This window comes from Catenulispora subtropica, from assembly GCF_039531675.1.
In the GTDB taxonomy this organism is placed as follows: domain Bacteria; phylum Actinomycetota; class Actinomycetes; order Streptomycetales; family Catenulisporaceae; genus Catenulispora; species Catenulispora subtropica.
The window spans coordinates 172,832-286,597 of record NZ_BAAAQM010000001.1; the positions used below are offsets into that span (position 1 = coordinate 172,832).

The following is a 113,766-nucleotide window of genomic DNA, read 5'->3' on the forward strand; positions in this document are numbered from 1 at the left end:
GGCTTCCAGGACACCGTGACCGTCGAGTGGTCGGCGGCCGGTGTCACGGAGATGCCGGTCGGCGCCTGCGGCACGCCGGTGTACGGACCCGCGTCGACGACGTGGACGGTGGCGGTCGCGAAGCCGACCAGGCCGTCGGTGTCGGTGACGCGCAGGGCGACCTTGTGGTCGCCGACCGCGCCGGCCGCGATCCCGTTCAGGACCGGACCGTGCGAGGTGGTCGCGTAGGTGCCGGACCCGTCGAGGTCCCAGGCGTAGGTCAGGGCCTCGCCGCCCGGGTCGAAGGAGCCGCCGGCCGACAGGCTGTAGCGGCCGCCCGCGGCGACGGAGCCGGGGTCGGTGATGGCCGCGACCGGTGCGGCCGTGGTGGTCTGGATGGCCTTGATGATGGTGTCGGCGATGGTGCCGCCGGTGTCGCCGACGAACAGGTGCCCGCCGGTCTTGGTGGTGACCTGCGGGTCGAACGACGCCGCGGACGGGTCGCCGCCCAGCGCGAGGGTGTCGACGACGGCCGGGTCGACGCTGAACGCCTTGTCGATCACGGTGGCCGCGGTGTAGCCGGTCACCGGCTCCGGGTCCTTGCCCGGGGCGTCGCTCATGACGATGATCTCCTTGCGCACACCGTTGCGCCACGGCAGGCCGAGCGCCGTCATGATGCCGGAGAACCGCGCCTCGGGCGTGTCGCCTCCGCCGTCCGCCGTGATGCCGCCGACGGCGGAACCGAGCGCCGCGGTGTCGGTGGTGAAGGGCACGTCGACGCGGGAGGCGTAGGGGTCGCCCTGGTCGGTGTCCTTGAAGTCGACGAGGGCGAACCGCACGTCGGGGCTGGCCGCCCGGGTCTTGTCCACGATGGTCTGCACGTTGGCGGTGACCGCGGACAGGTACGGGCCCATCGACCCGGTCGAGTCGATGACGAAGACCAGGTCCAGCGGTGTGGCGGCGGACGTCGGCGGCTTCAGCCCGGCGCCGCGGACGAAGTGGTTCGCCGCCAGCTGCGGATAGGTGGGCAGCCCCGGACCGTCACCGACGGTGTCGTAGTTCAGGTGCTGGGCCAGATCCGAGAAGTGCGACATCCCCTCGGACGGGATGAACTTGAAGAACCCCTGACAGATCGGGTCGAGGTTGTGGCAGAACGAGAGGGTGTCCGAGGAGCCGGAGAACTCCGGACGCGCGCCGAAGACGCCGTTCCGCTTGGGGTCGGCGTTCCCATAGGCGAAGTTCGACGTCCCGAGGAAGTGCGTGTCGCCGAACAGCACCATGCCGAAGATCTTGGACTGGTCGGACGCCGACAAGCCCTGGTACACGTTGCCGGTCGTCTCGGCGCCCTGGCTGTATCCGGCGAGGATGAGCCGGGTGGACCCGCCGCACGGACCGCTCAGCTCGGCCGCGATCTGGTTCCTGAGCAGTTGCTGGCCGCGGGCCACCGAGGCCTGGTAGATCGGCAGCCCGAGCGGGACGACGAAGGACTCGTAGTCGACGAGCAGGCCCTTCCATCCCGACGGGTCCACCGGGACCGCCGGGTAGGGGTTGTACCAGGGCGGCGCGACCGTCCCGGCGCTCGCGGCGGCCGTTTTCTGCAGGTCCGCGATGAACGCGCCGACCGGCTTGCCGGGTCCGGCGTCCTCGCCGGAGCCCCGGGACGCCAGGACCTTGAAGGTCGGACACGCGGGGCCCGCACTGGCGAACGCCTCCGACCGCGCGGACGCGGCCGTCATCGGCGCCAGGGCGAGCGCCAGACCCAGCGTCGCCACGAGGGCGGCGCGGATCCGTGGAACAGGACTTCTCATTCTTTCCCCCACCTCCCGAAGGGAACGGCTCTCCTGTCGGCGGAAGGCTAGAAGGCCGGTGACGCCGTGTCAGCGGTGGCGCGAGGTGGCGGGTCGGTTTTGAGGCAAAGCCCTGATTCACTTATCCGGCTATCCGGACGTCTTCTCCGCACCGGCCGGAAAACTGGCCACCGGATCTCCGGCGCGTCGAGCGGTCCGGGCCGGCGCGAGTCCGGCCCAGGCGAGTGCCAGCAGGAACTGCGCGGCGACGTAGGTCGGCATGACCAACACGCTCTGGTGAGGCAGCAGGTGCACCTCGGCCAGCCCCAAGGCGATGAAGCCGTCCGAGACGAGGAACAGCGCGCCGCCGACCGCCGCTGTGCGGGACAGCCCGGAGGCCGCCACTGCCATTCCGACCAGCAGCAGGCTGTAGGCCACGACCGGGACCAGCAGCGAGCCGAGGCCCGAGAAGGTCAGGGCGAGCAGCAGCACCCAGACGGCCGCGTAGCCGGCGAGCGCGGGCCGGCCGATCGCGTCGAACGCGCCGCGCCGGCGGAAGGCGATCAGGTAGCAGATGTGGCCGGCGGCGAAGCAGCCCATGCCGACCAGGAACCAGGTGCCCTTCCCGATCAGTGCCGCGTCGCCGGCACCGCCGAGCAGGATGCCGGCCAGCGGCAGGCGCAGGAGGGAGCGGGCTCCGGTGTCGGCGGCGAGCCACGTGAAGACCGCGAGCAGCGGCATCAGCGCGGGCTTGGTGATCCAGTCCCCGACCCGCAAGCCGGCGTCGGACAGCACGATGTTCGCCACGCTGAGCACCGCGTAGGCGGCGGCCGCGCGGCGGGCCGCCGGGGGCAGGTCGGTGATCGTCATGACCGGCGATCGTACCGACGGGTAACCGTCGGGAGAAGAACCGCCGACCGGTGATTCCGGGCCCCGGATATAGCAAGATACTGATTCGCCAGGGAATCCATCCCTTGTCTCGGATACGCCAGGGGACGACGATGTGGCTTACCGCAGACCAGGGAGGGTGAGGATGTTCAACGCCTTCGCACCGAGCAGCAAGATCTCACGCGCCATCCAACTGCTCACTTTCGCCGCCGTGGCGATCGCGCTCGGCGCGGTCTCGTGGCGGTGCACGAGCTTGAAGCTGCCCGACGTCGGGCAGTTCGCGGGGGTCACCGGGGCGGCGTTCCTCGGCGGGATCCTGAACCCGATCAAGGACATCGGCATGGCGAAGGACGCGGCGGCCGGGCTGCAGACGAAGTTCGACCGGATGTGGGTCCTCGCGGTGCTGATCGGCGGCGGGTCGATCATCAGCGGCGCGCTGGCACTGGGGATCCACGGGGAGCGGCACGTGAACGCGGCGGCGGCGCTGGCCGCGCTGGCGACGGCGTTCGGCGGGCTGTTCCTGGACACGACGCGGATCACCCATCTGCCGGATCCGTCGACCACCGCGAGCCACAGCACGGGCGCCGGGGCGGGCGGTGGCGGGGGCGCGGGAGCCGCAGCGGGCTGACAAGCCCCACCGGCGCTCCATCCACCCCCGTTCCACCCTCCTTCCACCCTCGGGTGGAAGCCGTTACACCCGCTGAGCTGCGAATCTCTAGATGTCAGCAGGAGAGAGCAGCACCAGAGGGGAAAACGGAAATGGACATCAGCGTCTGGCTCGTCAACGGCATCGTCCTGGCCTCGGTCCTGGGGACCGACCTGGGTCGCCGGGAGGTCACCAAGTCCCGGCTGCTGCGGCCGGCCATCGTGGCCGCGGTGATCGTGCCGCTGTACGTCAAGCACCCGGCGACCTCCGGCACCGGGCTGGCGCTGGAACTGGGCGGGGCGGCGCTGGGCCTGCTGCTCGGCCTGGCCGCGGCGGCGCTGCTGAAGGTGCGGCGCGAGGAGGCCACCGGCAAGATCCACACCCATGCCGGCGCGGCGTACGCGGCCCTGTGGACCGGTGTGATCGGCGCTCGGCTGGCCTTCTCCTACGGCGCGCAGCACTGGTTCACCGAGAGCCTGGGCCGGTGGATGATGACGCACCAGGTGACCGTCGACGCGCTGACCGACACGCTGGTCCTGATGGCGATCACGATGATGCTGGGCCGGACCGGCGCGATGGCCGCCAAGCGCGGCGCGGTCGCGGGGCGGGCCGGCCGGGCGCACGCGCTGGCCGCGTGAGCGGAGTGGGGCGGGCTCCGGCAGGGAGGACGAGAGCCGGAGAGCCGCATACCGGAAAGCACCGCGAAAGACCGTCGGGCCACCCGCCCGGCGGTCTTTCGCGTTCTGTCACAGCAGGGGGATCAGCACCGGAACATCCATCTCCCGATCCGACACGCCAGTTCGACCGGGGCGCCCCGGGAACCCGCCGCGCGACCGATAGCCTTCCGTCCTCACCCCCTCCGCGCCGGCCGTTCGCGGTCGGTGCCCGAACCCTGAGGAGATCCTCTATGGCCCAGGTCAGGCTGCCGCGTCAGCGCACGTCGGAGACGGTCAGCGTGTCGGTCGGCGGGTACGGCGGACGGGTCACCGTGGCCCGGGAGGAGGGCCGGGTGCGCGAGGTCTTCCTGACCGCCGGCGGCCACGGGTCGACGGTGGCCGGGCTGGCCGAGGCCGTCGGGACCGCGATCAGTCTGGGCCTGGCCCGCGGGGCGCGGCTGGAGGACTACCGCGCCGCGCTGGTCTTGCTGGGGCTGAAGGACGACATGCTCAACTAGGGCGCGTCTGGAGTGGTGATCGGTCCGGTTTCGGTCTGATGGATTCTGCCGCGCCGGCGGCGGTCACGGCGGAACTCGGCGGCGGTGGCGGGTCCGACGGGTCGGCGTAGCGCCACGGACTCCGGCTACTCCGCCCCGGCCTCCGCCTCGTCCACGGCCGCAGCCAGCGCCGCGAGCGCGTCCGCCGGCACGGCCGGCGCGCCGAGGGCGTCGTCGAGCTGGGACAGGGTACTGACACCGAGGACGGGGATGATCTGCGGGTCGCCGCGCAGCACCCAGGCCAGGGCGAGCTGGGCACGCGTGACACCGGCCTCCCGGGCCGTGTTCCACAGGGCGGCGCGTCTCCGCTCGTTCCGCGGGGTCTGATACTGCCAGGGCAGCGGTCGGTCCTCGCGGACCAGCGCGCCTTCCAACAAGGCCGTGTACGCCATCATCGAGAGGTCGTCCTGCGCGCGGACCAGGGCCAGCAGGTCGTCGTCGGCCGCCTCCTGGATCTCGAAGCTCGCGCCCGGTTTCGGGGTGAGGAAGCTGTGCCGCTGCTGGACCGCGGTGTAGCCGGGGACGCCGAGCTCGACGGCGGCGGCCCGCGCCTGCTTGATGCGGGACGTCGGGTGATTGGAGACGCCGGCCTGGGCGATCAGGCCGTCGGCGACGAGGTCCGCGAAGGCGCCGACCGTCTCGACGAGGTCGACGGACCGGTCCTCCACATGCGAGAAGAGGACGTCGACGTGGTCGGTGCCCAGGCGCCGGAGGCTGCCCTCGGCGGCGGCGCGGACGGTCTTCGCCGACAGGCCCTCGGCGTTGCGCGGCCAGGTCGCGGCCAGTTCCGGGTCCGGCTGGGCGCCGAGTTTGGTGGAGATGACCAGGCCGTCGCGGTTCTTCCGGAACGCCAGCCAGCGGCCGAGCAGCTCCTCGCTCTCCCGTCCGGTCTTGCCGTCGATCCAGAAGCAGTAGCAGTCGGCCGTGTCGATGAACGTGCCGCCGGCCTCGACGAACCGGTCGAGCAGGGCGAACGACGTCGGCTCGTCGACGACCGCGCCGAAGGGCAGGGCGCCGAGCGCCAGGGTGCTGACCCGCGGCCCCTCCGGGCCGCCGAAACGGGTGTATTCCATGTCGTCGACAGTGCAACCTGGAGCGCGCTCCAGGTCAAGGTTCCCCCCGTCGAGCCGTGCCGCCCAGGCTGGGAGCCATGCCCGAGACCGCGCCGAACCGGCGCGGGCGGGCGAACGGACCCCCGCTAAAAGTGGAATCGAGGATGCGTGTTAACGTGAGCGCGGCTCGAAGACCCCGCTCCGGCGGGGTCCGCGCCGGCCGCACCACGTGAGGAGTCACCTTGCTCTCCGAGACATCCACCGCCACCGTCCGCGCCACCCTGCCCGCCGTCGGCGCGGCGATCGAGGACATCACCGAGCGCTTCTACGCCCGGCTCTTCGACGCCCACCCCGAGCTGCTGCGCGACCTGTTCAACCGGGGCAACCAGGCCGCCGGCACCCAGCGCCAGGCCCTGGCCGGCTCGATCGCGGGCTTCGCGACGCATCTGCTGGAGCACCCCGGCACCCGGCCGGACGCGATGCTGTCCCGGATCGCCCACAAGCACGCGTCGCTGGGCGTCAGCGCCGCGCAGTACAAGGTCGTGCACCAGCACCTGTTCGAGGCCATCGTCGAGGTCCTCGGCGACGCGGTCACGCCGGAGGTGGCCGCGGCCTGGGACGAGGTCTACTGGCTGATGGCCAACGCGCTGATCGCCCTGGAGGAGCGGCTCTACACCGAGCGCGGCTACCTGGTCGGCGGCACGTGGGGCGACTGGGAGGTCGTCGGCCGCCGCGAGGAGACCGGCGACGTCGCCTCGTTCCTGCTGCGCCCGGTCGGCGGCGGCACCCCGCAGCCGTTCCAGGGCGGGCAGTACGTCTCGGTGCAGGTCGAGCTGCCCGACGGCGCCCGCCAGATCCGCCAGTACAGCCTGGTCTCGGCGCCCGACGCCGCGGTGCGGCAGATCAGCGTGAAGCGGGAGCGCGGCGGCGAGGAGAGCCCCGCGGGCGAGGTCTCGAACCACCTGCACGACACCGTCCAGCCCGGCCGGGTGCTGCGTGTCTCGGCGCCGTTCGGGGACCTGGTGCTCGACAGCGCGCTCGGCGGCGCGGAGCGGCCGCTGCTGCTGGCCTCGGCGGGCATCGGCGTGACGCCGATGGTGTCGCTGCTGGCCGAGCTGGTGGACCGGGAGTACGGGGCGCCGGTGGCGGTGCTGCACGCCGACCGGAGCCCGGCGGCGCACGCGCTGCGCGGGGACCAGGCGATATTGGCCGAGAAGCTCACCGCGGGCACCACGCACTACTGGTACGAGGAGGGCGCCGGCGATCTCGGCCGGGTCGGCTACGCGGACCTGACGGACCTGGAGCTGCCGGCCGGAACCGCCGCCTTCATCTGCGGGCCGCTGCCCTTCATGCGGTCGATACGCGAGCAGCTGCTGGCCAAGGGCGTGCCGGCGGCCGACATCCACTACGAGGTGTTCGGGCCCGACCTGTGGCTGGCTTCGGCCTGAGCCCCGCCCCGCTTCATCTCCGGCTGAGCGTGAGCAACAGCGGCCCGGTCGGGGCGGCGGTCACGTCCTCGATCGTGAGCTGGTCGAGCGACGCGTAGAACGCCTCCTGGGCGACGCGCAGCGCGCCGCGGAGCCGGCAGGCGGCGTTGATCGGACACGGTTCGTCGCCGTCGACGCAGGCCGCGAGGTCGCCGGAGCCCTCGAAGGTCCGCACCACGGCACCGACCGAGGCGGCGCGGCCCGCGGCGGTCAGCACCAGACCGCCGCCGCGGCCGCGCCGGGCCTGGACCAGGCCCAGGTGCTGGAGCTTGCCGACGACCTTCGCCAGGTGGGTGGTGGCGGCGCCCATCGCCTCGGCCACCTCCCGGGTCGTCGGCAGCTCGTCCGGGTCGGCGTCCCGCGGGACCACGGCCAACCGCATCAGCAGACGCAGCGCCAGATCCGTGGACTTCATCAGGTGCATGCCGCCGAGCTTACGTGCCGTCCGGCCTTAATCGGCATTCTCGCGGCAACTTTTTGCGGCCGGACGGCCCGGCCTCACGGATCGGCCTCCGGATCGCGCCGGGTCCGCCAGGCGTAGGCGCCCAGCCCGGCGGCCGCCGCCGGCAGGCCGAGCAGCAGCACGATCGCCTCGACGCCCCGGCGGGTGTCGTCCTCCGTCTTGACCAGCAGCTGGCTGGACAACCCGCAGGTCACCGGCGGATCGCCGGGGGCCTGGCGCACACAGGCCGTGACCGAGTACCAGGCCTGGGCGCCGGGAGCGGAGGGGTCGACCAGATCGTCCGGGGCGTCGGCGAGCGGGATCGGCGTGCCGTCGGTGAGGTCCTGGACGGTGCCGGCGGAGACCTGGGCCCGGATGTCGACCTTCTGCCCCGGGGCCACGTCGACGGTCCAGGTGGGGACGGCGGCCGACTGCCCGGGTTCGGGGCTCGCCCGCAGGACGTGGAACCCGGACGGGAGCAGGGCGGTGACGGCGAGGTGCCGATACGGGAGGGGGCCGTCGTCGCGCAGTTCGATCGTGTAGTCGATCGCGGAGCGCTCGTCCGCGGGGGTGCCGCCGCCGATGACCTCGACGGTCAGACCGGAGGGCGAGGGCGGCCCGGAGGCGGCGGCCGGAGCCGACCCGGCCGGTCCGGGGGCGGTCTGCGCGGCGGCGACGCCGGCCGCGGATCCGATGAGCGCGATCGCCGTGGCTGTGACCACCCGCAGCAGCCTCGGCGCGCGTCTGTAACTCACCGGATCGGCGGTTCATGTCGGAACCGACGTTCGATCACGTCGGCACGCGGGTCGCGTGGCCGGGTCGCCGTGCCGGGGGGTGTGGCTGATGTCAGGCGCATGGCGGCTGCATCCCTTCGCTCATTCATGCGACCGCCGGGCGGCGGCCACTCGTCCGAGCCTGCAAGCCCTCGACCCGCGCCGCATCCCCGGTTCGCCCGCGCGAGGGAACCGGCGGCCGACAACATGTTCGCATCACGCGGCCGGGTCGAAGACGCGACAGCGTCCTGATCATCAGGACCCCGACATGCCCGTCCAGCGGGTCGCCTGCCACCTGCAAACGCCGGACCTACTTAAACAGGGTTCTGCATCACGGTTTCCCAGACCCGGGCGCCTTTGTAGACTCGGTGCCCTGCGTATCCGCTTCTACCTGCGGGGGAACAGAAGAGATGGCGACAACGGACGAGACCACCGACGCCCCCCAGCCGATCACCTACCGGCTCGACCTCGGTGACGGCTGGCAGCGCATCCGCCTCGACGACCACGCCGAGGCGGACGTGAAGGCCTACCTGGACGCGGTGTTCGCCTCGGTGCCGGCCGACGCGGCCGAAGGCGCCCGGGGGCTGATCGAGGCCCGGCTGACCACCCAAATCCTTGCCGGCCGCGCCAAGGGCGGTATCGACTTCTACATCCCGGCTCCCAATATCGGCGCCGGTCCCCTTCCGGCCCTGACCGTCATGGCCGCCGAGGTCAAGATCCCCACCACCGCCGTCCCCGACCCCGCCGACGTGGTCGCCCGGGTCGCCGCCGCCAACCCCACCGCCCGCACCGGAGTCATCGCCGGGATGCCCGCCGTCCGCATCGACCGCAGCGCCGGTGTCGACGACAGCGTGCCCGCCACCCTGGACGAGGAGGACGGCGAGGACGGTGAGCCGCCGCGCAGCGGGCCGCGGCACGTCGAGTACGTGGTGCCGGTCGCCGGGGACGCGCAGCACCGGTGGTTGTCGATCGCGCTGACCGGGCAGGCGGGGCCGGGAGGCGACGAGGCGAAGGTGGACGAGGTGGTGGCGGCTTTCGACCAGGCGGTCGCGGAGCTGGCTTGGGAGTGAGGTTCCCCGTCCGCGTCAGCGGCTGGGAGCCGGCGGGTCGAACAACCGCACCCCGTCCGTCAGCAGTCCCGCCCGTTTCACCGTCCGCAGCGCGGGCGTTATCTCCAGCTGCGCGACCTCCTTGATCGCGCCGAGGCGGAGCGTGACGTATTCGTAGAGCGCTTCGATGTCGCGGCAGACCACGACGGCGAGCAGGCTGGTGGCGCCGGTGGTCGCGGCGGCGAAGGGGACCTCGGGGTGGGAGCCGACGGTGCGGCCCACCGCCTCGAGGTCGGAGGGCGCCACCGCGGCCGACATCAGCGCTTCGACCTGGAACCCGAGGTGGACGGGTAGCACCTCGACGTCGAAGAAGACCACGCCCTCCTCGGTGAGGTGGTCCAGGCGGCGGCGGACGGTCGACTCCGACTTCCCGGTGGCGGCCGCCAGCTCCGGGTAGGTGGCACGGCCGTCGCGTTCCAGGACGGCGAGCATGGCACGGTCGGCGGGGTCGAGTTCGAACTCGCCGCCGCCGGCGCGGACCTCGCGGCGGAGCGCGGCGGTCTGGTCCGGGGTGAGATCGTTCAGACCACGCCAACCACCCGGTCCGCCCGTCCACAGATGCAGGACGGTGCGGGCGCTCACGCCGGTCACCTGGCGGGTGCGGGGCAGCTTGTCCAACAGGAGCGAGTCCCGTTCGCGGCGCGAACGGGAGCGGGTCATACACGCCACTTCGGCTCCCCCGGCGTTGATCGTCACCCACGCGATGTCCGGCCGCCGGGCCAGCGCGTCCGCGATGGCGCCGGCCGCACCGGGCACACACTGCACGCGGACTTGCGACTGATACAGACCGACCCGCATGCCCAGCGGCAGCCCGATGACGCGCACCAGCCCCTCGCCGCGCAGCCGCCGATACCGGCGCGTCACGGTCTGATCGCTGACGCCGAGCACCTCGGCCAACCGGCTGAACGGCGCACGGCCGTCGATCATCAGCGCCTGCACCAGCTGGCGGTCCAACTGGTCGAAAGGCTGGACGACAGGGTCGTCGACGAGGGCGGAGGCCATGGAAATCCATCATGGCAGGGGAATCCGGCATGGGAAACCGCCAGGTTGACGCCTCTGGGCCCCGCTATCCGGTCATCGGCTGGGACCGTCGAGGCGTCCCAAAGAGATACCGATTCGGGGGAGGACCCCATGCGTAAATGGCTCCCGCTGGTAGCGGTCTGCCTCGGCACCTTCATGCTGCTCGTCGACGTCACCATCGTCACCGTCGCCCTGCCCGACATGGCCCGCAGCCTGCACACCACCTTCGCCGACCTCCAATGGGTGATGGACGTCTACGCCCTGGTCCTGGCCGCCCTCCTCCTCGCCGCCGGCTCCCTCGGCGACCGGGCCGGCCACCGCCGCCTCTACACCGGCGGCCTCGTCGTCTTCGCCGCCGCCTCGCTGGCCTGCGGCCTGGCCACCGACCCCGGCGAGCTCATCGCCTTCCGCGCCGTGCAGGGTGTCGGGGGCGCGGCGATGCTCGCCACCACCGTCGCCCTGATCAGCCACCTCTACTCCGGCCGCGACCGGGGCACCGCGTTCGGGGTGTGGGGCGCGGTCAACGGCGCCGCCGCGGCCGCCGGGCCGATCATGGGCGGCCTGCTCACCCAGCACCTGGACTGGCGCTGGATCTTCTTCGTCAACCTGCCGATCAGCGTGGCCGCGGTCGCCATGACCCTGCGCTACGTCGGCGAGTCCCGCGGCGAGCGCCGTGGCCGCCTCGACCTGACCGGCCTGCTGACGTTCACCGCCGCGGCCGGCCTGGCCACCTACGCCCTGATCAAGGGCAACGACTACGGCTGGAGCTCGTCGCGCACCCTCGGGACGTTCGCGGTGGCCGGCGTCGCGCTGATCGCGTTCGTCGTGGCCGAGCTGCGCAGCCAGGCCCCCCTGCTCGATCTGGGACTGTTCCGCCGCGGCACGTTCACCGGGGTGATGATCGGCGCCCTGATGCTGTCCGGCGCGGCGTTCTCCTACCTGGCGTACGAGTCGCTGTGGCTGCAGTCGGTGCTGAACATGGGCCCGGTGACGGCGGGCTTGTGCTTCCTGCCGATGAGCGTCGCGGCCTTCTTCACCGCCGCGCAGTCGGGCAAGCTGGAAGGCCGGATCCCGCCGCGCCTGCCGATCGGCGTCGGGCTGCTGCTGATCGCGGGCGGTGCGGCGGCGCAGTCGGTGGTCGGCGCCGGGTCGGACTGGGTGGTGCTGGTGCCGGGTCTGTTGGTGACCGGCGTGGGGGTCGGGCTGTCGACGCCCATGCTGGTGTCGACCGCGGTCTCCGCGGTCGGATATCAGCGGGCCGGCATGGCCAGCGGCGCCGTGAACACCGCGCGGCAGCTGGGGAACGCCCTGGGCATCGCGGTGCTCGGTGTCCTGTTCCACAGCGGGCTGTCCTCGTCGGCGCACGACGCGGGCATCGGCGGGCTGACCGACCGGCTGGCGTCCGGTCAGTCCGGAATGGTGCTGGCGCAGACCGCGCCGGAGCAGCGCGCAGTGCTCGACCACCTCGTCCACGCGGCGTTCGCGTCCGGGCTGCGCTCGGCGATGCTGGGGGCGACGGTGGCGGGCGTCGTCGGCGGGCTGGCGGTGCTGCTGCTGGTGCGGCGGCCGGCGGCGGTCGCCGGGGCGGCCGGTGCGGCAGCTCCGCTGAACCCGGCGGCGCAGGTTGTCGCCGTGGACGCCTGAGCCGGAGACCTGAACGGCGGAATGAGGAACGGCCCTCCGAAGTCCCGGAGGGCCGTTCTTCAGTGCTCTCAGACAGTGCTCTCAGCCAGTGCTCTCAGCCAGTGCGCTCAGACAGCGCACTGAGCGGATGATCCGGCTACGGCATCGCCGTCTTCCACACGCCGCGGCCGTGTGTCGCGATGTAGAGCGACTTCCGGTCCGGACTCGGCGCGAGGTAGATCGCGACAGCGGTCGGCAGGTCCGTGCCGAGCCGCTTCCAGTGCCCGAGGCCGTCGGCCTTCACATTGTCGGTGAAGACGCCGAGGTCGGTGGCGACGACCAGCGTGCCGTCCGGCGCGACCAGGATGTGGTCGCCGGGAGCGTCGACGAGCTGGTCGGCCGCGCCGTCGGCACCGCTGACGTCGGTCCACGTCGCGCCGCCGTCAGTGGTGCGCCACACATGACCCGTGCCCGCCTCCCCCGGGCCGACGTTCCAGTGCCGGGAGAACCCGGACAGCACCGCGTACGCGGTCGCGCCGGTGGCGTCGGCGGGATCGATGGTCACGGCCTGGATGTAGCGGTCGGGGAAGTTCGCGGGCAGCGACAGCTGGTGCCAGGTGCCGCCGTAGTTGGTCAGCATTCCCCTGGCGAAGGCCGAACCGGGGTTGCAGCTCCCGCACCACGGCGCGTAGACGACGTGGTTCTGCGACGCGATGGCGGTGATCGAGTGCCCGGCGCCGGAGTCCGCGACGTTCTGCCAGTCCGCTCCGGAGGTGCTGGCCCAGGTCTTCGTGTTCACCCAGACGAACTCGCCGCCCGCCACCCAGTACCCGGCGTCCGCGGCGTCGGCCTTGAACGGCGCGATGAAGCGCGGGCCGGGATCCTCGGGGGCGACGTTGATGATGGCCTGCGGCGTGCCGTCGTCGGCGGCCGTGTAGCCGCAGTTGTTCGTGAGCTGCATCGTGAGATCGGTGTACTCGGCCAGGGTCTGGCAGCCGTTGGCCGGGTTCACCAGCTCGTCGCCGCCGTCGCCGCCGAACGGCTCGGCCATCTGGCCGGACGGGTTCAGCTGCTGGCCCTGGTAGGTCGCGCCGGTCGGCGTGGAGAGCACGACGCCGTTGTCCTGCAGGCCGCCCCAGACCGCGTCGCCGCCGCTGGGCAGCGTGCCGGCGCCGACCGAGTAGTACTGATACGTCCGCAGCGTGCCGGAGGCGTTGAGGTTGCGCCAGCCGGGCACTGTCTGCGCGGTGGGCCGGGCATAGGCGCCGCCGTCGTTGCCGACGAAGACCTCGGGGGCGCGCCCGGGCCAGCTGGAGACGGCCAGCGCGTGCTGGTCGGAGTGCATGACGTCGCCGTCGCAGGTGTTCGCCGCGACGGTGTAGCTGAAGCAGGCCAGGCCGAAGTTCCAGTAGCGGCCGGCCGCGTGCCAGCTGGCGCCGCCGTCGCGGGACTCGAAGAGCTCCTCCAGGCCCATGTAGACGTGCATCGGGTCGGTCGGGTCGACGATCAGCGACTGGTCGTACCAGGCCTGGACGCCCGGCTGGTATCCGGGCCCGATGATCGGCAGCGCCATCGCCGAGCCGCTGGCCGCGAGCTGCGCGGAGGTGGCGATCTGGTTGTAGGGGCCGTTGACGTCGCCGCTGGGGCTGACGTACACACCGGCCAGCACCGTGGCGGGGGCGTTGGCGCCGACCTGCTTGTTCAGCAGGACCGGCGACTCCATGACCACGTAGAGGCGGCTGCCGTCTGCGGAGTAGGCGAAGGTCGCGTTGCCGATCTCCCGCGGGTTGATGGCGCCGAGCGGGTTCGCCACGGCCCAGGTGGTGCCGCCGTCGGAGGAGTAGTAGAAGCCGTTGTATCCGGCGCCGCTGCGCCAGGCCACGTTGGCCAGGATCTTCTTGCCGCCGCTGCCGGGCTGGACCACCACGTCGTTGGCGATGTCGGCGTAGTAAGGCGTCGTGCCGCACGCCACACCGCTGCCTCCGACGCCCGCGCACGGGGCCAGCACCTTCTGCCAGGCGGTGCCCTGGGCGTCGTGGATGCCGCGTCGGAACACGCCGTGCGAAGTGGCGGCGAACAGATAGCCGGCGTCGGTGTCGAAACGCAGCGTGTGGATCGAGGCGTTGTCGAGCTCGCCGCCGCCGACCTTGTCCGCCGAGCCGAAGGTGGACGTGGCGGGGTTCGCCAGCCGGTAGACGCCGCTGCCGAGGAAGTTGTCGAAGGCGGTCGTCGCCTCGCCGGTGGCCAGCCACAGCGCGCCGTCCGGGGCCACGGCCAGGGCGCCGACGCTCAGCGCCGGCAGGTGGTCGGCGATCGGCGTCCAGGCGGCGCCGTCGTCGGCGGAGCGGAACACGCCGCCGTCCGCGCCGCCGGCGTAGACGACGCCGGGATGCGAGGGGTCGGTGGCCAGGGCGGCGATGCGCCCGGCGGAGAAGCCCGCGCCGCCGCCGGAGTTGGAGGCGCCGTGGTCGCGGTAGTGCAGCGCGTCGGCGTTCAGCGGCTGGGTGGTGACCTCGGAGTACGAGGACGGGGCCACCGGCATGCCCTGGACGTGCTGCCACGCCGCGCTGTAGGCGCCGGCGGTGACCTGACCGGACGGGGACAGGCGGGGGTCCTGGAACGCCGCGAACGACGACATCAGGTCGTCGTCGCCGCTGTCCGAGTTGACGTGGTTGCCGCCGCCGTTGTTGCTGCCGGGCGCCGCCAGGGCCGCGACGGCGCCGGAGGTGACGAGCGCTCCGGCCGCGAGCAGGGACAGCAGCAACCGAGGGCGCGGGCCGTACAGCCTGCGCCCTGGGACGTACCTCTTCATCGAGGCTCCTCGACTGGCTTGGACGACCTCCGCGCAACGTGGTCCTTCCGCGCTCCGGGTGGCAGCCGGGACGTCCACCGCGCATCATGGTCTGCCCGCCGGGCTGTGGCAATGGTGTGAACCCCGGAAGCCACTGACACGCGGCTATCAAAATACGCAGATTCGCCGTCTTCCGTAGCTAATGTTCGATCAGCCCGATCGGGGATCGATGAGCAGAAGGCGACACTCCACGGTGGGACTGCGACAGCGGACGCCGGACTGAAGATCGCTGACGAGAACAGCCCTGGATCGACGTGACCGGGTCGCCTCAGCAGGTGACGCGGGCGTTCACGTTCGGAGCCGCGCGGGGTGGCGCGCGACTCCGCGAGCAGGTGCCGAACCGGACCGCTCCCCCTGGGAAGTCGGCGCCTAGCTCTGTTCCCGCCGCCGCATCTCCCCGCCCTCAATCGCCACCGGCAGCCGGTTCCCGACCGGCGGCACGGGGCAGATGAAGTGGTCGCTGAAGGCGCACGGCGGCAGCGTCGCACGATTGAAGTCGACGACGATCGCCCCGGTGCCCGCCTGCGGCGTGCGGACCGCGAGCTGCCGGAAGCCGAACGTGTCCGGTCCGTTGGTCGCGTCTCCGAAGGTGATCGACAGGACGGCGCCGTCGCGCGTCGCGGCCAGGCGGTACTCGTCGTCGCCGAGGTCGAAGACGACGTCGCCGTCCAGCTCCATGCCGCGCTCCCGGCCGTCGGCGTTGAGGACCTGCTCGACGTGGCCGTGCACGTACGGCTCGAAACGCGCGGTGAGGACCAGCGCGGGATCGTAGGCGTAGCGGTCGATGCCGGCGAAGGCCAGGCGGCCGGCGGAATCGGGGTCGTAGACGCGGAGGGCGAGGACGCCGTCGCGCACGATCGGCACCAGCTTGCGCTCGCCGTGGAGCAGGATGTCCGGATCCTCGGCCAGGTCCGGGTTCAGCAGCCGCTCCCCGTCGACCGCGGAACCGTCGAGCAGCAGCGCCTCGGAGGCCTCCGCTCTGACCCGCACCCGACGCCCCGCGGCCGCCCACAGGCCGGGCACCCCCTCGAACCGCTCGCCGGGGGCGCCGCCCGACTCGTCGCTCAGCCAGTGTGTAGCGACCAGCGCGAGCGGGCCGTGCGGACGGGAGACGGACGCGTCGCGGGCCTGGACCCACCGCAGCCAATCCGCCTCGGCGGCGGTCGCGGCGTCGAGGGCCGGCTCGGTCTCGGGCATAGGTGGCTCCCTACCTGATCTACGGGCATTGCCGAGGAAGGCAACGTCCAGGGTCACCGCCCGCATTCCGAGCCGGCCCACGACGAACCGTCAGAGACGGGGGTCAGGGCAGGTCACCCCTCCGTCACCCATGCGTCACACAAGCGTTGGCCTTGTTGGACCACAGCCCCTGGACGTCGAAGGTACCCGTGGACAGCGTCAGGTAGGCGTCCTGGTCCTGGCACTCGTCCCCGATCTCGCCACCACTGGCGTTGTACCAACCGTCAGTCGGCCAGAAGTCGGTCACGGTCTCCGCGTACTCGTGCGTCTCGGTCGACTCGATGCCGGACAGCAGACGCCCGTCGGTGAACGTGGTGCACGCCCCGGCTCCGAGGTCCGGGATGTACGGCATGTTGGTGTACGCGAGCTTGCCGTACGTCGTGCTGGTGAAGTCGTGCCACGCGCAGAACCCGCTGTTCGGGAACCCGTCCGGATGGGTGCCCGTCGCGGACAGGATGACGTACTGCGCGTTCAGGTTCGGGGTCTGCGTGGTGTTGCCGAAGTGCCCGGCGGCCTTCTTGGCCTCGGCGGCGATCTGGGCCTGCGTCGCGCTGGAAGGCGCCGCGGCGGCGTTGTCCGTCCACACCCCGGCCAGGATCGACGACGACGGGTGGGTGATGAACGTCGCGGTCGACGGGCACTTGGTGGTGCCCTTGGGCGCGTTCTCGCAGTACTGGGTGAGGATCGTGCCCCAGGTGTCGGACGCCCCGTGGAGCCCCTTGAACATGGCCTGCATGTCCGCGGAGACCTTCGCCGGATCCTTCGACCACTGGGAGCCCCAGAAGACGAGGTACACCTTCGGCGCCGGCGAGACGACGCCGGTCTTCCCCGCGGTCTGCAGCGACAGCGTGTTGGCGGCGGCCAGCGCCGGTCGGGCGGTGCCGGCTATCGGCTTGGCGCCGTGGCGGGCCGACGCGGTCCCGGCCGACGGGGCGGCCGACGACGCCGACGACGCCGACGACGCCGGCACGGACAGCGCGAGGGCCGAGGCGACGGCCGCGCCGAGCGCGGCCATACGGAGCGTGCGCATGGAACTCCTTCGTGGGTGGCGACGAGAAGCACGGGCCCGACGGGCCCCACGATGGAATGTCGTGGAATATCAGTGTTCTGTAAATGCCCTTGAACAAGATCAAGCGCGCGCGGGAAGTGCCCGCCGCCCGGAACGAGTCCGGACGACGGGCACTCGGCACGGAGACGGCCGGGCGGCGGGCTACTTCTCCACGCCGCCGACCGCCCGCGCGATCTGGTCCATCACCGCTTGCTTGATCGCCACCGGACCGCCGAACAGCGACACCGCCGAGATCTGGTTGTGCATGGTCGCCAGCAACGGCACGTCCGCCGGCGACAGCCCGTTCGGGTCCGTCAGGATCAGCGGCTGACCCGCGTTCGCCATGTACGCACCACCGGTCAGCGCGTCCGCGAACTGCATCCCGGTGGCGACGCCGAACTGCGTCACCGGCATGTCGGCCGCGAACTGCTTCGCCACCGCCACCGCCGTCGCGTACCGGTCCGCGCCCATCAGCGGGTTCCGCTTCACGTAGCTCGTCGCCGCGACCGCGGCACCGCCCACCGCGTTCACATGGAAGTTCGGGTCGGCGGAACCGTCGGCCTTCCTCTGCGCCGCCGCGATGTACGCCTTCGTCGCCGGGTCCAGCGTCTTGCCGTTGGACAGCAGGATCGCGTTGCCCTCGCCGGCCGCGAGCGGCCCGGCCGCCAGCGCGTCCGGGAAGTCCAGACCGGTGGCGACGATCACCTGGTGCGGCGCGCCCATCCCGCGGTTGGCGATGTCCAGCGCCGTGGCGTAGCGGTCCGCGCCGCCGAAGCGCTTCACGTCGTACCCGAGCCCTCGCAGCTGGCCCTCGACGGTCGGGGACACCGCGACATTGCCGCCGAGGATGTAGACCGTCTTGCCCTTGGGCAGGATGCGCAGGATCTCCGCCTTGGTGGCCGGATTCAGCGTCCCGGACTCGGTCAGCAGCAGCGGTCCCCGGTCCCGCTTGGCCAGCGGCACACCCGCCAGGGCGTCCGGGAAGTTGTCGCCGCGGGCCAGCACCACCGCGTCGGCCTGGGCCCGCTGGGTGGCGTCGCCGCCGGCGTTGGCCCACTGGCGCTGCGAGACCGCGGCGCCGGTGAGGTAGCGGTCGTTGCCGGAGATCCGGGAGACGGCCGTCGGCTGCGGCAGCGGCACGTTCGGCGGGCGCGGGGTGCCGGAGTTGTCGAAGCACGCCGGTTTGAGGTTGTTGAGCCACAGCGCCATGTACGCCTGCGCCGAGATCTGGCCGACGCGCTGCTCGGCGCCGACGTAGGAGTTCTCGGCCTGGTTGCCCGGGGTGGTCTGCGGGTTCCAGGGGACGTAGGTCTGGCCGGTACCGAAGCGCTTCTGGAGGCCGACCTCGGCGTCCAGGTGCGTGGCGGCGTTCTGGTTCGCGTTCGGCGCGAGGTTGTAGACGCCGACCAGCGCGTCGAAGGACCCGTAGTAGGCCGGGAACTGGGTGCCCCAGTCGTTGCCCTGCGGGTAGTTGATATCGGCCGAACCCGGCTCGTAGATCGGGTGGTGGTTCGGTGTGCTGATCGGCGGATTCGCGTACACGGCGGGGTTGCCCGGAGTCGGGGCATAGGCGAACGACGTCTGGTTCGTCAGCGCGTTGTACAGCTTGTCCACGTTCAGCCACGTCGCCTGCGGGGCGCACTGCCCGCCCAGCGCGAACGTCCCCACCTGCTGCAGCGACTGGTCCAGCGCCGTCATGTACAGCGGGTGCAGGATGTCGTGGTTCTGCACGGTCCCGTCGGCCTGCATGTTGTAGCCCTGCAGCCAGTCCGACAGCTTCCGGCCGTTGACCGTGTTCGTGTTGGTGAGGTCCTGCGGCATCGCCGCGGTGGCGATCAGCAGGTCCTCGTTCCGCCGCTGCCAGTCGGCCGCGTGCGGGTGGTTGGGCATCATCGCCGCGGCGAGCCCCAGCAGCTGCGCGTCGTAGTTGTCTTCCTCGGTCTTGGTGTCGCCCGGGGTGACGTCCGTGCCGTCGCGCTTGTACTGGTACAGCTGCTGGCTGGCCGAGTCCGAGGTGAGGAACACGTCGTTGCCGGTCGTCAGCCGGTCCGCCTCGTTCGCGATCATCCGGGCCACGTCGTCCCGCTCGGACGGCGACAGCTTGTCCCAGACCAGCCACGCGGCCTGCCCGGTGTAGAACGCCCACAGCGGCGTCTGCCAGCCGTTGCCCCAGGTGGACACTCCGGCCAGCGAGTTGTTCGCGTAGTACCGGTGCGCCAACGCGCGGACCATGACGGCGGCGCGGTTGGCGGCTTCGTCGGCGCTGATGCTGCCGGGAGTCTTGTCGTCCCAGTCGTTCAGCTTCACCGCGGTGGCGATGGACAGCGCCGCCATGCCGGGGAGCCGGAAGGACTGCTCGGGGACGGCGCCGGGGATGTCCAGGTTCAGGTACCCGTCCGAGGCGACGCCCTTGTACGTGCTCGTGTACCAGGTGGTGGCCAGATAGCGCGACGAGTTGCGCAGGATCTGGCCGAGATCTTGACCGACCTGGCCTCCCGGCGCGCTCCCGTTGAACAGCGCGGGGTTAATGGCCACCACGTCGGCGCCGGAGGCGCCGACACGGCTGGCGGCTGAGGCGCTGGGCGCCGAGACCAAGGTCCCGCCGAAGGCCGCGCCTGCCACCGCGAGTGTCGATATGACCGAAATTTCGCGACTGCGACCCATGTAAAGCTCCTTGCGTTGTGATGCCACGCGGGAGCTTACGCGACACGCCCCGGGCCTGCGGAAGGCCCGGGGCGTGCGGATAAGGCGTAATTCTGCTACGGCCTATGGTCTAGACACCTGTGCCACGATCTGTCCGATCGGTGCGTGTTGAGGTGCCGGACCTGCGTATGTCAGTGCCCGATGAACCGACAGGAGTCTCAGCGCTCGACTTCGCCCTTGATGAACTTCTCGACCGCGTCGCGCGCCTCGTCGTCGAAGTACTGCACCGGCGGGGACTTCATGAAGTAGGACGAGGCCGACAGGATCGGGCCGCCGATGCCGCGGTCCAGGGCGATCTTCGCGCAGCGCACCGCGTCGATGATGACACCGGCCGAGTTCGGGGAGTCCCAGACCTCGAGCTTGTACTCCAGGTTCAGCGGGACGTCGCCGAACGCGCGGCCCTCGAGGCGCACGTACGCCCACTTGCGGTCGTCCAGCCAGGCCACGTAGTCCGACGGGCCGATGTGCACGTTGCCGGCGCCGAGGTCGTGCGACAGCTGCGAGGTGACGGCCTGGGTCTTGGAGATCTTCTTGGACTCCAGGCGCTCGCGCTCGAGCATGTTCATGAAGTCCATGTTGCCGCCGACGTTCAGCTGCATGGTGCGGTCCAGGATGACGCCGCGGTCCTCGAACAGCTTGGCCAGCACGCGGTGCGTGATGGTGGCGCCGACCTGGGACTTGATGTCGTCGCCGACGATCGGCACCCCGGCCTCGGTGAACTTGTCCGCCCACTCCTTGGTGCCCGCGATGAACACCGGCAGCGCGTTCACGAACGCCACCTTGGCGTCGAGCGCGACCTGCGCGTAGAACTCGACGGCGGCCTGCGAGCCGACCGGCAGGTAGCAGACCAGGACGTCGGCCTGGGCGGCCTTCAGCGCGGCGACCATGTCGACCGGCTCGGCGTCCGACTCCACGATGGTCTGGCGGTAGTACTTGCCGAGGCCGTCGTAGGTGTGGCCGCGCTGCACGGTGACACCGGTGGCCGGCACGTCCGCGATCTTGATGGTGTTGTTCTCGCTGGCGCCGATGGCGTCCGCGAGGTCCAGGCCGACCTTCTTGCTGTCGACGTCGAACGCGGCGACGAACTCCAGGTCGCGGACGTGGTAGTCGCCGAACTGGACGTGCATCAGGCCGGGGACCTTGGCGTCGGGGTCGGCGTCCTTGTAGTACTCGACGCCCTGCACCAGCGAGGCGGCGCAGTTACCGACGCCGACGATCGCTACTCGAACCGAACCCATGGGCGGGATCTCCTTCATCTGCCGCGCCCGGGGGATTCGGGCACGGGGTTCCTGCATCTCTTTACTGGGGACAGTGGCCGGCCTGGCTGACCGGGCCGCTCAGACTCTCGGCGCGCGGGGCGCTACGAGGGCCGGGGCTCCGGGGAGCCTTGCTGGGGTTGCTGTTGACCGGGCACCGGGAAGGCCTGCTCATGCTCGGTCCGGATGAGCTCGTTGAGCCAGCGGACCTCGCGCTCGGTGCTCTCCAGACCGTGCCGTTGGAGCTCCAGGGTGTAGGAGTCCAGCCGGTCGCGGCTGCGGGCCAGCGAGCCGCGCACCGCTTCCATGCGCTCCTCCAGGCGGCTGCGCCGCCCCTCGAGGATCCGGATCCGGACGCCGGCGCTGGTCCGGCCGAAGAACGCGAAATGGACGCCGAAGTTGTCGTCCTCCCACGCCGCCGAGCCGGAGGTCGTCATGAGCTCCTGGAACCGCTCCTTGCCCTCCGCGGTCAGCTTGTAGCTGATCTTGGCCCGGCGGGAGGCGGCGACGCTGGCGGTCTGGGTGTCGTCCTCGGCGATCCAGCCGCGGGCGACCAGGTCCTTCAGGCAGGGGTACAGGGTCCCGTACGAGAGCGCGCGGAACGCCCCGAGCTGCACGTTGAGCTGACGGCGCAGCTCGTAGCCGTGCATCGGGTGCTCGTGGAGCAGGCCGAGCACCGCGAGTTCCAGGATCTGGGACCGCTTCGCCATGACTGCTCCTTCCTCGTCCGCCGCTCTGCCGCGTACGGTACTCGCACCGTGCCGTGACACCGATACATCGCAGGGATACACCGCTCCGATACAGCCGCTCGATGTATCGCTCCGATACATCGGAACGTTAGCGGCTGTCCGACCGACTGCACAAGTCCCCAGGTGACCGGGACGAATCGGACACATCGCCTTGATCCCGCATCGCGCACGGGTGGGTGGCGTACCCTGTGCCTCTAGCGCGCCCGGCGGGGGCGGGATCGCAACCGGCTGACCGGTTTCGGGCGTCTCCGCGAGCAAGCCGGTGTGCGGCGGCGACCGCCGCACGGGCCGGCTGCGGGGGTGTGGGGAAAGCGATGCTGCACCGAGAACTTCAGTGAGGCGGACCGAGGGATGAGCGAGCACGGCAGTCGACGTGCCGGAGGCGGCGGGTCGCGAGGCGGCGGCCGGCGTTCGGCCAGCGCCGGCGGCTTCGGCGACAAGCTCGAGGGCCTGGCCGGCCAACTGTCCGGAGTGTTCGGCAAGTCTCGCGGCGGCCGGGGCCGCCGGGGCGACGACGGCTACGACGACGCGTACGGCGCCGGATACGACGGCGGGTACGACGACGGGTACGGCGACGGGTACGGCGCCCCCGACCGGTTCGGCGACGAGCCGGCCGAGGTCGGCGCCGGCGGCCGGCGGGGCCGCTCGTCACGCCGCGGCGGCGGGCGCTCCGGCGGCGGGGGCGACCTGCCGCCGAAGGACTGGTGGATGAAGTTCATCGACTACCCGCGCTACGGCAAGCGCGGGTGGCGGCACTGGATGCCCTCCATCAAGCAGCTGCTGTCGGTGTTCCTGGCCTTCCTGTTCAGCGTCATAGGCCTGGTGGCCTACGCCTACGCCAACACCACGATCCCCAAGGCGCACAACAACATCGCCGACGGCGACCCCACCGTCTTCTACTACGACGACGGCAAGACGCCGATCGCCTCCATCGGCGTGAACTACTACGAAGTCAAGGACATAAACAAGATCCCGAAGGTGGTCCAGAACGCCTTCGTGGCGGCGGAGAACTACTCCTTCTGGTCCGACCCGGGCGTCTCCTTCACCGGCGTGGGCCGCTCGGCGCTGAACGACTTGTTCGGCAGCGGCAACACGCAGGGCGGATCGACGATCACCCAGCAGTACGTGAAGAACGCCTTCCTGTCTCAGGACCAGACTCTGGCCCGCAAGATCAACGAAGTCCTGATCTCGATAAAGCTCAGCCACGAGTGGAGCAAACAGCAGATCCTGCTCGGCTACCTGAACCAGATCTCCTTCGGCCGCGGCGCCTACGGCATCGACGCCGCGTCCCGGCTCTACCTGGGCAAGCCGATCGACCAGCTGACCGAGAACGACGTCGGCGACGCGGCGTTCCTGGCCGCGCTGGTCAACGACCCCAGCAACTTCTCGCGGGCGCTGGCCAGTCCGAAGGCCCAGGCCGACAACCCGAAGACGATGGACCGCTTCAAGCGGCGGTACAACGCGATCCTGAAGAACATGTCGGACTACAAGTTCGTCGCCAAGGCGCAGACCGACCAGTTCCAGGACAAGCTGCCGAAGATCCTGGACCAGAAGGCCGAGGACCTGTCCGGATACAAGGGCTACCTCAAGGACGCCGCCACCAGCTACCTGGCGGCGCAGATGAGTGCTAACCCGAGCGACGACGAGACGCAGAAGTTCGCCAACATCGACAACCTGTCCAAGGGCGGCTACAAGATCATCACGACGTACGACAAGTCGATGATGGACGACTCCGTCGCCGCCGCGGACGCGCTGTGGAAGGGCACCAGCGGCGGCGGGGGCGGCAAGCTCGACCCCAAGCACCCCTCCGACCACGACGTGCACCTGGCCTTCGCCTCGGTGGACCCCAAGACCGGCTACCTGAAGTCGTTCTACACGGGCACCGACGGCAAGGAGGAGTACAACGACGACGCGTTCAACTACGCCCTGCAGGGCGGTGTGCAGGTCGGTTCGACCTTCAAGCCGATCACCCTGGCCACCGCGCTGCAGTCCGGCAAGTTCTCACTGGACAGCACCGAGCCGGGCAGCAACACCAAGCCTCTGTACGCGCACCCCGGCGACAAGGACCCGATCACCTTCATCAACCAGACCACGAAGCAGAAGGAGCTGTGGCCGCCCAACGAGGACGACGAGGTCGGTGGCACCAACGGCTCGGCGACGCTGAAGGACGGGATGGCGATGTCGCTGAACTCGGTCTTCGCCGCGCTCGAGCTCGACCCGGCGGTCGGCCTGCCCGCGGTCTACAACATGGCGCAGGCGCTGGGCATCAAGGAGGGCACCCCCGACTTCTACCAGGTCGCCTCGCTCACCCTGGGCACCGCGGAAATCACGCCGATGCGCATGGCCAACGTCTACGGCACCTTCGCCAACGGCGGCGTGGCGCACGACCCGGTGCAGGTCAAGCAGATCATCCGGCTGAGCGACAACAAGGTGGTCTGGACGCCGGTGTCGGACCGCAAGGGCTCCACCGTCAACAAGCAGGTGATGTCCGTCAACACCGCGGCGGGTGTCACCGAGGCCCTGCAGGCCGTGCTCAGCCCGGGTGGCACCGCGTACGCCAACAGCGACGCGAAGAAGCTGGTCACGGCCGCCAAGGGCAACCTGGCCGGCAAGACCGGTACCACTGACTACGGCCACTCGGCGTGGTTCACGGGGTACTCCGGAACGCTCTCCACCGCGGTGACGATCTTCCGGCAGACCCCGAACAAGACGCTGGAGTCGATCAAGGGCCTGGGCTACAACGACCAGAGCAAACGCATCAACGGTATGGACTGGCCGACCACAGTCTGGTCGAAGTTCATGAGCATCGAGATGGGCAAGAAGCCGAACTTCGCTCCGCCGTTCCCGGCGTACACGCCCTTCTGTTCCGGCGTCAACCAGATGGTGTCGTTCGGCCAGTCGGTCGCGCCCGGGACGGTCGCCTCCGGCGCCAACGCGCTGCCCGGCACGCCGACCGGCTCCGAGCCGAACTGCCAGGGCGTGTTCGTGCCGACGCCGACGCCGACGCCGACCCCGACGCCGACCACGTCCTCGTCCACCTCGCAGGCCCAGCTGCCGCAGAACTGCCCGCCGGGACAGCAGTGGGACCAGGGCCTGAACCAGTGCGTGCCGCTCCCGCCGACGTCGACCGACAACGCGCCGACGCCGACGGCCACCGGGACGCAGAACACCACCACGCCGTCGCAGCCCAGCGGGAACCCGAGCACGACGTCGACGAAGTTCTGCAAGAACAACCCCAACTATCCGGGCTGCGAGTGGTACACGCCGACGACGACCACGCCGACCACCACGACGGATACGTCGACGACGACCAAACCGGCGATCCCGTAGCCGCGGGAATCTTGCCGGGACATGCAGACGGGGAACGGCCCGGTAGGGCACGATGTGCGAGTGAGTGAGGACGTGAGCGAGCAGACGACCGGCCCGTCGGGGGATCCGACGGGCCGGGCCGCGCAGGCCCCCACCCTTGTCGCCCCCTCCCTGGACGACCCGGTGGTGAACGCCGCGTCGGACGCGCTGGGGGGACCGCTGGGGGCCCGCGCGTGGCGGCCGCGGGTCGGCTCGCGCGGCGCGATCCGGACGGTGGCGCGGGTGCTGATCCTGCTCACGCTGCTCACCCTCGGGCTCGGCGTGGCCCAGCGCTCGCCGTGCTACAAGACGGCGTGGAACGGCACGGGCAAGCAGCAGTACAACCACCTGTGCTACACCGACGTGCCGTACATGTACTACGGCCGCGGCTTCGACAAGAGCCTCACGCCGTACCGGCAGAGCGACCCGGCCACGGGCAACTACGGCCTGGAGTACCCGGTGGTGGCCGGCGCGACGATGGAGACCGCCGCGCTGCTGGCGCAGCGCCTCGGCGACGGCACGCCGGACCAGGTGCGCTGGTTCTACAACGTCACCACGTGGTTCCTGATCGCGTTCTCGATCGTCTGCGTGCTGGCGGTGATCGGGCTCGCCGGGCGAAGGCCCTGGGACGCGGCGATGTTCGCGCTGGCCCCCGGCCTGCTGCTGACCGGGACCATAAACTGGGATCTGATCGCCGTGGCCCTGGCCTCGGTGGGCATGCTGGCCTGGGCCCGCGGCAAGCCGGTGCTGGCCGGCGTCGCCCTGGGTCTGGGATCGGCGACCAAGCTCTACCCGGTGTTCCTGCTGATCCCGCTGCTGGTGCTGTGCTGGCGCGCCGGACGGATGCGGGAGTGGAGCGCCTCGGCGGGCACCGCCGCGATCACCTGGCTGGCGGTGAACGCCCCGGTGATGATCTTCGCCTTCCACGGCTGGAAGTACTTCTTCACCTTCAACGACAACCGCCCGATCGACCTGGGCTCGCCGTGGTTCGCGATCCGTCACTGGTGGGACTGGGAGCCGCCGAACAAGAACGTGGTGATCATCGCGCTGGTCCTGGCCGGCTGGCTGGGGGTGGCGCTGCTGGGCCTGATGGCCCGCCGCCGTCCGCGCTTCGCCCAGCTGGCGTTCCTCACCATCGCGATCTTCGTGCTGCTGAACAAGGTCTACTCGCCGCAGTACGTGCTCTGGCTGATCCCGCTGGCCGCACTGGCCCGCCCGCGTTGGCGCGACTTCCTGATCTGGCAGTGCTGCGAGGTCCTGTACTACCTGGCGGTCTGGTACTACCTGGTATGGCAGGCCGGGCCGTCCAACGGCAACACCCGCGGGCTGCCGGACAACTTCTACGTGTGGGCGATCCTGTTGCACATCGCGGGCGTCGTGTACCTGATGGTGCAGGTCGTCCGGGACGTGCTGGACCCGCGTCGCGACCCGGTCCGCGCCGACGGCGTGGACGACGATCCGGCGGGCGGGGCCCTGGCCGGCAGCTCGGACGTGTGGGCGTGGTCGCAGCCGCGGACGCACCGGGCGCAGCACGGGACGGTCTCCGAGCCCGAGCTCGCGTCGGCGTGAGCGGCGGGCGGAGGCCCGCCGTCATCGTGAGCCGGGCGTGACGACGTGAGCGCGGGGTCGGCGCCGGAGGCGACGGCCGACGGCGGTGGCATAGGCCGGCGCCTCGGCGCGGAGGGCCGGGCGGCGCTGGGGGTCTGGGGCCCGTCACGGCTCGGCATGATCGTGCTGGCGTGGATCGCCGCGTGGCTGTTCGCGACCGGCACCGAGCCGCCGGGGCCGTGGCTGGCGCGGTGGGATCGCTGGGATGCCGGGATCTTCGTGTCCATAGCCCGCGACGGGTACTTCGGGTCCGGCGCGGAGGCGACGCATGTGGCGTTCTTTCCAGGGTTCCCGATGGCGATGTGGTTCGTGCATCTGCTGGTGTGGAACTGGACGGCTGCGGGGCTGCTGGTGTCCTTCGTGGCGGGGACGATCGCCGTGGTGGCCCTGGGGAAGCTCGCCGCCGACGAGAGGGCCGGAGACGAGGAGCGCGCGGGCGCTCAAGGCGCCGCCAACGCGGTCCTCTTCTTCGCCCTCGCCCCTGCCGCGGTGTTCCTCACCGCGGGCTACAGCGAAAGCCTCTTCGCGGCATGCGCCTTCCCGGCGTGGCTGGCCGCGCGGCGGGATCGCTGGGTCCTCGCCGTCCTCCTCGCCGCCGGCGCGAGCACCGTCCGGATCAACGGCCTGTTCCTCGCCGCCGCCATCGCCGTGGAGTTCCTCCTCGCCGGAGCCGAGCGTCGGCGCTGGCAGCAACTGCCGCTGCTGGCTGTGCCACTACTGCCGACGCTCACATATATGGCGTACCTCCACCGCAACACCGGCGACTGGTTCGCCTGGCAGCACGCGCAGGCGGTGGGCTGGTTCCGGACGTTCCGGGACCCGGAGTCGGCCTGGAACGAGACCTGGCGCGCCGCGTTCGGCGGGACTCAGGAAGACCACACCGCGTGGGTGTTCCAGCTGGAGTTGCTGGCCTTCGTGGCGGGCCTGGCGCTGACGGTGCTGCTGCTGACCCGCCGCCGGTGGCCGGAGGCCGTCTACGTCGGCCTGTCGCTGCTGGCACTGGGGACGACGACGTGGTTCATGTCCGTGCCGCGAGCGATGCTCCTGTGGTGGCCGCTGTGGACGATGGTCGGCGCCTGGGCGGTCCGGCGGCCGGCGGTGAAGACGCTCTACGTGTGCTGCGTCGCGCCGATCATGGTCAGCGTGGCCGTCCTGTTCCTGTCCGGGCAGTGGGCCGGCTGAGCACTACGATCGGTCGCATGTCGAGCCCGTCGAAGTTCCTGCGCGATCTGGCCAAGAAGACCAACACGGCGTCGGCCGCGCGCGCTGTTTTGCGTGCCGCTCATGTGAAGTCCGGGCCAGGAAAGCTCGGCGATCCGCGGGCGGGGTTGCCCGCCTCGGTGCTGCCGTCCGGCGGCAATCGCATCACGGCGGAGAACGCCCGGCCGGGTTCGGCGGACTGGCGGATGGGCGCCGGGAAGTCGCGGGCCGGGACCGATCACGAGCGCCAGATCAAGGGCTACGCCTCGACCGACTCGGTGGCGGTGGGTTCGGCGATCGACTTCCACGTGGCCGCCGAGCCGGCGGGCGCGTTCACGGTTTCGGTGTACCGGCTGGGTTTCTACGGTGGTGCGTCGGCCCGGCGGATGCTGGTGTCGCCGAGGCTGGAGGCGGGGCCGCAGCCGGTGCCGACGCCGGACGCGGAGACGGGCCGGATCGCGGTGGAGTGGCCGGTGGCGTGGACTCTGGACGTGCCCGCGGAGTGGGTTCCGGGGACGTACCTCGCCGTGCTCGACAAGGGCGACGGGTTCCGGAACTACGTGCCGTTCGTCGTGCGGGACGACGACGCGACGGCTGACTTCTTGGTCGTGCTGCCGTCCACGAGCTGGCAGGCGTACAACTGGTGGCCGCGCGACGGGATCACCGGCCGCAACGTGTACTACGGCTACGTCACCAAGGAAGCGGCCGAGAGCGACCCGGACCTGAAGGCCAAGTTCTCCGCCGACGCACGCGGCTGGATCTCGAACCCGTCCCGTGCCACCCAGGTGTCCTTCGCCCGCCCCTACTTCGCGGACGGCCTGCCGGACGGCTTCGTCCGCGAGCAGTCGTTCATCCAATGGGCCGAGGGCATGGGCTACGACCTCAGCTACGCCACCGGCCTGGACCTGCACGCCGGACGCATCGACCCGGCGAAGTACAAGGGCCTGATCTTCGCCGGCCATGACGAGTACTGGTCCACCGACATGTACCGCCACGCCGAAGAGGCGGTCGCGGCGGGCACCTCCCTGGCGTTCCTCACAGCCAACAACGCCTACTGGCACGTCCGCTACGACGAAGCCACGCGCACCATGTCCTGCTACAAGGGCTTCGAGGACCCGCATGTCGAGGACTTCCCCACGGGCATGTGGCGCGCCGGCGACGGACACCCCCGCGCGGAGCAGCAGCTGATGGGCGTCCAGTACAGCGGCATCATCAAGGGCCGCCTGCCGCTGGTGGTGCGGGAGTCCGGGCACTGGTTCTGGGCCGGGACCGGACTGAAGGACGGCGAGGAACTGCCGGGTCTTCTGGGCGGCGAGGCCGACTCGCTGTTCGAGGACATGCCGCGCGCGAAGGGCGAGGAGCAGGCACTGCTGACCGCGTCGCCGTACACGATTTCCAACGGGACGCGGTTCGTGCAGAACACGAGCGTGTATCGGGCGCCGAGCGGCGCTTGGGTGTTCACGGCGGGGACGTTCTTGTGGCCGCTGGCTTTGGGGCACCCGACGTATCAGGACAAGCGAGTGACCCGCGCTATGGCGAACTTCTTCGCGCGGGTCCGCGCCTAGGGCGTGGTCCCGCGCCTAGTCCCTGGTCCCGCGCCTAGTCGAAGACCACCCGGTCGAAGTGCGTCATCACCGGACTCACCTCGACCGGCATCTCCTCCCCCACCTCCGGCGACGTCACCCCGGCGGGCACGAACAGCACCGAAACCTGCATGTGCGGCGGCTCGGCGAACCACAGAGTCCTGCCCTGCCACGAGAACGGCGACATCGTCCGGTTCAGCAGCGCCGCACCGGCCCGCGCCACGAACTTCGCCCGCGGCATCATGCCCGCCACGCCCCGTCCGAAGTTCTTCGGGTTCTCCAGCCCCACACCATGCGCCGTCCCGCCAGAAGCCACCACCAGGTACCCGTCACCGCGCACCTTGTGCTGCCGGTACCCGAACCGGTCGCCCTTCCGCACCTGCTGCACGCTGTGCACCGTTCCGCGCGCCTGCAACGCCTTCCGGTCGCCGAGCCACAGCTCGGTCCCGATGCGCGGTCGCACCGTTGTCCCCGGGTGGCGCTTGGCCAGAGTGCCGATCTCGTCCGGAGACAGGTGGCTGACGAACAGTGTGCGGACCGGGATCCCTCCATCCACAAGAGCGTCGACCCAGTCGCTGACTTCGCGGACGTAGTCGTGCCCACCACGGTCGCCGGCGACGCGGTCGAGCGGCATGTGCACGGAGAACCCCTCGACGCGGACCTGGTCCGACTCCATCGCCGTGCGCAGGCGCGGGATCTCCGACTTCGCCATACCGAAGCGGCGCATCGACGTCAGCAGGTCCACGACCGTGCGGCGGCCCGGAAGCGCCTGGAGGGCCTCGACGCTCGTCACGGTGCGGATGACGCGGTCCGGCAGGTCACGGACGTCCTCGCCGGGCAGGTACGGCATCAGCACCAGCAGGCGGCCCGAGTAGTGGTCCTTCGCCACCTCGGCCTCGGCGGCCGTGCCGACCGCCGTGATCTCCACGCCCCCGGCGGCGAGCTTGGAGGCCGCCGCCATCAGGTTCGGGATGCCCAGGCCGTAGCCGTTGACGCCCTTGGCCACCGGCACCAGGTCGGGGTACCGGGCCAGGACCTCGTCCTGATGGGCGCGCCAGCGTGCGGTGTCGACGTGCAGCGTCAGGGACAAGGATCCGGCTCCTTTTACGGGGGCGAGGCAGGTGTTAGCGGCGGGCCATGTAGAGCTCGAAGGCACGGTGCAGCAAGGGGTTGAGCGGGTGGTCCCACTCGCCGAGGTACTCCACGGCCTGGCCGCCGGTGCCCAGTTTGAACTGGATCAGGCCGAACAGGTGGTCCGACGGGTCCAGAGTGTCACTGATACCGCGCAGGTCGTAAACCTTGCACCCGGCCGCGTGAGCATCGCTGAGCATGCGCCACTGGACCGCGTTGGAGGGCCGCAGTTCGCGCTTGTGGTCGGCGGAGGCGCCATAGGAGTACCAAGCGTGGTCGCCGACGGTGACCAGGGTGGTGGCGGCGAGGAGCTCACCCTCGTGGCGGGCCAGGTACAGACGCAGCCGGCGCGGGTCCTCGGACTCCATGGCCTTCCACATCCGCTGGAAATAGGCCAGCGGACGCGGGGTGAAGTGGTCGCGCTTCGCGGTGACCTCGTAGAGCTTGTGGAACTCCGGCAGGTCCTCGTAGCCGCCGACGGTGACCTCGACGCCGTTCTTCTCGGCCTTCTTGATGTTGCGGCGCCACAGCTGGTTGAAGCCCTTCTGGATGTCCTCCAGGCTCCGCGGCTCGCCCTCGTCGTCGACCAGCGGGAGCTGGAAGACGTAGCGCGGCTGGAAGTCGCCGAAGCCGGCGCCCTCGGACTCCTTGCGGGACCAGCCGGCGGCCCGCAGCGCCTCGATCACGCGCAGCGCGGACGGATCCTCGAAGTCCGGTTTGATGTCCTTCAACCGCACGCCGCCGTCGGCCTCAGCGATCGCCTTCTTCAGGTTCTCGGAGGTCCAGCGGCGCGAGACGAGCTGCGGGCCCATCTTCACGGTGAACGCGCGGCGCTTGCGCAGGTGCGCGAGCAGCAGCTTCAGCGCCTGTCCGGTCTCCGGCGCGGTGAGGTCCAGGATCGGGCCCTCGGGCAGGTAGGCCAGCGAGCGGCGCAGGAACGGCAGCTTGTCGCGCTTCGGGATCGGCAGGTCCCGGTACAGCACCAGACCGGCGCCGACGACCTTGCCGGTGGCGTCGTCGATCCAGCCGACGGACTCGGCGCGCCAGTCGGTCTTCAGGTCACCCCAGGACGGGCATTGCAGAAAGCTGACGGAAGTGGCGGCGTTCTTCTCGGCCGCACGCTCCTCGATGAACGCCACATGTTCCTCGCGGCTCAGCGTCCGCACCCTCAAGACCATGGGGCCAACCTTATGCGACGCGCTCCCGGAGAAACTTGATGTCCGCCGCCTGCGCCTCGGGACCGTTCGGGGTCTCGCAGATCGCGTCGCACCCGGCTTCGGCGATCACCTGGGCGATGAGGGCAGCGCCCTCGCCCCGGGCGGAGTCGATGACGCCCTCGCCGAAGTTGGCGTGCCGGTCCACCCCGGAGTCGAAGCCGCCCTGGGAGTCGTTGGCGTGCACCAGGTCGATCCGGCCGGTGACGGCCTTGATGTCGGCCACCGCGGACTCCAGCGGGATGCCGCCGGCGAAGGCGTGGCAGGTGTCCAGGCACAGGCCGATGCCGCTGTGCCCGACGGCGTCCCACAGCTTCGCGATCGCCTCCAGCCGGCGGGCCATCGCGTGGTCGCCGCCGGCGGTGTTCTCGATGAACACCGGGCAGTGCTGCTCCAGCTGGTCCACCGCCTTGCGCCAGTTCTCGAAGCCGGCGTCGGGGTCGTCCGATGCGGCGACGTGCCCGCCGTGCACGACGACGCCGCGGGCCCCGGCCTCGGCCGCCAGCTTCACGGTCTGCTGCAGCAGCTTGCGGCTGGGGATGCGGATCCGGTTGTTCGGCGAGGCCACGTTGATGATGTAGGCGGCGTGCACGTAGACCGCGAGGTCGGCCTGCTCGGCGGCGGCCTTCAGCGCGGCGGCGCCGCCGGGGTAGGCGACGGTCGGCGCCTTCCAGCTCTGCGGCTCGCCCAGGAAGATCTGGACGGCGTCCGCCCCGCGGGCCACCGCCTCCGCGATGGGGTCTTCCTTGTCGACGTGGGAGCCGATGCGCATAGCCATGTCGGCCACGCTAACGGGTCGGTCCGACAACAGCCCGGCAGCCGGCCCGGGGTCCGGGTCGGCTGTGGACAGTGGTTCGCCTGTGAGTCCTGTGAGTCCTGTGAGTCCTGTGAGCCCTATGAGGCTGACGGAGCCTGTGGACTACCAGAGACCGCCGTGATGGATGTTGAACGCGAAGGCCACCGCGGCGAGGCCGATCGCGCAGACGTTGACCATCCGCTCGTACGTGGTGTCCGACGTGAGCTGCGCGTACAGCCCGACCAGGATGCCGGCCAGCGAGATCCAGCTGCCGACGACGTGCGCGGCGGGCCAGGCGATCAGCACGGCGCCGACCACGGCCAGCACCACCGCGCTCGCGGAAAGGGCGAGTTCCTGGTTGTGCGAGCCGATGTGGAACCCGGGCCGCTCACGCGGGTCCAGCCGGTAGTCGGCGGCGGTCGATCCGGGATGGCCGGCCACCTCGGGGCCGTAGTCGCCGGTGCCGGGGCCGGGGGTCGTCTGCGTCATGCCTGCCACCTCGCTCACCTGTTCTCGATCAACAGTGCACAGCGGACCACAAACGGTAATCGGACCAGTACCCAGCATCCGCGGGTCCGACACGGATTTCAATCCGGGCGCCGCGCCGGGGTACCCTGGACCGTTCCCCGAGTGTCGGTACCCCGGAGTAGCGTCGCCGTCGGCGAGTTACGCAGGGCGATCCCGCTCGGAGGAGACGCGCACAACCCTCCTGCCACGGAGAGACCGTGGCCGCATAGTCCAAAGGAGGTGGGTTACGCATATGCGTCAGTACGAAGTCATGGTCATCCTGGACCCGGACCTCGACGAGCGTTCGATCACCCCGACCCTCGACGGATTCCTCAAGGTGATCCGCGACCTGGGCGGCAGCATCGAGAAGAACGACGTCTGGGGCCGTCGCCGGCTCGCCTACGAGATCAAGACCAAGAGCGGCAAGAAGGTCGCCGAGGGCATTTACGCGGTCGTCGACGTGCGGGCCACGCCGGACGCCGTCAAGGAGTTCGACCGTCAGGCGAACCTCTCGGAGACCGTCGTCCGCACCAAGGTCATCCGTCCCGACCAGCGGTAAGACACTCCGCTCTCACGTTTGAGGACCTGAGCATGGCAGGCGAGACCGTCATCACCGTCGTCGGCAACCTGACCGACGACCCCGAGCTGCGCTTCACCCCGTCGGGTGCGGCGGTCGCGAACTTCACCGTCGCGTCCACCCCCCGCACCTTCGACCGCCAGACCAACGAGTGGAAGGACGGCGAAGCGCTGTTCCTCCGCTGCTCGATCTGGCGGCAGGCTGCGGAGAACGTCGCCGAGTCGCTGACCCGCGGCATGCGGGTGGTCGTCTCCGGACGGCTGCGCCAGCGGTCGTACGAGACCAAGGAAGGCGAGAAGCGCACGGTCGTCGAGCTGGAGGTCGAGGAGATCGGCCCGTCGCTGAAGTACGCGACGGCGAAGGTCACCAAGGCGAACCGGCCCGGCGGTCAGGGCGGTCCCGGCGGCGGCGGAGGCGGCGGCTGGGGCGGTGGCCCCGGCGGCAACTCCGGCGGTGGCGGTGGCGGCGGCTGGGGCGGCAACTCCGGCGGCGGCAACAACGGCGGTGGCGGCGGCAACTCCGGCGGTGGCTGGGGCGGCGGCGGCAACTCCGGCGGCGGTGGCGGCGGCGGGAACTCCGGGGGCGGCGACCCCTGGGCGTCCGGCGGCGGCGACGGCGGCTGGGGCGGCTACGGCAACGACGAGCCCCCGTTCTAAGCGCACCGCGCGCATCCGACCTGCCCGCGGGCCGTCCCCGGCCCGCACCGAGCTCCGGTCCCTCGAACGGGCCCACGAACTCGTAGAACAGAAGTAACCAGGAGAGATCCAATGGCCAAGGCGCCTCTCCGCAAGCCGAAGAAGAAGGTTTGCGGTTTCTGCAAGGACAAGGTCACGTACGTCGACTACAAGGACACCACCCTGCTCCGGAAGTTCATTTCGGACCGGGGCAAGATCCGCGCGCGTCGTGTGACCGGCAACTGCACCCAGCACCAGCGTGACGTCGCCGTGGCGGTCAAGAACAGCCGTGAGATGGCGCTGCTGCCCTACACCAGCACCACCCGTTAAGAAGGGGGAGGAGAGAACATGGCTACCACGAAGCTCATCCTCACCCACGAGGTCGGCGGTCTCGGCGAGCCCGGCGACGTCGTCGAGGTCAAGGGCGGCTACGCCCGCAACTACCTCGTCCCCCGCGGCTACGCGATCGCGTGGACCCGTGGCGGCGAGAAGCAGATCGAGCTGATCCGCAAGGCCCGCAAGGTCCGCACGGTCCGCGACCTGGCCCACGCCAACGAGCTGAAGGCCGAGCTGGAGGGCCTGAAGGTCCGCCTGGCCACCCGCGCCGGCGAGTCCGGCCGGCTGTTCGGCGGCGTGACCGTGGCCGACGTGGCCGACGCGGTCAAGAAGGCCGGCGGCCCGGACGTGGACAAGCGGCGGATCGAGATCGGGAACCCGATCAAGACCGTCGGCGCGCACACCGTCTCGGTGCGGCTGCACCCGGAGGTGCAGGCGAAGGTGGAGCTCACCGTCGTCGCCGCCTGACAGCGATTTCCCGGGGTATTGAAGTACCCCGGGTAATAGCTTTGTAACAGTCGCCCCGCAGCATTACCGCTGTGGGGCGATTGTTGTTTTCGTCTGTTTGCCGGGCCGATCCGCTGCTGATTGACTCGGCCCGTGCACATGCCATCGCGTCGGCAATCCCTCTTGATCCTGGGAAGCCTTGGAGCGGCGGCCGTGGCGGGCGGAGCCTATCTGCTGGAGAGCCACGGCTCGTCCGACCAGCCGTATGACCCTCACGAGGGTTCCCCTCCGGAACGCCCCATAGCGCCGGCCACACCGCTGCCCAACGGCGAGGACGTGAACTGGCGTCCGAGCGCCATCGGGTTCAAGGCCTCGAACGACCACGTGCAACAGATCAAGGGCTACGCGTCCGCGACGAGCGTGGGACTCGGGGAGTCCATCGACTTCCATGTCACCGTGAGCCCGGCGCAGAAGTTCACGGTGAAGATCTTCCGGCTCGGCCAGCGATCGGACGGACGGGCCTCGGATCTGGTCGCCACCAGCCCCGAGCTGGCCGGGGTGACGCAGAGCCCGCCGGAGGTGGTGGCGCCGACGCGGACCGTCCTGGCGCCCTGGGAGGCGTCGTGGCGGCTGGACGTGCCGGCGGACTGGACCAGCGGGCTGTACGTCGCGACGTTCGAGAACGAGGCGAAGTACCGGAGCGTGACGCCTTTCGTGGTGCGGGACGACCACAAGCACGCGGACTTGCTGGTGGTACTGCCGTTCACTACTTACCAGGCGTACAACATGTATCCGTGGGACGAGAAGGTGGGGTCGAGCCTCTACCACGCGTGGACGCCTACGGGGCAGTACGGATCGACGGACATCTGTTCCACGCGGGTGTCGTTCGACCGCCCGTATGTCGGTGACGGAATCCCGACGTACTTTGATCTTGACTATGCGTTCGTGAGTTGGGTGGAGGCACAGCGCTATAGCGTTTCCTACGCGTCCGGGATCGATTTGCATGCGGGACGGATCGATCCGACGAAGTACAAGGCGCTCGTGTTCTCCGGGCACGACGAGTACTGGTCGTCGAATATGCGCGCGGCGCTGGAGGACGCCCTCGACAGGGGCGTCAGCGCGGCGTTCATGGCCGCGAACAACCTGTACTGGAACATCCGGATGGACGCGTCCGCGGAGGGCGTCCAGTACCGGCAGGTGACGTGCTACAAGGAGCGGCCGGACCCGGGGGCGCGGTCGGCGGACGCGCGGACCAACCTGTGGCGGGTGGTCGGGAAGCCGGAGCAGGCGGTGCTCGGGGCGATGTACAAGTCGGTGGTGACCGACGCCAAGCCGCAGCCGCTGGTGGTGGACTCGCCGTTGCACTGGTTCTGGCAGGGGACCGGAGTGCGGGCCGGGGAGCGGATCCCGAACCTGGTGGGCGGGGAGGCGGACCAGGTGTGGCCGGGACAGGACGGGCCGGAGGTCACCTATTTGGCGGTGTCGCCGTTCACCGGGAACGGGCGCGGAGACAAGCCCACGAAGATGCCGGCGCACACCGTGCTGCATCAGAAGGACTCGGGAGCGTGGGTGTTCAACGCGGGCACGTTCTACTGGAACCATGGACTGTCCACACCGGGGTTCGTGGACTCGCGGATCCAGGGGGCGACGCGGAACCTGCTCGACCGGATGACGGGGAAGACGGTGGCGTAGGCCACCTGATCAGCGCCTCCGTCTAGCAAAGGACGCCCCCCTCAGCAAGATTCTTCGGGGAAAATTTTCATCCACAGCCGGTGGACGACGCGGCGACGCTCCCGTGCACGTCAGGACTCCGCGATCACGCGTTGGTCGCATTATTCACAGGGGGCTTCCACACGCTGTCCCCAGGCTCATCGGCGTGTCTCCACAGCTTTCCCCAGGTTTTCCACAGGTTATCCACAGGGGGTGTGGACGACCGTCTCGACCGTGGGGGGCCTCAGTCCGTACCGTGGAGGCTGGAGGCCCGACTGTCAGACCCGCGGCGTACGTTCGACGTACCGAGGAACCGCGGTTTCAAAGCGGGTACGGCGCGGGCAAGGGAGGCGGGACATGAGCATCGACGACCTCCCGTACACCGCCGACGAGGCCTACCAGGGCGGCTTCGAGCGCACCCCGCCGCAGGACATCCCGGCCGAGCAGTCGGTGCTGGGCGGCATGCTGCTGTCCAAGGACGCCATCGCCGAGGTCATCGAGGTCGTCAAGGCCAACGACTTCTACAAGCCGGCCCACGAGGCGGTCTTCGGCGCCATCCTGGAGCTCTACGGCCGCGGCGAGCCGGCCGACCCGGTCACCGTCGCCGCCCTGCTGACCAAGAAGGGCGACATCAACCGCATCGGCGGCGCCCCCTATCTGCACACCCTGATCAACTCGGTCCCCACCGCCGCCAACGCCGGCTACTACGCCGAGATCGTCAAGGAACGCGCCATCCTGCGCCGCCTGGTCGAGGCCGGCACCCGGATCGTCCAGATGGGTTACAGCACCGACGGCAGCGACGTCGAGCAGATCGTCGACGCCGCCCAGCAGGAGATGTACAACGTCACCGAGGCCCGCACCAGCGAGGACTTCGTCCCCCTGGCCGACGCCATGGAAGGCGCGCTCGACGAGATCGAGTCCATCTCCAACCGCTCCGGCCAGATGACCGGCGTCCCCACCGGCTTCCACGACCTGGACGCGCTGACCAACGGGCTGCACCCGGGGCAGATGGTGATCATCGCGGCGCGGCCGGCCATCGGGAAGGCGCTGGCGCTGGACACCCCGCTGCCGACCCCGACCGGCTGGACCACGATGGGCGAGGTCGGCGTGGGCGACCTCCTGCTCGGCGCGGACGGCCGGCCGACCCGCGTGGTGGCCGCCACCGAGGTCATGACCGGCCGCCCCTGCTACGAGGTCGAGTTCTCCGACGGCTCGGTCATCGTCGCCGACGCCCAGCACCAGTGGTTCACCGAGACCCGGGCGTCCCGGCGCGCGGCCCAGGAGGCCCTCGTCGGTGCGGGCGGCCCCCAGCCGCCGCGGGTGACGGGATCGGTGAAGACCACTGAGGAGATCGCCCGAACGCTGCGCTGTGAGACCGCCGACCAGCGCCTGAACCACTCGGTACCGGTCGCCGCGGCGGTGGAGCTGCCAGACGTCGAGCTGCCGCTGTCGCCGTACGCGCTCGGCATCTGGCTGGGCGTCGGGCACACGAACGCCGCGCGGTTCACCACGGCCGACCCGGAAATCGTGGCGAACCTGGAGAACGAGGGCTACGCCGTCACGGCGAACGGGCCGTTGGCGTACTCGCTGCGGTTCCCGTCGCCGGAGGCGACCGAGCGGGCCTGCGTGGTGTGCGGGGTCACGTTCGCACCGAAGACCTCGCAGGTCCGCACATGCGGGAAGGTGTGCGGCGGGCGGGCGCGGTTCGTCAGCGCGCCGACGGCAGCGCCGACGTGCCCGGACTGTGGACGGCCTTCCAGCGGTATGCGACGGTGCCAGGTGTGCCACAGCGCGCACGGCTCCGTGCAGGGCGTGCTGCGGTCGATGAGCGTGCTCGGGGACAAGCACATCCCGGCGGCCTACCTGCGGGCCTCGGTACGGCAGCGCCGGGCCCTGCTGGCCGGGCTGCTGGACAGCGACGGATTTGTGGACCGCACCGGGACCGTGCAGTTCTCGGTGACGAACCGGCGGCTGGCGCAGGACGCGCACGAGCTGATCCTCAGCCTCGGCTACCGGGCCACCATGACGACCAGGCACGTCGAGGGCCGCTCCGAGGCGACTTCGACCGCGTACATCGTGACCTTCACGCCGGCCGACCCGGTCTTCCGGCTCACGCGCAAGCTGGTCCGCCAGACGACGCGCGACCACCCGACCACCCGCCTGCGCTACATCACCGACGTCCGTCCGATCGCCTCGGTCCCGGTGCGCTGCGTCGAGGTCGCCAACAGCGACCACCTGTACCTGGCCGGGCGGTCCTGGATCCCGACCCACAACTCCACCCTGGGTCTGGACCTCGCCCGCAGCTGCTCCATCAAGAACGGCCTGACCTGCGTCATCTTCTCGCTCGAAATGGGCCGCAACGAGATCATCATGCGTCTGCTGTCCGCCGAGGCGCGGGTCGCGCTGCACCACATGCGCAGCGGCACCATGACGGACGAGGACTGGGCCCGGCTGGCCCGGCGGATGGGACCGGTGTCGGAGGCGCCGCTGTTCATCGACGACTCGCCGAACATGTCGATGATGGAGATCCGCGCGAAGGCGCGGCGGTTGAAGCAGCGGCACGACCTGCAGCTGGTGATCATCGACTACATGCAGCTGATGCAGCACAGCAGCACCAACTCCAAGCGGCCGGACAATCGGCAGCAGGAGGTGTCGGAGATCAGCCGGTCGCTGAAGCTGCTGGCGAAGGAGCTGGAGGTCCCGGTGATCGCCATCAGCCAGCTGAACCGCGGGCCGGAACAGCGCACCGACAAGCGGCCGATGATGAGCGACCTCCGTGAGTCCGGCTCGCTGGAGCAGGACGCGGACGTCATCATCCTGCTGCACCGCGAGGACGCCTACGAACGCGAGTCGCCGCGGGCCGGCGAGGCCGACCTGATCGTGGCCAAGCACCGGAACGGCCCGACGGCGAACATCACGGTGGCGTTCCAGGGCCACTACTCGCGGTTCGTCGACATGGCGCAGAGCTGATCAGAAGCCGATCGCCTCGCGCAGCAGCAGCACCACGCCGCGCCCGGGCTCGGATTCGGCGTTGAGGACGAGGATCCGGTTGAGGGCGCTGGGCACGCCGTAGACCTTCTGGGCGCGTTCGTTCTCCAGCGGGAGGCAGTGCTCCTCGACGCGGCGGAGGGCGGCCGGCAGGTCCGGCACGATCTTCTGGGCGCCGACCACCCAGATCGCGCGGGGGGCGGCGCCGGCGTAGCCGGGGAGCTGGCTGCCGCTGGCCGAGGCCGCGACCAAGGAGCCGGTCTCGGTGACGGCGGCGACGCTGCCCACGATGACGTCGGGGACCGACAGCGCGCGCCAGATGTCGTTCCGCTGGGTGACGCGGTCCATGGTGTGGGCGCGCGCCTTCAGGGAGTCGTAGCGTCCGCTGGTGTTGAGGTCCTCGTCGATGCCGGACAGGCGGAGGGTCTCGCTGGCGCCCGTGAACACGACGGCGCCCTCGGGGATCAGCTCCGCGATGCGAGTGCGCGCGGCGGCGGCGTCGTCGAGGATCTCGACGGTGAAGCCGTGGTCTGTCAGTGCCTTCGCCGCGCGTTCCAGGCTCTGGGCGGGGGCGACGTCGGTGAAGGACTCGGAGGTGGTCGGGGTGGTCATGGCGTCTCCTGCTCGATCGGTGATGTGCTCGTTCCATCCGTTCCGACAAGGCGGCGGTCCGAGATGTGAGGCGGGGCGCCGACCTCACAATCCGGCGGGTTGTCTTGTCGGTCTGGTGAGAGGGCTGTTCCGAGCTGAGGAGACCATGACGTCATGACCACCCGACACGATCCGGACCTGGACGCGGTCATGGGCGAGCGGCGGCAGCTGATCAACCTCACGTACCGGCTCGTCGGTTCGCTGGCCGAGGCTGAGGACGCCGTGCAGGAGACCTACGCGCGCTGGTACGGCATGTCCGCGGAGGAGCGGAGCGCGATCGAGAACCCGGGCGCCTGGCTCACGACGGTGGCCACCCGCATCTGCCTCAACCTGCTGGGCTCGGCGCGGGCCCGGCGGGAGACCTACGTGGGCGCGTGGATTCCGGAACCGTTGCCCGGGCCCGCGGAGTGGGCGGCCCGACGGCCCGCGGATCCCGCCGTCGACCCGGCGGACCGGGTCACGTTGGACGAGTCGGTCTCCATGGCCTTCCTGGTCGTGCTGGACGCGATGACCCCGGCCGAGCGCGTGGCCTTCATCCTGCACGACGTCTTCCGCTACCCGTTCGCCGAAGTCGCCGCCATCACCGGCCGCACCGCCGCGGCCTGCCGCCAGCTGGCCTCGTCGGCCCGCCGCCGCGTGGAGGCGGCCCGGACGCCCGCCGTCCCGGCGGGGCACCAGGCCGGCATCGTCCGGGCCTTCAAGGCGGCTTGGGAGGCCAAGGACATCGAGTCCCTGATCGGCCTGCTCGACCCCGACGCCACGGCCACCGCGGACAGCAACGGCCTCGTGGTGTCGTTCCTGGACCCCATCGAGGGCGGCGAGCAGATCGCCCGCGGCTGGGTCGAGATCGCCGAGCGCATGCCCGCGGGCATGGTGCTCCGGGAGCGCACGGTCAACGGCCAGCCCGGCCTGGTGGCGGAGCAGGACGGTGTGACGGTGACGGTGTTCGCGTTCGACGTCGCCGATGACCGGATCCGGCGGATCTGGGTCGTGCGCAACCCGGAGAAGCTCCGTCACTGGTCCTGATACTCAACTTCCGGTCGCTATACACTCAACCTCCGGCCGCTCCGCACGTCTCTACGAGTGGACAAAGGCAGAGAGCAGCGGAGGGGCGATGGACGAGCACGGCTACGGCTATGGGGAGCCGGACGACGATCGCGACTGGAGTCCGCGTTCGCGCGGCGGGCAACCGGGCTCGCGCAGCCATGGTGCGCAGTCGGACGCGGGGCGTCGTGTTGGGCGGGCAGCCCCGGAGCCTCCGCGACGGCGCACCGGGCTGATCGTCGGCGCGGTCGTGGCGGCGGCAGCGGTCGGAGTGGGCGCGGCGTACGCCGGGGGTGTGTTCAAGAAGGACGACGCGTCGCCGACCGCCAGCAGCAGCCCGACGACGAGCGCCACGGGCGGGACGGCAGCGGCCCCGAGCCAGTCGTCCACAGCCGCCGCGGACGCCCCGTCCAGTGCCGCCGGCAGCAGTTCAGACGCGGCGGGCGCGGCCGCCGTCGTCGCCCCGACGGCCGGGGCGAAGAACGCCGGCGTGTTCTACAACTTCGCCGACGTCTCGCTGATGCCGAATGCGAATCCGCCGGACCCGGCCACGATCGGCTCCGTCTTCGCCTCCAAGTCCGTCCAGGCGAGGTACTGGAACAGCACCACGAACAAGGCCCAGGCCGCGGCGATGTGCGGGGCCAAGCAGCCGACCCTGGCGGTCATCGCCGCGGCCACCGGCGGCGCCACTGTCTCGTTCTACGAGAAGGGCCTACTCGCTGCCCAGCAGGCGCACGTGGCCGTGGACAAGAGCACGCAGAAGATCACCTCGATCACCTGCGCCAAGAGTGTGGCACCCACGTTCGTGGCAACCCGTAAGGTCGTCGGGTACTACGGTGCCCCGCCTGGAAAGGGCGTTTTCCCGACCAGTTCCAAGACCTACGCCCCGAAGTCTGCTGATGGTCCGGGTGGGCCGTTCGACATCGACGCTCACGAATGCGCGCAATACGGACCCGAGAGTTGGGTGTTCTACGCGCCTGTTTCGACCACCAGTGGTGACGCGTGGCGGTTCGCCTACGACGGTGACACCAACCCCAACGTCGAAGTGCTCTTCACGGATCCGGCGACCGGAGACTTCGAACGCACCCTCTGCGGCGGCTTCCCGGACATCCCAGCTCCGGACAAGGCGGCGGCCGGGAAGGACAACGACCCCGCCTCGCTCCTGGTCTCGAGGATTTTCAGCGCCTACGTCTACGAGCGCTCGCAGCAGAGCGCGGGCGCGGTACCGGTCGACGAGATGGCGCCGTACTTCGTCTCGGTCGACGTCTATCAAGCCGCGCAGAAGAACACGGGCAAGATCCCTTTTCTCTGCGCCACCAAAGCGCCGACCTATGTGGCGGTGAACGGAACCCCGTCGATCTCGGGTGACACCGAGACTCTTTCGCTCACCGCCAGTTACAGCGACTCGCCGGCTCCCGACGACAGCAAGGCCACCCCCGTCGGGAAGTTCACTGTCGCGGTGGACCTCTCCACCATGAAGATCAAGGCTCTCACCTGCGCCTGAACGCCCTGCTTGAGACATCGCCCCGACAGAACCGGCCGCGCCCCGCTACTGTCGGAACGTGACTTCTGCGTTCAGCGATGCCTTCCTCCGTATGGCGGAGCCCCACGCGGCCTGGGGCATGCGCCAGATCGAGGAGTTCAACGAGTTCCTGCCGATCGGGCCGTGGACGGTGAACCTGGACGAGCGGCGTTACCGGCAGTCGGGGCGGGAGCTGCGGATCAGTGTGCTCGGGAGCTTCGACACGGCGGAGGCGTCGTGGTTGTGGGGCTGGGCCAATCCCGGCTTCGGGAAGCTGCCTGTGGTGGCCGCGGCGGAGGCACTGCGGGTGTTCGGGCAGCAGCACGAGGTGCCGGAGTTCTCCGAGGAGCTGGTGGACCTCTCCGGGTTCGCCGATCCTCGGTACGCCGCCGAGATGCTGGCGTTCGGGGCGATGGGAGTGCTGCGGGCCGACGGCTACATCGGGGTGCAGGCCAACGAGACCGGGCGGCTCTACATGGTGCCGGACGATCCTCAGGTGCCGGTGGCCGGGCCGGATCCGATCGCGCTGCCGCGGCTGCTGATGTCCGGGTCGCAGTTCTTCAACCGGTCGGCGTTCGAGGTGGCGGCCGGGTACTTCCACCACTTCCATCTGCCCTGGCGGCAGGAGGGCGGCACGATGTACGCCGACCTGCCCGGCGGAGCCACGGCGACCGTGCAGTTCGACCAGCAGGGCCGGATCGGCGCGGTGTCGATGGGGGCGATCAGCAAGGAGTCGCTGGGGGACCGCGCGTCGGGGTGACGTGGGTGACGGCAGGGTGCCGTCGTCCTCAGGACTTTGAGATCCTGGTCAAGGCCCTGAGAGGGATCAGCCCTTCTCCTGGAGCACGCACGCCGCCGCCATCTGCAGCATCCACTCGCGCCCGGCGGCCCGCAGCTCCGGGCTGAGCCCGGCTTCCAGCTCCTCCTCGCGGCGCCGGACCGCGGGCTGGGCCTTGCGGAGCATCTCCCGTCCCGCCTCGGTCGCGGACAACTGGTGCGCCCGGCGGTCGGTCGGGTGCGGCGAGCGCTCCACCAAGCCGCGTGCCTGGAGCCCGGCCGCCATCTCGTTCGCCGCCTGCCGGGTGCTGCCGCACGCCCGCGCCACCTCGGCGATCGACATGCCGGGCAGGTGATCGAGCATCAGCAGGGTCGCGAACTGCGGGACGGTCAGGCCGAAGCCGTCGAGCTCGTCCTCGATCGCGGCGCGCATGCCGAGCCAGACGTGGCGAACCAGGAAGCTGACGACGCCGTCGTCGTCATCTTTGCCGGGCATGGACATAACGGGACACTCCACCCTCATGATTGACAGGTACCTGACGAGTTTGCCAGGCTGATATCCGACAGGTACCTGTCGATTCTAGCGCGCGGCCGCGCCGGCTCGTGGTTCCTGTCCTCCGCGCAACCGATCCTTGGGGGGTCGTCCCGCCATGTCCGAAAGCCCGCCGAACGGCGGCCGGCAGCGCCTGGTGCTGGCCGTGCTGATCTTCGCCCAGGTCCTGATCTGGATCGACGGCACCGCGCTGACCACCGTCTACGAGACCCTCGCCGACCCGGTCCGGGGCCTGGGCGCCACGCCCGGGCAGCTCCAGTGGGCCGCCGGTTCCTACACCCTGGTACTGGCCACCGCCACGTTCACCGGCGGCGCCCTCGGCGACCGTTTCGGCCATCGCAACACCCTGTTGGCAGGGATGGCGCTGTTCGGCCTGGCCTCGGTCGGCGCCGCCTACTCGCAGGACACCGGCCAGCTCATCGGCGCTCGCGCCGTGATGGGTCTGGGCGCCGCGCTGCTGATCCCGGCGACGCTGGCCGCCGTCAGCTTCACCTTCGAGCCCGCGCGGCGCCCCGGCGCCTTCGGCATCCTGGGCAGCTTCGCCGGGGTCGGCATCGCGGCCGGACCGGTGCTGGCCGGGCTGATGCTGGCGAGGTTCTGGTGGGGCTCGGTGTTCCTGATCAACGTCCCGGTGGTGGCGCTCGGCCTGGTCGCGATCGCCCGCACCGTGCCGAACTTCCGGCCGCCGGCCAGGCGCGGCCTGGACTTCCCCGGGCTCGTGCTGTCCACGGCGGGCCTGGGCCTGCTGTCCTACGGCCTGATCCGCGCCGGGCAGGACGGCACGCTCGGTGAGGCGGCGGTCTGGGGCCCGATCGCGGCCGGCATCACGCTCACGGCGGCGTTCCTGGTCGTGGAGCTGCGGCGCGAGCACCCGAGTTTCGACCCGCGGCTGTTCCGGCGTCTCCAGTTCGCCACCGGCAACATCGCGCTGAGCATGGTGTTCCTCGCGCTGAGCGCGGCCGGCTACTACTTCGCGTTCTACCTCCAGGGCGTGCGCGGCTATTCCGCGCTGCACGCCGCGCTCCTCGGCATCCCCGGCGCGCTCGGCGTGGTGGTCGGCGCCCCGATCGCGGCCCGCCTGGCCCGGCGCACGTCGGTCCGCCTGGTCGCGGGCACGACGCTGGTGGCGGCGACCGGGACGATGCTGGTCTACTCCCGCTTCGGCCTGCACACCTCGATCCCGTTCTACGTCGGCCTGTCGATCGTCCAGGCCGCCGCGATCGGGATGACGATCGCGCCGCTGACCGGCGCCGTGCTCAGCTCGCTCCCGCTGGAGAACGCGGGCTCCGGCAGCGCCGTGAACGCCACGATGCGCCAGACCGGCAGCGTGCTGGGGATCGCGCTCGGCGGGACGGTGCTGTCGATCGTGTACCGGCGCGCGGTGCACGGAGCGGCGGCCGGGCTGCCGGCGCCGCTGAAACAGCAGGCTGAGACGTCGGCCGAGTTGGCGCGGAACGTGGCGCGGCGACACGGCCCCGTGGGCTTGGCGCATCAGGCGAACCTGGCCTTCGTGCACGCGATGCACGTCGGGCTGGTGTGGGCCGCGGCGGCGATCGCGGTCGGGGCGGTGATGGTGGTCGGCGGGTTCCGGGTGGCGAAGGCGGCGGCCGGAACGACGACGCATCCGGCCGGCCCGACGGCGCATCCGGCCGACACGCCGACGCGGCCCGCCGGTACCGGTGGAACCGGCGCCGCTACCCCATCACCTCCCGCCGCGCCGCAGCCAGCCTCCGTACCGCTTCACGCAGTTCCGTCCGGTCCGCCACAGCCGCGAAGCCCAGCCGCAGAAACGGTGCCGGCGGCTCCGCTGCGAAGTACCGGTTCCCAGGACTGACCGACACGCCGTGCCGGCGCGCCGCGGCGGCCAGCACGGCGTCGTCCTCCCCCGGGCCCAGACGGGCCCACAGGTGCAGGCCGCCGCTCGGCAGGCGGGACACCCGCCACTCGGGTATCTCGGCCTCCAGGGCGGCGGCCAGGGTCACGCAGCGCTCCCGCAGGGCGGCCGACAGGGCTCGGAGATGGCGGGCCCATCCAGGCGCGCTCGTGAGCTCCACGGCGGTCTCCTGAAGCGGCCGGGTGACGAAGAAGTCGTCCACCTGCCGTACCGCGCGCATGCGTTCCATCACCGGGCCCCGGGCGACCAGGGCGCCGATGCGGAGGCTCGGGGCGCCGGGCTTCGACAGGGAGGTCAGGGAGACCACGGTGCCGTCGCGGTCCTCGGCGACCAGCGGGGGTGGGACCGGGGTGCCGTGACCGAGCAGGCGCGCGAAGTCGTCCTCGACGATGAAAGCCCCGGCCGCGCGGGCCACCTCCACCACCCGCCGTCGGCGCTCGGGGGCGAGGACGACACCCGTGGGGTTCTGATACGTCGGCTGGCAGTACATCAGACGCGCGCCGCTGCGGGCGAAGGCCTCGGCGAGCAGGTCCGGACGCAAGCCCTGGTCGTCGATCGGGACCGGCAGGGGGCGCAGTCCGGCGGCCCGTGCGGCGGCGACGGCCCCCGAGTAGGTGGGCGATTCCACCAGCACCGGCGCACCCGGGGCCGCGATCGCCCGAAAGGCCATGGAGAGCGCGTTCTGGCCGCCCGCGGTGATCAGCACGTCCTCCGGCTGCACTCCACCGCCGACGCCGCGCGCGAACACCGCCCGCAGCGGCTCCAGGCCGCTGGTGGGTGTGCGGTCCCAGGCATCGGGGCGGCGGGCGGCTCGGGCCAGCGCCGCGGCCAGCGCGCGGGTGGGCTGCAGGGAGCGGTGCAGATAGCCGCCGTCGAGCAGCAGCGTCCCCGGCGGCGGTGGGCCGAGGGCGTCGGTGACCGGCCGGGTGTCGACGGCACGGTCGGTGAGGGCCACGGTCTGCCAGGCGGTGTCCCCGCTGAAGACCGCGCCGCCGGGGTTCTCGGCGCCGCCGAAACCGCCGCCGGTCCCCCGGCGCGCCGCGACGTAGGTTCCACTGCCGGGCCGGGTGACGACGAGGCCCTCGGAGGCGAGAAGCGCTATCGCGCGCGTGACCGTCACCGGGCTCACGCCGTGCTCCCGCACCAGATCGCGGCTGCTGGGCAGCCGATCGCCGACCGAGAGCCCCGCTATCAGGGTACGCAGCCGACCCGCGAGCGTCGTGGGAATGCTATCGTCCGACATGAGGAATGAGAATAGCGCTTTCGCCGCTACCGCAGAACCGCTACTCGACATCGAGACCCTGCGCGCGGAGACGCCGGGGTGCGAGAAGGTGGTCCACTTCAACAACGCCGGGTGCGGGTTGATCGCGTCTCCGGTGCTCGAGACGATGCTCGGCCATCTCCGGTTGGAGGCCGAGATCGGCGGCTACGAGGCGGCGGCGCTGCGGACCGAGAACGTCGCCGCGTTCCACGCCGAGACAGCGGCCCTGCTGAACGCCGAGGCTCGCAACATCGCTTTCGCCGGCAGCGCCACCCACGCCTACGCGAACGCGCTGTCGGCGATCCCGTTCCAGGCCGGGGACGTCATCCTCACGACCCGCAACGACTTCATCTCCAACCAGATCGCGTTCCTGGCGCTGCGCCGGCGGTTCGGCGTGCGGATCGTGCACGCGCCCGACCTCCCGGAGGGCGGCGTCGACGTCGAGGCGATGGCCGCCCTGATGCGCGGTGAGCGGCCGCGGCTGGTCGCCGCCACGCAGATCCCGACCAATTCAGGGCTCATCCAACCGGTCGCGGAGATCGGCCGGTACTGCCGGGAGTACGACCTGCTCTACCTGGTCGACGCCTGTCAGTCGGTGGGGCAGCTGGAGGTGGACGTCACCGAGATCGGCTGCGACTTCCTCACGGCCACCTGCCGCAAGTTCCTGCGCGGCCCCCGCGCGACCGGCTTCCTCTATGCCTCCGACCGCGTGCTCGCCCAGGGCTACGAGCCGCTGTTCATCGATATGCACGGAGCGCGCTGGACCGCGCCCGAGGAGTATCAGACGGCTGCGACAGCGCGCCGCTTCGAGGAGTGGGAGATGCCCTACGCGGCCGTCATCGGCAGCGCGGAGGCCGTCCGCTACGCCCGCGGGGTCGGCCTGCCCGCGATCGCCGACCGCGCCGCGCGCCTGTCCGCCGATCTGCGCAAGCTGCTCGCCGGCGTGCCGAACGTCCGCGTCCTGGACCGCGGCGCCCGGCTCGGCGCGCTGGTCACGGTGGCGGTCGAGGGCTGGGAGCCGGAGCCGTTCAAACAGGCGCTGGACGCACGCGGGGTGAACTCGGCGCTGAGCTTCCGCGAGTTCGCGCAGTTCGACTTCGGCGTCGACCAGGACGTGGACTGGGCCCTCCGGTTGTCGCCGCACTACTACAACACGGCGGCCGAGGTCGACGCGGTGGTCGACGCCGTCAGGGAGCTGACTTGGACGCCGCGGCCTGCGAGGTCACGTTCTTCAGGGACTCCCGGTCGAACGCGGCGATGACGGTGTTCACGGCGGCCACCACGCCGAACGTGATCGCGAAGGCGTGCCATCCGGCGGCGTACCCCGCCGCGGTGGCCGCGCCGAAGACCACCGCCTTGACCACCAGCACGCCGGCCATCGGCAGCTGGAACCGGGCGCGCGGGGCGGCGAACGCGCCCCAGACGACCACCATCAGCGCCGGGGCGCCGAGGCCGAGCAGGACGTGCACGGCGGTGCCGGAGCCGGTCCGGAATCCCCAGACCGCGAGCAGGACCAGGGCGGCGAGCTCCAGGACGAAGGCCAGGCCCTCGTTGACGACGTGCAGCGGCTTGGGAAGCATGGCGCGATCATAACCACGATATTCGGTGGACGTCATGACCTTTCCGCCAGCATTCTGTGATGGCTCCTCCCGGTGCGCGGGCGGCGGATACTTCTCTGTCGAAGAAACAAGCCGCAGCCGACTCTGACCTCGGGAGGTCCTACGACGGGGTGATGACGATGGCGAAGTTCAACAAGGCTCAGAACGATTCCACCAAGACTTATGAGGGCGGTAAGGCTTTCGCGCGTAATGCGAAGTCGGACCTCTTTCTGCTCGCGGTCACGAACATGGCCGGCGAGGACACCTTCTACGAGTCCGCGGACGTCCGCGACAAGCGGTACCGGGACCTGGTGCACACCGTCGCGCTCGAGGACGCCGACTGGATGCTCCGCTTCGTCGTCTGGCTGCGGTCCGAGGCGAACATGCGCAGCGCCTCCGTCGTCGCGGCCTGCGAGGCGGTCTGGGCCCGGCTGCAGGTCGGCCTGTCCGGCTCCAACCGGCAGCTGATCGACGCCGCGTGTCAGCGGGCTGACGAGCCGGGCGAGGTGCTCGCGTACTGGACCGGCCGGTACGGCCGCGCGGTGCCGAAGCCGGTGAAGCGCGGTGTGGCCGACGCCGTGGCGCGGCTGTACTCGGAGTACACGCTGGCCAAGTACGACTCGGACGCCAAGGCGTTCCGGTTCGCCGACGTCATCGATCTGGTGCACCCGGCGGCCGCGGACGGCAAGCCGTGGCAGGGCGACCTGTTCCGGCACGCGCTGGACCGCCGGCACAAGCGGGACAACCCGGTGCCGGCGTCGCTGGGCACGCTGACCAAGCGGGCCGAGCTGCTGGCGCTGCCGGTGGCCGAGCGGCGCGGGGTGCTGCTGGCCGACGGCGGGGCCGAGCGCCTGGCCGGAGCCGGTATGACGTGGGAGGCGCTGGCCGGCTGGCTGCAGGGCCCGATGGACGCCGCGGCGTGGGAGGCCGTGATCCCGTCGATGGGCCTGATGGCGCTGGCGCGGAACCTGCGGAACTTCGACGAGGCGGGCGTCTCGGACGAGGTGGCGTGGAAGATCTGCGCGCGGTTCCTGGACGCCGGCCAGGTCGCGAAGTCGCGGATGCTGCCGTACCGGTGGCTGTCGGCCTACAAGGCCGCGCCGTCGCTGCGGTGGGGGCACGCCCTGGAGGGCGCGCTCGGCCACGCGGTGGCCGGGATCCCGGAGCTGCCGGGACGCACGCTGGTGCTGGTCGACACCTCCGGGTCGATGACCGGCGCGGTGTCGGCGCGCTCGCAGGTCCGGCACCTGGACATCGGAGGCCTGATCGGAACCGCCCTGGCGGTCCGCGGGGCGGCCGCCCAGCCCACGCGGGAGGCGTCGGTGGACCTGGTCGGGTTCGCCGACGGCGTGTTCCGGCACCCGATCGCGAAGGGGGCGAGTGTGCTGCGGGAGGCCGAGGCGTTCGCACGGCGCTCCGGCGAGGTCGGGCACGGCACGCGGATGGTGGAAGCGGTCAAGGCCACCTACAGCGGCCACGACCGGGTCGTGATCGTCAGCGACATGCAGACGTTCCCGTACTACTACAACGACAAGCTGGGAGCGGACGCCTTCATCCCGGAGTCGGTGCCGGTGTTCGGCATCAACACCGCCGGCTACGCGCCGAGCGCGCTGGCGCCGGGCAAGGCGAACCGGTTCGAGATCGGCGGTTTCTCGGACAAGGTGTTCACCATGTTCGGGCTGCTGGCCTCCGGGCAGGGCACCGCCTGGCCGTTCTAGCAGATGAGCAGCGCGGCTGACTCTGGTCAGCCGCGCTACTCGTAAGTAACATGCGCCTTGTGATCCACGGCATAGACCTGACGACCCTCGCCATCCCCTTCTACATCCTGTTCATGGCGCTGGAGCTCCTCTCGGTCCGTTTCTTCCCGGACCCGACCGAACAGGGCTACGCCGCCAAGGACACCGCGACGTCGCTGTCGATGGGCATCGGCTCGATCATCTGCAACCTGGGCTGGGGCCTGGTGACCGTGGCGGCGGTCGCCGGTACGCACGCGATCTCCCCGTGGCGGATCGGGAGCTCGGCGGCGAGCTGGATCGTCCTCTTCGTCGCCTACGACTTCTGCTACTACTGGGAGCACCGCGCCAACCACCGGGTCCGCATCCTGTGGGCCTCGCACGTGGTGCACCACTCCAGCCAGCACTACAACCTGTCGACGGCGCTGCGCCAGACCTGGACCGGCGTGGGCAGCACGGTGTTCATCCTGCCGCTGGCCCTGGCCGGATTCCCGGCGTACATGATCTTCGCGACCGGCTCGATGAACCTGCTGTACCAGTTCTGGATCCACACCGAGCGGATCGGCAAGATGTGGCGCCCGATCGAGCTCGTCATGAACACCCCGTCGCACCACCGCGTGCACCACGGCTCCAACCAGGGCTACCTGGACAAGAACTACGGCGGCGTGTTCATCGTCTTCGACCGCGCGTTCCGCTCCTTCGAGCCGGAGGGCGAGCCGGTGAAGTACGGGCTGACGAAGAACATCAGCACGTACAACCCGTTCCGGGTCGCAGTGCACGAATACGCAGCGATCGCCCGCGACGTGCGGGCGGCGACGAGCTGGCGCGACAAGGCCGGTTACGTGCTGCGGGGCCCGGGGTGGGCGCCGCGGGGTGCGAACGCGTAGGGCGCATTCCGAGCACGGGAACGGGTGCCAGTACGCTTCGATCGCGCATTCGCGCGACCACGTACTCCTTCGCCTGGAGCAGCTCAGATGACGTCCCGTTCAGTCCGCAGACCCCTGACACTCGGCGCCGTGCTGGCGGGTTCGGTGAGCGCGGTGGCCGCCGTCGTCCCGACCGCGGCGCACGCGACCACCTACGGCATGCCCGCGCCGGCGAGCCCGGTGACCGTGACGGTCGACAACAAGGTCCACGTCGTCGGCGGCGGTGTCGTGTCGCTGCCGGCCGGGGCGCGCGACGTGTCGTGGTCCGGCAACGGCTCCCGCATGGCCTTCATCGGGGCCGACGGCGGTGTCTACACCGCCGACGCGGACGGTTCGCACATCATGCCCATCGCCTCCGCGAACCTCGTCGATGTCGGGATGCGCGAGCACACGGTGTGGTCCGCGGACAGCCGCTTCGTCATCTGGTCGGAGACCTGGATCGGCAGGTCGACGCTCCCCACCCTGGTCCAGGCCCCCAGCGATGGCTCGTACGCCGCCCTGCAGCGGCTGCCGGAGCCCGTCGTCGACGACGCCGCGCTGACCGCGGCCGGGCTGCCGAACGACGTCGGCATGAGCGATCCGGACGTCGCGGCCGACGGGTCGATCGTGTTCCAGACCTCCCGCCAGTACCAGAGCCCCAGTCCGGTCGGCGTGGCGGTCATCACCTGGAACGGCACGACCCCGAAGGTCACCCAGGTGCTGCCCATCCCCGCCGAGGCGAGCACTCTGGAGACACCGCGGCATCCGTCGATCTCGCCGGACGGGAAGACCGTCGTGTTCACGAAGCAGCTGAACTTCAACGAGCTCTTCACCACGACGCGCCAGGCCGACGGCACCTGGTCCGCCCCGCAGCAGGTGACCTTCGACCAGTACGGAGGCTTGGACAAGATCGACCACACCCGGCCGGTGTTCGAGCCGGACGGCAAGACCGTCGCCTTCAGCCGCTCCGACATGACGCATCCGGAGACCCCGGTCAAGGGCACCTACACCGTCGACATCACCGCGATGGTGCCGCCGAAGATCAGCGTGAACACGCCGACCAACGCCGAGACGAAGATCTCCGACGACTTCGGCGACCTGGCCGTGCGCACGGACGCGAAGACGGCCGTCATGCGGATCGCGGGCACCGACCGGACCGACACCGCCATACGGGCCTCGAAGCAGCTGTGGGCCACGGCCGGCGCCGCGAACGACAAGCGGGCGGCCGCCGGGTCCGTCACCCTGTCTCGCTCGGACCTGTTCGCCGACGCGCTCGGCGGCGCCGGACTGGCCGCCCACAAGAACGGTCCGCTGCTGCTCACCGAGACCAAGACGCTGTCCTCCGGCACCCGGGACGAGATCCAGCGGGTCCTGAAGCCCGGCGGCACCGTCTACCTGCTCGGCGGGCCGGCGGCGATCTCCGACGGCGTCCTGCACGCGTTGGCCGGACTCGGGTACCACCCGGTGCGGGTCAGCGGCGCCGACCGCTACGAGACCGCGGTGAAGATCGCGCAGGCGGTGTCGCCGAACCCGTCGGAGATCCTGGTGGCCACGGGAGTGAACTATCCCGACGCACTGTCCGCCGGGGCGGTGGCCGCCTCGTTCGACCAGGCCGTGGTGGTGCTGACGGACGACACCGCGATGCCCAAGCCGACGGCCGCCTACCTGAACGGTTTCGCCCTCGGGAAGGGGACCGGCGTCGTGGCCGTCGGCGGCCAGGCCAAGCAGGCGATCATGACCGGCAAGTGGACCAAGCAGAGCTTCTCCTTCGCCGCGCTGGCCGGCAAGGACCGCTTCCAGACCTCGTACATGGTGGCCCGCGACTTCTTCGGCGGCGCCGGATCAGTCGGCCTGGCCACCGGCATGGCCTGGCCGGACGCGTTGTCCGGCTCGGCGTTCCTCGGGCGGACCTACGGCCCGCTGCTTCTGCTGGACCCGGCCGCGGGCTTGTCCGCCGACGACAGCGGCTTCATCCACGACAACCGCGGATCGCTGGAACTCGGCGTCGTGTTCGGCGGCTACGGAGCGCTGCCGCCCGCGATCGACGGCCAGCTCGCGGTGGCGATCGGCGGCCCGGCGGGGACGGTGACCATCCCCGCGTCGGCGGCCCCGCGGGCCGTCGTCGGGCGGGTTCCGTCGAACACCTCGGTGGCTCCCTAAAAGCCTTCGCGAAGCGCCATGTGCCCTTCGTAGCCTGGGGCGCGTGCTTAGCGACGGACAGCTCAGGGAATTCAGCGAGCGCGGATACCTCGTCATCCCGGACGTGGTGGCGCCGGAGGTGGTCGAGCACGCGCATCAGCGCATCGGCGAAGTGATCGACTCCGATCCGCCGGCCGAAGGGTATGTGGGGCACCACTTCTACTTCCCCAAGGCCGCCGACGAGCCGGCGCTGATCGCTCCTCTGACGTCCCACGGCCGGGACGGCGGTCCCAGCGGCTTCGCGTACGCCGAGGCGCTCACGGCGCCCGGCGTGCTGAAGAAGCCGTGGCAGGTCCAGGTGGCGCTGAACATCCCGCCGTTCCCGCAACGGCCCGGCCGTCCGCACATCGACGCGCAGAACGCCGAGCCGGACACCGCGCTCGTGCCGAACACCTTCACGCTGCTGGCCGGGGTGTTCGTGACGGACCAGATGACCGAGGACTCGGGCAACCTGTGGGTGTGGCCGGGCACGCACCGGACGCATGCGGAGTACTTTCAGCAGCGTGGCGTCGAGATGTTCTGCGCTTATCCGGACATCGAGCTGCCGGACCCGGAGCAGATCACGGCGCGGGCCGGCGATCTGCTGCTGGCGCACTACCTGCTGGGCCACAACATCGGCGGGAACTCCGCCTCGGAGACCACGCGCCGGATGCTCTACTACCGGGTGAGTGCGAGGGGGCACTTCGATCGGCCGGAGCGCATCCTGACAGAGCCCTGGTACCAGTACGACGCCGTGCGTGCCCTGATATAGGGATTCAGGTGCCCGCGAGCATCTCGACCACGGGCGCCAGCTGCTCCAGGAACATGCCGTTCACGGCGATGTAGGAGATGCCGAGCTCGTCGCGACGGCGGCGGAGCGTGTCGGCCATCTCCTGCGGCGTCCCGGTGAGAATGGCCGGGGCGCCGCTCTTGATCAGCTCGGCGGGGTCGACCCCCATCTGGTGGCGGAGGAAGTCGGGCAGGTCGGTGCCGACGCCCGACAGGTTGAAGCTGAGCTCGATGGTGTCGAAGCGGGAGCCGGCGACGTCGCGCAGCTCGGCGACCTTCTCCGCCAGGCCCTCCTCGGTGGTGCGGGGGTCCAGACCGAGCGTGATGATGTCGGCCTCGGCGGCGGCGAGCTGGAACATCCGGTGCCCGCCGGCGGCGACCAGGATCGGCGGGTGCGGCCGCTGGACCGGCTTGAGCAGCGAACGGCCGGTCGCGGCGGCGGCGACCTCCGCCTTGACGATGTGGATGGCGTCCGCGAGCTGCTTGATCCGCTCGGCCGGCGTGCCGAAGGGGCGTTCGCGGTGCACGACCTCCGTCTCCGCGGCCGGGCGCCCGGCTCCCAGGCCCAGCTCGAGACGGCCGGCCGAGAGCAGGTCCAGGGCCAAGGTCCGCCAGACGATCTCAGAAGCGGTGTAGAAGGGCGCCGGCAAGACGAAGGTGCCCACGCGCAGCGTGTCGGTGACCGAGGCGGCAGCGGTGAGCGCCGTGAACGGCTCCAGGGTGGCCATGGTGTCCGGCGCCAGCAGGGTGCTGTAGCCGAGGTCCTCAGCGCGGTGGGCCAGCTCCTGCCAGGCTCGGGCGGTCGGCGCGAGCGCCGCCACGGCGCCGAAGCGGAAGGTGCGCGGGTGCATGGGATCTCCCTGCGTCGGAGGGTCTGGTTCCTGCTTACCGCGATCCTGCGTCATGCGGGAGCAGGTGGACGTCCGGCTGGGGGAGGTCGCGCACGTACTCTGGCGGGAGTACGCACGCGGGTCCGCCCCGCACTCACAGGGATTCGGCGATCTTCGCGATCTCGTCGAGGATCGCCCCGGCCGTCTGTTCGACGATCTCCCGCGCCTCGGCGGCGACCCGGGTGCTGGAGGTGACTTCGGTGCGCCCGTCCCCGAGGTCGGTGAAGTCGACGGCCACTTCCAGCGTCTCGGGGCCGTTGGGGACGGTCATGACGACGCGGCGGTGCTCGACGACCTCGACGTAGTGGCCTTCGAGCTGGATCTCTTCGCCCTCGCCGCCGACGACGGCGCTCCAGGCGCCGCCGGTGCGCAGATCGGTGCGAGCGGAGCCGGCCTTGGCCCCGAACCACCGCTCGAAGTGCCGCGGTTCTGTGTCGGCGCGCCAGACCTTGTCGCAGGGGGCGTCGATGGTGCGGGTCACGGAAACGGTGATGGAGGTGGTCATGATCTGCTCCTCGTCGTGAAGCCGTTCTCGCTGTCGGAGGTACAGACGAGCGGCGCGGCGGGAACTCATCGGTGGACCCCGTGACGCTCGTCGTAGGGTCGGGGTGTGCTTGATTACGATCTCGAGGCCGCGACGTACGACGAGACGCGCGGCGGGGTGGAACGCGCCCGAGCCGCGGCGGGGGCCGTACTGGAGCTGGTGCCGGACGAGGCCGCGGTCCTGGTGGACGTGGCGTGCGGAACGGGCATCGTCTCCGAGCTGCTGAAGACACCCGGGCGCGCGGTGATCGGCGTGGACGCGTCAGCGGGGATGCTGGCGCTGGCCCGGGCGCGCGTGGATCTCCCGATACTCGGCGACGCGACCCGCTTGCCGCTCGCGCGCGATTCGGTGGACGTGGTGACGTTCATGTGGCTGCTGCACCTGATCGACGCGTCGACGGTGGCTGCGGCGATCGGCGAGGCGGCACGCGTCCTGCGCTCCGGCGGCGTGGTGATCACGACGGTGGACAAGAACGCGGCGAACTACGAGACCGCCAGCGACGCCGGCGAGCTCCTGCGCGCCGCGCGCGCCGAGTTGGGCCCGCCGGCCACCGACGGCTTCGTCCGGGTGCGCGCGGTCGCGTCCGAAGCGGGCCTGGAGCTCGCGGGAACGTCGGGGTACGTGGGCCACAACCAGGGCAAGACGCCGCGTACGTGGTCGCGCATGGTCCGCGAGGAGTTCACGTGGGCGCGAGACGCCGCCCCGGAGCGGATCGCCACGCTCTGCCGCGAGTTGGAAGCGCTGCCGGACCAGGACGTTCGGCGGCCGGATCCGGTGTATACCGTCGCAGCGTTCCGATGCCGCTGAAGCCCCCGGGCGTTCTCACAACTTCGCCATCGCCGCCCTGAAAGCCTGCCGCGAGGCAGCTGCCTTCTCACTGCCGATGCGCTGGTTGATCTCCAGTGCCAGCCGGAACCGTAACGCGGCCTCCACGTGCTTCCCCTGATCGTAGAAGCTCCGGCCGGAGTGGTGGGCGGCGGCAGCCACCAGTGCGTCGTCGTTCAGGTACAGGGCGAGCTTCTCGGCGCGGTGGAACATCGTGTCCGCCTGCGTCCACTCGCCGCGCCACTGGCGGGCGTGGCCGACCAGCAGCTGGGCGCGGACCATGCGGTGGAGGTCGCCGGAGAGGTCGGCGGCGGCCAGGGTGAGTTCGGCTTCGAGCACGGCGTCGTCGAGCCGGCCGGCGATGCGCAGGAGGGTGGCGTACTCGGTGCGGGCGTCGGGGTCCTGCTCCAGGTCGAGGGTGGCGAGAGTGGCGAGGCGGGCGGCCAGGGCCGCCTGGTCGGGGACCGTCTCGCGCAAGGTCTCCGGGTCGGTCGGGAAGTCAAGGCCCATAGTTCCCATCCTGCGCTGTCCAGGGCCGCTGCGCGACACCGTTCCGCCGCTCACCCCATGGATTCCAGCGTCTTGCCCGTTGTTTCCTCGACCAGGTAGTACACGAAGGGTACGGAGATCGTCGCGGCGATCGCGTAGAGGGAGTAGGCGCCCGACAGGCTCCAGCGGGACAGCGACGGGAAGGAGACCGTGATCAGCCAGTTCGCCAGCCATTGGGCGCACGCCGCGACCGACAGGGCCAGGGCCCGGATGCGGTTCGGGAACATCTCGCCGAGCAGGACCCACACCACGACGCCCCAGGACATGGCGAAGAAGAACACGTAGGTGTTGGCTCCGAGCAGCGCGGCGACGCCCTGGCCCTTGGGCATCGTGGTTTTGCCGCCGGTGGTGTCGGCGTACGAGAACATCCACGCGCACAGCGCCAGGGACACAGCCATGCCGACCGAGCCGAACAGCAGCAGGGGGCGGCGGCCGATGCGGTCCACCAGGGTCATCGCCACCACGGTGCCGGCGATGTTGACGATCGCCGAGACCATGGAGATCAGCAGGGAGTTGGAGGTGTTGATCCCGACCGACTGCCACAGCAGGGAGCTGTAGTAGAAGATCACGTTGATGCCGACGAACTGCTGGAAGACCGACAGGCCGATGCCGATCCAGACCACCGGCAGCAGGTTGCGGCGGCTCGGGTTCAGCAGGTCGGGGAGCTTCGGCTTGACCTCGCCGGTCAGTTGCGCGCGGATCTCGGCGATCCGGGTGTCGACGTCCGCCGCCGTGCCCTCGACCTCGGTCAGCACGGCGCGGGCGTGCTCGTCGTCACCGACGGCCACCAGGTAGCGGGGCGACTCCGGGATCATCAAGGACAGCAGGCCGTAGACGACCGCCGGGACCGCCTCGGCTCCGAGCATCCAGCGCCACGCGGCCAGGCCGCCCAGGTGGTCGGTGTTGGTGCCGCCGGCGGCCAGCGCGATCAGGTAGTTCACCAGCGCCGACACGGCGATGCCGAGCACGATCGCCAGCTGCTGGAACGCCGTCAGGCGCCCCCGGTAGGCGGGAGGCGAGACCTCGGCGATGTAGGCCGGACCGGTCACCGAGGCGATGCCGATGGCGAAGCCGCCGATGATCCGCCAGAGGGTCAGGTCCCAGGTGTGGAAGGCGAACATGGAGCCGATGCCGCTGGCGGTGAACAGCACCGCCGCGATCTGCATGGCCCGGATCCGGCCGATGCGGTCCGCCATCCACCCGCCGGACAGCGCGCCGGCCGCGGCCCCGGGCAGCGCCGCGGCCACCATGAACCCGGTGGTGCCGCTGCCCACGTGGAAGTCGTGCTGGATGCCCGTCACCGCGCCGTTGATGACCGCGGAGTCGTAGCCGAACAGGAAGCCGCCGAGCGCCGCCGCCGCCGCGATGAAGACGATGCGCGGGGCCACCGCGGACTGGGCACGATCTGCGCTCGCCGTCATGCCCCTTCCCCTGCACCGGGTTCCGCCCTTTGAAGCGGCGGTGCGTCCAAACGGGTGGTTGGCCTACCGTGGTCCCATGCTGACCGTCCCGCAGGAGATCTACGACGCCATCGTCGCGCACGCGCGCGCGGACCACCCGGACGAGGCCTGCGGGATCGTGGCCGGGCCCGAGGGCTCGGACCGCCCGGAACGCTTCGTGCCGATGACCAACGCCGAGCGCTCGCCGACCTTCTACCGGCTGGACGCCGACGAGCAGTTCAAGGTCTGGAAGGAGATGGACGAGCGCGACGAGGAGCCGGTGATCGTCTACCACTCGCACACCTCGACCGAGGCCTATCCGTCCCGCACCGACGTCAGCTACGCCTCCGAGCCCAACGCGCACTACGTGCTGGTGTCGACCCGGGACGCCGACGACCTGGGCGACTTCCAGTTCCGTTCGTACCGGATCGTCGACGGCGAGATCACCGAGGAACCGGTCACCGTCGTCTGAGAATCCGCCTTCCCGGGGCGCCGGGGTCCCCTGACGGGTCAGTCCAGGATGCCCGCCGCCCGGCCCCGGGTCAGGCTGGATGCGTGAGTTCGACTGAGACGGTCACCCCGATCCAGAACGCCGTGAACATAGGGCCGGTGCTGACGCAACGGCTCCGGGACGTCGGCGTCACCACCCTGGACGAGGTCCGCGAGCGCGGCGCCATCGAAGTGTGGCAGCTCATCGCCGACACCGCCGAGGGCAACGAATGCGCGCACATGCTGCTGGCCCTTGAGGGCGCGCTGCGCGGCCAGCGGTGGACGTCGATCCCCCGCTCGGAACGCGACGCACTGCTCGTCGAGGTCGGGCTGAAGGACGCGTCGGAGCTGCGCGCGCCGAAGAAGCGCTAGCGGCGGTAGTGGCGCGCGCTGTGCTCAGCCCGCGTTTGCCCAGCCCGCGCTGTGCTCAGCCCGCGCTGTTCGGCCCGCGCCGCTCAGCCCGCGAGCCTGCCCTGTTGCAGGGCGCTCCACACCTTGTCGCCGGCGATGCCGTCCGGCGTCAGTCCGACCGCGGCCTGGTACTGCACCAGGGCGCTGAAGGTGTCCATGTCGAACTGCCCGGTGGCCTTGACGTTCTGGTTCAGCGCGGTGGACAGGGCCCGCTGCAGGCGCTTCACGTCCTCGGGGTTCGCCCCCCTGCCGTGTTTGTCGCCGCCGGGCGTCAGCAGGCTCAGCTGCGGCTTGGAGCCGGCCGCGATCAGCGCGGTCTTGGTGGACCGGCCGACGACACCGGACGGGTCGGACGGGTGGGTCCGGTTCTGGAACGCGACCACCGCGGCCTGGGTCGCCGCGTCGAAGGTGCCGCTGATCTCGCCGTTGTAGAGCCGCAGCTGCTTGAGGCGGGCCTGCAGCCACTTCACGTCGTTGCCGGTGACGCCGAGCGCCAGCGTGCCCGGCGGGTGCGCGGCGGTCGACGGCGCCGTCGTGGTCGGGCTGGAGGACGACGTTGCGGGCTCGCTGCTGGCCGGCGCGCTGGACTCCGCCGGGGTCGTCGGGGTGACGACCTCGGTGGCGCTGCTGCCAGGGGCGGCCGCCGGCGTGGCGCTGCCTCCGCCGAGGGTGATCAGCGAGATCACGATGACCAGGACCGCGCCGGCCGCGACACCGATGCCGATCATGGCCGTACGGCTGGAGCGCGGGCGCGGTGCCTGCTCGCCGGCGTAGTCGCGGTCGTAGGGCTCGGAGTAGGCTCCGCCGCCACCGGTCTGGTAGTCGATCGGCTGGTCGTAGGCGGGCTGGTCGTAGCCGGAGCCGCCCATCGGGGCCATACCGGGCTCGACCGGGGCCATGACCTGCGTGGCGTTCGGGTTCACGGGGGCCGCGCCGCCGGCGGGCCGGAAGAGTTCCGCGTAGGGGTCCGGTTCAGCGGCTCCAGCGGCGGGCCCGGGGCCGAATCCCGGGCCGCCCTGCGCGGGCAGCGCCTGAGTCGGGTCGTGCTGCGGCGGCAGGTCCCAAGTCATCCCGGTGTCGCCGGAGCCGCCCGGGTGGCCGGGGTGGCCGGATGCCGGGTATCCGCCGGTTCCGTGGCCGACCGCCGCGAACGCCTGCGTCGGGTCGGAAGTCGCCGCGTACATCTCCCCGCAATTCGGGCAGTACCGGGCGCCTGGCGTCGTCGGCAGGACGGTCCCGCAGCGATGACAAGTCTCCATGGTTCTGAGAACCCCCTCGGGCAGACCCGCCCACTTTAGAACACTCAGGCAAGGCCTGTATGCGGAGTGACCACGGCGCTACCCTCGGCCCCATGCACGAACACCACGACCACACGCGCCCCGAGCCCGAGTGGCGGGAGATATCGACGCACGTCCCGGGACTGCACTGGGATCCGGGGAGGATCCCGGCCTGGCTGCGCCAGACCTCGGGCGAACCCCGGTGGCCGGTGACTCTTGGCGTACTCTTGGCGATCGCTTTGCAATTGGCACTGCCCGACCGCTACGCGTTGCGACCGCGGTATCTACTCCCGGTGGCAGAAGTGCTGCTCCTGGCCGGCCTGATCGCCGCGAACCCGGTGCGGTTCCAGCGTGAGCACCCGGCGATCCGATGGGCCTCGATCGGCCTGACGCTGCTCGTCGGGGGCGCGAACTTCGGCTCCATCGCGCGCCTGGTGAACCAGATCCTGCACCACCAGACGGTGAACTCGCCGACCGACTACGCGCAGACGCTGCTCGGCTCGGGGATCGCGATATGGATCACCAACGTGCTGGCGTTCGCTCTCGTCTACTGGCAGTTCGATCGCGGTGGCCCGTTCTCCCGGGCCCAGGCCCGGAAGCCCTATCCGGACTTCCTGTTCCCGCAGATGACCGATCCGTCCAAGGCACACGAGGACTGGGAGCCGGGTTTCGTGGACTACGCCTATCTGTCCTTCACGAACTCCACGGCGTTCTCCCCCACCGACACACTGCCGATGTCGTCGTGGGCGAAGCTCATGATGATGACGCAGTCCGCGGTGTCGCTGATCACGGTGGCTCTGGTGGCGGCGCGGGCAGTCAACGTCCTGCCCTGAGCCGGGCCCCTACCAGCGGGCCGCGACCGCGACCAACCGGTCCCGCACCCGCGCCGCCGCCGCCGACCGCGCCCGCTGCCCGCGTACCGCGACGAACACCGTGCGGATCGGAGGGATCTCCGGCTCGTCGAGCAGCACGAGGGTCCCGGCTTCCAGCGCGTCGGCGCACAGCGGGCGGGGCAGCACCGCCACGCCGCAGCCCTCGATCGCGGCATCGAGAACGCCGCGCAGGTCGGGGATGACCAGCGCGGCGTCGGAGGGAGGTTTGGCGTCGTATACCGAGGACCAGTACAGCCGTATATATGGAAGGTCCTCGGCGAGGTCGACGAGCGGCATCCGGGTCCCGCGTTCGAAGGGCTTCCAGCGCGGTGCGCCGACCAGGGCGTACTCCTCGTCGGCCAGCGGCAGCGCGCTGATCCCGGGCAGCCGGGGGCGGGACGTGGCCAGGGTCAGGTCCAGACGTCCGGACGCCAGCTGCGCCAGCAGGTCCTCGCTGCGTCCGGCGGCCACGACGACGCGAAGGCCCTCGTCCACCAGGGGGGCGAGGGCCGGGAGCAGGAGGGTCGCGGTGAGGCTGGCCGGACAGCCTAGGCGGACCAGGCCCTGGGCGGCGGCGTCCGGGATGAGGGCGTCGTGGGCGACGGCGGCGAGGGCGTCCAGGTGGGGGGCGACGGCGCGGGCCAGCTCGTCGGCGGCCACAGTGGGGGCGACGCCGCGCGGCAACCGGACGAACAGCTCGCCTCCGACCCGTTGCTCCAAGGTCCGGATCTGCGCGGTGACGGCGGGCTGGGACAGGCCGAGGTCCGCGGCGGCCCGGGTCAGCGAGCCGGCGCGGTGGACGGCGAGGAACGTCCTCAGCAGCGCGAGATCCATCGCTCCCAGGATAGGGGCGGCGCCGCCGGAGAATCAGAGGTTTTCGGCCGGGTCCAGCACCCGCAGCGCGGTGGTGATCAGGAGTTCGGTCAGCTCCTCGCCGTCGGGGTAGGCCGCGCCCTCCGGCAGCGCCGGGTCGGCCTCCGGCTCGACGCGGCGGGCGGTGGCGAAGCCCTGCGACATGGCGCCGAAGGCGGCGGAGGCCAGGACGTAGCCGACGGGCCCGGCGTCCGGGCCGGCCAGCTGCCGCACGATCTCCCGGCGCAGCCGGACCGAGCGCTCGACGAGCTCGGCGGCGGCCAGCGAGGCGTGGTCGTTGGCGACCAGCTGGAACACCGCCTGGTGCCGCGTGAGCAGGTCGACGTAGGAGCGCAGCAGCGTATCGCGGTCCGGGCGGGCGGCCACCAGCTCCTCGAACTCGTCTATCAGCGGCTGCGTGATCGACTTCAGCAGCTCCTGCTTGGAGGCGTAGTGGTAGTAGAGGGCGGCCTTGGTGATGCCGAGGCGGTCGGCGATCTCGCGCAGGGACGTCTTCTCATAGCCGTGGATGACGAACAGCTCCAGCGCGACCCGCTGGATGCGTTCCTTGGTGCCGTCCGTCTGTGATGTGCGTCTCATAAGGCGATCCGGGGTCCCTTTCCGGGAACTTAGTCTACTTGCCGCACGGTAAGTTTGTGAAAGCTTGCACGAGATACATCGCGAAACAGAACCACACAGGACCACCGGGGAGCTCTGCCTATGTTCGGACGGCTCGGACGCTTCGTCGTCCACAATCCATGGAAAGTCATCGCCGCCTGGATCGTCGCGGCCGTAGCGCTCATCGTGCTCGGCCCCGACCTGTCCAGTGTCACCAACGACAACCAGTCCTCGTTCCTGCCGAGCAAGTACGAGTCGGTGCAGGCGAAGGACGCCCTCGACAAGGCTTTCCCGTCCGCGACCGGGCAGACCGCCACCATCGTGGTGCGGCCGGTCGGCGACGGCGCCACGCTCTCTTCCGCCGACCAGCAGAAGATCTCCGACCTGGCCACGACGGTCACCGGCGACCATGTCGCCGGGATAGCCGGGGTGCAGGCCGGAGCGGTCTCGCCGAAGCAGAACGTCCAGCTGATGTTCGCCAAGCTGACGGCCGACCAGGGCGACCAGAAGGCGAGCAGCGACGCCGTCAAGGCCCTGCGCGCGGACCTGGCCGCCAAGCTCAACGGCACCGGCCTGAAGGCCGAGGTGACCGGCGACGCGGCGATGGGCCTGGACACCCAGGACTCCTCGAACAAGGCCACCAGCATCGTCATGATGGCCACCCTGCTGCTGATCATCGTCCTGATGGGCTTCATCTTCCGCGGCGTGATCGCGGTCGTGCTGCCGATCCTGTCGGTGTTCCTGGTGATGATGGTCTCGCAGCCGGTGATCGCGCTGATGTCGGAGGCGTTCGGGCTGCACGTGCAGTCGTTCCTCGAGATCATGCTGGTCGTGGTGCTGTTCGGCATAGGCACCGACTACATCGTGTTCCTGTTGTTCCGGCTCCGTGAGCGGCTGCGCGCCGGGGACACGATCCAGGAGGCCGTGGCCACCACGGTCGAGCGGGTCGGCGAGGCCATCGCCTCGGCCGCGGCCGCCGTCATCATCGCCTTCTGCGCGCTGGCCCTGGCCACCTTCAAGGCCTTCACCTCGCTGGGCCCGGCGCTGGCCATCGCGGTGTTCGTGATGCTGCTGGCCGGCCTGACCCTGGTCCCGGCGCTGATGGTGAAGCTGGGCACGAAGATCTTCTGGCCCGGCAAGAAGTGGCGCAGGATCCCGACCGCGGGTCCGGCGCGCCGGGCCGGCCGGCTGGTGGGCGGCAAGCCGCTGGCGGTCACCCTGGTGTCCTTCGTCATCATGGCGGGCCTGGCGATCGGCGCGGTCGGCTTCAAAGCCGACTACGACCAGCAGGCGCAGCTGCCGGCGAACGTGGAGTCCACCAAGGCGATCAAGGACATGCAGAACGGCGGCTTCCCGCAGGGCGCCTCGGCCGCGACCGACGTCATCGTCACGTCCACCGACGGCAAGCCGCTGGACAAGCACGCCATGGAGCTGTACGCGCAGAAGATCGGCGCGGCCTCGCCGGAGATGGGCGGCGTGATGCCGTTCCCGGCCAAGCCCGGCTCCGCGCCGAACGCCCCCAAGGAGAACGTCGAGTACAACGGCGACGGCACCGCCGCGCACATCCAGGTGCTGACCAAGGACTCGCCCTTCGCCGCCAAGGCGATGGACGCGGTCGACGGCCCGCTGAAGGACGTGGCGCACAGCAGCGCCCCGGCCGGCGGCAAGGCCCTGGTCGGCGGCCCGACCGCGGCGCTGTCCGACATCCAGGCCGCCAACGGCCGGGACCTGAGCGTCATCCTCCCGGTGGCCGCCGCGCTGATCTTCCTGGTGCTCGCGCTCCAGCTGCGGGCCCTGGTCGCGCCGCTGTACCTGATGGTGGCCGTGGGCCTGGGCTACGCCGGCACCCTCGGCGCCTCGGTCCTGATGTTCCAGAACGTCCAGGGCAAGCCCGGCATGATGTTCATGCTGCCGGTCATGGTCTACCTGTTCGTGGTGGCGATCGGCACGGACTACAACATCCTGATGATCTCCCGGCTGCGCGAGGAGGCCCGCGAGGGCAACCCGCCGCGCAAGGCGGCCGCGCTGGCCGTCGAGCACGCCGGGCCGTCCGTGGCCTCGGCCGGCCTGATCCTGGCCGGGACCTTCGCCTCGCTGATGCTGGCCGGGCTGTCGATGATGGAGCAGATCGGGTTCGCGGTGTCGATCGGCATCAGCATCGCGGCGTTCCTGATGTCGATGTTCCTGGTGCCGGCGTTCACCGCGCTGATCGGCGACAAGGCGTGGTGGCCCGGGCACAAGGCGGTGGCCCGCGACGGCGGCGAGCCGCCGGTCGGCCGGTACGACGAGGACGTGGTCGGCGCCGGAGCGCGGCGCGGGTAGGTTCCGGCGGAGGTTCCGCTGACAAGACGCCCCTGTCACTCCAGGTGACAGGGGCGTCTTCCCCACCCGCCTCCCACCACCGCCCGTCAAGGAGCCGCTTCGCGGCGCTGACTTGGATTTATGCTCGACTCATGCCGATATTCGATCGCGCCCACACGGACGACCTCCTGACCTTCCTCGCCGCCTCGCCGACCCCGTACCACGCGGTGGCGAGCGCGGCCGCCCGCCTCGACGCCGCCGGGTTCCGGCAGCTGCGCCAGACGGCGAGCTGGGAGGCGGCCGGGCCCGGCGGCTACTACGTCGTCCGCGGCGCGGCGCTGATCGCCTGGCACGTCCCCGAGGGCGCGACCGCGCACGCCGGCTTCCGCATCGTCGGCGCGCACACCGACTCGCCGAACCTGCGGGTCAAGCCGCTGCCGGACACCGGCCTGGCGGGCTTCCGGCAGGTGGCGGTGGAGCTGTACGGCGGGCCGCTGCTGAACTCGTGGCTGGACCGCGACCTGGGGCTGGCCGGGCGGCTGGTGCTGCGCGGCGGCGACGCCACGCTGGTGCACGTCGACCGGGCCCTGATGCGGGTGCCGCAGCTGGCGGTGCACCTGGACCGGGGCGTCAACGACAGCGGCCTGCTGCTGGACAAGCAGCAGCACCTGACCCCGGTGTGGGGTCTGGGCCCGGTCGAGGACGGCGCGCTGGTCGAGTTCGCGGCCGAGGAGGCCGGCGTCGCCGCGTCCGACGTCCTGGGCTGGGACCTGATGCTGCACGACGTGACACCGTCCGCGTACCTGGGCCGCGACCTGGAGATGATCGCCGGCCCGCGGCTGGACAACCTGGTGTCGGTGCACGCCGGCGTGCAGGCCCTGATCGCGGCCGCGGTGGCCGGCGGCTCCGGTCCGGCCGCGCCGATCGCGGTGCTGGCGGCCTTCGACCACGAGGAGACCGGCAGCGAGTCGGACACCGGCGCCGGCGGCCCGCTGCTCGGCAACGTCCTGAGCCGCGTCGTGCACGGCCAGCTGTCCGGTACCGCCGACGACTACGCGCGCGCCCTGGCCGCGACCGTGTGCATGTCCAGCGACATGAGCCACGCGGTGCACCCGAACTACCCCGAGCGGCACGAGCCCGGGCACCGCCCGCGCCTGAACCAGGGCCCGGCGCTGAAGATCAACGTGAACCAGCGCTACGCCACCGACGGCCTCGGCCGCGCGATCTGGGCGGACGTGTGCGAGCGCGCGGGCATCCCGAGCCAGTACTTCGTGAGCAAGAACTCGATGCCGTGCGGCACCACGATCGGCCCGATCACGGCGGCGAAGCTCGGGGTGACGACCTTCGACGTGGGGATCACGTCGCTGTCGATGCACTCGGCGCGCGAGCTGGGCGGCGCGGACGACCCGTACCTGCTGGCCTCGGCGGCCGCGGTGTTCTTCGGGGAGTAGGCGCTCTTCGGCGCGGCGGCGCTCTTCGGGGAGGGAGTGCTCCCTCAGCGAAGCACGAACCAGGTCGGCCCGGCGACGAGCAGCACCGCGGCGAGCCACGCCGCCGGGCCGACCAGGCGTTCCCGTCCGGTCACCGCGACGGCGCGGACCAGGCGGTGCACGCGGTCGAGGGTCGGCGTGGGCGCCGTGGTCGTGAGGCCGCTCGGGGCGCCGGCGGCGCGCTGGTTCGGCACCGGTCCGGCGGTGCCGCCGATGGCGACGAGGGCTCGGGCGAGCGCGGGCCGTCCCGAGGACCGGACCGCGTGGTCGTCGGCGAGCATCTCGACGAGCGCGGTGACGGCGGCGGTCGCGCGGTGCGCCGGGGGCAGGGGCAGCGCGGACTCCCAGGCCACGAAGGGCTGGACGACGAGTTCGTGGCGCCAGCGCGCGTGGGCGCGTTCGTGGGCGAGGACGGCTTCGAGCTCGTCGGGGGCGAGGGCTGAGATGGTGCCCTCGGTGATGACGATGCGCGGGCGCGTGCCGGGCAGACAGTAGGCGGCCGGCGCGGCGTGCTCCAGGACCCGGAGCTGGCGGTCGGCGTGCTCGGCGGTGAGGTCGACGGCGTTGCGCTGGCGCCGCAGGTCGCGTTCGATGCGGAACGCCGAGAGCAGGGTCACACCGACCAGGCGGATCGCGAGGACTCCGGCGAACGCAAAGGCGATCTCCTGCCCGAGCCCGAGCGCTTCCGGGACGCGGAAGCGCAGGGCATCACGGCTCAGCTCGACCAAGCCGGTGCGCAAGTGGCCGTCGAGCGGGGCCACGCCGATCGCCAACGGCGCCCCGATCAGCGACAGGCCGCCGGCGACGCCCACCGCCTGCCACAACGCGATGGCCGCCCGGGGATGCCGCTTCGGCCATGCCGCGCGCGCCAGGACCACGGGGACCGGCCACGCCAGAAGGATCGCGAGAATCGCCAGCGGCCAGGCGTCAGCGAACATGGGTGACGCCCGGCCCGGCCGGCGCACCGGCCCGCAGGGAGCCCGGTCGCAGGCCCGGCTTCCCGGTCACGGCGGTCGCCATGGCGCTCATGGACACCAGTTTCCCAGATCCCGGCGGGCGCTGATCCCGCCTACTCCTCCAGCTCCGCCAGTGCCTCCCGCAGCAGCGCCGCCTCCTCCGGCGACACCGCCCCGGCGAACCGCACCAGCGCCGAGCGCCGGTCGTCGGTGGTCTCGAGGGCGGCGAGCATCGAGGCGGCCACGACGTCGTCGCGGGAGCTCACAGCGCGGTAGCGGTGGGCGCGGCCGGCGCGTTCGCGGTCGACGAAGCCCTTGCGGCGCAGGCGGTCCAGGACGGTGAGGACCGTGGTCGCGGCCAGTTCGGTGCCGCCTTCGCGAGCGGCGAGGCTTTCGACGATCTCCTGGGCGGTGCTGCCCTCGGGCGCGGCCCACAGGACGTCCATCACCGCGCGTTCCAGTTCGCCCAGCCGTCGGGGGCCGCCCGCGCGTTCGTTCGCCATGGGGTTACTCTACAACCGGTAGAACTTCTACGGCTCGTAGAAATCTGGAGGAGCGCCCCCATGCTCGGCAGCACACTCACCGACGCCCGCGTCCAGACCGGCTTCTCGCTGGCGTTCCACATCGTGTTCGCCGTCTTCGGCGTGGGCCTCCCCTGGCTCTTGATCGTCACCGAGGGGCGCTGGCTCAAGACCGGCGACGCCGTGTGGCTCGCGCTGACCCGCAAGTGGGCCCGCGTGATGGCGGTGTTGTTCGCGATCGGCGCGGTGTCCGGGACTGTGCTGTCATTCGAGTTCGGACTGTTGTGGCCGGCCTTCATGGCCCGCTACGGAGGAGTGCTGGGGCTGCCGTTCACGTTGGAGGCCTTCGCCTTCTTCGCCGAGGCGATCTTCGTCGGCCTCTACCTCTACGGCTGGAAGCGGCTGTCGCCGAGGGCGCACTGGCTCACGCTGTGGCCGATCGCCGTCTCCGGCACGCTGTCCACGCTGTTCATCGTCACCGCGAACTCCTGGATGAACGTCCCGACCGGGGTGAAGGAGGTGGGCGGCAAGGTCGTCTCCGCCGAGCCGCTCGCACCGCTCACCGGGCCCGGTGCGCTGCCGGAGTCGCTGCACATGCTGCTCGCGGCGATCATGTGCACCGGCGGCGTGGTCGCCGCGGTCTACGCGGTGGGCATGCTGCGCGGCCGACGTGACGCCTACCACCGCCGCGGCTTCCGCGTCGGCCTGGTCGCGGTCCTGGCCGCGGCCCCGGTGCAGCTGGTGGTCGGCGACCTCGCGGCGCGCGTGGTGGAGAAGTACCAGCCCGCCAAGCTGGCCGCGATGGAGGCGCTGCCGCACACGCGGGACCACGCCCCGCTGACGCTCGGCGGCGTCTACGACCCGGACACCGGCAAGACCCGCTTCGGCATCGAGATCCCCGACGGCCTGTCACTGCTGACCGGGTTCCGCACCGACAAGACCATCCGCGGCCTCGACATCCTGCCGGCGAAGGAGCAGCCCGCGACACCGGTCGTGCACCTGGCCTTCGACACGATGGTGGGCGCGGGTATGGCGATCCTGGGCCTGGCGACGCTGCTCACCGCGGTCGCGTTCTGGCGCCGCCGCAGGAGGATCCGCTCCCTGATCCCGCTGTCGCGGCCGTGGCTGATCGCCGGCGCGCTCACCGGCCCGGCGGCGATGGCCGCGATGCTGGCCGGCTGGGAGGTCACCGAGGCCGGACGCCAGCCCTGGATCGTCTACGGCCGCATGACCGTCCGGGAGGCGGCCACCACCAGCGGCGGCATCGGCTGGTCGCTGGCGGCCACGGTCCTCGTGTACCTCGGGCTGGCCGCGGCGCTGGTGCTGATCCTGCGGCGGCTCGCGACCGGCGCCCCGCCGAATCTGGCGGCCGGAGCGCAGGGCCCGCTGCCCGACGGCCCGGACACGACAGCCCTGGGATCTCCGGGTTCTGAGGACGAGGCCGAGACCGCCGAGCTGGAAGGAGCGGCCCGATGACCGCCGTGAACCTGCTGCTCGCCGTCATCATCTGCGCCCTGGCCGCGTACGCCCTGCTGGCCGGCGCCGACTTCGGGGCCGGCGTCTGGGACCTGCTGGCCCGCGGCCGCCACGCCGACCGGGAGCGCCGCCTCATCGCCCATGCGCTCGGCCCGGTCTGGGAGGCCAACCACGTCTGGCTGATCTTCGTCATCGTCGCCACGTTCAGCGGCTTCCCGACGGCCTTCGGCCTCATCGCGCGCGGCCTGGAGCTGCCTTTGGCCTTCGCCCTGGCGGGGATCGTGCTGCGCGGCGCGGCCTACGTCTACCGTGCCTACGGTGAAGGCGCCGCCGGTCCGGAGAGCCTGTGGAGCCGGATCTTCGCGGTGGCCTCCTCGATCACCCCGTTCATGCTCGGCGTCAGCGGCGCCGCGCTCGCCACCGGCAAGGTGACCGCGTCGTCCGGCCCGCTCGCGCCGTTCACCTCGGCTTTCACCCTCGTGGCGGGGGTCTTCACCGTCATCGTCACGGCATTCCTCGCCGCGGTCTATCTGTGCCACGACGCGGGAACCGACCCCGAGACCGAGGATCTGGTGCCGGCGTTCCGCCGCAAGGCGCTGGCGGCGGCCACGCTGGCGGGAGTCGTGAGCCTCGCACTGTTGCCGTTGCTCTACCGGGACGCGCCGACGGTCGCGCACCGCTTCACCGACCGGTCGATCCCGTTCGTGGTCCTGGCAGGGGTCTGCGGCTTCGGCTCGATCGCGGTGATCTGGAAGCGTCGCTACGTCCTGGCGCGGGCGACGGGGGCCACGGCGGTCGTCGCGGTGCTGCTGGGCTGGGCCGTGGCTCAGTACCCGGATCTGGCGGTGGGAGCGGCGACCGCCCACGACTCGGCCGCCGGGGCGGCGAACCTGCACGCCCTGCTGATCGCCATGGGCTTCGGGCTGGTGGTGATCCTCCCGGCGTTCTTCCTCCTGCTGAAAGTCTTCTCAGGGCCCGAAGTGGAAGCCGAGTAGGTAAAAGACGTCCCAAGGATCGCACGTATATTCCAAGAGCGGGTCAAGATCCCGGTCGGAATTGGTTTACACCACTTCCGACCGGGACGGCCGTGCGGTTACCTCTACACCCATGGCACTGACGAAGCGCGCCCGCATACTCGGCATCTCCCTCGCCACCGCCGCCGTCGTGGGCGCGGGAACCGTCGCCGCGTTCACGGCCGGTGCCTCAGGAGGCAGCGGCGGCTCCGTCACAGCCGGCTTCGCCAAGACCTCGGACTGGGGCAGCGGGTTCCAGGCCGAGTACACGATCAGCAACGGCACCGGGCAGACGGTGCACGGCTGGACGGTCTCGTTCGACCTGCCGGCCGGGGAGCGCATCAGCTCCCTGTGGAACGGCACGATGACCGCGAGCGGGCAGCACGTCACGGTGACCAGTCCTTCGTGGGGCGGGGACATCGCGACCGGCGCCAAGGCCTCGTTCGGCTTCGTCGTCGACGCCGCGGGCGGGTCCGGCGTGCCCCAGAACTGCTTGATCAACGGCGCTTCCTGCAGCGGTGGCGCCTCCGGCGGCGGACCCACCACGGCGCCGAGTACCGTGCCGGGCTCCAGCAGCTCCCCGACCGGCGCGCCGAGTTCCCCGCCCTCGAGCGCGCCCTCGACACCGGTGTCGAGCACGGCTTCGACGCCGGCCCCGAGCACTCCGTCGACTCCGCCCTCGTCGGTGCCGCCCCCGCCCTCCTCCGGCGGCTCCTACAAGTTCGCCCCCTACGTCGACACCGCTCAGCGCCAGGACCTCGGCACCCTGGCATCAGCAGCCGGCACCAAGTACGTCACCGCGGCCTTCGTGCTCTCCGCGGGCGGCTGTACGCCGGTGTGGAACGGCGCCGCCGACCCCACCTTCACGGCGAACCTCAAGGCCGGCCTGACCGACCTGCGCTCCCAGGGCGGTGACGCCATCGCCTCCTTCGGCGGCGCCAACGGCACCGAGCCGGCGCAGGCCTGCTCCGACGTGCCCAGCCTGAAGGCGGCGTACAAGGCGGTCATCGACGAGTACGGGCTCACCCACGTCGACTTCGACATCGAGGGCGCCGCCGGGACGGACAAGGCCTCGATCACCCGCCGCTCGCAGGCGCTGGCCCAGCTGCAGAGCGACTACGCGGCGGCCGGCAAGACGCTCGACGTCTCGCTGACTCTGCCGGTGCTGCCGTCCGGCCTGACCCAGGACGGCGTCGACGTGGTCGCCGACGCGGCCGCGAACGGCCTGAAGGTCTCGGTGGTCAACGTGATGGCGATGGACTACGGCGACTGGGCCGCACCGAGCCCGGCCGGGAAGATGGGCCAGTACGCGGACGACGCCGCGCAGTCCCTGCACGACCAGCTCAAGACCGTCTACCCGGCCGCCACCGACGCCCAGCTGTGGGCGATGGTCGGGATCACGCCGATGATCGGCGTCAACGACACCGCCAGCGAGGTCTTCCAGACCTCCGACGCGCGGGTGGTGGAACAGTTCGCGGCGCAGCACCACATCGGCCGGCTGGCCATGTGGTCGCTGACCCGCGACAAGGCGTGTGCGCAGCCGTCGACGTGGGCCGACCCCACCTGCTCCTCGATCCAGCAGACCGCGTACGACTTCTCGCACACCTTCGAGGCGTTCGTCGGCTGACCCCCTCGGCACCGTCTCGAAGTCCGGAGGCCGGACCCGCCCACCGCGGGTCCGGCCTCTTCCGTTCCCCAGACGGAGTGCGTAGTCATCCTCATCTTCCCTGCCGATCCATCCGAGCGACGGCGGCGCCACCCTGAGTGAAGGCTGGTAGCGCAGCACTTTCAGGTCGGCGTGGAGGGGGTCGCCATCGTTGAGAGCCTGCTCGACTTCGAAGCCGCCGGGCAGTTGATCCTGGCCTCGGAGAACGAGACTCTGCCCGGTGCCGTGACGGTGGCACTGGGCGCCGCCCGGCGGAATCCGGGAGGCGTAGCGGCGTTCCTGGAGTCCGCCATCGTCGAGGGGCCGTATCCGTCCGTGGTGGTCGGGGACCTCACCGGGTGGAGCAACGCCCTGCGGACAGCACCCGCGAAGCTGCTGGCGCGGCTGGCCCACGCCGTACAGCCCGGCGGCAGCCTGTTCGCCGGATTCGGCAACCGGCACTACCCGGGCGGCCCGTTCGCCGCGGGGACGCTGAGTCTGAAGCGAGCCTGCGCAGTGCTGGACAGGGTGGGGTTCACCGTGGCGAAGCAGTACGTGGCGATGCCCGACCAACGCTGTCCGGCACTGCTGGTACCGGTGAGCGCGTCGGAGGCGGAGCTGGCGTGTGTGCCGCCCGCGCTACGGTTCCAGTTCGCTCCGGCCTACGCCGTCGTCGGCCTGCGTCCCTCGGCCGAGCCCTACGCCGAGCGCTAATACAAGACACGACAACGCCCGCCGCCGGGAGGCCCAGGTGGCGGGCGTTACGTTTTTCTCCTACCTGGACGCCAGCGGGAGTTCGGGGCGGAGGCGCCATACGCAGGCGGGGATTCAATGCGAAACGCTCCAAGGGGCCCGTCCCTTGGAGCGTCGCTGGTGCGTCCCCCGTTGGGTTCTACGACGAGATGCCGAGATCGGCTCAGCCCTCACGCTGCGGCGGGATGCCGTTCAGGAGAGCTCGCACCTCCTGCTCGCGGTAACGGCGGTGGCCCCCCAGGGTGCGGATAGAGGTCAGCTTGCCGGCCTTGGCCCAGCGCGTGACCGTCTTCGGGTCGACGCGGAACATCGTGGCGACCTCGGCGGGCGTGAGCAGAGGCTCAGCGTCCGGCGTACGTGCGGTCATATGGACTCCTCCTGACGGAAACGGGCGCCCAGCGCGCCCGATTTCTCGTGGACCCTCCCCGATAGCCTCGCTTGCCCGGTCCCGGGAAGACCGTGCGGCCGTGTCGGTTATAGGACGAACGGCTTGTCGTTCACAGTACAAGTACACCATCCGACCGGCGCCGTGGGCGATATCTATGAAATCGATACACAAAACCCGCACCGGCCGACCCCGGACGTAGGGGCCGATATACGGACAGCTTCACCCCCGTAACGCTGTGTCGATCGAGGAACCCATCAGGCGGTTGCTTCACCCCGGCTGTCCGGATTCGGCCCTCACGGATGATCTTGGCACGCTCTCCGCTCCCCACGGAAGACCCCTGATCAAAGAACCGTGTTCGAGCGTCAGTTCTCCCGCCCGCCTCCCACCACCACCCGTTACGGAGGCGCTTCGCGCCGCTTTCAGTTGGCCCGAGCGAGCAGTCGCACAGCGTCCCACTTCACCCGATACCGCAGGTAGGCGGAAGTGACGGCGGCATCGTCACCCTCCGCCAGCGCGGCGAGCCCCTCAGCGACGAGCCGCACCGAGCAGTCCATGACGACACCTCCCTCCCGCTCCTCGGCCCCGACTGCGCCCTGCGCCACGAGCAACCCCATGAGACCCCCGTAGTCGAGCTCCACCACCGACAGCGGGTGGAACTCCTCCAACCACATCCCCAACGTCTCCACGGCCTCGACAAGGGGCCCCGCCCCCAACGACCGCTTGAGGACCCTCAGCCCTCTGGCACATCGCTTCCGCGCCGAACTCATAGCGGTTCGGAAGTACAGCGTCTGGCCTTCTCCGAGGACCCCGTCCTCCTGACCGAAGAGCACCAGCCACCGGATGGGGATCTGCCACGAGGACGTGAGGATGTGCGGCAACGCCTCCGGGTCCTCGGCCCACCACCGGTCGTAATCGCTGTCGGCACGGTCGAGGACGGCCTGCGGCCAGTAGAGCCGCACCCCGCCGTCTCCGTGCACCGCCCGCAGCTCAGTGAGGGCCAGCCACGACCTCAACCGTGACTGCCAAGGACACAGGAGGGTCGCGTCTCCAGAGCGCATCACGTAAGCGACGCGCTCCTCGTTCTCCGGGACGGCGATCGGCGGCACGGCGATGAGCGCACGCAACGACACCGCCTGCTCGTGCGCGAGGGTCGCGCCTTCGGGATTCCGCCCCAGCCACGCCTCCCACTCAGCCCGCTCACCAGCGGGGAAAGCAGCCAGCGGCTCATAGACCCGCAGGTAGGCCATGTATGGCGCCGGGATCGCGCCGCCGGGGGATGCGCGCACGTAGAGATGCTCTCACCAATGCGGGCGGTATGCGCCGGATAGTGCCGCCTATGGCGGACACCCGACGCTGTGTGCTAACGGCGCGGCGCCGGTCGGCTCCGGCCCTCACCGCTCCCACCCACCGATCGGTCTTGTCCACCTTTCGAGACACGCGAAACCCGCCCACCAGCACCGACCCACCTCACACCCCCAACGCGCCACCCACCCGAGCCCCACCCAATAGGCTTCCTCCATGCACTCTCCAGGCACAGGGGTGGATCTCGGGCGATCCTCGAACCGCCCATAGCCGAACCGGAGAGCGCGGACAACACATCACAGCAAGCCTCCCCGACCACCAGTCACAACCAGGAGCAACGCAGTGTCCGACAAGACTGACAACGACGTCAGCGAGGTATTCGCCCACGACCACGAGCAGGTCGTGTACTGCCGCGACGAGGAGACCGGCCTCAAGGCCATCATCGCGATCCACAACACCCTCCTCGGCCCCGGTCTCGGCGGCACCCGCTTCTTCCCCTACGCCACGGAGCAGGAAGCCCTCACCGACGTCCTCCGCCTCTCGCGGGGCATGTCCTACAAGAACGCGCTCGCGGGCCTCGACCTCGGCGGCGGCAAGGCCGTCATCATCGGCGACCCGAACGAGATCAAGTCCGAGGCGCTGCTGCGCGCGTACGGCCGCTTCGTCCAGTCGCTCAACGGCCGCTACTACACGGCCTGTGACGTCGGCACCTACGTCCAGGACATGGACGTCGTCGCCCGCGAGTCCGAGTTCGTCACCGGGCGCTCGCCCGAGGCCGGCGGCGCCGGCGACAGCTCGATCCTCACCGCGTACGGCGTTTTCCAGGGTATGCGCGCTTCTGCCGAGTATCTCTGGGGAGCGCCGTCGCTCGCCGGAAAGCGCGTCGGCGTCTCCGGGGTGGGCAAGGTCGGGCGCTACCTGATCGGCCACCTGATCGAGGACGGCGCGTCGATCGTCGCCACCGACCCCCACGAGGGCGCGATCCAGTGGCTGCGCGACAACTACGCGCAGGTCGAGATCGTCACCTCCACCGCGGAGCTCGTCGCCTCCGAGATGGACGTGTACGCCCCGTGCGCTCTCGGCGGCGCGCTGGACGACGCCACGGTGGCCGCGCTGAGCGCGAAGATCGTCTGCGGGGCGGCCAACAACCAGTTGGCCCACGCCGGCGTGGAGAAGCAGCTGGAGGCGCGCGGGATCCTCTACGCGCCGGACTACCTGGTCAACTCCGGCGGTGTGATCCAGGTCGCGGACGAGATCCACGGCTTCGACTTCGAGCGCGCCAAGCGCCGGGCCTCGGGGATCTTCGACACCACGCTCCGGATCTACGCCCTGGCCGCGGAGGAGGGAGTGCCCCCGTCGGTCGCCGCCGACCGGCTCGCCGAGCGCCGGATGCGGGATGTCGGCCGCTTGCGCGGCGTGTACCTCCCGTAGCCCTTCCGGAGGCGGTACCCGGATTTTCCGCGTCGGTCCAGAGCTCCCCCCGGTGGCGCGTGGCATCGATGCGGGTATAAGCGCTATCGTGGGGTCGTGCCTGTGACACCCGAGTAACGCGGTCGGCTACACCTGTTCGTGCCGATCAGCCGTATGGCTCGTACCGATCGGTTGGGGAAACAGGTACCGTGAAATTCTCACGAATGACCGTGTGACCGGAGCAGGGGCAGACCAGCCCCGATCGTTGAGGGGGTCGAGCCAATGGGGCGCGGCCGGGCCAAGGCCAAGCAGACGCGGGTCGCCCGAGACCTGAAGTATCGCGACGTGGGGACCGATCTTGCGCAGCTCCAGCGTGAGCTGCAAAAGGACGGTGTCCACACGTCCAACGGGCATTCCGCCGAGGCACCGTCGCAGGACGACGACGCGGACGACGACGAGTTGTACGCGAAGTACGCCGACTATGCCGACGATGACGACGACTACGACAGCGAGGACGACGGCGGTTCCCACCGCAGTCACCACCGTCGCGGTTGAGGCTGGACCGGGCCACCAAGCACCGGTTGAGTAGGCCCGTCCCCTGCGGGACGGGCCTTCGTCACGCATCCGCGTGGGATGCGTGATGCGCGGGGGACGCCTGGAGCGCAGGACGCCCCGACGGTCCGGAGACCGCCGAGGCGTCATCGTAGCCTTGGCAAAATGCGGAAAGTCCCTACTTCGCGTACTCCCCGTGCAGCGCGGCCGCGCCGTCCCCGCCCTTGGCCCCGCCGACCGTGGTGCTCCCCGGCGCCGCGGTCACCACCTCGCCGCACACCCAGCTCGGCAGCCCCCGCGCCTCCAGCACCCGCAGCGCCTCGTCCACCGATCCGGCGGGCAGCACCGCGACCATCCCGACGCCCATGTTCAGCGTCTTCTCCAGCTCCAGCGTCGCCACGCCGCCCAGCTGCCCGACCGTCCCGAACACCGCCGGCGGCGTCCACGTCGCCCGGTCCAGCCGCGCCTCCAGCCCGGCCGGGATGATCCGCGCGATGTTCGCCGCGACCCCGCCGCCGGTGATGTGCGAGAACGCGTGCACCTCGGTCGCGGCGATCAGCGCCAGGCAGTCCAGCGAGTAGATCCGCGTCGGCTCCAGCAGCTCCTCGCCCAGCGTGCGCCCGAACTCCGGCACCTCGCGGTCCAGCTGCCAGCCGGCCACCTCGAAGAACACGTGCCGGAGCAGCGAGTACCCGTTCGAGTGCGCGCCCGACGAGGCCATGGCGACCAGCACGTCGCCCTCCCGCACCCGCTCGGCGCCGAGCACCTTCTCCGCCTCGACCACGCCGGTCCCGGCGCCGGCCACGTCGTACTCGCCGGGCGCCAGCAGCCCCGGGTGCTCCGCGGTCTCGCCGCCGACCAGCGCGCAGCCGGCCAGCACACAGCCCTCGGCGATGCCCTTGACGATCCCGGCGACGACCTCCGGCACCACCTTGCCGGTGGCGATGTAGTCGGTCATGAACAGCGGCTCGGCCCCGCACACCACCAGGTCGTCCACCACCATGCCGACCAGGTCCCGGCCGATGGTGTCGTGCTTGTCCATCCGCTGCGCGATCGCCACCTTGGTGCCGACGCCGTCGGTGGAGGTGGCCAGCAGCGGCCGGTCGTAGGCCTTCAGCGCCGAGGCGTCGAACAGGCCCGCGAAGCCGCCGATGCCGCCGAGCACCTCCGGGCGCCGGGTCTTGGCGACCCACTCCTTCATCAGTTCGACCGCGCGGTCGCCGGCCTCGATGTCGACACCGGCGGCGGCGTACGTGGCTCCGGACATGGGGCTCTCCTCTGGTCTGTCGTTGTCGCGCAAGGCGGGCGGCGTCGGCAGGCGGGTCGGCGTCGCGACGTGCGGCCTACGGCCGCGACAGCGCGTCGGTGCGGGCCAGCGGGTCGACCGAGATCTCCAGGAGGTGCTTGCCCAGCAGCTCCTCCTCGGGCAGCTCGATCGGGTACACCCCGTCGAAGCAGGCCCGGCACAGCCGGTCCGCGGGCTGTCCGGTGGCGGCGGTCATGCCGTCCAGCGTGATGTAGGCCAGCGAGTCGGCGCCTATGGACTTGGCGATCTCGTCGGTGTTCAGGCCGTTGGCGATCAGCTCGGCCCGGGTCGCGAAGTCGATGCCGTAGAAGCACGGCCACTTCACCGGCGGGGAGGAGATCCGCAGGTGGACCTCGGTGGCGCCGGCCTCCCGCAGCATCTTCAGCACCGCGCGCTGGGTGTTGCCGCGCACGATCGAGTCGTCCACCACGACCAGCCGCTTGCCCTCGATCACCTCGCGCAGCGGGTTCAGCTTCAGCCGCACGCCGAGCTGGCGCAGGGTCTGGCTGGGCTGGATGAAGGTGCGGCCCACGTAGGCGTTCTTCACGAAGCCCTGGCCGAAGGGGATGCCCGACTCCTCGGCGAAGCCGATGGCGGCCGGGGTCCCGGACTCCGGCGTCGCGATCACCAGGTCGGCCTCGACCGGCGCCTCGCGGGCCAGGGTGCGGCCCATCTCGACCCGCGCGGCGTGCACGTTCTGCCCGGAGATGGTGGCGTCCGGGCGGGCCAGGTAGACGTACTCGAACACACAGCCCTTGGGGCGGGGCTCGGCGAAGCGCCGGGACCGCAGGCCGTTCTCGTCGACCGCGATCAGCTCGCCCGGCTCGATCTCCCGGATGAACCCGGCGCCGACGGTGTCCAGCGCGGCCTGCTCGGAGGCCACGACCCAGCCGCGGTCCATGCGGCCGAGCATCAGCGGCCGCACGCCCTGCGGGTCGCGGGCCGCGTACAGGGTGGTCTCGTCCATCCACACCAGGGAGAAGGCACCGCGCAGCTGCGGGAGCACCTCCACGGCCGCGTCCTCCAGGGAGCGGTCCGGGTAGGACGCGAGCAGCTCGGTCATCAGCCCGGTGTCGGAGGTCATGGCGTGCTTGTCGGTGACGCCGGTCACGGCGCGCCGCTCGGCGGCCAGCCGGGCCAGCTCGCCGGTGTTGGTCAGGTTGCCGTTGTGGCCCAGGGCCACGGCGCCGTGCGCGGTGGCGCGGAACGTCGGCTGGGCGTTCTCCCACACCGAGGAGCCGGTGGTGGAGTAGCGGGCGTGGCCGATGGCCAGGTAGCCCTGCAGGGACTGCAGCGTGGCCTCGTCGAAGACCTGGGAGACCAGGCCCATGTCCTTGTAGACCAGGATCTGCTTGCCGTTGGACACCGCGATGCCGGCCGATTCCTGGCCGCGGTGCTGGAGCGCGTAGAGGCCGAAGTACGCGAGCTTCGCCACCTCTTCGCCGGGAGCCCAGACGCCGAAGACGCCGCAGGCGTCCTGCGGCCCGGTGTCCTGGGGATCGAGTTCGTGGGTGAGTCTGCCGTCGCCGGGGCGGGAGCCGGAAAGGTGGATCACACCATGAGTCTAAGCCACGGACTGTGATGATCCTCCCGGTCGATAGACCCGCTATTCGGCTTATGTGGCGTTCATCCCATCAGGGGAAGGAAGTCCCGGAGGTCGGCCCGGGAGCCCGACGCCGAGACCGCGCCGTCGGCCATGGCCTCGTCCCAGGTCATGCGGCCGGCCGCGAGCCGGATCCAGGTCTTCGGAGCCATCTCCACGACGTTCGGCGGCGTCCCGCGGGTGTGACGAGGGCCCTCCACGCACTGCACCGCGGCGAACGGCGGCACCCGCAACTCCACGGAATTGCCCGGAACCTTCGCCGCCATCGCGTCGGCGAGCTGCCGGACCGTGATCGCCAGCGCCTCCCGGTCGTGCCGGAACTCCACGCCGGTGGACCGCTCCAGATCGTCGCCGTGCACCACGGCCTCCACGATCCGGGAGACCAGGAAGTCGTCGAAGCGCATCCCGCCGAACCGCATGGCGATCGGCTCCTCGTCGCCGTAGCGCGCCATCACCTTCTCCGCCTCGGCCACCTCGTCGGCCAGCACCGCGCCCTCCGCCACCAGCTCGCGGGTGCCGGCATCGACCACGGCCGCGGCGGTCGGGGTGGCGGTCATCCAGTCGTAGACCTCGGCCTCGACCCCGGCCACCGGCTCCGCCGCCCGGGCCCGCACGGTGTGCACGGTGAAGGCGACGTGCCCGACCAGGGTCCGGACGTCCCAGCCGGTCAGCTTCGACGGCTCCGCCAGCTGCTCGGGGCTGAGCGCGGCGGCGTAGTCGATGTGCGCCCGCCACTGGTTCACGACGGCCTGGCGGACCTTGGCGGGCTGGGGGCGACGGGTCTTCGGCATGGCCGGAATATAGCCGAGGGCTGAGAGGGGCAGGCAGAGCCATTCACGATGCTTTGGCCCGCTTACGAGATGGTTCGACTTCTGGCTATCGGCGCAGATCCGGAACCTCTCAGCAAACTCATCCAATCCGGTGAATCAGCATCGCGAGGTGCGGTGATCTGTCGCTTTCGCGACTACGGTGCTGTCACCGTGATCAGCGCCCAGACCTCCGCCGCCCCCGCCGCGGACACCCCGTACACTCCGGACCCCGCGGACGCCCCGCCCCCGGTGCGGGCCGCGCTGGCCGGGGCGATCGACTCCCAGGCGCACCGGATGGACCAGCTGTCCGCCGCGATCGTGCGCGCCACCGCCCAGGTGACCTGGTCGGGCCGGGCCGCCGAGCGCTTCCGGGCGCGGGCCGCGGAGCGCTCGCGGGAGTGCCTGCAGCTGGCGGTGGCACTGCGGGCCTCGGCGGAGCGGGTACAGGTGGCGGCCATGGGGCCGCAGCGCACACCGGCGGGACACGGCGGCGAGCCCGTCGCCACCGCATCCGGACCGGGATACGCACGGTGAACGCCGAACCGGCGAGCCCGGGCATCAGCTTCTACGCGCTCGGACCGGAGTTCGAGTGGCTGGCCTCCGCGTGGGACGGCTTCGCGCGCGAGCTGGCCGAGATCAGCGGCATGCTGCGGCACGTCGCCGAGGCCGCCGCCTCGGACCCGCACCTGGCGGCCGAGTCGTCGGGGCTGGCCGCGCTGGAGTCCGCGACGGACCGGCTGGTGCGGGAGCTGGTCGACGACGCCGTGCGGATCCGGCGGACGCAGGCCACGTACGAGCAGGCGGACGCGGCGGTGCACGCCGCCGTGCCGGCGGTGCCCTCGAACACGGTGATCACCGGGCACGTGGCCGGTCAGGGGGCGGGGTCTTGGGCCGGGTCTGGGGTCGGTTACTGGGGTGGCGGCGAGGCCGCCGACGGAGTCGGCGCCGAAGCCGCACCGACATTCGGCGGGGGCGGGACGATGGACGCCGGGGCCCACGAGTCCCGAGGCTCGGCCCCGGCCCCCGCCGCGGAGGCGTTCCCAGGGACGCTCCAGGGCGCGCCACCCGACGAGTCCGGCCTCTGGCACCCCGCTGAACCCCGCGACCTCTCCGAGACCGCCCTCGGCACCCTGAGCCGCTTCCGCCGCCAGATCCTGGCGCGCGCCGAGCACTGGGTCTCCCAGCACGTCCCCTACAACCAGGGGCTGTGGCACGAGGGCTACCGCACGGACTGCTCGGGCTACGTCTCGATGTGCTGGGGCCTGCGCGACTCGATGGTGACGTCGACGATGCCGCAGATCGCGCACCGGATCGCCAAGGAGGATCTGCGCGCGGGCGATGTCCTGTTGAACACGGATGTCGCGACGGGCCATGTCATCCTGTTCGACCGTTGGGCCGACTATGCGCACAACTCTTATGTGGGCTTCGAGCTGTGTCCACAGGGGACGCTGCACCATGTGATTCCGTACCCGTATTACGGCGGGTTCGGCGTATACGAGCCTTACCGCTACAACAATGTGGGTGACTGACCAGCGCCATGGGCCTACCGTGGTCGCACTATGGCCTGGTTCGTACATCTGACGCCGGAGAAGAACGCGGCCCGCGTCCGCCGTTCCGGCCTGTCGCCCGTGAGTCGGTCACGGAGCGTCGACCCGCGTCTGGGCATCTACTGCGCCCCGCTGCTGCCGGACTACACGCTGACCCACCAATGGTCGCGTGAGCTGATCCGCTTCAAGACCCCGAACATGGTCGCGGTCCACTTCCGGATTCCGGACGACACACCGGTCACGGTCGGGCACTACGGTAAAGCGCCGGAGCCGGTGACGGCGGCGCAGGCTGTGGCGCGCTTCTTGTCGCTGTCGCCCGAAGAGATGTGTGGTTATGAGGTGTTCCTGCCACGCGGGGTCGACGCGAAAGAGATCCGCCGCATCAGGGCGCTCCGACGTCCTGTCGGCTGGCGCTATATGCCGAACGCGCATGGGCGCAAACCCTGCTCGTGCCCTGCTTGCCTGAATCCCGGCGAGTACGGCGTGGCCAAGCTCCGGGAGCGTTTTCCGTACGACAGCCCGCCGCGGCCCCGCCAAGAGGTGCTCGCTCAGCTGGCTACTGCGGAATACAGGGGAGAGATCATCGATCTGCTCAACGACCTCCGGGGGCGCGGACAAGGTGACGTGTTCCGGGTCGCACATCTCGTCGACCACCCTGATCCCGAAGTCCGCGAGGTCCTCGCCTATGCGCTGGAGGGATTCAGCCCGAAGGTCGCCGCGGAGCTTCTGGAGAAGCTCCGCAACGACCCGGTGAGGGCTGTGCGCGAGGCCGCGGGTGCGGAGGAAGACGAGGACTAGGTTCCGGTCGCGAAGAGGGCCCCTGCTGAGCAGGGGCCCTCTTCGCGCATCTTCCTACGTCAGGCGTCTACCACCGAGTGCCCGAACAGCTTCCGGAACGGCGCCGTGTGCACCGCCCGCAGCTCCTCCAGCGGCACGGTGAACTGCCCCTGCACCTCCAGCGTGTCGCCGTCCACGACGCCGACGCGCGCCACCGGCAGCCCTCGCGCCACGCACATGTCCGTGAACCGCAGCTCCTCGCTGCGCGGCACGGCCACGACCGCGCGCCCCGCCGACTCGGAGAACAGCGCGACGAACGGGTCGAGCGGGTTGCCGTCGGCGTCCGTCTCCGGCAGGACCAGGCGGGCGCCGTGCCCGCCCCGCAGGCAGCTCTCCACGACCGCCTGCGCCAATCCGCCGTCCGACAGGTCGTGGGCCGCGGACAGCATCCCGTCCCGGGAGCCGGCGATCAGCACCTCGGCGAGCACCCGCTCGCGGCGCAGGTCCAGGCGCGGGGGGAGGCCGCCGAGGTGGCCGTGGACCTCGTGGGCCCACTCCGAGCCGCCGAACTCGTCGCGGGTGTCGCCGAGCAGCAGCAGGATCTCACCCTCGCGCTCGAAGGCGGTGCGGGTGCGGCGGTCGACGTCGTCGATCACGCCGAGGACGCCGACCACCGGGGTGGGGTGGATGTTCACGTCGCCGGTCTGGTTGTAGAACGACACGTTGCCGCCGGTGACCGGGGTGCCCAGCTCCAGGCAGGCGTCGGCCAGGCCGCGGCAGGCTTCGGCGAACTGCCACATGACGTCCGGGTCCTCCGGCGAGCCGAAGTTCAGGCAGTCGGTGACGGCCAGGGGCTTGGCGCCGGTGGCGGCCACGTTGCGGTAGGCCTCGGCCAGCGCGAGCTGCGCGCCGTGGTACGGGTCGAGCTTGGTGAAGCGGCCGTTGCCGTCGGTGGACAGCGCCACGCCGAGGGAGGTGCCGGGCAGTGCCGCGTCCAGGCGGACCATGCCGGAGTCCTCGCCGTGGCTCAGCACGGTGTTGCCCTGCACCCGGTGGTCGTACTGCTCCACGGCCCAGGTCTTGTCCGCCAGGTTCGGCGAGCCGACCAGGCGCAGCAGGGTGCCGCGCAGCTCGTCGGCGTTCGCCGGGCGCTTCAGGCGCTCGGGGGTCGGCTGGTCGGCCTGCAGCGCGTCCTGCCACTCCGGCCGGGCGAACGGGCGGTTGTAGACCGGGCCCTCGTGCGCCAGGGTGCGCGGCGGCACGTCCACGATCAGCTCGCCGTGCCACCACATGCGCAGCCGGCCGCTGTCCGTGACCTCGCCGATGGCGGTGGCGGTGACGTCCCACTTCTCGCAGACCGCGAGGAAGTCCTCGACCTTGGCCGGCTCGACGACCGCCATCATCCGCTCCTGCGACTCCGACATGAGGACTTCCTCAGGGGTCAGGGTCGAGTCGCGCAGCGGTGCCAGGTCCAGCCGGACGTCCATCCCGCCGGTGCCGGCCGCGGCCAGCTCGGTGGTGGAGCAGGTGAGGCCGGCCGCGCCCAGGTCCTGGATGCCCACCACCAGGTCGGCGGCGAAGATCTCCAGGCAGCACTCGATGAGCACCTTCTCCATGAACGGGTCGCCGACCTGCACGCTCGGGCGCTTGGCCGGGCCGTCCTCGTCGAAGGTGGCGCTGGCCAGCACCGAGGCGCCGCCGATGCCGTCGCCGCCGGTGCGGGCGCCGAACAGGATCACCTGGTTGCCCGGGCCGGGGGCCTTGGCCAGCTTGATCTCGTCGGCCCGCATGACGCCCACGCACAGCGCGTTCACCAGCGGGTTGCCCAGGTAGCAGGGGTCGAAGACGATCTCGCCGCCGATGTTCGGCACGCCCAGGCAGTTGCCGTAGCCGCCGATGCCGGCCACCACGCCGGGCAGCACCCGGGCGGTGTCGGGGGCGTCGGCCGGGCCGAAGCGGAGCGGGTCCAGGACGCCGATCGGCCGGGCGCCCATGGTGAGGATGTCGCGGACGATGCCGCCGACCCCGGTGGCCGCGCCCTGGTAGGGCTCGACGTAGGAGGGGTGGTTGTGCGACTCCACCTTGAAGGTGACGGCCAGGCCCTCGCCGACGTCCACGACGCCGGCGTTCTCGCCCGGGCCGACCAGCAGCGCGGCGGTCTTGGGCGCCTTCTCGCCGAACTGGCGCAGGTGCACCTTGGACGACTTGTAGGAGCAGTGCTCGGACCACATGACCGAGTACATGGCCAGCTCCGAGGAGCTGGGGCGGCGGCCCAGGATCTCGCGGACGCGCAGGTACTCGTCCTCGGTCATGCCGAGTTCCCGGTACGGCTGCTTGACGTCGGGGTTCGCCTGAGCCTTGGCGACGGTGTCGAACGAGACCGCGGTGTCGTCGAACACGTCCGTGGTGTCGAACGGGTGATCGGAGGAGTGGCCGTTGCTCATGCGGAAACCAAGCTCTTGAGGATCGAGGTGAAGAACGGCAGGCCGTCGGTGCCCGGTCCCGGGTAGGGGCCGGTCAGGTCGTCGATGGCGTACTCCGGGTGCGGCATCAGGCCGACGACGTTGCCGGCGGCGTTGGCGATGCCGGCGATGTCGCGGGCGGCGCCGTTCGGGTTGGCGACGTAGCGGGCCAGCACGCGGCCCTCGGCCTCCAGCGCGTCCAGCGTGCGCTCGTCGGCGACGAAGCGGCCGTCCATGTTCTTGATCGGCACGACCGCCTCGGCGCCGGCCTCGTAGTCCGAGGTCCAGGCGGTCCGGTTGTTCTCGATCCGCAGCCGCACGTCGCGGTTGATGAAGTGCAGGTCGCCGTTGCGGATCATGGCGCCCTCCAGCAGGTGCGCCTCGCACAGCACCTGGAAGCCGTTGCAGATCCCGAGGACCGGCAGGCCGCCGCGGGCCGCGTCGATGATGGTGTCCATCACCGGGGAGAACCGGGCGATGGCACCGGCCCGCAGGTAGTCGCCGTAGGAGAAGCCACCGGGGAGCACGACCGCGTCCACCTGGTGCAGGTCCTTGTCACGGTGCCACAGCTTCACCGGCTCGGCCCCGACGGCCGCCGCGGCGCGCAGCGCCTGCTGGTCGTCCAGGGTGCCGGGGAAGGTGACGACGCCGATGCGGGGCGGCATCAGGCGTTCTCTGTATTCACCGGGGCGGCGCCACGGGCGCCGGCGTCCTCGACGAGCACCGTGACCTTGAAGTCCTCGATGACGGTGTTGGCGAGCAGCTTCTCGGCCATCGCCTCGGCGGTGGCCTGCAGGGTCGCCGGGTCGGCGTCCTCGAGCTCCAGCTCGAAGCGCTTGCCCTGGCGGACGCTGGTGACGGAGTCGAAGCCCATTCGGGGCAGTGCGCGCTGCACCGCCTGCCCCTGCGGGTCGAGGATCTCGGGCTTGAGCATGACGTCGACGAGGACGCGGGCCACGGGTACTCCCATTCGCTTCAGCCGCGGCACGTCCGCGCCGGGGCTACTGGGTGGCGGTGATCCCCAGTCTACCGGCGGCGATGGGTGCTTCCGGCCGCACGAGCCTCCGGACGGAGCCGGCCGTCAGCGTCGCCGTGACGGCCCAGGACCCGGCCAGCAGAAGGTAGAGCGCCACGGCCAGCCAGGCGTAGGCGGCCAGTCCGGTGTGGTGCCACAGCCCGGTGGCGCCGGTCACGCAGGTGCCGACCGGGAACGTGAAGGCCCACCAGGTCAGGGCGAACGGCATCCCCTCGCGGACCGCGCCGGCGACCACGAGCAGCGCCATGACCAGCCAGATCAGCGCGAAGCCGAGAACCGGGACCCCGTAGATCACGGCGAACGGCTTGAGCGCGGCGGCCAGCTGCGGACCCACCACACCGTGCGCGACGTCGGCGAGGTTGTTGACCGCGGTCACCGACTGGCCGAGCGGGCCGAGGACGAGGAACAGCCCGGGCGTCGCGACCAGGGCGCCGACCTTGTGGTGGACCAGCTTGGAGAAGATCAGCGGGAGCATGAGCAGCGTGGCGAGCAGGCTGATGCCGAACATCGCGTAACAGCCCAGCAGCATGGTCTCGCGAAGCTGGCCGGCGGCCGCGTGCGGGATCAGCTGCGGGCCGGTCGCGGCGGAGACCATCGGCGGGACGATCGGCAACAGCCACGCCGGGGCCGCGCTGCCCGGCGGGAGGTCGTGCCTGGTCACCATCAGATAGGGCACCACGGCGGCCGTGGCCAGGCCGATCAGGGTGCCGACCAGCCAGAGCGTCCAGGCCGGGCCCAGCGCCGCGGTCGTCCCGATCCACTCCTTGCCGACGATCATCGTCCCGGCGGCGACCGCGGTCATGGCCATGGAGAGGCAGCCGTAGAAGGGGGCGACCGCCGGGTCGAGGAGGTCGCGGCGGGCCTGGTCGGCGTGCCAGCGCCAGTGCGCGGCGCGGGCGAGCAGGACGACGGCGAGCCAGACCGCGGCGGCGGCCCAGACGAGGGTGACGGCGAAGCGCGGAGCGCCGGACTGGAAGCCGGGCAGGCCGGCGCCGGCGTTGGCGATGATCGCCGTGCCCATCACCGACGCGTACCAGTTCGGGCCGATGTGCCGGAAGGTGAGCTGAGTCGTGTTCGCCATACGGCAAGCGTCGATCACGGCGGGGGCCGGCACTAGACCCCGAGTGCGGATAAGGTCATAGAGCGACTCTATGGCCCACTCCGCTGACCTGCGGCGTTTAGACGAACTTCACGCCGGTGAGCCGCTCGTAGGCCTCCACGTAGCGGGCCCGCGTGGCCTGCACGACCTCCTCCGGCAGGGCCGGCGGCGGCGTGTCGGAACGGGGGTCCCAGCCGGAGGCCGGCGAGGTGAGCCAGTCGCGGACGTACTGCTTGTCGAAGGACGGCTGCGCGCGGCCCGGGTGCCACTGGTCGGCGGGCCAGAAGCGGGAGGAGTCCGGGGTCAGCACCTCGTCGGCGAGCACCAGGGTGCCGCCGGGCAGGCGCCCGAACTCGAACTTGGTGTCGGCCAGCAGGATGCCCCGCCCCTCGGCGATGTCGCGGGCGCGGGAGTAGACGGCCAGCGTCAAGTCCTTGAGCCGGGCGGCCAGCTCCGGGTCGCCGGTCCGCTCGGCCATCTCCTCGAAGGTGACGTTCTCGTCGTGCGCGCCGACCTCGGCCTTCATCGCCGGAGTGAAGATCGGCCGGTCCAGCCGCGACCCGTCCACCAGCCCGGCCGGCAAGGGCACCCCGTTCGCGGTGCCGTTCTTCTCGTACTCGGCGAGCCCGGACCCGGTCAGGTAACCGCGCGCCACGCACTCCACCGGCACCATCGCCAGCCGCCGGCACAGCATCGCCCGCCCCCGCAGCTCGTCCTTGTACGGCGCGAGCTCGGCCGGGAACTCGTCCACGTCGGCGGTGAGGACGTGGTTCGGCACCAGGTCGGCCAGCTGCCCGAACCACCACATCGACAGCTGGGTCAGGATCCGCCCCTTGTCGGGGATCTCGCTCTCCAGGACGTAGTCGTAGGCCGAGATCCTGTCCGAGGCGACGAGCAGCAGATCGCCCCCGACGGCGTAGAGGTCACGGATCTTGCCGCTGGCGAGGTGGTTCAGGCCGGTGATCACGGGATCAGCGTACCGGCGCGGAGGCGGTGCTTCGATCGGCGTCCTGAAGGGGATGTTTCACGCGAAACATCCCTCACAGAATGCCGATCCGCCCCTCAGCTCAGCTTCGCCAGCTTCTCGAACATCCCGTCCAGCCGCTGAACGAACCGCTCCGGCCGCGTCGCCTCGTCCAGCCGCGCCTCGTCGATCTCCAGGCCCGCGGCGTCGGCCTCCTCGCGCAGCGTCTCGCGGAACGGGCGGCCGGTCTCCCAGGTCTTCATCGACGCGCGCTGGGTCAGCGGGTACGCCTGGGTGTCGCGCTCCAGGCCCATCTCGACCAGTTCCAGGAGCACCGTGGACGAGTAGACCAGGCCGCCGGTGGAGTCCAGGTTGTGGCGCATGCGGTCGGCGTCGACCACCAGGCCGCTCATCAGGCGGATGGTCAGGTTCAGCATGTAGTCCAGGGCGATGGAGGCGTCGGGGAGGGCGATGCGCTCGGTGGAGGAGTGCGAGATGTCGCGCTCGTGCCACAGCGGGATGCCCTCCATCACCGGGACGATCTGGGCGCGCACGATGCGCGCCATGCCGGCCAGGCGCTCGGAGATGATCGGGTTCTTCTTGTGGGGCATGGCCGAGGAGCCCTTCTGGCCCTTGCCGAACGGCTCCCAGAGCTCGCGCACCTCGGTGCGCTGGCCGTGGCGGACCTCCAGGGCGACGGCCTCCAGGACGGTGGCCATGATCGCCAGGGCCGACGTCCACTCCGAGACGCCGTCCCGCAGGATCACCTGGGTGGAGACGTCGGCGGCCTTGAGGCCCAGCTTGTCGGCGACGAAGGTCTCGATCGCCGGGTCGATGTTGGAGTACGTGCCCACCGCGCCGGAGATGGCCATCACGCCGACCGCCTCGCGGGCGCGGCGCAGGCGGTCGCGGGAGCGGGCGACGCCGAAGGCGAAGTCGGCGACGCGGTGGCCCCAGACGTCCGGCTCGCCGTGGATGCCGTGGGTGCGGCCGACGCGCAGGGTGGCGCGGTGCGCCAGGGCGTGGTCGCGCAGGATGGCGACCAGCTTGTCGGCCTTCTCCAGCAGGATGTCCGTGGCCTCGGTGAGCTGAAGCGCGAGCGCGGTGTCCAGCAGGTCCGAGGACGTCATCCCGAAGTGCACGAAAGCAGCGGCCTCGCGCGGCTCGGTGTTGTCGGCCCACGCGGACAGGAAGGCGATCACGTCGTGCTGCGTCACGGCCTCGATCTCGGCCACCGCCTCCGGGGTCGGGGGCGCGGCCTTGCGGACCGGCTCGACCGCGGACTCCGGGATGGTGCCGGCGGCCGCGTGCGCCTCGACGACCAGCGTCTCGACCCGCGCCCACAACTCGTACTTGTGGGCCTCGGACCAGACACGGCCCATCTCGGGCAGGGTGTAACGCTCGATCATGGCGGCGGCCTTCCTGGGAGAACGCGGGAGGTCTTGACACCCGATTCTCCCAGGCGACCGCCGTCGGCTCTAAACGCCCCAGGTCAGGGGTGGGTCCAGTGCGCCGCCATCTGCCGGGCGACCCGCTCCAGCCACGCCGTCCCCGCGGCGGACGTCAGGTCCAGCGGCTTGGTGTCGGAACGGGTGACCGTCGCCTCCAGGACGGTGTCCCCGAAGCGGACGTAGACCCGGGCCATCGCCTGCTGCGGCTGGAGCTCGACGAAAGCGTCCTCGCCGATGCCGGACGGCAGGGCGCTCATCGTGTCCTTCGAGAACACGACGCCGGGCTGCGGGTCGCACCCGCCCTGGGCGTACTTCCGGGCGTCCTGCATGGTCGCCGCTCCCGAACCCGACGGGAGCCGGTACTCGCCTTCGAAGACGGTGGCCGCGGTCCCACCGGGCAGCGTGCCGCTGTACTGGATGCCGCGTCCCGGCGCCAACCCGAAGACGCTGTGGTCCGGACTGCATCCGTTGTCCATGACGAACTCCCCGGTGCTCGACTGCATCCCGAGGTCGAAGGCCCAGTCCGGACCCAGGTCCGTGGGCGCCAGCATCCGGCCGTCCGCGTTCGGCGCGGGCATCGGGGGAAAGACGGGCCCCACCTCCGGATCGGACAGCGCGGCTCGCAGGTTCGATTCCGACCACGGCGAGGGCTTCACCACCGTGCCGGGCGGGGCCGTGCCGTCCACGCTCTCCTGCGGGAAGTCCCATCCCAGCACCGAGACCACGTTGCCGTCCGCGAAGATCCGCACCGCGACCGTCTCCATGCCCGCCCCGAGCGCGGCGCTCGTGGTGCCGACCTTGGAGCCGTCGGCCAGCACCGTGTAGCGGCACTCGGACCACTTCGGCACGACCTTGTCCGGCGCCCGCATCTGGAGCGTCATGTCCACGGAGAGCCCGCACGGCATGGGAGTCAGACGGGCGTCATCGCTGCCCGGCACGTGCGGTCGCAGTTCGTTCACGTCCCGGTAGAAGTTGTACTCGACGCGCGCGCCCTGGTGCGGCTGGGCATCGGCGCCGGGTGGATACGACCCGTCCGCGGTCCAACTCGAACCCATGAAGAAGATGCTCGCGCCCTTGAGCCCGGAGTCGGTGGCGCTGACGATCCGTGGCCGGCCTCTCGCCGGCCCGGCCGGCGCCCCCTTCAGGTGCGCTCGGGCCGGATCGAGGTTCCCGATCAGCGCGGCCACGTCCGTGGCGGCGGTCGCGGGGACGTGATGGAAGAAGTCCACGTCCCCGGTGCCGCCGCCTCCACCCTGCACGGCGGCGTACTGGAAGACGTCCTGCAACCTCCGCTTGTCCCAGCCTCCCGCGGGCCCCGGCTTCGAGCCGTAGTCCGTCGTCCCGGCGCCCAAGGTCACCGCCACCGCGACCGTCACCGCGACCACTCCGAGCATCCCGCCGCCGTTCCGCACGGTGCGCAGCCGCCGGCGCCGGTCCCCGGCCCGAGTGATCGCCGCGACGTCGGCGCCCCACACCGGCTCCGCCTCGCCGCGGCTCGCGTCGAACACGTCGCGAGCCCAGTCCGTGTCCTCGATGTACTCGTCGTCCATCAGGATCGTGCCTTCCCTTCCGTCGTCGTGTCCCGGTCCGGACGGACAGCGTGCGCGGGGCTCGCGAGTACCGCGCGCAACGCCGTCAGCCCCCGCGCCGTCTGGCTCTTCACGGTGCCTGGCGAGCACCCGAGCAGGCGGGCGGTCTCCTCCACGCTCTGGTCCTCCCAGAACCGCAGGACCAGCACCGCGCGCTGCCCGGCGGGCAGGGCGCGCAGGGCGGCGACCAGGGCGCCGCGGTGGGACAGGGTGTCCGCCGGGTCCGGCGCCTGAGGCTCCCCGACGGAGTCCGGCAGCGCGCCGGAAGCCGGCTGCTCCCGCCGCCACCACGCGCGCCGCTTCTCATCGATACAGGCGCGAAGCAGGATCCTGCGGAGATAGGCGTCGAGGTCGTCGCGGCGCCGCACCCGGCTCCAGGCCGCGTGCAGCTTGATGAAGCTCACCTGCACCAGGTCCTCGGCCTGGTGCCAGTCGCCGCACATGAGGTACGCGGTGCGCCGGAGCGCGTGCGACCTCGCGGCGACGAGCCGGGCGAACTCCTCGTCGTCCGGTCGGCGTTCGTCCAAGAGCCGCATGCACCGCCCCCTCGTCGAAATGCGTTTCACCCACTACACGAGGGCGGCTTCCCGCCAGGTTGTCATGCCCTCCGCTACCTTGCTGACATGGGACGTTCGCGGACCGGCTTCGGGCTGTGGACGGCCTGTTTTACGGCCGTGTGGCTGACGACGGCCGGGCTGATCGCCGTGGCGCTCGTGGGGTGGGCGCCGGCGGCGGGAGCCGGGGTGCCCTCGGCGCCGGTCCCGGTCGCGGCCGCCACGTCGGTCCAGCCGGTCCAGCCGCCCTCCCGGTACGAGGCGGTCCGCGACGAGGTGGTCGCGAAGCTGAATCAGAGTGACCCGGCGCAGGCCCTGGCGTTGCTTCAGCAGATCGTGAACCAGCACCCGGACATCTCCCGGATCTGTCACCCGATAGCGCACGACCTCGGGCACGCGGCCTTGGAGAAGCTCGGCTACGACTTCAAGAAGGCGATCTCGTACCAGGACGGCGTCTGCGGCAACGGCTACCTGCACGGCGTCGTCGAGCACGCCGTGGTCCACGCCTCGGACCCGGAGCGGGCGCTGCACACCCTGTGCGCACCGGAGTTCGACGGCTCGTGCCTGCACGGCATCGGCCACGGCGCGATGTTCGTCGCCGACATGGACCTGCCGAAAGCGCTGGCATTCTGCGACTGGTTCCGGCTCCCGTCGCAGCGCACGCCGTGCGCCGAGGGCGTGTTCATGCAGAACTTCGAGGTCGACGTCCCCGGAGTGAAGAACAGCACGTGGCTGAAGGCGAGCGACCCGCTGTACCCGTGCGCGCAGCAGGCCGCTCGGTATCAGAGCCCGTGTTACTACTACGCGCCTCAGTACTACCTGTCACTCCACCCCGACAGGTACGCCGACGGGCTCGCGTGGTGCCGCACCGCCGGTCGCGGCGCCGTCGCGTCCTGCACCATGGGCATGGGCAGCCGCACCATGAAGTACAACATCGACAGGGTCGGGTTCGCCGAGGCGCAGTGTGCGACTGAGGGGGACTGGTCGCTGCGGGACATCTGTGTCCGGGGCCTGACCAGCTACTACATGGTCCACTTCAACGACCCGCGGGCCGGGACGCGGCTGTGCGCGCAGCTGACGGCGGCCGCGGATGTGGCGTCGTGCAAGGCCGCCGCCGACGCCGCGACGGGCAGCCGGGACTGATCCGTCAGCTCGTGAGCCTGTCAGCTCGTGAGCCTGTCAGCCCGTCGTCTCCTCGTCAGTTCTTCCGCACGCGAAGGACCCCGTCGGCGACCGTCACCGGGAACGACGGCAGCGGGTCCTTGGCCGGACCGTTGATGACGGCGCCGCTTTTCGGATCGAAGGTCGAGCCGTGACAGGGGCAGACGAGAAGACCTCTGGCCTGGTCGACGCCGACCGGGCAGCCGGCATGAGTGCAGATTCCGCCGCACGCCTTGTAGCCGCCGTCGGCGGTGCGGGCGACGAAGACCGGGTCGCCGCCGGAGGCTGTGAGCCTCGCCGCGCCGGTGGCGGGGATGGCTGCGAGGGCGACCTGGAGGCCGGACTCGCTCGGCGTGGCTGAGGGAACCGCGGTACGCGGCTGAGCCATCGGGCTCTGTTTCGATCGTCCGGATCGTCCCAGCCTGCCCGCACCCGCAGCTCCCAGCAGGGCCGCACCGCTGGTGATCCCGGTAGCAGCCGCGCGCTTCAGGACGACGCGCCGCGAATCCTCGGGCTCCGACGTATCCACGGTTCCGGCGGCCAGCCACGCGTCCATCGACCAGCGTGTAGGCCCGGCGAGGCCGAGCGTCAGGAAGGCGAAGGCGAAACCGAGGTCTGATCCGTAGTAGTACGGATCAGTGTTCCAGCTGACTGTCAGAAAGAAGGTCAGGGCGAGCAGCACCCCACCGGCCGCGGCCAGGCGGGTCCACAAACCGAGGACCGTCCCGAGGCCCACGGCGAGTTCCCCGAAGGCGATGAGGAGACCGAAGGCCAGGGCGTGGTCATGTGCCGGCCCGAGGGCGAAGCCGATGGGCGAAGTGTGCCGGAAGGACGCCGTCTGCGCGGCGAACGACCCTGGTGCCGACGGGTCCAGGAACGCCGGGTCGTGGAACTTCTGGAGCGCGGCGTAGATGTAGGTGGCGCCCAGAAAACCCCGCAGAGGCAGCAGGCAGACGGCCGGTTCCAGCTGGCGACCGGGAGCGGACATGGGAATTCCTCATGATCGGGTGGCGTCCTCATCTTAGGGACGGCCCCGGCCTGTTCAGGGTGCGTCGGGCCGCGGCTCAGGCCGCGTTTCGCGCGAGCCATTCCGACAGGCGGGAGACGTCGCCGGTGTCGGCGAGCGCGGCCGCTATGTCGTGGATCGGCACCGGGTCGCCCGCCCGGTCGCGCAGGACCGGGCCGTCGAGCCAGTCCAGGCCCCAGGCCGCCAGGCGGGCCTCGACGAGCCGGACCGCGAGATAGGCGGCGAGATCGTCGGTGTCGGGCTGCTGCGCCGGGTGACCGTCCGGAGCGGTGCGGGCCGTGAGGGCGCCCAGAGCGGTCGGGACGGTCGGGACGGTCGGGACGGTCGGAGCGGTCGGGACGTTCGGGGCGGCCGCCGCACGCTGCCCCGGGATCCGCCGGACCGGCCGGACTCCCCCGGCCGCCTCCCCGCGCCGCGCCCCCGGCACGCCGGCCTCGGCGATCAGGGTCCGTATCCGCTTGGCGACGGGATGGTCCTCGGGAACCGTACCGGCCTGCCGCACCAGCTCCGGCTCGGTGACCGCGGTGACGTACCGCTCCCAGGTCACCGTGCGCTCGATCCGGCGGCCGTCGAACAGCTCCGCGGCCATCCGCGACGCGCGGGCGTCGACGTCGCCGGGCTCCTCCAGGAGGTCGCACGCCGGGCGCTCGCTCAAGCGGGTGGCCAGCGAACCGGCCATCCGGTCCCGGCGCCCCAGCGAGGTGAGCGCGCCGACCAGCGCCACATTCAGGCCGACCGGGCAGTACCCGGACTCCCAGGCCGGCTGAGCGAGCCGGGTCAGCACCCGGTCCCAGCCCGCCGCGGCCATGTTGATCTGCTCGTGCGCGTAGGCCCGCGCGGCCGGCTCGATCATCCGGGAGGCCGCCACCGCCTCCCACGCCACGACCCGTTCCAGCGCCTCGGCACGGGCCTCGAAGTAGCCCGCGAGGCGGCGGCGCGTGACGGGCAGCAGGCGCGGGGGGCGTCCGGGGCGGCCGTGCAGCGCGCCGATCGCCCGGGCCGCGAACGCCCGCGCCCGCACGATCCGGTCGTCGCCGGCCGCGGCCATCCCGGCCACCAGCGGGGCGAGCAGGCCCCTGAGTTCGCTGACCCGCAGCCACCACAGGAACGGCGCCCCGATCACCAGCACCGGGCCGCCGGGACGCGGGTCGAGCCAGGCGTCGCAGTCCGGGGAGAGCTCGATCCCGGCCGGGGCCGGCACCTGGAGTTGCAGGGCCAGCTGCCGCACCAGCAGCTCCAGCTCGGGCGCGGAGCCGCCGGTCAGCGGCACGGTCTTGGGCGGCGTCACGGCGGCGCGGTAGACGCGGACCGCGGGCGCCGCCCACAGCAGGCACACCACGGCGCCGGCCGTGAGCGCCCCGGGGGCGTCGGCGGCCCAGCCGCGCGCGTGCACCAGGGCGAGCAGGGCGGCGCACGCCGCCGCAGCGCTCAGTGCGTATCCGGCTGTCACCCACGCGCGGACGCGCAGGAGTGCGCGAGCCGCCCTGTGGGCGCTCACCCGCGCCGTGGTCGCAGTCACCGTGCTGATGGATCCCCCAAGCGTCCAGGCCGCTTACGAGCCTGTTGCGAAGGCTAGCGCGAAAGGCCGGGGGAGGTCAGCAGCGTGGCGTGAATACACACTTTCGGATGGAACGACAAGGGATTCGGGCCACCGAAGGCGTGTCAGGCTGTTGCTTCCGCCGCGATGTCGGTACGGTGCTGCGCCCCGGCGAAGCCGATGGCCGCCACACCCGCGTAGGCCTTCGCGCGCGCCGCCGCGATGTCCGCCCCGACGGCGGTGACGGCCAGGACGCGGCCGCCGGAGGTCACCAGCGTGCCCTCGGCGTCGCGCTTGGTCCCGGCCTGGTTCACCACGGTGCCGAGCTTCTCGGCCGCGTCGATGCCGGAGATGGCGTCGCCGCCGCGGGGCGTGCCCGGGTACCCGGCGGCGGCCATCACCACGGTGACGGCGGCGCCGTCGCGCCAGCGGGGCGCGGGGGCGTCGGCGAGGGTGCCGGTGGCGGCGGCGTACAGCAGCTCGGACAGCGGCGACTCCAGCATCGCCAGCACGCTCTGCGTCTCGGGGTCGCCGAACCGGGCGTTGAACTCCACGACGCGCAGGCCCTTGGCGGTCAGCGCGAGGCCGGCGAAGACCAGGCCGGCGAAGGGGGTGCCGCGGCGGGCCATCTCGTCGACGAGCGGCTGGAGGACCGTCGTGACGACCTCCTCGGTGAGGCCCTCCGGCGCCCAGGGCAGCGGGCAGTAGGAGCCCATGCCGCCGGTGTTGGGGCCGGTGTCGCCGTCGCCGATCCGCTTGAAGTCCTGCGAGGGCATCATCGGCACGACGGTCCGGCCGTCGGTGATGCCGAACAGCGAGATCTCGGGACCGTCGAGGTACTCCTCGATGACGACGCGGCCGCACGAGCGGGCGTGGGCCAGGGCGGCCTCGCGGTCCTCGGTGACGACGACGCCCTTGCCCGCGGCGAGCGCGTCGTCCTTGACGACGTAGGGGAACCCGGCGAACTCGTCGAGCGCCTTGGCGTACTCGTCCTCGGTCTGGCAGACGTAGGCCTTGGCGGTCGGGATGCCGGCGGCGGCCATGACCTCCTTGGAGAAGGCCTTCGACCCCTCCAGCAGGGCGGCGGCCCCCGACGGCCCGAACACCGGGATCCCGGCCTCCCGGACCGGGTCCGCGACGCCCGCCACCAGCGGCGCCTCCGGTCCGACGACCACGAGGTCGGCGCCGAGTTCCATTGCCAGGTCGCGTACCGCCGCCGGGTCCAGCGCGTCGACCGGCCGCAGCTCCGCCACCTCCGCGATGCCGGGGTTGCCCGGCGCGCAGAAGAGGCCGGTGACGGCGGGGTCGGTGCTGAGGGCGCGGGCGAGGGCGTGCTCGCGGCCGCCGTTGCCGATGACGAGGACCTTCATGGTCGTTAGGGTACCGGCGGGGGAGACGGACAGCCTGACCTGGGCAGCCTAGGCTGACGGTATGAGCTCCCCCGACCCCGCGCGCGCCGCGCGGGAGCTGCGTGTCCTGGTCGGCCGCCTGCGCCGCCGCCTGCGTGAGGTGGACGACGTCCACGAACTCACCGCCTCCCAGCTCGCGGTGCTCGGCCGCCTCGACCGCGGCGGCCCGGCGGCGGCCACCGACCTGGCGAAAGCCGAGCGCGTCCGCCCGCAGTCCATGGCCGCGACCGTCGCCGTCCTGGAGGAGCGCGGCCTCCTCGTCCGCCGCCCCGACCCCGACGACGGCCGCCGCCAGCTCCTTGAGCTGACGCCGGCGGCGACCCAGGCGGTGAGCGGGTCCAGGCGCGCGCGGGACGAGTGGCTGGAGCGGGCCCTGCGGGAGCGGTTCACGGAGGCGGAGCTGGAGACCGTGGTGGCGGCGCTCGGCTTGCTGGAACGACTCAGCGACTAGGGCTCCCGATAACGTGGCGCCATGCCGATCTCCACACTCGATCCCGTCGCCGCGCTCGTCCTCATAGATCTGCAGCGCGGCATCGTCTCCCCGCCTTCGGTGCCCATCAGCGGCCCGGAAGCGGTGGCACGCGGGAAAGAGCTGGCCGACGCGTTCCGCGCCGCGGGGCTCCCGGTGGTCCTGGTGAACGTCTCCTTCGCCGCCGACTTCGCCGATCTGCCGAAGGGCCGCGACGAGGAGTCGCTCGCGGAGGAGGGCGACGACGAGCTGCCGCCGCCCGGGTACGACGTCATCGTCGACGAGCTCGGCGCGCAGGACACCGACATCCGTGTGACCAAGCACCAGTGGGGCGCCTTCCACGGCACCGACCTGGACACGCAGCTCCGCCGCCGGGGCGTGACGCAGATCGTGCTTGCCGGCCTCACCACCAGCCGCGGCGTCGACACCACCGGCCGGGAGGCGTACGCGCACAACTACAACGTCGCCTTCGTCACCGACGCCATGGCCGACCGCGATCCGGTCGACCACGAGCACACCGTGGAGCGCGTCTTCCCGCAGATCGGCGAGCGCACCACGACCGCGGAAGTCGTGGACCTGCTCAAGAAGTAGGCTCCGACACTTCCTGCAGCAGCCCGTAGACGAACCGGGCACGGCGCCGCAGCACGCTGCCGTGCCCGTCCTCGTAGCCGTACTCGCTATGCCAGCGGGTGGGGGCGTCCTCCGGTAGATGACGGACGCGCGGGTACATCCGCTCCAGGTCCCCCACCACGTACTTCCACGGCTCCAGCGCCTGGTCGGCGGCGGACGCGGGAGGCTCCGTCCCCGGCGCCCGCACCAACCATTCCTGCCAGACCTGCCCACCGGGCCCGGCCACGATCTCGAACCGCAGCTCCGGCCACAACGGCAGCGTCCAGTGGTGCAGCCGGCACACCACATCCCCGGTCCGCTGCTCCAGCGCCGCTTCGGCCGGACCCAGCATCGCCCGATAGCGTTCCACGCCGCGCGGCGCGGAACGCGAGCGCACGTAGCGCTGCCACCAGGCGTTCGCCTCGCGCATCTCCGTCACGGAGAAGCCGAGCCCCAGCCGGGCCCGCTCCACCATGGCCGGCTGATAGTCGGCCATCCTGCGGAGCAGGACCAGCTGGAACTCAGAGCGCGAGATCATCAGCGCCTGATAGTAGTCGGCGCGCCCTACCGCGGACCGGCCAACTCCGGTTCCTGCCGGTTCAGGTAGCTGTAGTAGTGGTTGTGGCCGAGCGCCGACTCCGCGGTGTTCGACGCGACCGTGCCGACCGCCTGATAGCCGCCGAAGACCACGACGCCCGACAGGTGGGGCGCCAGCGCCCGCACCAGGTCGAGCTCGGGCTTGGGCAGGTACTGCGAGCCGGGGTCGGTCAGCAGCAGCGGGCCGTGCTGGGTCGCGATGAGCGCGCCGCCGGACAGCGCGTCCGGCCAGCTCATCCCGGTCGCCAGCCCGATCCGGCCGACGGGGCCGTGGGACGTGAACAGCTTGCTGGAGGCGATCGCGGCCGCCGTCGCGAACCGGTCGGCCCCACTGAGCGGCGTCACCTTCCCGGCCCACTGCGGGAATCCGGTCCGCAGGGCCGCGACACCCTGCCCGCCGACGCCGTAGACGTCGGTGGCCCCCGGGTTGACGCCGGACAGGTAGCCCTTCACCGGCGCCGGAAGCGTCCCCTCGTTGGACAGGACCACCACACCGCCGTTCGGATCCTGCGCGGCGGCGGCACCGGCGGCGAGGGCGTCGGGGAACTTCACACCGGTCGCCACCATCACCGTGTGCGGGTTCGGCGACACGGCGTGCGCCACCGCGACCGACGTCTCGAAGCGGTCGTTCCCGGCCAGCCGCTCGGTCACGAAGCCCAGCCGCTTGATCTGCGCCTCCACCGCGGGGCTCAGCGCCGAGGTCCCGCCCAGCACGTAGACCTTCGACCCGGGCTTCAGCACCCGCACCAGCTCGTCCCCCACGCGCGAGTCCAGCCCGTCGGTCGCGGTGAGCAGCAGCGGCCCGCCCTTCTGCGCGGCCAGCGCCGACCCGCCGAGCGCGTCGGCGAACTGGTCGGAGCGGCTGATGACGGCGACGGAGGCCTGACGCCCGCCGGTGCCGGTCTTGCCGTACGACCACCGCGACGCGTCGACGGCGGTCTCGATGCGGTCCGCGCCGCCGATGCGGTCGGCCGCGCGGGGCGGGGTGAGGGGGCCGTTGTGCCAGCTGGTGACGGTGGGGTAGCCGGCGTTCTGGACGACGGTGGTGCGCGCGCCGCCGCCGATCGGGCGGGTGTAGATCGTCGCGTTGGTGGAACCGCTGGGGGCGGGAGTGGCCGCGTAGGCGACCTGGGTACCGTCCGGCGACCAGGCGAAGGAAGCGACCTCTTCGGTCGCGGGGTCGCTCACCTGGGTTCGCGCACCGCTGGCCGGATCGACGGTGAAGAGCGTCGAGATCCCGAAGGCGCCGCCGGGCGGGATGGTCTGGTCGCGCACCATGAGGCGGCCGGTGCCGGCGGAGAACTTCGCGTCCTCTCCCGACGTCAGCACCCGCGGTGCGGCGGCACCGGGGTCGAGGATCGCGATGTGGCTGGGAGTCTGGTTGTCCTTGAACGCGAGCGCACCACTGGGTGACACGGACAGCAGGCGGTAGCCGGCGGGCACGGTGGCCCCGGTCCTGGTCACCTTCGTGCCGTCGGCGGAGACGGTGCCGACGGCTCCGGAGGCGTCGACGAAGTACACGTTCTCGCTGTCGGCAGACCACGCCCAGTCCCCGGCGTTGATCGGGGTCGGCAGAACGGGGGCCTGGATCCAGGACGAGAGTTCGTGGCAATCCGCGGAGTACGGCCGCGTGGGTCCGGGCGTCAGCCCCAGGGCGCCCGTGCCGTCGGCGTCCGCGAGATACTCGCAGCCGTTGTCGTTCAAGAAGAGCGCCCGCGAGCCGTCCGGCGAGTACACGGCGTTTAACACGACGGTGTGCGGGTGGGCCGGCTGCGACCCCGGGCTCGGGTCGCCGACGGGGACGACCGCGTCGTGGGCCCCGTTGGGGTCCACAGTGTGCCAGGACGACGCGGAGAGAGCGTCGCGCACGGTGTAGGCGATCGGCCCGTTGACCGGTGCAGCGGAAGAGTCCGCCGCGTGTGCGCTCCCCGAAATGCCGATCAAGCTCCCCGACGAAACCGCCGCCAGGGCCAAGCCGCCGACCAAACCGCGGCGCGAAGACTTCCACGAAGACATGAGCTCGAACGTATAGGCGCTTCGGCCAGTGAGGATCCGTAGAAAGGGCGACCCCTCCTACGCAGTCGATCATACGAACGCTAACGGCGTCCCTTGGGCAGCTCCCGCTTCCCCTTCGGCAGCTCCGGCGGCCGCCGCTGCCCCGGCCCCGGCCCGATCGCCTTCCGTGCCCCCGGGGCCGCGCTCGCGCCCGGCCCCAGCGCGCTCGGGCCCGCCGTCAGCTCTCGCCGCGTGGAACTCCGCGCCGACGGCAGCTCGTGCCCGACCGGCACCGGGCCCCGGGCCTGCGGCTGGTCCAGGGCCTTCTCGCGGCCGCGCAGATAGCCGGCGATGAACTTCTCCAGTCCCATTTCCGCCAGCGGGGCCCGCTGCTGGGGGTCGTAGGCCGCCAGGCCGGTGTCGCCCTCCACCGCGCGGGCGAAGCGGAAGGCCATCGTCGCGGCCATCCGCGCCACCGGGCCGTCGTACCAGTACGGCAGGGCGATGACGCCGTCCTCGCCGAAGAAGGTGAAGCGCAGGCGGGTCACCGGGTGGACCAGCTCGCGCTGGCCGCGGCCGCGGTACTCCTCGATCTGGCCCAGGATCTGGGCGGCGTGCAGCACGAGGTCCGGCCACGGCTCCAGGCGCGCGGCCACTATCCGCTGGTCCTCCTCACGGGCCGCCGTGCGCGCGGCGGCCAGGGCCTGGGCCCACGTCTGGCCCAGGATGTGCGGAAGGAACACCACCTCGTGGCTCATGGGCCAACTTTAGTGGTGTTCCTTCCAAGATCGATCTCAGGACGCGAACGCGCCTGTACCAAGGGGCGTCGCTCAGACCGTGTAGCGGTCGGCCACCTCGAGCGCCTCGTCGAGCGCCTCCAGGCCCTTGCGCGCGTCGGCCTCCGTGATGTTGCACGGCGGCACCACGTGCAGCCGGTTGAAGTTGATGAACGGCCACACGCCGCGCGCCTTCATCGCCGCGCCCAGCTCGTTCATCGGCGCGGCGTCCGCGCCGGCGGCGTTGTAGGGCACGAGCATCTCGCGGGTGTCCTGGTTCTTCACCAGGTCCAGCGCCCAGAACGCGCCCACGCCGCGGACCTCGCCGACGCTCGGGTGCTTGGCCGCGAGCTCGCGGAGCGCCGGTCCGAAGACCTCCTCGCCCAGCCGCGCCGCGTGCTCGACGACGCCCTCCTCGCGCATGGCGTCGATGGTGGCGACGATCGAGGCGCAGGCCAGGGGGTGCCCGGAGTAGGTCAGGCCGCCGGGGTAGACGCGCTGGTCGAAGGTGTCGCGGATGCGCTGGGAGATGATCACGCCGCCGACCGGGATGTAACCGGAGTTGGAGCCCTTGGCGAAGGTGATCAGGTCCGGGGTGACGTCCCAGTGGTCCACCGCGAACCAGCGCCCGGAGCGGGCGAAGCCCGCCATGACCTCGTCGGCGATGTAGACGATCCCGTACTTGTCGCACAGCGCGCGCACGCCGGCCAGGTAGCCGGGCGGCGGCACCAGCACGCCGGCCGTGCCGACGATGGTCTCCAGCACGATCGCCGCGATCGTGGCCGGGCCCTCGTACTGGATGACCTGCTCCAGGTGCAGCAGGGCGCGCTCGCACTCCTCCGCCTCGGTGCTCGCGTGGAAGTGCGACCGGTACAGGTGCGGCCCGAAGAAGTGGACGACGCCGCCGGTGGACTGCCCCACCGCGTCGTTGGCCCAGCGGCGCGGGTCGCCGGTGAGGGCGATCGCGGTCGACGTGGAGCCGTGGTAGCTGCGGTAGGCGGACAGCACCTTGCTGCGGCCGGTGTGCAGGCGGGCCATGCGGACCGCGTTCTCGTTGGCCTCGGCGCCGCCGTTGGTGAAGAACACGTAGTCCAGGTCGCCCGGCGCCAGTTCGGCGATCAGCCGCGCGGCCTCGCCGCGGACGTCGTTGGCGAACTGCGGCGCGATGGTGCAGAGCCGGCCGGCCTGCTCCTGGATCGCGGCCACCACCTTGGGGTGCTGGTGCCCGATGTTGGTGTTCACCAGCTGGGACGAGAAGTCCAGGTAGCGGTTGCCGTCGTAGTCCCAGAACCAGGAGCCCTCGGCGCCGGCGATCGGGAGCGGACTGATGGCCCCCTGCGCCGACCAGGAGTGGAACACGTGCGCGCGGTCGTCGGCGAAGACCTTGGCCCCAGCTGCCTTGAGGTCGTCGGAGGAGATGTCAGTCATACCTGAAAACGTACATGTCGCGGCCCCCCGGCCGGGAGGCCGCAACATGTCAAGGAATCAGGCGGGCATCCTTACAGGAACGACCGGATCTGGATCGTCGCGTTGCGCTCCGGGCCGACGCCGATGGCCGAGATCGGCGCGCCGGACATCTCCTCGAGCGCCTTCACGTAGGACTGCGCGTTCTTCGGCAGGTCCTCGAAGGTCTTGCAGCCGGAGAGGTCCTCGGTCCAGCCCGGGAACTCCTCGTAGACCGGGGTCGCGTGGTGGAAGTCGGTCTGGGTCATCGGGATCTCGTCGTGCCGGACCCCGTCGACGTCGTACGCCACGCAGACCGGGATCCGCTCGAAGCCGGTCAGCACGTCCAGCTTGGTGAGGAAGAAGTCGGTCAGGCCGTTCACCCGGGAGGCGTAGCGGGCCACCGGCGCGTCGAACCAGCCGCAGCGCCGGTCCCGGCCGGTGGTGACGCCGAACTCGTGGCCGATGCGCCGCAGCGCCGCGCCGTTCTCGTCGAACAGCTCGGTCGGGAACGGGCCGGACCCGACGCGGGTGGCGTAGGCCTTCAGGATGCCGATGGTCCGGGTGATCCGGGTCGGGCCGATGCCGGCGCCGGAGCAGGCCCCGCCGGTGGTCGGGTTCGAGGACGTGACGAACGGATAGGTGCCGTGGTCGACGTCCAGCAGCGTGCCCTGGCCGCCCTCCAGCAGCACCACCTTGCCGTCGTCGAGGGCCTTGTTCACGACCAGCGAGGTGTCGGCGACCATGGGCCGCAGCCGCTCGGCGTAGCCGAGGTACTCCTCGACGATCGCGTCGGCCGACATCGCGCGCCGGTTGTAGACCTTCACCAGCATCTGGTTCCGGTCGCGCAGCGCGCCCTCGACCTTCTGGCGCAGGATCGAGGGGTCGAACAGGTCCTGGACCCGGACCCCGATCCGGTTGATCTTGTCCGCGTAGGCCGGGCCGATGCCCCGCCCGGTGGTGCCGATCTTGTTCTTGCCCAGGAACCGCTCGGTGACCTTGTCGACGGTCCGGTGGTAGGGCGTGATCAGGTGCGCGTTCGCCGAGATCAGCAGGCGCGAGGTGTCGACCCCGCGCTGGTCGAGCCCGTCGAGCTCGGCGAACAGCACGGCGGGGTCGATCACCACGCCGTTGCCGATCACCGGCACGCAGCCCGGCGACAGGATCCCGGAAGGAAGGAGGTGGAGGGCGTACTTCTGGTCGCCGATGACGACCGTGTGGCCGGCGTTGTTGCCGCCTTGGTAGCGGACCACATAGTCGACCGAGCCGCCGAGCAGGTCCGTGGCCTTGCCCTTGCCTTCGTCGCCCCACTGGGCGCCGACGAGCACGAGAGCGGGCATGGAGATGCCTTTCCAACGCTAGACGCCTACTAGCTGCCAGTAGGTCCCTCTAGGGCGACGCGTCTTGGGTAGAGACAACCGAAGCCCCGGTCGCAAGCGGCGACAGGGGCTCTTGCGGCAAGAGTTTACCGCGTCGTGACCATGAATGGCCATTCCGGTTGGCGCATTGTCAGCTGTTCGTGCCGGTCACCGGGGTGATGGAAGCCACAGTGAGACCCTCGGGCACGTAGGTCCCGACGAACGCGTAGCCGTGGGAGCGGACCGGGGTGAGGTGCTGGACGGTGCCGTCGGAAAGGGCGACGTCCACGCGAGTGGTCTTGAGGTCGACCTCACCGGAGACGAACGCGTCCTGCGGCCCGCCTCCCCCGGGGTTGTTCTTGTTGACCTGGAGCCTCGGCGAATTGCACAAGTCGACCTCGGTGATGCCGATCCTCTCCGCGAAGCACCGGCCGTACGGGTTGAGCGTCACGGTGATCGTCCAGGCCTGCTTGCCAGAGGTGCCGGCGGCGACGTCGACGGTCGGCACAGAGGTGTCGAGCATGCTCCCGTCCGGGCGATACCACTTCGGGGTGTTGGTCAGATGCACGCCCGGCGAAAGGGCCACGGTCCCGGCCGCGGTGTGGGCGATCTCCCGGCTCTCCTTGTCGTAGGCCACGAGCTGGCCCACGGTCGAATTGCGCGGCAGTTCGAAATAGGCCCCGCGGTAGCCGTCGTCAGCGACGAGGGCCGGAACGGTCACCCGGTCCCCGGTGGCGAGGGTCATGACCACGTAGTCGACGTCGGGCCCGAACTCCGCAAAGTAGAAGTCGCCCTCCTGGTGATGCCGCTCGTCCCTCGTCATGACCCCGATCGGGCTGGAGTCGGCGCCGATCTCGCGGATCATGCACTCGGCGCCGGTCGCCTCCGGCCCGGTCCCACAATGCGAGGTGAGCGTCCGCGACCACTTCCTGCCGTCGACGCTGCCGGAGAACGTGATCTTCTGGGCGGCGTCCTCGGCCGGACGGTCCACCACGACCGTGTGTCCCGACGCCGCTTCCGCTCCCGGGCCGCTCCCCCCGGCGATCGCGACCGGCACCCCGATGGTCAGCGCCGCCGCGGCCGCCAGCACCCCGCCGCCGACCAGACGCCGCCGGTTCCGGATCGCGGCGCCGCGCTTCACGACGGCGTCGACCGGGATCGCGCCGGTGGTGAAGTGGCCGAGGTCGGCGAACATCCCGTCCTCCGCGGACCCGCCGGTCAGGTCGTTCAGCTCTTCGTCGATCACAGTGTCACGCTCCCGTCCTGAAGCTGCTTGCTGTTCCGGAGCTTCGCCAGCGCTCGCGAAGCCTGGCTCTTCACGTTGCCGACCGAGCAGCCCAGCACCGCCGCGGCCTGGGTCTCCGTCAGGCCGTCCCAGTACCGCAGCACCACGACCGCCCGCTGTTTCGGCGGCAGTTCCATCAGCGCCGCCATGAGCGCCTCGCGCTGGTCGAAGGTCTCGGTGCCGTCGGCGACCGACGGTTCGGCCGGCGCCTCGCCGCTGTTCTCCACGACGCGCTGCTTGCGGAACCGGCCGTGGTTGGCGTTGATCAGGATCCTGCGGACATAGGCGTCCGGGTCCTCGGCGCGGCGCACCCGCGGCCAGGAGGCGTAGGCCTTCGCCAGCGCGGTCTGCGCCAGGTCCTCGGCGTGGCCGCGGTCGCCGGTCAGCCCGTAGGCGAACCGGACCAGCCCGCCCCACCTGCTGACCATGTATTCGCGGAACTCGGCTTCATGACTGCTCCTGTCACCCCGCATCGATCCCCCTCGTGCCCGTCTCCATGGTGCTGAAGAGCACCGGGCACGCGGCGATCGTTGCATGGGCCCGAGCTGTCCCAGTCCGGGTTCAGTCCGAGAGCTGCTCCAGGAACGCGGTGCACCGCACGGCCTCGACCCCCGCCCGCTCACACGCCTCGATGGCGCCCCGCAGCCGCTCCAGCGCGGCGTCGCGGCTGCCGTAGCGATCCAGGAGCCAGGCGACCATCTGCTCGGAGAAGTCGTAGTCCATGCCGCTGTGCGGGAGCAGGGCCTTGAATCCGGCGGCCGCGCGCTCGGCGTAGGGCATCGCCTTGTCGGCGAGTTCGGCGTTCAGGTGCAGGCGGGCCAGCTGGTCGTCGGTCTCCGCGATCTCGTAGGCGATCACCTGGGCGTCGCGCTCGTACTCCCCCGAGCCGGCGGCCGCGTCCAGGACCTGGGCGGCCTCGGCGAACAGCAGCAGAACCGAGTCCAGGACGTCCTCGCGCTCGCTGTCGTGCGCGATGTCGTCGGACTCGCCGAACGTCACCCAGGCCAGGGCCCTGAGGGTCTTGGCGAGGTTGATCGGGTCCGGGAGCACGCGCATCAGGCCCACGGCGCGTTCGAAGGCCCGGCGGGCCTCGTCCGGCATCCCGGCGGCGCGCAGCGCGTGCCCGGCGGACGCCGCCAGCATCGCGTGCCCGCCCTGCTGGGGGAAGTGCTCGGCGACGGCCGCGGCCAGCAGGTACTGCTCGGCGGAGCCGCGGTAGTCCTCCAGCCGGCCCAGACAGCGGGCCAGCGCCCAGCGCGCGTTCACCACGGTCGGGTCGTCGAGATGCCGGACCAGCTCCGGGAGCGCGGACTCCAGGATGGCGGCAGCGTCCGCGTCCCGGCCCAGCTGCTCGTAGGCGAAGGCCAGACTGTGCCGGGCGCTGGCGGCCAGGTCCGGCACACCGTTCCGGTCCGCCCACACCACCGCCTCCAGCGCGTGCTCCGCGCTGTCCTCGTACCGGCCCTGGGCACCGGTGGCGTTGGCCAGCACCTGGCGGGTGTAGCCGGCCGGGAACCGCTGCTCGGGCCAGCGCCGGGCGACGGCCAGGGCGGCCAGGCCGGCCTGTTCGGCGTCGACGTCCCGGTCGGCGGCCAGGAACGCCTGCGCGAGGAGCATGTTCGGGTGCAGGTTCGCCCAGGGCCGGGCCGCACGGTCGTACAGCGCCATCGCCGCGAGCAGCTCCGGGACCGAGGCCTCCGGGTCGCCGCGCCGTTGCAGTATCTCGGCCCGCATCGTGTGGGCGGCGGCGGCGCGGGCCGGCATGTCGAACTCCTCGGCGTCGGCCAGCAACGCGTCCACGGTCGCCTCGAAGAACGCGAGGGCCGTCTCCTCGTCGGCGTCCGAGCCGGCCTCGACGGCCCGGCGGGCCTCGAAGGCCTGGGCGCGCCGGACGGTGAGCACGTCCTCGGGTTCGGCCGCACCGGTCGCGAGCAGGTCGCGGGCGAGGTCGTACAGGTCGCCGAGGGCCTCGGCCCCGACGGACGTGTGCGCCTCCTGCCTCAGGGCCTCGGCGAGCAGCAGCCGGGCCCGCACCGCGACGGCGCGGCCGGCCAGCCCGCCTTCCTCGTAGCGCTCGATCGCCGCGCCGAGCAGCTCGACCGCCCGGGCCAGATCCTCGTTGTCGAGGGCTTCGGCGGCGCGCTCCTCCGCGAGTTGGCCCTGCGCCTCCGGGTCGAGGTCGATGCCGAGGCGGTCGGCCAGCGCCGCCAGCCGTTCCCAGACCTTGGTGGCTCCCGGGTGGGCGACGCGGAACATGTGGCGCGCCTCGGCGAGCAGCTCGTCGAAGTCGGTGTCCTGATCAGGATCCGCGGCCACGGCCGGACCGGGCGGAACCGCCGCCGGCGCCGCCGCGGCCCGCGCCGGGATCAGCACGGCCGCCGACGGTTTCAGGGACGCCGACCGCACGCCGAGCGGCAGCCGGTCGACCAGCGGCGTCTGGGCCAGGAGCCGGGCGGCGCGCAGGCTGACCGTGTCGTTGCCGTTGCGGTCGTCGAACCGCTCGGCGACGCTGCCGATCTCGGTCTCCAGCCGGGTCAGCAGCTCGGCGGCCGGCCAGTCGCGCGCCTGGGGGCCCGGCACCGGGAGGTCCGCCGAGCCCAGCGCGACGACGCGGCGCAGCAGCAGCGCGGCGAACGCCAGGAACTCCAGGTGCGGCAGCGGCTCGACCGGGGCGTCGAAGACGTCGCGGTTCTCGGCCAGGATCTCCAGCCCGCGGCCCTCGTTGCCGGACAACGCGCAGAACTCGACGTGCCGGCCGACGCTCGCGCGCAGCTCGACACGGCCCCGCACGAGCCGGTAGCCGCGCAGACAGTGCGAGCGCGCGGCATCCAAACGGCCCAGGCGCAGCAACGGTTTCAGCGTCTGGGCGAGGGTGCCCGCCGGCTCGGACAGGCAGGTCAGCTCGTTCTCCACGGTCGGCGCCCACAGCGCCAGGGCCTCGGCGTCGGCGCCCTGCTCCGCGCGCCAGCCGCCGAGAGCGTTGCGCTCGCAGGCCTCGCAGTCGCTCATCCGGTCGCGCTCGGCCGCCAGCCAGCGGGCGTGGTGCTCCTCGGCCTCGGCGGTGTCGCCGACGTGGTGCGCGATGTGGAAGCGCTGGGCGTGGACGGCGCGCAGACCGTGTCCGGCCAGGCGGTAGCGGCGCTCCATCTCGTCGACGAAGCCGCGGATCGTGGCCAGCGGCACCTCGGGGACCAGCAGCAGGTCGGAGGTGACCCACTTGAACTTCCAGTGCGTGAGGTGTTCGAACCGGTCCCGGTCGGCCAGGGTGCTGTGATGGCGGTCCCAGAGCCGCAGGATGCGGGAGAACGGCACCGGCGAGCGGAAGCGTTCGCCGCCGACCTGGTAGGCGTCGACGAGCGAGTGCAGGGCGCGCAGCTGCGACTCCGGATGCGCCAGGCGGTCGGCGGCGTCGAGCAGCGCCTCGGCCCGGACGATGCGGGCCCGGCCGTGCGGCGCGCGGTCGTTCTCGGCGAGGGCGGCGCGGAGGGCGTCCGGCGTCCAGGAACGGTCCTGCACGAGATCCCGGCCGCCGTCCGGGGCGTCGGGCCCGGGACGGGTGGCGGATGCGGGTTCGGCCATGCTCGGCTCAGTCCTCGGCGCCGGTCTCAGACTCCTGCCGGCGTCCGACGGCGTGTGCCAGCAGCCCCAGGAAGGCCCGGTTGAGGAGCGCGGACTCGGCCGCCCGGATCGGCCGCTTGGACAGCAGCAGCGCCTGGCCGTAGACGGCCTCCACGCCGGTGCCGGCCAGCTCCGCGTCGTCCAGCTCGATCAGGCCCTGGACCAGGGGGCTGCGATGGTTCAGGACCAGCCGGGCGCGCGGGCCGGCGGTGCGCAGCGCGCCGAGGATGTCGGCCCACAGGTCGTCGGTGACCGCGGCGGCCTGCGCCTCGGCGTCGGTGCGGGCCCGTTCGTGCCGGGCCTCGCGGCCGTCCAGCAGCAGCGCCGGGATGGTCAGCGGGTGGAAGGCGCGCAGGGCGACGTCGCAGTCCAGCGGGTCGAGCACCCGGCGGGCCACGGCCAGCAGCGGGCCGGCGGCCGGCTCGTCGGCCGGGTCGACGTCGTCCAGGTGCGCGGCGACGGTGTCCGGGTCCAGGTCCGCGACCACCACGCCGGGCAGCGCCCGCGGGAGTTTGCGGACCAGCTCGGCGTCGTAGGTGTAGCCGCCGTTGACGACGCCCAGGCCGGCCGCCGCCGCGATCGGCGCGACCTGCTGGAACTCCTCGTCCCCGGCGGTGAGGTGGATGACCCGGTGCCGGTCGGCGAACTCGGTCAGCGGCACCCGGCCGGCCGTGGTCTCGAACGGGAGCCAGGGCAGGGTGAGCGCGAACAGGTCGTCGTCGAAGCGGGCCAGGGCCTTCACGCCGAGGTAGTGCACGGCCAGCAGCCGGTTCAGGCGCGTCGGATCGGTGGCGGCGAGGCCGGCCAGCCAGTCGCGCAGCCGGGAGCCCAGCGCGTCGCGGACCGCGGCCAGGCGGTCGTCCTCGTACAGCGCCTCCCGCGAGGCGGTCGGACGCAGCGCGTCGGTGTCGATGACGCAGCGGGCGAAGAAGGCCCAGTCCGGCAGCAGGCCGCGGGCCTGGTCGGTGAGCAGCATGCCCTTCAGGTGCACCCGGTGTCCGCCCTGGCCGGCGGCGGTGCCGGCGGTGGGCAGGATGTAGGCGGCGCCCTTGATGCCGAGCAGCGGGATGTCGAGTTCGAGGACGTCCAGCGGGGCGAAGCCGAGGGTGTCCTGGCAGTAGGCGGCCAAGGCCTCGCGGCGGGTGCCGGGCGAGGGGTACTCGCGGTCCCACACCGGCGGGGTCTCGGTGATGCGGTAGGTGTAGCCGGCCTCGTCCTCGAGGACGGTCTCGTACGGCAGCAGGCTGCCGTAGTCCCGCGCCAGCTCCACGACCCGCGGGGCCTGGAACCAGAACTCCTTGCCGGGACCGGGCGTCAGCGTGACGGTGGTCCCCGGCTCGGCCGGGGCCTCGTCGCCGGTGAGGAGCCGGACCCGGTAGCCACCGTCGGCGGAGCCCCGCCACTCCACGGCCGGGGCGTCGGCCCGCACGGCGGACTTGGTGACCACGGTGATCTCGTCGGCCACCACGAAACAGGCGAGCAACCCGATGCCGAACCGGCCGAGGAAGTCGCCGCGACCGCTCTCCAGCACGCGCTCGGCGTCGCCGAACCCGTCCGGATCGCCGTCGACCCGCTTGGAGCTGCGACCGATGGTGGCCAGGAAGCGGTGCACTTCCTCCTCGGTCAGCCCGATGCCGTCGTCCCGGACCCGCACGACCGCCCCGGTCGCGGTGATCCGCACCGCCCCGGCGACCGCGGGATCCACCCCGCGCCGCGCCGTGACGGCGTCGACGGCGTTCTGCAGCAGTTCCCGCACGAACACGCGCGGGCTGGAATAAAGGTGATGCGACAGCAGATCGACGATGCCGCGCAGGTCCACCTGGAAGGGATACGCGGACGTCACGTCACGCGCCCCGGCGGAGGCGGACTCGGAGACCAGCGGTTCATCGGACGACACGGGCTCGATGCTACGGGCCCGCGGCGACACCCGGCGCCGGAATGACCGCAACCGGTGCCGTACCGGCCCGGACTCACACGATCGCGTCGAACTCCCCGGCCTTGACGCCGGCGACGAAGGCGGTCCACTCCTGTTCGGTGAAGTGCAGGACCGGGCCGTCGGGATGACGGCTGTTCCGGACGCAGACGCCCTCCCGCTCGTGCGCCGCGGTCTCGACGCACTGTCCGTTGCCGTTCGAGAAACTCGACTTCTTCCACCTGCGGTGGTCCATTTCGGCTCCCTCCCGATGGTTCGCACCGAATGTGGCGCCCTAGGTACTACCCGGGGGTAACCGGGAGAAACGCATGATCGTGAAACCATGCGCTTCTCCCGGTCCAGCATGGATATCCCGCCATCAGCGGCGGGAGATCAGGACCCGGACATGATCACACCAGGTCGTCGAACTCCCCACCCTTGGCACCGTCCAGCCAAGCGGCGATCTCCGCCTTCGTGAAACGCAGCACCGGGCCGCGCGGGTCCTTGGAGTCCCGCATCAGGACCTCGCCCTGCCAGGGGGCGAGCTCGACACACGCGCCGTTGCCGTTGCTCGCGGCGGCCTTGCGCCATTGCAGACCGTCGATCTCCATGCGCGGTTCCTACTCTCTCCTCGTGTTTTCGGGTGGGGGCCGGCCCGGCGGCCGCGATCCGGCCGCCGGGAGGAATGAACGGGTCGCGCCGCGGCTCAGGCCGAGGAGGACCAGTGGGCGTAGTTCCCGCGTGCGATCCGCATCAGGAACTTGCGCGTGTCGCCCGGGCTGAGCGCTGTGTTCAGCACCAGCTCGAACTTGGCGGCGATGGTGGAGATCTCACTGTGGCCGCGGACGAACAACTCGGTGAAGATGCCCTCGAGGTAGCAGGTTGTGCTGCCGTCCTCGAGGTCCAGCAGGTTGATGCCGGAGGCTTCCATGCCCCAGTAGAAGCCCACCTCGTAGGGCACCACCTGCAAGATCACATTCGGCAGCCGCGAGACCCGGATGAGATGGTCCAGCTGCTCCTCGCGCGCCGCGGCGGCCTGGGCGCCCCGGCCGATGGGCCGCCACAGGACGTTCTCGTCGATGATGAAGTGGGCCCGCAGCTCCCGGGTCTCGACCAGCCGGCGCTGCCGCTCCAGGCGGATCCGCACCCGGTCGGCGATCTCCGCCTCCTCGGTCAGGTCACCGTTCTTGGTGATCACGGCGCGGGCGTAGCGCTGGGTCTGCAACAGCCCCGGAATGAACGTGGACTCGTAGGCGCGCAGGTTGACGGCCTTGGTCTCCAGTGCCACGTAGGTCCCGAACTTGCCCGGGATCGTGGAGCCGGCGGCCCGGTCGGTCGCCGCCGCCTCCCGGCTCAGCGCCATCAGCTGGTCCCGCCGCTGCGCGGGCACGCCGTAGAGCTTGCACAGGTCGCGGACGTCGCGGGCTACGGCACCGCGCTGGCCGTTCTCCATCCGGCTTATCTTCGCGTTCGAGCACTCCAGCCAGCGGGCGGCCTCGGCGATGCTCTTGCCGGCGGCCAGGCGCAGGTCGCGAAGCTCGTTGCCCAGTTCCCAGCGCAGGACGTTGATCCCGGTGATGGGCTGGTTCCGCTGGTTGGCCCGCACGTCGGCCTCCTCGCCGTCGGCACGTTCGCTGCGCATGTTCCTGGGGCATCTTACTGGTGAAGTTTCCGGGTGAAAATGCGCCTGTCAATTGACACGACGCCGAATGCGGAGCATCTTACAACTAGGAAAAGGGTGCGCGACAGGGTTCTGCGACCAGAACCACCCGCCCGGAGCAACGAGAAGGCCGGATCGACGTAGTGCGACGCCGACCCGGCAGAAAGGCCCCCACCGGAATCACTCAGCGAAGAGAACGGAAGCAGCCTCGTGGAGTCACATACCCCGACACCCCCCGACCAATCACAAGGCCT

General features: G+C 71.2%; 99 protein-coding genes and 1 pseudogene (1 of these 100 running past the window's edge). 43 read left to right on the forward strand and 57 right to left on the reverse strand.

Translation table 11 applies throughout. From position 1 onward, the window contains the following. Together ABD466_RS00725 and ABD466_RS00730 are read right to left on the reverse strand one after the other, a co-directional pair. A protein-coding gene (locus ABD466_RS00725) for a cell wall-binding repeat-containing protein (protein ID WP_344654897.1) crosses the window boundary here: on the reverse strand, positions 1–1,787 show its 5' portion. 1,147 nt of this gene lie to the left of the window's left edge; 1,787 of the gene's 2,934 nt are visible here — the first part of the coding sequence; the start codon lies at positions 1,785–1,787; the stop codon falls past the left edge of the window. 129 nt (positions 1,788–1,916) lie between these two features. Beyond that, positions 1,917–2,636 (reverse strand): lysoplasmalogenase, encoded by a 720-nt coding sequence (locus tag ABD466_RS00730; protein ID WP_344654898.1) that lies wholly within the window; start codon positions 2,634–2,636, stop codon positions 1,917–1,919. 163 nt (positions 2,637–2,799) lie between these two features. Between ABD466_RS00730 and ABD466_RS00735 the strand changes: the two genes are divergently transcribed. The 3 genes from ABD466_RS00735 (at position 2,800) to ABD466_RS00745 (ending at position 4,474) form a co-directional block, all read left to right on the forward strand. Then, positions 2,800–3,282, forward strand: a complete 483-nt coding sequence (locus tag ABD466_RS00735; protein WP_344654899.1) for a hypothetical protein — start codon at positions 2,800–2,802, stop codon at positions 3,280–3,282. Positions 3,283–3,413: 131 nt separating this feature from the next. Continuing rightward, positions 3,414–3,938, forward strand: coding sequence for a hypothetical protein (locus tag ABD466_RS00740; RefSeq protein WP_344654900.1), 525 nt, complete (start codon positions 3,414–3,416; stop codon positions 3,936–3,938). Positions 3,939–4,207: 269 nt separating this feature from the next. Continuing rightward, on the forward strand, positions 4,208–4,474 hold the full coding sequence (locus ABD466_RS00745) for a TSCPD domain-containing protein (RefSeq protein ID WP_344654901.1): 267 nt from the start codon (positions 4,208–4,210) through the stop codon (positions 4,472–4,474). A 125-nt stretch (positions 4,475–4,599) separates the two neighbouring features. Here the strand turns inward: ABD466_RS00745 and ABD466_RS00750 are convergent, their stop codons facing one another. Further along, complete coding sequence (locus tag ABD466_RS00750) at positions 4,600–5,586, reverse strand: aldo/keto reductase (protein WP_344654902.1); 987 nt, start codon at positions 5,584–5,586, stop codon at positions 4,600–4,602. 221 nt (positions 5,587–5,807) lie between these two features. On the opposite strand from ABD466_RS00750, the gene ABD466_RS00755 reads away from it, so the two are divergent. Then, complete coding sequence (locus ABD466_RS00755; protein WP_344654903.1) at positions 5,808–7,013, forward strand: globin domain-containing protein; 1,206 nt, start codon at positions 5,808–5,810, stop codon at positions 7,011–7,013. Between the two features lie 13 nt (positions 7,014–7,026). Here the strand turns inward: ABD466_RS00755 and ABD466_RS00760 are convergent, their stop codons facing one another. Beyond that, positions 7,027–7,476 (reverse strand): RrF2 family transcriptional regulator, encoded by a 450-nt coding sequence (locus tag ABD466_RS00760; RefSeq protein WP_344654904.1) that lies wholly within the window; start codon positions 7,474–7,476, stop codon positions 7,027–7,029. 74 nt (positions 7,477–7,550) lie between these two features. Beyond that, a complete protein-coding gene (locus ABD466_RS00765) occupies positions 7,551–8,249 on the reverse strand; it encodes a hypothetical protein (protein WP_344654905.1) in 699 nt (232 codons plus the stop codon). A 428-nt stretch (positions 8,250–8,677) separates the two neighbouring features. On the opposite strand from ABD466_RS00765, the gene ABD466_RS00770 reads away from it, so the two are divergent. Next, positions 8,678–9,337 (forward strand): hypothetical protein, encoded by a 660-nt coding sequence (locus ABD466_RS00770; protein WP_344654906.1) that lies wholly within the window; start codon positions 8,678–8,680, stop codon positions 9,335–9,337. Positions 9,338–9,352: 15 nt separating this feature from the next. On the opposite strand, the gene ABD466_RS00775 is transcribed toward ABD466_RS00770, so the two are convergent. Next, positions 9,353–10,378, reverse strand: a complete 1,026-nt coding sequence (locus ABD466_RS00775; RefSeq protein WP_344654907.1) for an AsnC family transcriptional regulator — start codon at positions 10,376–10,378, stop codon at positions 9,353–9,355. Between the two features lie 129 nt (positions 10,379–10,507). Here ABD466_RS00775 and ABD466_RS00780 point away from each other — a divergent pair, with 129 nt between their 5' ends. Continuing rightward, entirely contained in the window at positions 10,508–12,040 is a 1,533-nt protein-coding gene (locus ABD466_RS00780) for an MFS transporter (protein ID WP_344654908.1), read from the forward strand. Between the two features lie 136 nt (positions 12,041–12,176). On the opposite strand, the gene ABD466_RS00785 is transcribed toward ABD466_RS00780, so the two are convergent. The 6 genes from ABD466_RS00785 to ABD466_RS00810 all read right to left on the reverse strand — a co-directional run bounded on the left by ABD466_RS00785 (position 12,177) and on the right by ABD466_RS00810 (position 21,823). Next, on the reverse strand, positions 12,177–14,831 hold the full coding sequence (locus ABD466_RS00785) for a WD40/YVTN/BNR-like repeat-containing protein (RefSeq protein WP_344654909.1): 2,655 nt from the start codon (positions 14,829–14,831) through the stop codon (positions 12,177–12,179). Positions 14,832–15,239: 408 nt separating this feature from the next. Continuing rightward, complete coding sequence (locus ABD466_RS00790) at positions 15,240–16,067, reverse strand: DUF1684 domain-containing protein (RefSeq protein WP_344654910.1); 828 nt, start codon at positions 16,065–16,067, stop codon at positions 15,240–15,242. Positions 16,068–16,191: 124 nt separating this feature from the next. Then, positions 16,192–17,136, reverse strand: coding sequence for a hypothetical protein (locus ABD466_RS00795; protein ID WP_344654911.1), 945 nt, complete (start codon positions 17,134–17,136; stop codon positions 16,192–16,194). Positions 17,137–17,316: 180 nt separating this feature from the next. After that, on the reverse strand, positions 17,317–19,776 hold the full coding sequence (locus tag ABD466_RS00800; protein ID WP_344654912.1) for a cell wall-binding repeat-containing protein: 2,460 nt from the start codon (positions 19,774–19,776) through the stop codon (positions 17,317–17,319). Between the two features lie 239 nt (positions 19,777–20,015). Then, a complete protein-coding gene (locus tag ABD466_RS00805) occupies positions 20,016–21,095 on the reverse strand; it encodes an inositol-3-phosphate synthase (protein ID WP_344654913.1) in 1,080 nt (359 codons plus the stop codon). Between the two features lie 122 nt (positions 21,096–21,217). Beyond that, positions 21,218–21,823 (reverse strand): PadR family transcriptional regulator, encoded by a 606-nt coding sequence (locus tag ABD466_RS00810; RefSeq protein WP_344654914.1) that lies wholly within the window; start codon positions 21,821–21,823, stop codon positions 21,218–21,220. Between the two features lie 390 nt (positions 21,824–22,213). Here ABD466_RS00810 and ABD466_RS00815 point away from each other — a divergent pair, with 390 nt between their 5' ends. The 4 genes from ABD466_RS00815 to ABD466_RS00830 are packed head-to-tail and all read left to right on the forward strand — an operon-like array spanning position 22,214 to position 29,583. Further along, positions 22,214–25,192 (forward strand): transglycosylase domain-containing protein, encoded by a 2,979-nt coding sequence (locus ABD466_RS00815; protein ID WP_344654915.1) that lies wholly within the window; start codon positions 22,214–22,216, stop codon positions 25,190–25,192. A gap of 60 nt (positions 25,193–25,252) precedes the next feature. Beyond that, positions 25,253–26,779, forward strand: coding sequence for a glycosyltransferase family 87 protein (locus ABD466_RS00820; RefSeq protein ID WP_344654916.1), 1,527 nt, complete (start codon positions 25,253–25,255; stop codon positions 26,777–26,779). 45 nt (positions 26,780–26,824) lie between these two features. Next, the gene (locus ABD466_RS00825; RefSeq protein WP_344654917.1) at positions 26,825–28,000 is read left to right on the forward strand and encodes a mannosyltransferase family protein; all 1,176 of its coding nucleotides are present in this window, start codon (positions 26,825–26,827) and stop codon (positions 27,998–28,000) included. 17 nt (positions 28,001–28,017) lie between these two features. Beyond that, a complete protein-coding gene (locus ABD466_RS00830; RefSeq protein WP_344654918.1) occupies positions 28,018–29,583 on the forward strand; it encodes a N,N-dimethylformamidase beta subunit family domain-containing protein in 1,566 nt (521 codons plus the stop codon). 34 nt (positions 29,584–29,617) lie between these two features. Here the strand turns inward: ABD466_RS00830 and ABD466_RS00835 are convergent, their stop codons facing one another. The 4 genes from ABD466_RS00835 to ABD466_RS00850 all read right to left on the reverse strand — a co-directional run bounded on the left by ABD466_RS00835 (position 29,618) and on the right by ABD466_RS00850 (position 33,231). Beyond that, the gene (locus ABD466_RS00835) at positions 29,618–30,691 is read right to left on the reverse strand and encodes an alanine racemase (protein WP_344654919.1); all 1,074 of its coding nucleotides are present in this window, start codon (positions 30,689–30,691) and stop codon (positions 29,618–29,620) included. A gap of 34 nt (positions 30,692–30,725) precedes the next feature. Next, the gene (locus ABD466_RS00840; protein WP_344654920.1) at positions 30,726–31,910 is read right to left on the reverse strand and encodes a lipid II:glycine glycyltransferase FemX; all 1,185 of its coding nucleotides are present in this window, start codon (positions 31,908–31,910) and stop codon (positions 30,726–30,728) included. 10 nt (positions 31,911–31,920) lie between these two features. Next, positions 31,921–32,724 carry a deoxyribonuclease IV gene (locus ABD466_RS00845; RefSeq protein ID WP_344654921.1) on the reverse strand — a complete coding sequence of 268 codons (804 nt, stop codon included), beginning with the start codon at positions 32,722–32,724 and terminating at the stop codon, positions 31,921–31,923. 141 nt (positions 32,725–32,865) lie between these two features. Beyond that, positions 32,866–33,231 carry a hypothetical protein gene (locus ABD466_RS00850; RefSeq protein ID WP_344654922.1) on the reverse strand — a complete coding sequence of 122 codons (366 nt, stop codon included), beginning with the start codon at positions 33,229–33,231 and terminating at the stop codon, positions 32,866–32,868. Between the two features lie 271 nt (positions 33,232–33,502). Between ABD466_RS00850 and rpsF the strand changes: the two genes are divergently transcribed. The 6 genes from rpsF to dnaB all read left to right on the forward strand — a co-directional run bounded on the left by rpsF (position 33,503) and on the right by dnaB (position 39,963). Further along, positions 33,503–33,808, forward strand: a complete 306-nt coding sequence (gene rpsF, locus ABD466_RS00855) for a 30S ribosomal protein S6 (RefSeq protein WP_344654923.1) — start codon at positions 33,503–33,505, stop codon at positions 33,806–33,808. Between the two features lie 32 nt (positions 33,809–33,840). Beyond that, entirely contained in the window at positions 33,841–34,482 is a 642-nt protein-coding gene (locus ABD466_RS00860; RefSeq protein WP_344654924.1) for a single-stranded DNA-binding protein, read from the forward strand. Between the two features lie 111 nt (positions 34,483–34,593). Continuing rightward, a complete protein-coding gene (gene rpsR, locus ABD466_RS00865) occupies positions 34,594–34,830 on the forward strand; it encodes a 30S ribosomal protein S18 (protein ID WP_344654925.1) in 237 nt (78 codons plus the stop codon). 18 nt (positions 34,831–34,848) lie between these two features. Next, the gene (gene rplI / locus ABD466_RS00870) at positions 34,849–35,304 is read left to right on the forward strand and encodes a 50S ribosomal protein L9 (protein WP_344654926.1); all 456 of its coding nucleotides are present in this window, start codon (positions 34,849–34,851) and stop codon (positions 35,302–35,304) included. Between the two features lie 192 nt (positions 35,305–35,496). Continuing rightward, a complete protein-coding gene (locus tag ABD466_RS00875) occupies positions 35,497–36,975 on the forward strand; it encodes a N,N-dimethylformamidase beta subunit family domain-containing protein (RefSeq protein ID WP_344654927.1) in 1,479 nt (492 codons plus the stop codon). Between the two features lie 375 nt (positions 36,976–37,350). After that, positions 37,351–39,963, forward strand: a complete 2,613-nt coding sequence (dnaB, locus tag ABD466_RS00880) for a replicative DNA helicase (protein ID WP_344654928.1) — start codon at positions 37,351–37,353, stop codon at positions 39,961–39,963. On the opposite strand, the gene ABD466_RS00885 is transcribed toward dnaB, so the two are convergent. Then, complete coding sequence (locus tag ABD466_RS00885; RefSeq protein WP_344654929.1) at positions 39,964–40,593, reverse strand: LUD domain-containing protein; 630 nt, start codon at positions 40,591–40,593, stop codon at positions 39,964–39,966. Positions 40,594–40,746: 153 nt separating this feature from the next. Here ABD466_RS00885 and sigJ point away from each other — a divergent pair, with 153 nt between their 5' ends. From sigJ to ABD466_RS00900, 3 genes are all read left to right on the forward strand, one after another. Beyond that, positions 40,747–41,658 (forward strand): RNA polymerase sigma factor SigJ, encoded by a 912-nt coding sequence (gene sigJ, locus ABD466_RS00890; protein WP_344654930.1) that lies wholly within the window; start codon positions 40,747–40,749, stop codon positions 41,656–41,658. Positions 41,659–41,746: 88 nt separating this feature from the next. Beyond that, the gene (locus tag ABD466_RS00895; RefSeq protein ID WP_344654931.1) at positions 41,747–43,180 is read left to right on the forward strand and encodes a hypothetical protein; all 1,434 of its coding nucleotides are present in this window, start codon (positions 41,747–41,749) and stop codon (positions 43,178–43,180) included. 58 nt (positions 43,181–43,238) lie between these two features. Then, the gene (locus ABD466_RS00900; RefSeq protein ID WP_344654932.1) at positions 43,239–43,958 is read left to right on the forward strand and encodes a DUF6882 domain-containing protein; all 720 of its coding nucleotides are present in this window, start codon (positions 43,239–43,241) and stop codon (positions 43,956–43,958) included. A 66-nt stretch (positions 43,959–44,024) separates the two neighbouring features. Here the strand turns inward: ABD466_RS00900 and ABD466_RS00905 are convergent, their stop codons facing one another. Beyond that, positions 44,025–44,471, reverse strand: coding sequence for a MarR family winged helix-turn-helix transcriptional regulator (locus ABD466_RS00905; RefSeq protein WP_344654933.1), 447 nt, complete (start codon positions 44,469–44,471; stop codon positions 44,025–44,027). Between the two features lie 154 nt (positions 44,472–44,625). Here ABD466_RS00905 and ABD466_RS00910 point away from each other — a divergent pair. After that, positions 44,626–45,852, forward strand: a pseudogene (locus tag ABD466_RS00910) (MFS transporter); the annotation flags it as partial. 370 nt (positions 45,853–46,222) lie between these two features. Here the strand turns inward: ABD466_RS00910 and ABD466_RS00915 are convergent. Next, entirely contained in the window at positions 46,223–47,665 is a 1,443-nt protein-coding gene (locus tag ABD466_RS00915) for an aminotransferase-like domain-containing protein (protein ID WP_344654934.1), read from the reverse strand. Here ABD466_RS00915 and ABD466_RS00920 point away from each other — a divergent pair. Then, positions 47,664–48,944, forward strand: coding sequence for an aminotransferase class V-fold PLP-dependent enzyme (locus ABD466_RS00920; RefSeq protein WP_344654935.1), 1,281 nt, complete (start codon positions 47,664–47,666; stop codon positions 48,942–48,944). The genes ABD466_RS00915 and ABD466_RS00920 overlap by 2 nt on opposite strands. Here the strand turns inward: ABD466_RS00920 and ABD466_RS00925 are convergent. Next, the gene (locus tag ABD466_RS00925) at positions 48,871–49,263 is read right to left on the reverse strand and encodes a YrdB family protein (RefSeq protein ID WP_344654936.1); all 393 of its coding nucleotides are present in this window, start codon (positions 49,261–49,263) and stop codon (positions 48,871–48,873) included. The two genes, ABD466_RS00920 and ABD466_RS00925, sit on opposite strands and share 74 nt — an antisense overlap. Before the next feature lie 158 nt (positions 49,264–49,421). Between ABD466_RS00925 and ABD466_RS00930 the strand changes: the two genes are divergently transcribed. From ABD466_RS00930 to ABD466_RS00945, 4 genes are all read left to right on the forward strand, one after another. Next, a complete protein-coding gene (locus ABD466_RS00930) occupies positions 49,422–50,999 on the forward strand; it encodes a TROVE domain-containing protein (RefSeq protein ID WP_425558511.1) in 1,578 nt (525 codons plus the stop codon). 50 nt (positions 51,000–51,049) lie between these two features. Beyond that, complete coding sequence (locus tag ABD466_RS00935) at positions 51,050–51,901, forward strand: sterol desaturase family protein (protein ID WP_344654938.1); 852 nt, start codon at positions 51,050–51,052, stop codon at positions 51,899–51,901. Between the two features lie 87 nt (positions 51,902–51,988). Further along, entirely contained in the window at positions 51,989–54,079 is a 2,091-nt protein-coding gene (locus ABD466_RS00940; protein WP_344654939.1) for a cell wall-binding repeat-containing protein, read from the forward strand. A 43-nt stretch (positions 54,080–54,122) separates the two neighbouring features. Continuing rightward, a complete protein-coding gene (locus tag ABD466_RS00945) occupies positions 54,123–54,869 on the forward strand; it encodes a phytanoyl-CoA dioxygenase family protein (protein ID WP_344654940.1) in 747 nt (248 codons plus the stop codon). A gap of 4 nt (positions 54,870–54,873) precedes the next feature. Here the strand turns inward: ABD466_RS00945 and ABD466_RS00950 are convergent, their stop codons facing one another. Next, positions 54,874–55,737: a TIGR03621 family F420-dependent LLM class oxidoreductase gene (locus ABD466_RS00950; protein ID WP_344654941.1), complete on the reverse strand. Its 864-nt coding sequence runs from the start codon at positions 55,735–55,737 to the stop codon at positions 54,874–54,876. A 133-nt stretch (positions 55,738–55,870) separates the two neighbouring features. Next, on the reverse strand, positions 55,871–56,281 hold the full coding sequence (locus ABD466_RS00955) for an SRPBCC domain-containing protein (RefSeq protein WP_344654942.1): 411 nt from the start codon (positions 56,279–56,281) through the stop codon (positions 55,871–55,873). Between the two features lie 105 nt (positions 56,282–56,386). Here ABD466_RS00955 and ABD466_RS00960 point away from each other — a divergent pair, with 105 nt between their 5' ends. Next, positions 56,387–57,127 carry a class I SAM-dependent methyltransferase gene (locus tag ABD466_RS00960; protein WP_344654943.1) on the forward strand — a complete coding sequence of 247 codons (741 nt, stop codon included), beginning with the start codon at positions 56,387–56,389 and terminating at the stop codon, positions 57,125–57,127. 15 nt (positions 57,128–57,142) lie between these two features. On the opposite strand, the gene ABD466_RS00965 is transcribed toward ABD466_RS00960, so the two are convergent. Together ABD466_RS00965 and ABD466_RS00970 are read right to left on the reverse strand one after the other, a co-directional pair. After that, positions 57,143–57,655 carry a tetratricopeptide repeat protein gene (locus ABD466_RS00965; RefSeq protein ID WP_344654944.1) on the reverse strand — a complete coding sequence of 171 codons (513 nt, stop codon included), beginning with the start codon at positions 57,653–57,655 and terminating at the stop codon, positions 57,143–57,145. 50 nt (positions 57,656–57,705) lie between these two features. Beyond that, complete coding sequence (locus tag ABD466_RS00970) at positions 57,706–59,115, reverse strand: sugar porter family MFS transporter (RefSeq protein WP_344654945.1); 1,410 nt, start codon at positions 59,113–59,115, stop codon at positions 57,706–57,708. A 76-nt stretch (positions 59,116–59,191) separates the two neighbouring features. On the opposite strand from ABD466_RS00970, the gene ABD466_RS00975 reads away from it, so the two are divergent. After that, positions 59,192–59,605: a M67 family metallopeptidase gene (locus ABD466_RS00975; RefSeq protein ID WP_344654946.1), complete on the forward strand. Its 414-nt coding sequence runs from the start codon at positions 59,192–59,194 to the stop codon at positions 59,603–59,605. Between the two features lie 83 nt (positions 59,606–59,688). After that, the gene (locus tag ABD466_RS00980; RefSeq protein WP_194893594.1) at positions 59,689–59,994 is read left to right on the forward strand and encodes a TfoX/Sxy family DNA transformation protein; all 306 of its coding nucleotides are present in this window, start codon (positions 59,689–59,691) and stop codon (positions 59,992–59,994) included. Positions 59,995–60,077: 83 nt separating this feature from the next. On the opposite strand, the gene ABD466_RS00985 is transcribed toward ABD466_RS00980, so the two are convergent. Next, positions 60,078–61,217 carry a peptidoglycan-binding domain-containing protein gene (locus ABD466_RS00985; RefSeq protein WP_344654947.1) on the reverse strand — a complete coding sequence of 380 codons (1,140 nt, stop codon included), beginning with the start codon at positions 61,215–61,217 and terminating at the stop codon, positions 60,078–60,080. 167 nt (positions 61,218–61,384) lie between these two features. On the opposite strand from ABD466_RS00985, the gene ABD466_RS00990 reads away from it, so the two are divergent. Further along, positions 61,385–62,143, forward strand: a complete 759-nt coding sequence (locus ABD466_RS00990; protein ID WP_344654948.1) for a hypothetical protein — start codon at positions 61,385–61,387, stop codon at positions 62,141–62,143. A gap of 9 nt (positions 62,144–62,152) precedes the next feature. Here the strand turns inward: ABD466_RS00990 and ABD466_RS00995 are convergent, their stop codons facing one another. Continuing rightward, positions 62,153–63,016 (reverse strand): LysR family transcriptional regulator, encoded by an 864-nt coding sequence (locus ABD466_RS00995; RefSeq protein WP_344654949.1) that lies wholly within the window; start codon positions 63,014–63,016, stop codon positions 62,153–62,155. A 33-nt stretch (positions 63,017–63,049) separates the two neighbouring features. Further along, positions 63,050–63,634 carry a TetR/AcrR family transcriptional regulator gene (locus tag ABD466_RS01000; protein WP_344654950.1) on the reverse strand — a complete coding sequence of 195 codons (585 nt, stop codon included), beginning with the start codon at positions 63,632–63,634 and terminating at the stop codon, positions 63,050–63,052. A 120-nt stretch (positions 63,635–63,754) separates the two neighbouring features. On the opposite strand from ABD466_RS01000, the gene ABD466_RS01005 reads away from it, so the two are divergent. Both ABD466_RS01005 and ABD466_RS01010 read left to right on the forward strand, forming a co-directional pair. After that, entirely contained in the window at positions 63,755–65,974 is a 2,220-nt protein-coding gene (locus ABD466_RS01005; RefSeq protein ID WP_344654951.1) for an MMPL family transporter, read from the forward strand. A gap of 131 nt (positions 65,975–66,105) precedes the next feature. Beyond that, positions 66,106–67,404 (forward strand): M18 family aminopeptidase, encoded by a 1,299-nt coding sequence (locus tag ABD466_RS01010; RefSeq protein ID WP_344654952.1) that lies wholly within the window; start codon positions 66,106–66,108, stop codon positions 67,402–67,404. Positions 67,405–67,448: 44 nt separating this feature from the next. Here ABD466_RS01010 and ABD466_RS01015 read toward each other — a convergent pair whose 3' ends face one another. Next, complete coding sequence (locus tag ABD466_RS01015) at positions 67,449–68,381, reverse strand: M56 family metallopeptidase (protein WP_344654953.1); 933 nt, start codon at positions 68,379–68,381, stop codon at positions 67,449–67,451. 131 nt (positions 68,382–68,512) lie between these two features. After that, positions 68,513–68,902 carry a BlaI/MecI/CopY family transcriptional regulator gene (locus tag ABD466_RS01020; protein ID WP_344654954.1) on the reverse strand — a complete coding sequence of 130 codons (390 nt, stop codon included), beginning with the start codon at positions 68,900–68,902 and terminating at the stop codon, positions 68,513–68,515. Between the two features lie 60 nt (positions 68,903–68,962). Between ABD466_RS01020 and ABD466_RS01025 the strand changes: the two genes are divergently transcribed. The 4 genes from ABD466_RS01025 to ABD466_RS01040 all read left to right on the forward strand — a co-directional run bounded on the left by ABD466_RS01025 (position 68,963) and on the right by ABD466_RS01040 (position 73,768). Next, on the forward strand, positions 68,963–70,396 hold the full coding sequence (locus tag ABD466_RS01025; RefSeq protein WP_344654955.1) for a cytochrome ubiquinol oxidase subunit I: 1,434 nt from the start codon (positions 68,963–68,965) through the stop codon (positions 70,394–70,396). Next, entirely contained in the window at positions 70,393–71,391 is a 999-nt protein-coding gene (locus ABD466_RS01030) for a cytochrome d ubiquinol oxidase subunit II (RefSeq protein ID WP_344654956.1), read from the forward strand. The genes ABD466_RS01025 and ABD466_RS01030 overlap by 4 nt, the downstream gene beginning before the upstream one ends. A 112-nt stretch (positions 71,392–71,503) precedes the next feature. Beyond that, positions 71,504–73,036, forward strand: a complete 1,533-nt coding sequence (locus ABD466_RS01035; RefSeq protein WP_344654957.1) for a cellulose binding domain-containing protein — start codon at positions 71,504–71,506, stop codon at positions 73,034–73,036. A gap of 171 nt (positions 73,037–73,207) precedes the next feature. Then, positions 73,208–73,768 carry a hypothetical protein gene (locus tag ABD466_RS01040; protein ID WP_344654958.1) on the forward strand — a complete coding sequence of 187 codons (561 nt, stop codon included), beginning with the start codon at positions 73,208–73,210 and terminating at the stop codon, positions 73,766–73,768. A 202-nt stretch (positions 73,769–73,970) separates the two neighbouring features. Here the strand turns inward: ABD466_RS01040 and bldC are convergent, their stop codons facing one another. Both bldC and ABD466_RS01050 read right to left on the reverse strand, forming a co-directional pair. After that, positions 73,971–74,174: a developmental transcriptional regulator BldC gene (gene bldC, locus ABD466_RS01045; RefSeq protein WP_012784549.1), complete on the reverse strand. Its 204-nt coding sequence runs from the start codon at positions 74,172–74,174 to the stop codon at positions 73,971–73,973. Positions 74,175–74,614: 440 nt separating this feature from the next. Continuing rightward, the gene (locus ABD466_RS01050) at positions 74,615–75,481 is read right to left on the reverse strand and encodes a DUF8083 family protein (RefSeq protein WP_344654959.1); all 867 of its coding nucleotides are present in this window, start codon (positions 75,479–75,481) and stop codon (positions 74,615–74,617) included. A gap of 358 nt (positions 75,482–75,839) precedes the next feature. On the opposite strand from ABD466_RS01050, the gene ABD466_RS01055 reads away from it, so the two are divergent. Further along, entirely contained in the window at positions 75,840–76,928 is a 1,089-nt protein-coding gene (locus tag ABD466_RS01055) for a Glu/Leu/Phe/Val family dehydrogenase (protein WP_344654960.1), read from the forward strand. A gap of 261 nt (positions 76,929–77,189) precedes the next feature. Beyond that, the gene (locus tag ABD466_RS01060; protein ID WP_344654961.1) at positions 77,190–77,462 is read left to right on the forward strand and encodes a DUF3073 domain-containing protein; all 273 of its coding nucleotides are present in this window, start codon (positions 77,190–77,192) and stop codon (positions 77,460–77,462) included. A 175-nt stretch (positions 77,463–77,637) separates the two neighbouring features. Here ABD466_RS01060 and purM read toward each other — a convergent pair whose 3' ends face one another. The 3 genes from purM to ABD466_RS01075 all read right to left on the reverse strand — a co-directional run bounded on the left by purM (position 77,638) and on the right by ABD466_RS01075 (position 81,159). After that, on the reverse strand, positions 77,638–78,726 hold the full coding sequence (purM, locus tag ABD466_RS01065; protein ID WP_344654962.1) for a phosphoribosylformylglycinamidine cyclo-ligase: 1,089 nt from the start codon (positions 78,724–78,726) through the stop codon (positions 77,638–77,640). A gap of 76 nt (positions 78,727–78,802) precedes the next feature. After that, positions 78,803–80,320: an amidophosphoribosyltransferase gene (purF, locus tag ABD466_RS01070; protein ID WP_344654963.1), complete on the reverse strand. Its 1,518-nt coding sequence runs from the start codon at positions 80,318–80,320 to the stop codon at positions 78,803–78,805. Between the two features lie 71 nt (positions 80,321–80,391). Further along, entirely contained in the window at positions 80,392–81,159 is a 768-nt protein-coding gene (locus ABD466_RS01075) for a maleylpyruvate isomerase family mycothiol-dependent enzyme (protein ID WP_344654964.1), read from the reverse strand. A 189-nt stretch (positions 81,160–81,348) separates the two neighbouring features. On the opposite strand from ABD466_RS01075, the gene ABD466_RS01080 reads away from it, so the two are divergent. The 3 genes from ABD466_RS01080 to ABD466_RS01090 are packed head-to-tail and all read left to right on the forward strand — an operon-like array spanning position 81,349 to position 83,522. Next, complete coding sequence (locus ABD466_RS01080) at positions 81,349–81,711, forward strand: hypothetical protein (RefSeq protein WP_344654965.1); 363 nt, start codon at positions 81,349–81,351, stop codon at positions 81,709–81,711. Further along, positions 81,708–82,706 (forward strand): NlpC/P60 family protein, encoded by a 999-nt coding sequence (locus ABD466_RS01085; protein WP_344654966.1) that lies wholly within the window; start codon positions 81,708–81,710, stop codon positions 82,704–82,706. Before ABD466_RS01080 ends, ABD466_RS01085 begins: the two co-directional genes overlap by 4 nt. Positions 82,707–82,736: 30 nt before the next feature. Then, positions 82,737–83,522, forward strand: coding sequence for a HEAT repeat domain-containing protein (locus tag ABD466_RS01090; protein ID WP_344654967.1), 786 nt, complete (start codon positions 82,737–82,739; stop codon positions 83,520–83,522). A 59-nt stretch (positions 83,523–83,581) separates the two neighbouring features. On the opposite strand, the gene purL is transcribed toward ABD466_RS01090, so the two are convergent. The 8 genes from purL to ABD466_RS01130 form a co-directional block, all read right to left on the reverse strand. Further along, positions 83,582–85,945, reverse strand: a complete 2,364-nt coding sequence (gene purL, locus ABD466_RS01095) for a phosphoribosylformylglycinamidine synthase subunit PurL (protein ID WP_344654968.1) — start codon at positions 85,943–85,945, stop codon at positions 83,582–83,584. Next, a complete protein-coding gene (purQ, locus tag ABD466_RS01100) occupies positions 85,942–86,628 on the reverse strand; it encodes a phosphoribosylformylglycinamidine synthase subunit PurQ (protein ID WP_344654969.1) in 687 nt (228 codons plus the stop codon). The genes purL and purQ overlap by 4 nt, the downstream gene beginning before the upstream one ends. Then, on the reverse strand, positions 86,628–86,933 hold the full coding sequence (gene purS, locus ABD466_RS01105) for a phosphoribosylformylglycinamidine synthase subunit PurS (RefSeq protein ID WP_344654970.1): 306 nt from the start codon (positions 86,931–86,933) through the stop codon (positions 86,628–86,630). The genes purQ and purS overlap by 1 nt, the downstream gene beginning before the upstream one ends. Before the next feature lie 31 nt (positions 86,934–86,964). Continuing rightward, positions 86,965–88,080: a TDT family transporter gene (locus tag ABD466_RS01110; RefSeq protein ID WP_344654971.1), complete on the reverse strand. Its 1,116-nt coding sequence runs from the start codon at positions 88,078–88,080 to the stop codon at positions 86,965–86,967. 97 nt (positions 88,081–88,177) lie between these two features. Next, entirely contained in the window at positions 88,178–89,065 is an 888-nt protein-coding gene (locus ABD466_RS01115; RefSeq protein WP_344654972.1) for a phosphoribosylaminoimidazolesuccinocarboxamide synthase, read from the reverse strand. A 95-nt stretch (positions 89,066–89,160) separates the two neighbouring features. Then, positions 89,161–90,471, reverse strand: coding sequence for an adenylosuccinate lyase (gene purB, locus ABD466_RS01120; RefSeq protein WP_344654973.1), 1,311 nt, complete (start codon positions 90,469–90,471; stop codon positions 89,161–89,163). Positions 90,472–90,554: 83 nt separating this feature from the next. Next, positions 90,555–92,063: a hypothetical protein gene (locus ABD466_RS01125; RefSeq protein WP_344654974.1), complete on the reverse strand. Its 1,509-nt coding sequence runs from the start codon at positions 92,061–92,063 to the stop codon at positions 90,555–90,557. Continuing rightward, complete coding sequence (locus ABD466_RS01130) at positions 92,063–92,638, reverse strand: SigE family RNA polymerase sigma factor (protein ID WP_344654975.1); 576 nt, start codon at positions 92,636–92,638, stop codon at positions 92,063–92,065. Before ABD466_RS01130 ends, ABD466_RS01125 begins: the two co-directional genes overlap by 1 nt. 87 nt (positions 92,639–92,725) lie before the next feature. On the opposite strand from ABD466_RS01130, the gene ABD466_RS01135 reads away from it, so the two are divergent. Then, positions 92,726–93,799 (forward strand): hypothetical protein, encoded by a 1,074-nt coding sequence (locus ABD466_RS01135; RefSeq protein WP_344654976.1) that lies wholly within the window; start codon positions 92,726–92,728, stop codon positions 93,797–93,799. A gap of 55 nt (positions 93,800–93,854) precedes the next feature. On the opposite strand, the gene ABD466_RS01140 is transcribed toward ABD466_RS01135, so the two are convergent. The 3 genes from ABD466_RS01140 to purD all read right to left on the reverse strand — a co-directional run bounded on the left by ABD466_RS01140 (position 93,855) and on the right by purD (position 97,751). Continuing rightward, on the reverse strand, positions 93,855–94,805 hold the full coding sequence (locus ABD466_RS01140) for a Rieske 2Fe-2S domain-containing protein (RefSeq protein WP_344654977.1): 951 nt from the start codon (positions 94,803–94,805) through the stop codon (positions 93,855–93,857). Positions 94,806–94,881: 76 nt separating this feature from the next. Next, on the reverse strand, positions 94,882–96,342 hold the full coding sequence (locus tag ABD466_RS01145) for a M48 family metalloprotease (protein WP_344654978.1): 1,461 nt from the start codon (positions 96,340–96,342) through the stop codon (positions 94,882–94,884). A gap of 164 nt (positions 96,343–96,506) precedes the next feature. Further along, positions 96,507–97,751 (reverse strand): phosphoribosylamine--glycine ligase, encoded by a 1,245-nt coding sequence (gene purD / locus ABD466_RS01150; protein ID WP_344654979.1) that lies wholly within the window; start codon positions 97,749–97,751, stop codon positions 96,507–96,509. Positions 97,752–97,812: 61 nt separating this feature from the next. On the opposite strand from purD, the gene ABD466_RS01155 reads away from it, so the two are divergent. Both ABD466_RS01155 and ABD466_RS01160 read left to right on the forward strand, forming a co-directional pair. Beyond that, positions 97,813–98,241 carry a MarR family winged helix-turn-helix transcriptional regulator gene (locus ABD466_RS01155; protein ID WP_344654980.1) on the forward strand — a complete coding sequence of 143 codons (429 nt, stop codon included), beginning with the start codon at positions 97,813–97,815 and terminating at the stop codon, positions 98,239–98,241. 21 nt (positions 98,242–98,262) lie between these two features. Next, on the forward strand, positions 98,263–98,850 hold the full coding sequence (locus tag ABD466_RS01160) for an isochorismatase family protein (RefSeq protein WP_344654981.1): 588 nt from the start codon (positions 98,263–98,265) through the stop codon (positions 98,848–98,850). On the opposite strand, the gene ABD466_RS01165 is transcribed toward ABD466_RS01160, so the two are convergent. The 12 genes from ABD466_RS01165 to ABD466_RS01220 form a co-directional block, all read right to left on the reverse strand. Continuing rightward, the gene (locus ABD466_RS01165; RefSeq protein ID WP_344654982.1) at positions 98,840–99,406 is read right to left on the reverse strand and encodes a hypothetical protein; all 567 of its coding nucleotides are present in this window, start codon (positions 99,404–99,406) and stop codon (positions 98,840–98,842) included. The genes ABD466_RS01160 and ABD466_RS01165 overlap by 11 nt on opposite strands. 26 nt (positions 99,407–99,432) lie before the next feature. Continuing rightward, a complete protein-coding gene (locus ABD466_RS01170; protein ID WP_344654983.1) occupies positions 99,433–101,334 on the reverse strand; it encodes a cell wall-binding repeat-containing protein in 1,902 nt (633 codons plus the stop codon). Between the two features lie 227 nt (positions 101,335–101,561). Then, the gene (locus tag ABD466_RS01175; protein ID WP_344654984.1) at positions 101,562–102,218 is read right to left on the reverse strand and encodes a hypothetical protein; all 657 of its coding nucleotides are present in this window, start codon (positions 102,216–102,218) and stop codon (positions 101,562–101,564) included. A gap of 72 nt (positions 102,219–102,290) precedes the next feature. Further along, the gene (locus ABD466_RS01180) at positions 102,291–103,664 is read right to left on the reverse strand and encodes an aspartate aminotransferase family protein (protein WP_344654985.1); all 1,374 of its coding nucleotides are present in this window, start codon (positions 103,662–103,664) and stop codon (positions 102,291–102,293) included. A 71-nt stretch (positions 103,665–103,735) separates the two neighbouring features. Beyond that, complete coding sequence (locus tag ABD466_RS01185) at positions 103,736–105,019, reverse strand: adenylosuccinate synthase (protein ID WP_344654986.1); 1,284 nt, start codon at positions 105,017–105,019, stop codon at positions 103,736–103,738. Positions 105,020–105,188: 169 nt separating this feature from the next. Continuing rightward, complete coding sequence (locus ABD466_RS01190; protein WP_344654987.1) at positions 105,189–106,283, reverse strand: hypothetical protein; 1,095 nt, start codon at positions 106,281–106,283, stop codon at positions 105,189–105,191. Further along, positions 106,280–106,795, reverse strand: coding sequence for a SigE family RNA polymerase sigma factor (locus tag ABD466_RS01195; RefSeq protein WP_344654988.1), 516 nt, complete (start codon positions 106,793–106,795; stop codon positions 106,280–106,282). The genes ABD466_RS01190 and ABD466_RS01195 overlap by 4 nt, the downstream gene beginning before the upstream one ends. 88 nt (positions 106,796–106,883) lie before the next feature. Beyond that, the gene (locus ABD466_RS01200; protein WP_344654989.1) at positions 106,884–109,901 is read right to left on the reverse strand and encodes a tetratricopeptide repeat protein; all 3,018 of its coding nucleotides are present in this window, start codon (positions 109,899–109,901) and stop codon (positions 106,884–106,886) included. A gap of 7 nt (positions 109,902–109,908) precedes the next feature. Continuing rightward, positions 109,909–111,837, reverse strand: a complete 1,929-nt coding sequence (locus ABD466_RS01205) for an HSP90 family protein (RefSeq protein ID WP_344654990.1) — start codon at positions 111,835–111,837, stop codon at positions 109,909–109,911. Between the two features lie 73 nt (positions 111,838–111,910). Beyond that, entirely contained in the window at positions 111,911–112,108 is a 198-nt protein-coding gene (locus ABD466_RS01210; RefSeq protein WP_344654991.1) for a DUF397 domain-containing protein, read from the reverse strand. A 154-nt stretch (positions 112,109–112,262) separates the two neighbouring features. Beyond that, complete coding sequence (locus ABD466_RS01215) at positions 112,263–112,463, reverse strand: DUF397 domain-containing protein (RefSeq protein ID WP_344654992.1); 201 nt, start codon at positions 112,461–112,463, stop codon at positions 112,263–112,265. Between the two features lie 95 nt (positions 112,464–112,558). Beyond that, positions 112,559–113,494, reverse strand: a complete 936-nt coding sequence (locus tag ABD466_RS01220; RefSeq protein WP_344654993.1) for a helix-turn-helix domain-containing protein — start codon at positions 113,492–113,494, stop codon at positions 112,559–112,561. Between the last annotated feature and the right edge of the window lie 272 nt (positions 113,495–113,766).

Excerpts from the sequence above, each read along its gene's own strand:
- ABD466_RS00735 (WP_344654899.1), top strand. The coding sequence starts at position 2,800 with ATGTTCAACGCCTTCGCACCGAGCAGCAAGATCTCACGCGCCATCCAA.
- ABD466_RS00745 (WP_344654901.1), top strand. The coding sequence starts at position 4,208 with ATGGCCCAGGTCAGGCTGCCGCGTCAGCGCACGTCGGAGACGGTCAGC.
- ABD466_RS00985 (WP_344654947.1), bottom strand. The coding sequence starts at position 61,217 with ATGTACGCGGCGACTTCCGACCCGACGCAGGCGTTCGCGGCGGTCGGC.
- ABD466_RS01110 (WP_344654971.1), bottom strand. The coding sequence starts at position 88,080 with ATGGCGAACACGACTCAGCTCACCTTCCGGCACATCGGCCCGAACTGG.
- purS (WP_344654970.1), bottom strand. The coding sequence starts at position 86,933 with ATGGGAGTACCCGTGGCCCGCGTCCTCGTCGACGTCATGCTCAAGCCC.
- ABD466_RS01010 (WP_344654952.1), top strand. The coding sequence starts at position 66,106 with ATGCCGATATTCGATCGCGCCCACACGGACGACCTCCTGACCTTCCTC.
- ABD466_RS01155 (WP_344654980.1), top strand. The coding sequence starts at position 97,813 with ATGAGCTCCCCCGACCCCGCGCGCGCCGCGCGGGAGCTGCGTGTCCTG.
- ABD466_RS00740 (WP_344654900.1), top strand. The coding sequence starts at position 3,414 with ATGGACATCAGCGTCTGGCTCGTCAACGGCATCGTCCTGGCCTCGGTC.
- ABD466_RS00785 (WP_344654909.1), bottom strand. The coding sequence starts at position 14,831 with ATGAAGAGGTACGTCCCAGGGCGCAGGCTGTACGGCCCGCGCCCTCGG.
- ABD466_RS00850 (WP_344654922.1), bottom strand. The coding sequence starts at position 33,231 with ATGACGCAGACGACCCCCGGCCCCGGCACCGGCGACTACGGCCCCGAG.
- ABD466_RS00730 (WP_344654898.1), bottom strand. The coding sequence starts at position 2,636 with ATGACGATCACCGACCTGCCCCCGGCGGCCCGCCGCGCGGCCGCCGCC.
- ABD466_RS01035 (WP_344654957.1), top strand. The coding sequence starts at position 71,504 with ATGGCACTGACGAAGCGCGCCCGCATACTCGGCATCTCCCTCGCCACC.
- ABD466_RS00950 (WP_344654941.1), bottom strand. The coding sequence starts at position 55,737 with ATGCACCCGCGCACCTTCCGCTTCGGCGCCGTGGCGGCGCTCGCGCCG.
- ABD466_RS00840 (WP_344654920.1), bottom strand. The coding sequence starts at position 31,910 with ATGGTCTTGAGGGTGCGGACGCTGAGCCGCGAGGAACATGTGGCGTTC.
- ABD466_RS01200 (WP_344654989.1), bottom strand. The coding sequence starts at position 109,901 with ATGGCCGAACCCGCATCCGCCACCCGTCCCGGGCCCGACGCCCCGGAC.
- ABD466_RS01125 (WP_344654974.1), bottom strand. The coding sequence starts at position 92,063 with ATGGACGACGAGTACATCGAGGACACGGACTGGGCTCGCGACGTGTTC.
- ABD466_RS01090 (WP_344654967.1), top strand. The coding sequence starts at position 82,737 with ATGGCCTGGTTCGTACATCTGACGCCGGAGAAGAACGCGGCCCGCGTC.
- ABD466_RS01005 (WP_344654951.1), top strand. The coding sequence starts at position 63,755 with ATGTTCGGACGGCTCGGACGCTTCGTCGTCCACAATCCATGGAAAGTC.
- ABD466_RS01130 (WP_344654975.1), bottom strand. The coding sequence starts at position 92,638 with ATGCGGCTCTTGGACGAACGCCGACCGGACGACGAGGAGTTCGCCCGG.
- ABD466_RS01175 (WP_344654984.1), bottom strand. The coding sequence starts at position 102,218 with ATGAGCCACGAGGTGGTGTTCCTTCCGCACATCCTGGGCCAGACGTGG.
- ABD466_RS01135 (WP_344654976.1), top strand. The coding sequence starts at position 92,726 with ATGGGACGTTCGCGGACCGGCTTCGGGCTGTGGACGGCCTGTTTTACG.
- ABD466_RS01185 (WP_344654986.1), bottom strand. The coding sequence starts at position 105,019 with ATGCCCGCTCTCGTGCTCGTCGGCGCCCAGTGGGGCGACGAAGGCAAG.
- purL (WP_344654968.1), bottom strand. The coding sequence starts at position 85,945 with ATGAGCAACGGCCACTCCTCCGATCACCCGTTCGACACCACGGACGTG.
- ABD466_RS00935 (WP_344654938.1), top strand. The coding sequence starts at position 51,050 with ATGCGCCTTGTGATCCACGGCATAGACCTGACGACCCTCGCCATCCCC.
- ABD466_RS00970 (WP_344654945.1), bottom strand. The coding sequence starts at position 59,115 with ATGACGGCGAGCGCAGATCGTGCCCAGTCCGCGGTGGCCCCGCGCATC.
- ABD466_RS01000 (WP_344654950.1), bottom strand. The coding sequence starts at position 63,634 with ATGAGACGCACATCACAGACGGACGGCACCAAGGAACGCATCCAGCGG.
- ABD466_RS01165 (WP_344654982.1), bottom strand. The coding sequence starts at position 99,406 with ATGATCTCGCGCTCTGAGTTCCAGCTGGTCCTGCTCCGCAGGATGGCC.
- rpsF (WP_344654923.1), top strand. The coding sequence starts at position 33,503 with ATGCGTCAGTACGAAGTCATGGTCATCCTGGACCCGGACCTCGACGAG.
- ABD466_RS01195 (WP_344654988.1), bottom strand. The coding sequence starts at position 106,795 with ATGCGGGGTGACAGGAGCAGTCATGAAGCCGAGTTCCGCGAATACATG.
- ABD466_RS00810 (WP_344654914.1), bottom strand. The coding sequence starts at position 21,823 with ATGGCGAAGCGGTCCCAGATCCTGGAACTCGCGGTGCTCGGCCTGCTC.
- purM (WP_344654962.1), bottom strand. The coding sequence starts at position 78,726 with ATGTCCGGAGCCACGTACGCCGCCGCCGGTGTCGACATCGAGGCCGGC.
- rplI (WP_344654926.1), top strand. The coding sequence starts at position 34,849 with ATGGCTACCACGAAGCTCATCCTCACCCACGAGGTCGGCGGTCTCGGC.
- ABD466_RS00815 (WP_344654915.1), top strand. The coding sequence starts at position 22,214 with ATGAGCGAGCACGGCAGTCGACGTGCCGGAGGCGGCGGGTCGCGAGGC.
- ABD466_RS01060 (WP_344654961.1), top strand. The coding sequence starts at position 77,190 with ATGGGGCGCGGCCGGGCCAAGGCCAAGCAGACGCGGGTCGCCCGAGAC.
- ABD466_RS00925 (WP_344654936.1), bottom strand. The coding sequence starts at position 49,263 with ATGCTTCCCAAGCCGCTGCACGTCGTCAACGAGGGCCTGGCCTTCGTC.
- ABD466_RS00795 (WP_344654911.1), bottom strand. The coding sequence starts at position 17,136 with ATGCGCACGCTCCGTATGGCCGCGCTCGGCGCGGCCGTCGCCTCGGCC.
- ABD466_RS01140 (WP_344654977.1), bottom strand. The coding sequence starts at position 94,805 with ATGTCCGCTCCCGGTCGCCAGCTGGAACCGGCCGTCTGCCTGCTGCCT.
- ABD466_RS00780 (WP_344654908.1), top strand. The coding sequence starts at position 10,508 with ATGCGTAAATGGCTCCCGCTGGTAGCGGTCTGCCTCGGCACCTTCATG.
- bldC (WP_012784549.1), bottom strand. The coding sequence starts at position 74,174 with ATGACCGCACGTACGCCGGACGCTGAGCCTCTGCTCACGCCCGCCGAG.
- purQ (WP_344654969.1), bottom strand. The coding sequence starts at position 86,628 with ATGCCGCCCCGCATCGGCGTCGTCACCTTCCCCGGCACCCTGGACGAC.
- ABD466_RS00990 (WP_344654948.1), top strand. The coding sequence starts at position 61,385 with ATGCACGAACACCACGACCACACGCGCCCCGAGCCCGAGTGGCGGGAG.
- ABD466_RS00775 (WP_344654907.1), bottom strand. The coding sequence starts at position 10,378 with ATGGCCTCCGCCCTCGTCGACGACCCTGTCGTCCAGCCTTTCGACCAG.
- ABD466_RS00845 (WP_344654921.1), bottom strand. The coding sequence starts at position 32,724 with ATGGCTATGCGCATCGGCTCCCACGTCGACAAGGAAGACCCCATCGCG.
- ABD466_RS00885 (WP_344654929.1), bottom strand. The coding sequence starts at position 40,593 with ATGACCACCCCGACCACCTCCGAGTCCTTCACCGACGTCGCCCCCGCC.
- ABD466_RS01210 (WP_344654991.1), bottom strand. The coding sequence starts at position 112,108 with ATGGACCACCGCAGGTGGAAGAAGTCGAGTTTCTCGAACGGCAACGGA.
- ABD466_RS00965 (WP_344654944.1), bottom strand. The coding sequence starts at position 57,655 with ATGGGCCTTGACTTCCCGACCGACCCGGAGACCTTGCGCGAGACGGTC.
- ABD466_RS00995 (WP_344654949.1), bottom strand. The coding sequence starts at position 63,016 with ATGGATCTCGCGCTGCTGAGGACGTTCCTCGCCGTCCACCGCGCCGGC.
- ABD466_RS00770 (WP_344654906.1), top strand. The coding sequence starts at position 8,678 with ATGGCGACAACGGACGAGACCACCGACGCCCCCCAGCCGATCACCTAC.
- ABD466_RS01215 (WP_344654992.1), bottom strand. The coding sequence starts at position 112,463 with ATGGAGATCGACGGTCTGCAATGGCGCAAGGCCGCCGCGAGCAACGGC.
- ABD466_RS01020 (WP_344654954.1), bottom strand. The coding sequence starts at position 68,902 with ATGGCGAACGAACGCGCGGGCGGCCCCCGACGGCTGGGCGAACTGGAA.
- ABD466_RS01025 (WP_344654955.1), top strand. The coding sequence starts at position 68,963 with ATGCTCGGCAGCACACTCACCGACGCCCGCGTCCAGACCGGCTTCTCG.
- sigJ (WP_344654930.1), top strand. The coding sequence starts at position 40,747 with ATGACCACCCGACACGATCCGGACCTGGACGCGGTCATGGGCGAGCGG.
- ABD466_RS00905 (WP_344654933.1), bottom strand. The coding sequence starts at position 44,471 with ATGCCCGGCAAAGATGACGACGACGGCGTCGTCAGCTTCCTGGTTCGC.
- dnaB (WP_344654928.1), top strand. The coding sequence starts at position 37,351 with ATGAGCATCGACGACCTCCCGTACACCGCCGACGAGGCCTACCAGGGC.
- ABD466_RS00940 (WP_344654939.1), top strand. The coding sequence starts at position 51,989 with ATGACGTCCCGTTCAGTCCGCAGACCCCTGACACTCGGCGCCGTGCTG.
- ABD466_RS00830 (WP_344654918.1), top strand. The coding sequence starts at position 28,018 with ATGTCGAGCCCGTCGAAGTTCCTGCGCGATCTGGCCAAGAAGACCAAC.
- ABD466_RS00920 (WP_344654935.1), top strand. The coding sequence starts at position 47,664 with ATGAGGAATGAGAATAGCGCTTTCGCCGCTACCGCAGAACCGCTACTC.
- purD (WP_344654979.1), bottom strand. The coding sequence starts at position 97,751 with ATGAAGGTCCTCGTCATCGGCAACGGCGGCCGCGAGCACGCCCTCGCC.
- ABD466_RS01015 (WP_344654953.1), bottom strand. The coding sequence starts at position 68,381 with ATGTTCGCTGACGCCTGGCCGCTGGCGATTCTCGCGATCCTTCTGGCG.
- ABD466_RS00955 (WP_344654942.1), bottom strand. The coding sequence starts at position 56,281 with ATGACCACCTCCATCACCGTTTCCGTGACCCGCACCATCGACGCCCCC.
- rpsR (WP_344654925.1), top strand. The coding sequence starts at position 34,594 with ATGGCCAAGGCGCCTCTCCGCAAGCCGAAGAAGAAGGTTTGCGGTTTC.
- ABD466_RS00790 (WP_344654910.1), bottom strand. The coding sequence starts at position 16,067 with ATGCCCGAGACCGAGCCGGCCCTCGACGCCGCGACCGCCGCCGAGGCG.
- ABD466_RS01160 (WP_344654981.1), top strand. The coding sequence starts at position 98,263 with ATGCCGATCTCCACACTCGATCCCGTCGCCGCGCTCGTCCTCATAGAT.
- purB (WP_344654973.1), bottom strand. The coding sequence starts at position 90,471 with ATGATCGAGCGTTACACCCTGCCCGAGATGGGCCGTGTCTGGTCCGAG.
- ABD466_RS00860 (WP_344654924.1), top strand. The coding sequence starts at position 33,841 with ATGGCAGGCGAGACCGTCATCACCGTCGTCGGCAACCTGACCGACGAC.
- ABD466_RS01030 (WP_344654956.1), top strand. The coding sequence starts at position 70,393 with ATGACCGCCGTGAACCTGCTGCTCGCCGTCATCATCTGCGCCCTGGCC.
- ABD466_RS00750 (WP_344654902.1), bottom strand. The coding sequence starts at position 5,586 with ATGGAATACACCCGTTTCGGCGGCCCGGAGGGGCCGCGGGTCAGCACC.
- ABD466_RS00975 (WP_344654946.1), top strand. The coding sequence starts at position 59,192 with ATGCTGACCGTCCCGCAGGAGATCTACGACGCCATCGTCGCGCACGCG.
- ABD466_RS00930 (WP_425558511.1), top strand. The coding sequence starts at position 49,422 with ATGGCGAAGTTCAACAAGGCTCAGAACGATTCCACCAAGACTTATGAG.
- ABD466_RS00760 (WP_344654904.1), bottom strand. The coding sequence starts at position 7,476 with ATGCACCTGATGAAGTCCACGGATCTGGCGCTGCGTCTGCTGATGCGG.
- ABD466_RS01075 (WP_344654964.1), bottom strand. The coding sequence starts at position 81,159 with ATGCCGAAGACCCGTCGCCCCCAGCCCGCCAAGGTCCGCCAGGCCGTC.
- ABD466_RS01180 (WP_344654985.1), bottom strand. The coding sequence starts at position 103,664 with ATGACTGACATCTCCTCCGACGACCTCAAGGCAGCTGGGGCCAAGGTC.
- ABD466_RS01220 (WP_344654993.1), bottom strand. The coding sequence starts at position 113,494 with ATGCGCAGCGAACGTGCCGACGGCGAGGAGGCCGACGTGCGGGCCAAC.
- ABD466_RS00915 (WP_344654934.1), bottom strand. The coding sequence starts at position 47,665 with ATGTCGGACGATAGCATTCCCACGACGCTCGCGGGTCGGCTGCGTACC.
- ABD466_RS00805 (WP_344654913.1), bottom strand. The coding sequence starts at position 21,095 with ATGGGTTCGGTTCGAGTAGCGATCGTCGGCGTCGGTAACTGCGCCGCC.
- ABD466_RS00895 (WP_344654931.1), top strand. The coding sequence starts at position 41,747 with ATGGACGAGCACGGCTACGGCTATGGGGAGCCGGACGACGATCGCGAC.